At 66.4% G+C, this 112,901-nt stretch carries 104 protein-coding genes and 1 tRNA gene (1 of these 105 running past the window's edge); 55 read left to right on the forward strand and 50 right to left on the reverse strand.

Features of this window, described 5'->3' with window-relative positions:
• Window positions 1-451: 451 nt before the first annotated feature.
• Window positions 452-982: a cytochrome b gene (locus tag C5O79_RS22045; protein WP_165935646.1), complete on the reverse strand. Its 531-nt coding sequence runs from the start codon at window positions 980-982 to the stop codon at window positions 452-454.
• Window positions 982-2,076 carry a catalase family peroxidase gene (locus C5O79_RS22050; RefSeq protein WP_046550023.1) on the reverse strand — a complete coding sequence of 365 codons (1,095 nt, stop codon included), beginning with the start codon at window positions 2,074-2,076 and terminating at the stop codon, window positions 982-984. Before C5O79_RS22050 ends, C5O79_RS22045 begins: the two co-directional genes overlap by 1 nt.
• Window positions 2,077-2,232: 156 nt before the next feature.
• On the opposite strand from C5O79_RS22050, the gene C5O79_RS22055 reads away from it, so the two are divergent.
• Complete coding sequence (locus C5O79_RS22055) at window positions 2,233-2,754, forward strand: sigma-70 family RNA polymerase sigma factor (protein WP_089460212.1); 522 nt, start codon at window positions 2,233-2,235, stop codon at window positions 2,752-2,754.
• Window positions 2,751-3,509 (forward strand): anti-sigma factor, encoded by a 759-nt coding sequence (locus tag C5O79_RS22060; RefSeq protein WP_122473424.1) that lies wholly within the window; start codon window positions 2,751-2,753, stop codon window positions 3,507-3,509. Before C5O79_RS22055 ends, C5O79_RS22060 begins: the two co-directional genes overlap by 4 nt.
• Window positions 3,510-3,756: 247 nt before the next feature.
• Here the strand turns inward: C5O79_RS22060 and C5O79_RS22065 are convergent, their stop codons facing one another.
• The 4 genes from C5O79_RS22065 to C5O79_RS22080 form a co-directional block, all read right to left on the reverse strand.
• On the reverse strand, window positions 3,757-4,317 hold the full coding sequence (locus C5O79_RS22065) for a hypothetical protein (protein WP_236862303.1): 561 nt from the start codon (window positions 4,315-4,317) through the stop codon (window positions 3,757-3,759).
• 681 nt (window positions 4,318-4,998) lie between these two features.
• Window positions 4,999-5,316 carry a hypothetical protein gene (locus C5O79_RS22070; protein ID WP_122473426.1) on the reverse strand — a complete coding sequence of 106 codons (318 nt, stop codon included), beginning with the start codon at window positions 5,314-5,316 and terminating at the stop codon, window positions 4,999-5,001.
• Between the two features lie 76 nt (window positions 5,317-5,392).
• Entirely contained in the window at window positions 5,393-6,109 is a 717-nt protein-coding gene (locus tag C5O79_RS22075) for a hypothetical protein (protein ID WP_122473427.1), read from the reverse strand.
• Window positions 6,110-6,179: 70 nt separating this feature from the next.
• A complete protein-coding gene (locus tag C5O79_RS22080) occupies window positions 6,180-6,365 on the reverse strand; it encodes a hypothetical protein (RefSeq protein ID WP_047851525.1) in 186 nt (61 codons plus the stop codon).
• A 585-nt stretch (window positions 6,366-6,950) separates the two neighbouring features.
• Between C5O79_RS22080 and C5O79_RS22085 the strand changes: the two genes are divergently transcribed.
• Both C5O79_RS22085 and C5O79_RS22090 read left to right on the forward strand, forming a co-directional pair.
• Window positions 6,951-7,027 (forward strand) — tRNA-Val (locus tag C5O79_RS22085).
• A gap of 308 nt (window positions 7,028-7,335) precedes the next feature.
• Entirely contained in the window at window positions 7,336-7,839 is a 504-nt protein-coding gene (locus C5O79_RS22090) for a DUF2628 domain-containing protein (RefSeq protein WP_122473428.1), read from the forward strand.
• Window positions 7,840-7,940: 101 nt separating this feature from the next.
• Here the strand turns inward: C5O79_RS22090 and C5O79_RS22095 are convergent, their stop codons facing one another.
• Both C5O79_RS22095 and C5O79_RS22100 read right to left on the reverse strand, forming a co-directional pair.
• Entirely contained in the window at window positions 7,941-8,822 is an 882-nt protein-coding gene (locus tag C5O79_RS22095; protein ID WP_046550029.1) for a sigma-70 family RNA polymerase sigma factor, read from the reverse strand.
• Entirely contained in the window at window positions 8,822-9,298 is a 477-nt protein-coding gene (locus C5O79_RS22100) for a carboxymuconolactone decarboxylase family protein (RefSeq protein WP_046550030.1), read from the reverse strand. Before C5O79_RS22100 ends, C5O79_RS22095 begins: the two co-directional genes overlap by 1 nt.
• A gap of 562 nt (window positions 9,299-9,860) precedes the next feature.
• Here C5O79_RS22100 and egtB point away from each other — a divergent pair.
• The 5 genes from egtB to C5O79_RS22125 all read left to right on the forward strand — a co-directional run bounded on the left by egtB (window position 9,861) and on the right by C5O79_RS22125 (window position 13,560).
• On the forward strand, window positions 9,861-11,084 hold the full coding sequence (egtB, locus tag C5O79_RS22105; protein WP_046550031.1) for an ergothioneine biosynthesis protein EgtB: 1,224 nt from the start codon (window positions 9,861-9,863) through the stop codon (window positions 11,082-11,084).
• Window positions 11,068-12,081 carry an L-histidine N(alpha)-methyltransferase gene (gene egtD, locus C5O79_RS22110; RefSeq protein ID WP_122473429.1) on the forward strand — a complete coding sequence of 338 codons (1,014 nt, stop codon included), beginning with the start codon at window positions 11,068-11,070 and terminating at the stop codon, window positions 12,079-12,081. Before egtB ends, egtD begins: the two co-directional genes overlap by 17 nt.
• 297 nt (window positions 12,082-12,378) lie before the next feature.
• The gene (locus tag C5O79_RS22115) at window positions 12,379-12,681 is read left to right on the forward strand and encodes a hypothetical protein (protein ID WP_046550033.1); all 303 of its coding nucleotides are present in this window, start codon (window positions 12,379-12,381) and stop codon (window positions 12,679-12,681) included.
• Between the two features lie 43 nt (window positions 12,682-12,724).
• A complete protein-coding gene (locus C5O79_RS22120) occupies window positions 12,725-12,979 on the forward strand; it encodes a hypothetical protein (protein ID WP_122473430.1) in 255 nt (84 codons plus the stop codon).
• Between the two features lie 194 nt (window positions 12,980-13,173).
• On the forward strand, window positions 13,174-13,560 hold the full coding sequence (locus tag C5O79_RS22125) for a hypothetical protein (RefSeq protein WP_047851520.1): 387 nt from the start codon (window positions 13,174-13,176) through the stop codon (window positions 13,558-13,560).
• A 257-nt stretch (window positions 13,561-13,817) separates the two neighbouring features.
• Here C5O79_RS22125 and C5O79_RS22130 read toward each other — a convergent pair whose 3' ends face one another.
• The 17 genes from C5O79_RS22130 to C5O79_RS22210 form a co-directional block, all read right to left on the reverse strand.
• Complete coding sequence (locus tag C5O79_RS22130) at window positions 13,818-16,844, reverse strand: DEAD/DEAH box helicase family protein (protein ID WP_122473431.1); 3,027 nt, start codon at window positions 16,842-16,844, stop codon at window positions 13,818-13,820.
• Complete coding sequence (locus tag C5O79_RS22135; protein WP_046550037.1) at window positions 16,844-18,862, reverse strand: site-specific DNA-methyltransferase; 2,019 nt, start codon at window positions 18,860-18,862, stop codon at window positions 16,844-16,846. The genes C5O79_RS22130 and C5O79_RS22135 overlap by 1 nt, the downstream gene beginning before the upstream one ends.
• Window positions 18,863-19,198: 336 nt before the next feature.
• On the reverse strand, window positions 19,199-20,329 hold the full coding sequence (locus C5O79_RS22140) for a porin (protein ID WP_047851517.1): 1,131 nt from the start codon (window positions 20,327-20,329) through the stop codon (window positions 19,199-19,201).
• Between the two features lie 281 nt (window positions 20,330-20,610).
• Window positions 20,611-21,288 carry a response regulator gene (locus C5O79_RS22145; protein ID WP_047851516.1) on the reverse strand — a complete coding sequence of 226 codons (678 nt, stop codon included), beginning with the start codon at window positions 21,286-21,288 and terminating at the stop codon, window positions 20,611-20,613.
• 13 nt (window positions 21,289-21,301) lie between these two features.
• Window positions 21,302-22,669, reverse strand: coding sequence for a sensor histidine kinase (locus C5O79_RS22150; RefSeq protein WP_122474483.1), 1,368 nt, complete (start codon window positions 22,667-22,669; stop codon window positions 21,302-21,304).
• An 88-nt stretch (window positions 22,670-22,757) separates the two neighbouring features.
• Window positions 22,758-23,615: an ABC transporter permease gene (locus tag C5O79_RS22155; protein WP_089438879.1), complete on the reverse strand. Its 858-nt coding sequence runs from the start codon at window positions 23,613-23,615 to the stop codon at window positions 22,758-22,760.
• Between the two features lie 37 nt (window positions 23,616-23,652).
• Complete coding sequence (locus tag C5O79_RS22160; RefSeq protein ID WP_122473432.1) at window positions 23,653-24,450, reverse strand: ABC transporter ATP-binding protein; 798 nt, start codon at window positions 24,448-24,450, stop codon at window positions 23,653-23,655.
• 121 nt (window positions 24,451-24,571) lie between these two features.
• Window positions 24,572-25,576, reverse strand: a complete 1,005-nt coding sequence (locus C5O79_RS22165; RefSeq protein WP_039351966.1) for an ABC transporter substrate-binding protein — start codon at window positions 25,574-25,576, stop codon at window positions 24,572-24,574.
• A gap of 166 nt (window positions 25,577-25,742) precedes the next feature.
• Window positions 25,743-26,525, reverse strand: a complete 783-nt coding sequence (gene fliR, locus C5O79_RS22170) for a flagellar biosynthetic protein FliR (RefSeq protein WP_046550041.1) — start codon at window positions 26,523-26,525, stop codon at window positions 25,743-25,745.
• 23 nt (window positions 26,526-26,548) lie between these two features.
• Entirely contained in the window at window positions 26,549-26,821 is a 273-nt protein-coding gene (gene fliQ, locus C5O79_RS22175; protein WP_039351961.1) for a flagellar biosynthesis protein FliQ, read from the reverse strand.
• Window positions 26,822-26,841: 20 nt separating this feature from the next.
• Window positions 26,842-27,603: a flagellar type III secretion system pore protein FliP gene (gene fliP, locus C5O79_RS22180; RefSeq protein WP_046550042.1), complete on the reverse strand. Its 762-nt coding sequence runs from the start codon at window positions 27,601-27,603 to the stop codon at window positions 26,842-26,844.
• 36 nt (window positions 27,604-27,639) lie between these two features.
• Window positions 27,640-28,209, reverse strand: coding sequence for a flagellar biosynthetic protein FliO (gene fliO, locus C5O79_RS22185; protein ID WP_046550043.1), 570 nt, complete (start codon window positions 28,207-28,209; stop codon window positions 27,640-27,642).
• Complete coding sequence (fliN, locus tag C5O79_RS22190; protein WP_039351952.1) at window positions 28,206-28,697, reverse strand: flagellar motor switch protein FliN; 492 nt, start codon at window positions 28,695-28,697, stop codon at window positions 28,206-28,208. Before fliN ends, fliO begins: the two co-directional genes overlap by 4 nt.
• Window positions 28,690-29,688: a flagellar motor switch protein FliM gene (gene fliM / locus C5O79_RS22195; RefSeq protein ID WP_046550044.1), complete on the reverse strand. Its 999-nt coding sequence runs from the start codon at window positions 29,686-29,688 to the stop codon at window positions 28,690-28,692. The genes fliN and fliM overlap by 8 nt, the downstream gene beginning before the upstream one ends.
• Before the next feature lie 22 nt (window positions 29,689-29,710).
• The gene (gene fliL / locus C5O79_RS22200; RefSeq protein WP_046196266.1) at window positions 29,711-30,247 is read right to left on the reverse strand and encodes a flagellar basal body-associated protein FliL; all 537 of its coding nucleotides are present in this window, start codon (window positions 30,245-30,247) and stop codon (window positions 29,711-29,713) included.
• A gap of 170 nt (window positions 30,248-30,417) precedes the next feature.
• Complete coding sequence (locus tag C5O79_RS22205; RefSeq protein ID WP_039351943.1) at window positions 30,418-31,140, reverse strand: LrgB family protein; 723 nt, start codon at window positions 31,138-31,140, stop codon at window positions 30,418-30,420.
• 13 nt (window positions 31,141-31,153) lie between these two features.
• Window positions 31,154-31,630, reverse strand: coding sequence for a CidA/LrgA family protein (locus C5O79_RS22210; protein WP_039351940.1), 477 nt, complete (start codon window positions 31,628-31,630; stop codon window positions 31,154-31,156).
• A 140-nt stretch (window positions 31,631-31,770) separates the two neighbouring features.
• On the opposite strand from C5O79_RS22210, the gene C5O79_RS22215 reads away from it, so the two are divergent.
• Window positions 31,771-32,697, forward strand: coding sequence for a LysR family transcriptional regulator (locus C5O79_RS22215; RefSeq protein WP_046550047.1), 927 nt, complete (start codon window positions 31,771-31,773; stop codon window positions 32,695-32,697).
• Between the two features lie 19 nt (window positions 32,698-32,716).
• On the opposite strand, the gene C5O79_RS22220 is transcribed toward C5O79_RS22215, so the two are convergent.
• From C5O79_RS22220 to C5O79_RS22230, 3 genes are all read right to left on the reverse strand, one after another.
• Window positions 32,717-32,965 (reverse strand): type II toxin-antitoxin system Phd/YefM family antitoxin, encoded by a 249-nt coding sequence (locus tag C5O79_RS22220; protein WP_122473433.1) that lies wholly within the window; start codon window positions 32,963-32,965, stop codon window positions 32,717-32,719.
• A 97-nt stretch (window positions 32,966-33,062) separates the two neighbouring features.
• Window positions 33,063-34,622 carry a DHA2 family efflux MFS transporter permease subunit gene (locus C5O79_RS22225; RefSeq protein WP_122473434.1) on the reverse strand — a complete coding sequence of 520 codons (1,560 nt, stop codon included), beginning with the start codon at window positions 34,620-34,622 and terminating at the stop codon, window positions 33,063-33,065.
• A 177-nt stretch (window positions 34,623-34,799) separates the two neighbouring features.
• A complete protein-coding gene (locus C5O79_RS22230) occupies window positions 34,800-35,291 on the reverse strand; it encodes a MarR family transcriptional regulator (RefSeq protein WP_046550079.1) in 492 nt (163 codons plus the stop codon).
• A 174-nt stretch (window positions 35,292-35,465) separates the two neighbouring features.
• Here C5O79_RS22230 and C5O79_RS22235 point away from each other — a divergent pair, with 174 nt between their 5' ends.
• A complete protein-coding gene (locus C5O79_RS22235) occupies window positions 35,466-35,750 on the forward strand; it encodes a multidrug ABC transporter ATPase (protein WP_122474484.1) in 285 nt (94 codons plus the stop codon).
• Window positions 35,751-36,021: 271 nt separating this feature from the next.
• A complete protein-coding gene (locus C5O79_RS22240; protein WP_122473435.1) occupies window positions 36,022-37,593 on the forward strand; it encodes an efflux transporter outer membrane subunit in 1,572 nt (523 codons plus the stop codon).
• Between the two features lie 22 nt (window positions 37,594-37,615).
• On the opposite strand, the gene C5O79_RS22245 is transcribed toward C5O79_RS22240, so the two are convergent.
• The 8 genes from C5O79_RS22245 to gspG are packed head-to-tail and all read right to left on the reverse strand — an operon-like array spanning window position 37,616 to window position 43,591.
• Window positions 37,616-38,404, reverse strand: a complete 789-nt coding sequence (locus C5O79_RS22245; protein WP_122473436.1) for a type II secretion system protein N — start codon at window positions 38,402-38,404, stop codon at window positions 37,616-37,618.
• 31 nt (window positions 38,405-38,435) lie between these two features.
• On the reverse strand, window positions 38,436-38,942 hold the full coding sequence (locus C5O79_RS22250) for a type II secretion system protein M (protein ID WP_046550080.1): 507 nt from the start codon (window positions 38,940-38,942) through the stop codon (window positions 38,436-38,438).
• Window positions 38,939-40,300: a type II secretion system protein GspL gene (gene gspL / locus C5O79_RS22255; RefSeq protein WP_122473437.1), complete on the reverse strand. Its 1,362-nt coding sequence runs from the start codon at window positions 40,298-40,300 to the stop codon at window positions 38,939-38,941. Before gspL ends, C5O79_RS22250 begins: the two co-directional genes overlap by 4 nt.
• A 26-nt stretch (window positions 40,301-40,326) precedes the next feature.
• Window positions 40,327-41,457 (reverse strand): type II secretion system minor pseudopilin GspK, encoded by a 1,131-nt coding sequence (gene gspK, locus C5O79_RS22260; protein ID WP_046550053.1) that lies wholly within the window; start codon window positions 41,455-41,457, stop codon window positions 40,327-40,329.
• Window positions 41,458-41,459: 2 nt separating this feature from the next.
• Window positions 41,460-42,149, reverse strand: a complete 690-nt coding sequence (locus tag C5O79_RS22265; RefSeq protein ID WP_081421161.1) for a prepilin-type N-terminal cleavage/methylation domain-containing protein — start codon at window positions 42,147-42,149, stop codon at window positions 41,460-41,462.
• A complete protein-coding gene (gspI, locus tag C5O79_RS22270; protein ID WP_122474485.1) occupies window positions 42,127-42,528 on the reverse strand; it encodes a type II secretion system minor pseudopilin GspI in 402 nt (133 codons plus the stop codon). Before gspI ends, C5O79_RS22265 begins: the two co-directional genes overlap by 23 nt.
• 2 nt (window positions 42,529-42,530) lie before the next feature.
• Window positions 42,531-43,100 carry a GspH/FimT family pseudopilin gene (locus C5O79_RS22275; RefSeq protein WP_046550054.1) on the reverse strand — a complete coding sequence of 190 codons (570 nt, stop codon included), beginning with the start codon at window positions 43,098-43,100 and terminating at the stop codon, window positions 42,531-42,533.
• Between the two features lie 38 nt (window positions 43,101-43,138).
• On the reverse strand, window positions 43,139-43,591 hold the full coding sequence (gspG, locus tag C5O79_RS22280) for a type II secretion system major pseudopilin GspG (protein WP_011350483.1): 453 nt from the start codon (window positions 43,589-43,591) through the stop codon (window positions 43,139-43,141).
• Between the two features lie 175 nt (window positions 43,592-43,766).
• Here gspG and C5O79_RS22285 point away from each other — a divergent pair, with 175 nt between their 5' ends.
• Window positions 43,767-44,177: a type II secretion system protein N gene (locus C5O79_RS22285; protein WP_046550055.1), complete on the forward strand. Its 411-nt coding sequence runs from the start codon at window positions 43,767-43,769 to the stop codon at window positions 44,175-44,177.
• Between the two features lie 35 nt (window positions 44,178-44,212).
• Here C5O79_RS22285 and gspF read toward each other — a convergent pair whose 3' ends face one another.
• From gspF to gspD, 3 genes are read right to left on the reverse strand one after another with little or no spacing between them, the layout of a single operon-like run.
• Entirely contained in the window at window positions 44,213-45,430 is a 1,218-nt protein-coding gene (gspF, locus tag C5O79_RS22290) for a type II secretion system inner membrane protein GspF (protein WP_046550056.1), read from the reverse strand.
• A gap of 4 nt (window positions 45,431-45,434) precedes the next feature.
• On the reverse strand, window positions 45,435-46,925 hold the full coding sequence (gene gspE, locus C5O79_RS22295; protein WP_311766414.1) for a type II secretion system ATPase GspE: 1,491 nt from the start codon (window positions 46,923-46,925) through the stop codon (window positions 45,435-45,437).
• 5 nt (window positions 46,926-46,930) lie between these two features.
• Entirely contained in the window at window positions 46,931-49,273 is a 2,343-nt protein-coding gene (gene gspD / locus C5O79_RS22300) for a type II secretion system secretin GspD (RefSeq protein WP_124473525.1), read from the reverse strand.
• Window positions 49,274-49,640: 367 nt separating this feature from the next.
• On the opposite strand from gspD, the gene C5O79_RS22305 reads away from it, so the two are divergent.
• Both C5O79_RS22305 and C5O79_RS22310 read left to right on the forward strand, forming a co-directional pair.
• Window positions 49,641-50,090 carry a lytic transglycosylase domain-containing protein gene (locus C5O79_RS22305; protein ID WP_046550058.1) on the forward strand — a complete coding sequence of 150 codons (450 nt, stop codon included), beginning with the start codon at window positions 49,641-49,643 and terminating at the stop codon, window positions 50,088-50,090.
• Window positions 50,091-50,249: 159 nt separating this feature from the next.
• Window positions 50,250-51,563 carry a GTP-binding protein gene (locus C5O79_RS22310; protein ID WP_131931763.1) on the forward strand — a complete coding sequence of 438 codons (1,314 nt, stop codon included), beginning with the start codon at window positions 50,250-50,252 and terminating at the stop codon, window positions 51,561-51,563.
• A 118-nt stretch (window positions 51,564-51,681) separates the two neighbouring features.
• Here C5O79_RS22310 and C5O79_RS22315 read toward each other — a convergent pair whose 3' ends face one another.
• Window positions 51,682-51,960 (reverse strand): HU family DNA-binding protein, encoded by a 279-nt coding sequence (locus C5O79_RS22315; RefSeq protein ID WP_006401505.1) that lies wholly within the window; start codon window positions 51,958-51,960, stop codon window positions 51,682-51,684.
• 388 nt (window positions 51,961-52,348) lie between these two features.
• Here C5O79_RS22315 and mnmC point away from each other — a divergent pair, with 388 nt between their 5' ends.
• The 7 genes from mnmC to C5O79_RS22355 all read left to right on the forward strand — a co-directional run bounded on the left by mnmC (window position 52,349) and on the right by C5O79_RS22355 (window position 61,236).
• Complete coding sequence (gene mnmC, locus C5O79_RS22320; protein ID WP_131931765.1) at window positions 52,349-54,295, forward strand: bifunctional tRNA (5-methylaminomethyl-2-thiouridine)(34)-methyltransferase MnmD/FAD-dependent 5-carboxymethylaminomethyl-2-thiouridine(34) oxidoreductase MnmC; 1,947 nt, start codon at window positions 52,349-52,351, stop codon at window positions 54,293-54,295.
• Between the two features lie 671 nt (window positions 54,296-54,966).
• Window positions 54,967-56,181, forward strand: a complete 1,215-nt coding sequence (locus tag C5O79_RS22330; RefSeq protein WP_039351502.1) for a cation:proton antiporter — start codon at window positions 54,967-54,969, stop codon at window positions 56,179-56,181.
• Between the two features lie 14 nt (window positions 56,182-56,195).
• Window positions 56,196-57,311, forward strand: a complete 1,116-nt coding sequence (locus C5O79_RS22335) for a YbdK family carboxylate-amine ligase (protein WP_006490006.1) — start codon at window positions 56,196-56,198, stop codon at window positions 57,309-57,311.
• Window positions 57,312-57,819: 508 nt separating this feature from the next.
• A complete protein-coding gene (locus tag C5O79_RS22340) occupies window positions 57,820-58,458 on the forward strand; it encodes a MarR family winged helix-turn-helix transcriptional regulator (protein ID WP_027788730.1) in 639 nt (212 codons plus the stop codon).
• Window positions 58,459-58,486: 28 nt separating this feature from the next.
• Window positions 58,487-59,197, forward strand: coding sequence for a glutamine amidotransferase (locus C5O79_RS22345; RefSeq protein ID WP_131931767.1), 711 nt, complete (start codon window positions 58,487-58,489; stop codon window positions 59,195-59,197).
• A 215-nt stretch (window positions 59,198-59,412) separates the two neighbouring features.
• Window positions 59,413-60,525 carry an NADH:flavin oxidoreductase/NADH oxidase gene (locus tag C5O79_RS22350; RefSeq protein ID WP_131931769.1) on the forward strand — a complete coding sequence of 371 codons (1,113 nt, stop codon included), beginning with the start codon at window positions 59,413-59,415 and terminating at the stop codon, window positions 60,523-60,525.
• Between the two features lie 180 nt (window positions 60,526-60,705).
• Complete coding sequence (locus tag C5O79_RS22355) at window positions 60,706-61,236, forward strand: SET domain-containing protein-lysine N-methyltransferase (RefSeq protein WP_046550062.1); 531 nt, start codon at window positions 60,706-60,708, stop codon at window positions 61,234-61,236.
• Window positions 61,237-61,379: 143 nt separating this feature from the next.
• Here C5O79_RS22355 and C5O79_RS22360 read toward each other — a convergent pair whose 3' ends face one another.
• Both C5O79_RS22360 and C5O79_RS22365 read right to left on the reverse strand, forming a co-directional pair.
• Entirely contained in the window at window positions 61,380-62,864 is a 1,485-nt protein-coding gene (locus C5O79_RS22360; protein ID WP_122473440.1) for a sensor histidine kinase, read from the reverse strand.
• Between the two features lie 118 nt (window positions 62,865-62,982).
• Window positions 62,983-63,675 (reverse strand): response regulator transcription factor, encoded by a 693-nt coding sequence (locus C5O79_RS22365; protein WP_006401494.1) that lies wholly within the window; start codon window positions 63,673-63,675, stop codon window positions 62,983-62,985.
• A 122-nt stretch (window positions 63,676-63,797) separates the two neighbouring features.
• Between C5O79_RS22365 and C5O79_RS22370 the strand changes: the two genes are divergently transcribed.
• Window positions 63,798-64,028, forward strand: coding sequence for a DUF3717 domain-containing protein (locus tag C5O79_RS22370; RefSeq protein WP_039351485.1), 231 nt, complete (start codon window positions 63,798-63,800; stop codon window positions 64,026-64,028).
• Window positions 64,029-64,120: 92 nt separating this feature from the next.
• On the opposite strand, the gene C5O79_RS22375 is transcribed toward C5O79_RS22370, so the two are convergent.
• Together C5O79_RS22375 and phhA are read right to left on the reverse strand one after the other, a co-directional pair.
• Window positions 64,121-64,429 carry a 4a-hydroxytetrahydrobiopterin dehydratase gene (locus C5O79_RS22375; RefSeq protein WP_039352208.1) on the reverse strand — a complete coding sequence of 103 codons (309 nt, stop codon included), beginning with the start codon at window positions 64,427-64,429 and terminating at the stop codon, window positions 64,121-64,123.
• 147 nt (window positions 64,430-64,576) lie between these two features.
• Window positions 64,577-65,470: a phenylalanine 4-monooxygenase gene (gene phhA / locus C5O79_RS22380; RefSeq protein WP_047852587.1), complete on the reverse strand. Its 894-nt coding sequence runs from the start codon at window positions 65,468-65,470 to the stop codon at window positions 64,577-64,579.
• Between the two features lie 139 nt (window positions 65,471-65,609).
• Here phhA and C5O79_RS22385 point away from each other — a divergent pair, with 139 nt between their 5' ends.
• Window positions 65,610-66,095 (forward strand): Lrp/AsnC family transcriptional regulator, encoded by a 486-nt coding sequence (locus tag C5O79_RS22385; protein ID WP_006408082.1) that lies wholly within the window; start codon window positions 65,610-65,612, stop codon window positions 66,093-66,095.
• A 66-nt stretch (window positions 66,096-66,161) separates the two neighbouring features.
• Here the strand turns inward: C5O79_RS22385 and C5O79_RS22390 are convergent, their stop codons facing one another.
• Window positions 66,162-66,695: a class IV adenylate cyclase gene (locus C5O79_RS22390; protein ID WP_039351482.1), complete on the reverse strand. Its 534-nt coding sequence runs from the start codon at window positions 66,693-66,695 to the stop codon at window positions 66,162-66,164.
• A 235-nt stretch (window positions 66,696-66,930) separates the two neighbouring features.
• Window positions 66,931-67,830, reverse strand: coding sequence for a LysR family transcriptional regulator (locus C5O79_RS22395; protein ID WP_071335400.1), 900 nt, complete (start codon window positions 67,828-67,830; stop codon window positions 66,931-66,933).
• Between the two features lie 171 nt (window positions 67,831-68,001).
• On the opposite strand from C5O79_RS22395, the gene C5O79_RS22400 reads away from it, so the two are divergent.
• The 25 genes from C5O79_RS22400 (at window position 68,002) to C5O79_RS22525 (ending at window position 97,239) form a co-directional block, all read left to right on the forward strand.
• Window positions 68,002-69,687 (forward strand): choline dehydrogenase, encoded by a 1,686-nt coding sequence (locus tag C5O79_RS22400; protein ID WP_046550064.1) that lies wholly within the window; start codon window positions 68,002-68,004, stop codon window positions 69,685-69,687.
• A gap of 463 nt (window positions 69,688-70,150) precedes the next feature.
• Window positions 70,151-70,930 carry an ABC transporter ATP-binding protein gene (locus C5O79_RS22405; RefSeq protein WP_021160426.1) on the forward strand — a complete coding sequence of 260 codons (780 nt, stop codon included), beginning with the start codon at window positions 70,151-70,153 and terminating at the stop codon, window positions 70,928-70,930.
• Window positions 70,927-71,682: an ABC transporter ATP-binding protein gene (locus C5O79_RS22410; protein WP_039351472.1), complete on the forward strand. Its 756-nt coding sequence runs from the start codon at window positions 70,927-70,929 to the stop codon at window positions 71,680-71,682. Before C5O79_RS22405 ends, C5O79_RS22410 begins: the two co-directional genes overlap by 4 nt.
• A gap of 77 nt (window positions 71,683-71,759) precedes the next feature.
• Entirely contained in the window at window positions 71,760-72,959 is a 1,200-nt protein-coding gene (locus C5O79_RS22415; RefSeq protein WP_046550065.1) for an ABC transporter substrate-binding protein, read from the forward strand.
• Between the two features lie 128 nt (window positions 72,960-73,087).
• Window positions 73,088-73,972 carry a branched-chain amino acid ABC transporter permease gene (locus C5O79_RS22420; RefSeq protein WP_011350508.1) on the forward strand — a complete coding sequence of 295 codons (885 nt, stop codon included), beginning with the start codon at window positions 73,088-73,090 and terminating at the stop codon, window positions 73,970-73,972.
• Window positions 73,972-74,946, forward strand: coding sequence for a branched-chain amino acid ABC transporter permease (locus C5O79_RS22425; RefSeq protein WP_163008953.1), 975 nt, complete (start codon window positions 73,972-73,974; stop codon window positions 74,944-74,946). Before C5O79_RS22420 ends, C5O79_RS22425 begins: the two co-directional genes overlap by 1 nt.
• 1,076 nt (window positions 74,947-76,022) lie before the next feature.
• Window positions 76,023-77,180 (forward strand): ABC transporter substrate-binding protein, encoded by a 1,158-nt coding sequence (locus tag C5O79_RS22435; protein ID WP_122473442.1) that lies wholly within the window; start codon window positions 76,023-76,025, stop codon window positions 77,178-77,180.
• A 208-nt stretch (window positions 77,181-77,388) separates the two neighbouring features.
• Complete coding sequence (locus tag C5O79_RS22440; RefSeq protein WP_047851502.1) at window positions 77,389-78,444, forward strand: branched-chain amino acid ABC transporter permease; 1,056 nt, start codon at window positions 77,389-77,391, stop codon at window positions 78,442-78,444.
• Window positions 78,445-78,448: 4 nt separating this feature from the next.
• Window positions 78,449-80,233: a branched-chain amino acid ABC transporter ATP-binding protein/permease gene (locus tag C5O79_RS22445; RefSeq protein WP_046550068.1), complete on the forward strand. Its 1,785-nt coding sequence runs from the start codon at window positions 78,449-78,451 to the stop codon at window positions 80,231-80,233.
• Window positions 80,233-80,988, forward strand: coding sequence for an ABC transporter ATP-binding protein (locus tag C5O79_RS22450; protein ID WP_046550069.1), 756 nt, complete (start codon window positions 80,233-80,235; stop codon window positions 80,986-80,988). Before C5O79_RS22445 ends, C5O79_RS22450 begins: the two co-directional genes overlap by 1 nt.
• Window positions 80,989-81,590: 602 nt before the next feature.
• Window positions 81,591-83,561 carry a tRNA uridine-5-carboxymethylaminomethyl(34) synthesis enzyme MnmG gene (mnmG, locus tag C5O79_RS22455; RefSeq protein WP_122473443.1) on the forward strand — a complete coding sequence of 657 codons (1,971 nt, stop codon included), beginning with the start codon at window positions 81,591-81,593 and terminating at the stop codon, window positions 83,559-83,561.
• Window positions 83,558-84,244, forward strand: a complete 687-nt coding sequence (rsmG, locus tag C5O79_RS22460) for a 16S rRNA (guanine(527)-N(7))-methyltransferase RsmG (RefSeq protein WP_039351453.1) — start codon at window positions 83,558-83,560, stop codon at window positions 84,242-84,244. The genes mnmG and rsmG overlap by 4 nt, the downstream gene beginning before the upstream one ends.
• A 56-nt stretch (window positions 84,245-84,300) precedes the next feature.
• On the forward strand, window positions 84,301-85,080 hold the full coding sequence (locus tag C5O79_RS22465) for a ParA family protein (RefSeq protein WP_046550071.1): 780 nt from the start codon (window positions 84,301-84,303) through the stop codon (window positions 85,078-85,080).
• A 31-nt stretch (window positions 85,081-85,111) separates the two neighbouring features.
• Window positions 85,112-86,005 carry a ParB/RepB/Spo0J family partition protein gene (locus C5O79_RS22470; RefSeq protein ID WP_046550072.1) on the forward strand — a complete coding sequence of 298 codons (894 nt, stop codon included), beginning with the start codon at window positions 85,112-85,114 and terminating at the stop codon, window positions 86,003-86,005.
• 10 nt (window positions 86,006-86,015) lie between these two features.
• Complete coding sequence (locus tag C5O79_RS22475; RefSeq protein WP_122473444.1) at window positions 86,016-87,146, forward strand: SLC13 family permease; 1,131 nt, start codon at window positions 86,016-86,018, stop codon at window positions 87,144-87,146.
• A 569-nt stretch (window positions 87,147-87,715) separates the two neighbouring features.
• Window positions 87,716-88,240, forward strand: coding sequence for an ATP synthase subunit I (locus C5O79_RS22480; protein ID WP_046550074.1), 525 nt, complete (start codon window positions 87,716-87,718; stop codon window positions 88,238-88,240).
• A gap of 109 nt (window positions 88,241-88,349) precedes the next feature.
• Window positions 88,350-89,201 (forward strand): F0F1 ATP synthase subunit A, encoded by an 852-nt coding sequence (gene atpB / locus C5O79_RS22485; RefSeq protein WP_011350522.1) that lies wholly within the window; start codon window positions 88,350-88,352, stop codon window positions 89,199-89,201.
• A gap of 75 nt (window positions 89,202-89,276) precedes the next feature.
• Entirely contained in the window at window positions 89,277-89,546 is a 270-nt protein-coding gene (atpE, locus tag C5O79_RS22490) for a F0F1 ATP synthase subunit C (RefSeq protein WP_006482730.1), read from the forward strand.
• A gap of 129 nt (window positions 89,547-89,675) precedes the next feature.
• Window positions 89,676-90,146 (forward strand): F0F1 ATP synthase subunit B, encoded by a 471-nt coding sequence (locus C5O79_RS22495; protein ID WP_039351436.1) that lies wholly within the window; start codon window positions 89,676-89,678, stop codon window positions 90,144-90,146.
• Window positions 90,147-90,148: 2 nt separating this feature from the next.
• The gene (locus C5O79_RS22500) at window positions 90,149-90,688 is read left to right on the forward strand and encodes a F0F1 ATP synthase subunit delta (protein WP_011350524.1); all 540 of its coding nucleotides are present in this window, start codon (window positions 90,149-90,151) and stop codon (window positions 90,686-90,688) included.
• 44 nt (window positions 90,689-90,732) lie between these two features.
• The gene (gene atpA / locus C5O79_RS22505) at window positions 90,733-92,274 is read left to right on the forward strand and encodes a F0F1 ATP synthase subunit alpha (protein WP_021160444.1); all 1,542 of its coding nucleotides are present in this window, start codon (window positions 90,733-90,735) and stop codon (window positions 92,272-92,274) included.
• A 69-nt stretch (window positions 92,275-92,343) separates the two neighbouring features.
• Window positions 92,344-93,219: a F0F1 ATP synthase subunit gamma gene (gene atpG / locus C5O79_RS22510; RefSeq protein ID WP_039351431.1), complete on the forward strand. Its 876-nt coding sequence runs from the start codon at window positions 92,344-92,346 to the stop codon at window positions 93,217-93,219.
• Between the two features lie 66 nt (window positions 93,220-93,285).
• Complete coding sequence (gene atpD / locus C5O79_RS22515) at window positions 93,286-94,680, forward strand: F0F1 ATP synthase subunit beta (RefSeq protein ID WP_011350527.1); 1,395 nt, start codon at window positions 93,286-93,288, stop codon at window positions 94,678-94,680.
• A gap of 150 nt (window positions 94,681-94,830) precedes the next feature.
• Window positions 94,831-95,256 (forward strand): F0F1 ATP synthase subunit epsilon, encoded by a 426-nt coding sequence (locus tag C5O79_RS22520; RefSeq protein WP_006477288.1) that lies wholly within the window; start codon window positions 94,831-94,833, stop codon window positions 95,254-95,256.
• 255 nt (window positions 95,257-95,511) lie between these two features.
• Window positions 95,512-97,239 carry an AMP-binding protein gene (locus C5O79_RS22525; RefSeq protein WP_122473445.1) on the forward strand — a complete coding sequence of 576 codons (1,728 nt, stop codon included), beginning with the start codon at window positions 95,512-95,514 and terminating at the stop codon, window positions 97,237-97,239.
• Window positions 97,240-97,525: 286 nt separating this feature from the next.
• On the opposite strand, the gene C5O79_RS38210 is transcribed toward C5O79_RS22525, so the two are convergent.
• Together C5O79_RS38210 and C5O79_RS22540 are read right to left on the reverse strand one after the other, a co-directional pair.
• Complete coding sequence (locus C5O79_RS38210; RefSeq protein ID WP_163008954.1) at window positions 97,526-97,681, reverse strand: hypothetical protein; 156 nt, start codon at window positions 97,679-97,681, stop codon at window positions 97,526-97,528.
• Between the two features lie 280 nt (window positions 97,682-97,961).
• The gene (locus tag C5O79_RS22540; protein WP_122473447.1) at window positions 97,962-98,762 is read right to left on the reverse strand and encodes a transporter substrate-binding domain-containing protein; all 801 of its coding nucleotides are present in this window, start codon (window positions 98,760-98,762) and stop codon (window positions 97,962-97,964) included.
• A gap of 149 nt (window positions 98,763-98,911) precedes the next feature.
• On the opposite strand from C5O79_RS22540, the gene hemE reads away from it, so the two are divergent.
• The 4 genes from hemE (at window position 98,912) to C5O79_RS22560 (ending at window position 108,265) form a co-directional block, all read left to right on the forward strand.
• Window positions 98,912-100,006, forward strand: coding sequence for a uroporphyrinogen decarboxylase (gene hemE, locus C5O79_RS22545; RefSeq protein ID WP_039351423.1), 1,095 nt, complete (start codon window positions 98,912-98,914; stop codon window positions 100,004-100,006).
• 454 nt (window positions 100,007-100,460) lie between these two features.
• A complete protein-coding gene (locus tag C5O79_RS22550) occupies window positions 100,461-102,722 on the forward strand; it encodes a primosomal protein N' (protein ID WP_122473448.1) in 2,262 nt (753 codons plus the stop codon).
• A gap of 386 nt (window positions 102,723-103,108) precedes the next feature.
• Window positions 103,109-107,041 (forward strand): trifunctional transcriptional regulator/proline dehydrogenase/L-glutamate gamma-semialdehyde dehydrogenase, encoded by a 3,933-nt coding sequence (putA, locus tag C5O79_RS22555; RefSeq protein ID WP_047851498.1) that lies wholly within the window; start codon window positions 103,109-103,111, stop codon window positions 107,039-107,041.
• An 84-nt stretch (window positions 107,042-107,125) separates the two neighbouring features.
• Window positions 107,126-108,265, forward strand: coding sequence for a branched-chain amino acid ABC transporter substrate-binding protein (locus C5O79_RS22560; protein WP_039351413.1), 1,140 nt, complete (start codon window positions 107,126-107,128; stop codon window positions 108,263-108,265).
• A 116-nt stretch (window positions 108,266-108,381) separates the two neighbouring features.
• On the opposite strand, the gene C5O79_RS22565 is transcribed toward C5O79_RS22560, so the two are convergent.
• Together C5O79_RS22565 and C5O79_RS22570 are read right to left on the reverse strand one after the other, a co-directional pair.
• Complete coding sequence (locus C5O79_RS22565) at window positions 108,382-109,890, reverse strand: AMP-binding protein (protein WP_122473449.1); 1,509 nt, start codon at window positions 109,888-109,890, stop codon at window positions 108,382-108,384.
• A gap of 60 nt (window positions 109,891-109,950) precedes the next feature.
• Window positions 109,951-111,603, reverse strand: a complete 1,653-nt coding sequence (locus tag C5O79_RS22570) for an acyl-CoA dehydrogenase family protein (protein WP_131931771.1) — start codon at window positions 111,601-111,603, stop codon at window positions 109,951-109,953.
• A gap of 120 nt (window positions 111,604-111,723) precedes the next feature.
• On the opposite strand from C5O79_RS22570, the gene C5O79_RS22575 reads away from it, so the two are divergent.
• Both C5O79_RS22575 and C5O79_RS22580 read left to right on the forward strand, forming a co-directional pair.
• Window positions 111,724-112,392, forward strand: coding sequence for a TetR/AcrR family transcriptional regulator (locus C5O79_RS22575; RefSeq protein WP_046547497.1), 669 nt, complete (start codon window positions 111,724-111,726; stop codon window positions 112,390-112,392).
• A 209-nt stretch (window positions 112,393-112,601) separates the two neighbouring features.
• Window positions 112,602-112,901, forward strand: the 5' end (the start) of a protein-coding gene (locus C5O79_RS22580; RefSeq protein ID WP_046547496.1) for a pyridoxal phosphate-dependent aminotransferase. 855 nt of this gene lie beyond the right edge of the window; the window shows 300 of its 1,155 coding nt (coding positions 1-300); it begins with the start codon at window positions 112,602-112,604; its stop codon lies off the right edge, out of view.

Consider the following 112,901-nt stretch of genomic DNA (forward strand, 5'->3'; position numbering starts at 1 on the left):
TCCGAGGATCAGCTCGCTTCCATCAAGCGCCCACACTTATCGGCTGTTAATTTTTAAAGAGCATTCTGCGAGGAACTTCGTGTTTCCCGGCAGCGCTGCGTTTTCAGCAGCAGAGAAGCGAGATTATCAACCGTTTTTTTAAATCCGTCAACAACTTTTTTAACTACTTCGTTGCGACGACTGCGGTTTAATTTCGTCAGCACTGGAATCGATAAAACCGACTTCAACAGCACCGCTTCCCTTCTTTCCCCGCGCTGCGTTTCCGTTAGCGCGAAAGAGGCGTGATTCTAAGCACCCACCCCCAACTACGCAAGCCCTTTTGTGAAATTATTTTGACATGTGGTAGCGGGGGTCGCTGAACCTGTCCTCCGGTCATATATATGCGACACGGCGGGAGCAGCCCCGGTTGCCCGTGAACCGCCCCGCCGCATCGAGCGCAATCCTCCGCCGCTCACCGCCCCACCATCGCCCTCACCACGCCGTCCCGTCGAATCAGCCCGTGATACAGCGCTGCGGCAAAGTGCGCGAGGAACGTCGCGAAGAACAGATAGGCCAGCACCCGGTGCGCGACCCGGAGCCACGCGAACGTCACCGGATCAGCCGACACCAGCGCCGGCAGCTGCACACCACCGCCCAGCGTCACCGGATACCCGCCCGCCGACAGCATCGCCCAGCCGATCAGCGGCATCGCGAACATCAGCGCATACAGCACGAGATGCGACCCGTGCGCCGCAACCTTCTGCCACCACGGCAGATCCTCGGGCAGCGCCGGCGGCTTCGACAGAACCCGCACCACGATCCGCACGCACACGAGCACCAGCACGGCAATGCCCAGCGGCTTGTGAATCGCCACCAGAATCGCATGCCGCTCGGAAACAGACGCCACCATCCCCACCCCGATGAACAGCATCGCGATGATCATCGCGGCCATCACCCAGTGCAGCACCCGCGCCGGCAAGCCAAACGTCGTCGAAGCCTTCATCACCGTCCCTCCCCACTCAATCGCGCCACGCCCGCTACCCCGGCCTCTTCACTCGTCCTGCGCAGATACGAATCCGCATAAGCTGCCGACCGCGCCGCCAGCAACGGATCCCCCGATACCTGAATCCCCTGCGGCAGCACCGTCGGGTCGTAATTCACGTCGCGGCACGGCCCGCTGTCCTGCGCCTCCACGCGGTCGAGCACGAGCGTGCCCGCATCGATCGTCGTGCGCTGCGCGGGCCAGACCTTCGTCGCGTCGTCCACCGGGTCGCCAGGCTCCGCCAGCGTGACCAGCAGCTTCCACTTCTGCGGACCGGCCGCGATGCGCTGCGTCACGTCCTGCTGCAGCACGTTCGGGTCGGCCGCCGTTGCGACGTCGCCTGCGCCGGCCGTCTGCTCCGGCACGACGCGCCACCGCACCGCCTGGCGCTTGCCCGCCGCGTCGACGAAGTAGAACGCGTTCAATCCGTAATAGCTTTCGGTGACGTAGCTCGCGCTCGGCTTCGCACCCTTCACCCATTCGCGGAACGCGGCCGTCTCCGGGTGCGCGCCGAAAAACGCCTTCACCTTCGCCGGATCGGGCTTGCCCGTCTTCGGATCAGCTCGCGTCGCGAGCAATTGCGCGTAGAACGCCTGCGGCGTCGCGACAGGAAACACGGGCATCGCGTTCATCCCGGTTCGCCATTGCTCACCATCAGGCGCGGTGAGCTTCAGCGCGAGGCTGCGGATCGGCACGCTGCTGTCGGGCGCATACGGATTCCCGCCCGGCAACGCGAACCGCCCGACCACCGGCGTGCGCACCGCCTGGAAGAACGGCGCGACCGAATACGCGCTCGCGGCACCGTTGCCTTCGAAGTAACCGGTTACGCACACGCCCTTCGCGTGATTGCGCCGGAAACCCGGGTGAATGCCGCCGCCGGCCGTCTGCAATGCATCGACGATCCGGTGCGGGGTCAGACGCGCCGGTGCGAACCAGCCGCCGACGTATCCGAACGCCACGGCCACGCCGGCCACCGCGCCGCCGATCGCGGCCCAGCGCCACCACCCGCGCCCGGGCTCGCGCTGCGGCGAAGAAGAGGAAGAAGATCGCTCCATATATAGGCTCCCGACCATCAGGTCATTGTCGAACCCGCGTAGGACGCCGCCCGCGCCGCTTTATTCCACGAAAAGTTTTTTCGTATGCTGGTGGAATAAGCGGCGCCGACCGGCGTCCTACGTGGCATCTCGACCCTTTCGGCAACCGGCCCGGCCATGCCCTCCACCGCCCTCGACGACGAAGCACTGCGCGAACTCATCCCCAGGCTGCGACGCTTCGCGCTCTGGCTCGCGCGCGACGTCCACGCGGCCGACGATCTCGTCCAGTCGACGCTCGAGCGCGCGCTGTCGCGCTGGACGAGCCGCCGCGACGACGCGTCGCTGCGCAGCTGGCTCTTCACGATCCTGTACCGGCAGTTTCTCGACGGCAAACGCAGCGCGAAGCGCTATGCGTGGCTGCTTGGGCGCATTCGCGACGACGACGAAGCGCACTGGCCGTCCGCCGAACGCGAATTCGCGGCGCGCGCGACGCTCGAAGCATTCGGTCGGCTCTCCGACGAGCAGCGCAGCCTGCTGCTGCTCGTCGCGGTCGAAGGTTTCACCTATCAGGAAGTCGCCGACCTGCTCGACATTCCGATCGGCACCGTGATGTCTCGGCTCTCCCGCGCGCGCCAGGCGCTGCGCCAGCTCAGCGACGGTGAACTTCCCGCTCCTTCCTTGCGGTTGATGAAAAAATGAACACGCCTCCGAACGAACATGACCTTCAGGCCTATGTCGACGGCCAGCTCGACGACGATGCGCGCGCCGCGGTCGAGCGCTATCTCGCGCTGCATCCGGCGCGCGCCGAACAGGTGAAGCAATGGCAGCAGGACGCGCAGCGGTTGCGGGCCGCGCTGGAAAGCGTGCGGATGCCGGCGGACAACCCCGCGCTGGATCCAGCCGCGATTCGTGGCCGGCGGGCCGATCGCGCGCGCATGCGGTTCGCGATGGCGGCTTCGTTCGTGTTCTGCGTCGGGCTCGGGACGTTCGGCGGATGGCAGGCGCGCGGGTGGAACGCGCCGCCGCCCATCGCGCCGATGAGCGATGCGGTCAAGGCTTACCAGATGATGGTGGTCGATCGGACGGCCAAGGTCGATTACCGGCCGACCGGTGCGGGCGATTTGCAGGGATGGCTCACCAGAGGCGTGGGCGCATCGGCGAAGCTGCCGGATCTGAGGGCGGCGGGGTTCAGGCCGGTCGGTGGGCGGTTGTTCACGACGGACAGCGGCGCCACGGCTGCGATGGTGCTCTATGAGGATGCAGCCGGAAGGACGCTGAGCTTCTATATGCGGCCGGCGGAATCGAAACATCGGCTCCTGCCGGCCGGGCAACGGGTGGACGGTGCGCTGCTCGCGCGGTATGGATCGATGAACGGGCTCAACTACGCGGTGGTCGGGCCGACGGGGAGTCTTGGCGAAAAGGCAGTCGTGCAGGCGCTCGACCAGCAGACTTGAAGTGGCAGGATGCACGCTCGGCTGGCTGTTGGTGGCGGCCGCCGGCGCCTTTGGTGGGGCGGCCCGGCGGGCTTGAACGGGCGCCCGCTCACCATTCGCATGCACAGCGTTTCGACTGACTTTCCCCGGCTGTTATGCACATCGCGCCACGCCGGCGCCCTCACCTTTGGAATCACAGGGTTTCGAGTCGCCGTGGAACAGGATATCCACATCGATCACGGGTAAGCGATCTGGCTTCCAAGGCGGGCTACGATCCTGTCCGTCCAGGTAGAGTCGTCACCGAGACTTGGCTGCCGGCAAGCATCTTGTTCGTCCGGCGCACGAACACCCAGTGCCAAACCCAGAGGAAAACCGCAACACCACCCGCGATGGAGCCAATGGCATTGGGTATCAATGAAAGAACCTGGGCGAGACACCACCCGATGCCGCTGGTCCGGCCGAACGAGCGCAACCCCGACAGGGCGGGATTGATACGAGATTCCGCTTCCAGGGACTTCGCCACGTTGGAAATAATGAAGAAGTCCTCGATGAAGTTGTAGGGCAAGAGGAACATCAGCCAGACGCTGTTGGGTTCGGCCGCACGCGATCCTCGGTTGACCGATTTCAGGGTAGTCCGGAGGTCGCTCGCGTAGGCATAGACCAGCGCCAGGAAAATCGCGACGACGACGATGCGTCCGATTATCCCAAGCACCGCTATTTCGCCGAGAACGCCGCCGTCTTCGGAGGGATGGACAAGCGGATAGGCAAGCCCAAAGGCAATGGGGATGCTCAGAATGGCTTTGAGAATGGTCCGTGCAGTTGCGCTCATGTGTATCGGAGGGAATCGGTGCGTTGTCACCGGCAGCATAGCGAACGGTCATCCTCGCTGTTCGACTTTGTCATGGCATATGCCGCCTTCTCTCGCGACGCTCGTCGAGTCGGTGCCGGAAGCGCGTCGGGAATCGTGGAGTCGAAATGTATGGAAGCGCGATAGCCACTACCCGTGAAGTAACGCGAACATCCTGGCCGAATTCGCGTACCCTCACCCGTTGAATGCACAGGGTTTCGAGTGCCTTGGCTGCTCGATATCCACAAGGCATTCCATCACGACGGATCGTGCGAGCACGCTCCACATCGCCTGCGCTATTCCGGAAAATCCCTGTCAGACAAGGCGTTCGGGCTGATTCGCATGGTCGAATGCATGGCGCTCACCTGTTCGACGCACAGCGATTCGACTGGTTGGGTATGCGAGTTGTCCACATACGCGCTGTGGACAAGCGCACGAAACCCGATGTACGGTTCGCATGCCCCCCGTTCTCAGGGCTTGCTTCTCTCCGTTCAGTCACGTGCTCGAACATTCTGATGGGCTTGTCGAGGTCAACATTCGCCGAGATCGACGCCCAGCTTGTGGTCCGGGCAAATGCTCACCTTGTGTCGGCACAGCGTTTTGCATCGTTTTGTGCCGCAGTTGTCCACACGTGAAGGCTGACGACCTTCACCACCTCCGAAGTCACTTGGTCAGATAAACCCTGAGAATCTCGCCGGTTTCCGGAGAAACGACGTACTGGATCGACGTTCCGAGCGGACTCGCGTTACCGAGCCCGCGCATGCCCGCCGGCATCTTCGCCACGAACGTCACGCTGATGACGTGATCCTCAGGCGTCGGATCCGCCCGGGCTTTACTTTCGTCTTCGAGGCAGATCTCGAAGTTGCGCAGGTCTTGCCCGGTCTTCGCAAATTCCTCATAGGCGGACTTCAGGCCGAGCAACGTCGCGGTATTGAGCCAGACGGAACAACGATCGATCCTGCCGAAATTCAGCTTGCTCATGGTGTTCTCCGGATATTACTGGTTGGGACCGATGTCGTACTGCGCGATCATGCCCATCACGATTGCTCCGTTGCGTTCACGTCCGCGTGTCGTCCTTGCGCAGACCGCTACGTTCCAACACCTCTCGCAGGCACACCGGACACACGAGCTCACCAGCGTCCCACATCTGCACGAACGTGGCCCGATCGTCGATGCGAAACGTCGATTCGACGATGTCGATGTCTGTCCCAAGCACCTTGTGCAAGAACGCTTCGTCAAACCAATGCGTGGCCTCATGCTCCACGCTGGCATTGGTGACCCGCACGACGTGACAATCGCGGATCACGTCGATCGACAAGATAGCGGCCTCGATATCCGGTGAGGTCCGCGTCGGTCGGATCAAGCCGTGCAACTCGCAGCGCGCGTCGCCGCGCGACCACTTCGCATTCGCCGCGACGACGGACGTGTCGAACGCTTGCTCTTTCGTCGTCGGTTTATAGGACACCTCGCCGGAACGCACGAGCAGCTCGTCCAGGCATGCCGAACACAGATACTCCCGCAAGCGCTCCAGCGCCGCAATCTTCGGAAACGCCGTCACGTGCGCAACGTTGTCGATAAAGGTCGCATCGACCTCGTGCTCGGCAAGTTCAGCACGCAGCATCCACAATTCCTGGCTGTATTTCCGTCGGTCGAGCGAAACCTTCACGAGCTCGCCGGACATGAACTGCCCGCGCTGCCGGATGCGCGCGGCAATGCCCTTCGATGTCGTGATGCCGTTGTCGCGTCCGTGCCGACCGCAGTGAATGGGGCCCATTACCCGCTCCGGTTGCGGGCAGCGCTCGCGTTGCCCAGGTCTTGCTTCGGTTTCATCGTGTCGGTCGTCATCATCCCCTGGAGTCGAGATCGAACTTCACGTTGAATCGCTCGCCTTTGTAGCGGCAACACAGGACATCGGCTTCCGGCGTCGACACGCGTTGCTCGAACACGATGTCGCCAGGGTGTTGCTGCAACCGGTGTACGACGGCATCGATCTCGAGTGCGTCGAGCCGGGTCAACGAAGCATCGCTCATGTCGTGAGCCTGTGCGCCAGACCCTCTCATCCTGAATGCCGGCGATTCTACAGACACAGCGGCTCGCGCATCGTCCGATGCCCTCACAGCTTGCCGTTTCGTTTATCTGATCGCTGCACGCAGTGCATATCCTGCACGGATCACAGTCGATGGACTGTGCTTATCCAAAGGTGTTAACAGAGGTCGTATACATACGTAGTGATAGTTAATAAACCCTGTGCCTCACAGTGGATAACGTCCCTAACCCCATGAATTCTCGACAGGAAGCAGGATGCATAACCTTGGGTGTGGCACGTGAACAGCTTCGTGGAGCACAGAACAACTTTTCGTCGATTCACAGCCGCGGCGACATATCCTCAATCGTTCCACTGTGAATCCAGAGGCTTGCCGGATGGTTATCCAGAGGGCAATGTGGATAACATCACAGCGCATCGACGCGTTTTGCTGTGATGCGAACCGGTGAAGCCAACGCTCCCGGCATCACGAGGCAACATCGATCGTCGCCCCTCACGCACGCCGATTCAAAAAATTTTCACGAAGGGGCTTGTGCTCCTCAAAAACCCTCTCTATAATTCGCGGCTTCTTAGGCTCGTAGCTCAGTTGGTTAGAGCACCACCTTGACATGGTGGGGGTCGTTGGTTCGAATCCAATCGAGCCTACCAACGAACAAATGAAGGGGTCTGGCAGCACAACTTGCCTACAGGCAATGCGGCTCGCCAACATACAAACGCCACGCGGCAACATCGCGTGGCGTTTTTCTTTTTCCGGCCGAAACAACGCATGTCGCCCCGATGCGTTGTGCGATCCACGGCATCGCATCCTTCGTCACCAGCACCTCGATCAGCCATACAACGGCCACTGCGCCGCGCGTAGAATCGTGTGCGCATCGAAGCGGCCGTTCCGACCGTCGCCCGATTTCCTACACATCAAAACAACGACGCGCGATCCGCGCGACTGAGAGCACACGACCATGTCCGACGTCACGACCGCCACATCCTCCGCGAGCAACGACGAGATCGCCGCTTACGTCGGCAAGAAAGCCGCCTGGTTCGAAAAGAAGTGGGAGATCGCCGCGTCGCGAAAGAACCGGCAGTCGTGGAACTGGGCAGCCTGTTTCCTGGGCCCGGTGTGGATGGCGTATCGCTGCATGTACTGGCAGGCGGCGGCCGTCCTTGGCGCGACGCTCGCGATCACGCTGGTCGAGCTGCTGTTCTTCCCGAAATACTTCGAATCGAGCACGCTCGACCCGGTCACCATCGGGATCGCCGTCGCGCTCGGCTGGTGCGGGAACAGCATCTACAGGACGCACGTCGTACGCCAGATCGAAAAACTGCGCCCGAGCGCGACGTCCCGCGAATCGTTGCTCGCGCTGCTGGAAGCGCAGGGCGGCACGAACGGGCTCGCGGCAGCCGGTTTCGCGATCGCGACGCCGTTGCTCGGCTTCCTGATCTACATCGTGGCCGGGACATATTGATCGCAGGAGCCGGCGATCGGTAAAGCAGGGCGGCAGGACGGAGAACAGGGCGCATCGCGGCCACGCATGCGCACGGCACACGGCGCGTGATCTCGCTGCACTCAGTGCAGATGCCTCAACTTGTCAGGATTCCGCACGACATAGATCGCGACGATTTTCCCGTCCTCGATCTCGAGCGCCGTGGTCTGCAACTCGCCGTCAGATTCCAGCGTGACGAAACCCGGCAACCCGTTGATGAACCCCGCACGCACGAGCTTCGACGCATGCGTGGCGAACAGCCCGGCCAGGAATTCGTGCACCTTCATCACGCGCTCGAAGCCGAACACCGGCTTGCCGGCAGCCGTGCGTTTGCCGCCACCGTCCGAATGCAGGCTCACGTCCTCGGCGAGCATCGCGCCGAGCGCGCGCATGTCGCCGCTGCGTGACGCGGCAAAAAACGCTTCCGCCAATTCGATCCCGCGCTGCTTCTCGACGTGAAAACGCGGCCGCGCCTCGCGCACATGCGTGCGTGCCCGCGCGGCGAGCTGCCGGCACGCGGCCGGGTCGCGCTGGATCGTCGTGGCCACTTCGTCGAACTCGAGGCCGAACACGTCGTGCAGCAGAAAGGCCGCGCGTTCGAGCGGCGAGAGCCGTTCGAGCGCGAGCAGCAGCGGCAGTGTGACGTCTTCCTGTTCGTCTTCCTCGACGACCGGCTCGGGCAGCCACGGGCCGATATAGGTCTCGCGCTGGTGCCGCGCGGACTTCAGCTGGTCGAGGCACATGCGCATCACCATGCGGCGCAGGAACGCTTCGGGAACGCGCACCTCGGTGCGGTCGACGTCCATCCAGCGGATGAACGCCTCCTGCACCATGTCCTCGGCATCCGCGACGGAACCGAGCATCCGGTACGCGACGCGGATCAGCGTGCGGCGCAGCGGGTCGAAGCTCGCCGCCGCATCGGCCCGTGCTTCGGCGCTGTCCTTGGCCGGATCGAGGTTCGGCATCAGGCCACCATCTTCGCGGCGGCGGCCTTTGCATCGGCCGGCTCGATCCACAGCCCGAAGCCGACCGCGAGCCGGTTCCAGCCGTTGATCACGTTGATCATCAGCGTGAGTTTCACCTGTTCCTCCTGGCTGAAGTGGTCGTTCAGCGCCGCATAGGCCGCTTCGTGCGCCGCGTGGCCCTCCGACAGCCGCGTGAGTGCTTCGGTCCAGCCGAGCGCCGCGCGTTCGCGGTCGGTGTAGCAGGGCGCTTCGCGCCACGCGGACAGCAGGTAGATGCGCTGCTCGGTCTCGCCTTGCTCGCGCGCCTCGGCCGCGTGCATGTTAATGCAGTTCGCGCACGCGTTGATCTGCGATGCGCGGATCTTGACCAGCTCGACCAGCGTCGGTTCGAGGCTCTGCGCGGCGGCGACCGAGACGGTCATCCAGTGCTTCATCAGGGCGGGTGCGGCGGCAAACGGGTTGAGTTTCGCAGTCATGGTCCTTCTCCTTTCGTGTGGGTTCCGCCGATATGACGAGCGAGCCCCCCGCGTGTGTGACATCGACGCGAAATTTTTTTCGAAGCCGGCGAGCGGGGCGGCGTAGAAGGCCGCAGGGCAAAGGCGGGCAGGGTGCGCGTCGAACGCAATCAACACAGCGAGCATGCTTCTTGCGCTCGTGGTGGTCAGACGATTTCGCATTCACGTCATGATGATCGCGGCCGCGCGAACGTCCGCGGCGTGCGTCGAACACAACGACCGACGCATGCCCTCTCCGAATCCCCCTCGATACGCGCTGATGTCAGCAATTGGCAGGTGATCGATTACTTTCATTTACATTTATCTGCCGTTTCGTCCGTATCTCGGTCAGCAACATTCACATTTCTGGCCCATACTGTTCTGCACGGGCAGATGAAGTGACGCCGCATCCGCGGCCCGGCGCGCGCGCCGGCTGCCCGACGACGCAGCAGCAGGTCGCACGTCAGCCGCGCGCATCACGCGCAAGGCTTTCCCTTTTCCGACAACACGCAACGCAGCGAATCGCGACGTGGACGGTAAACCGATGAGCCTTCTTGCTTCGCAGCTTCAGCGCCGTTACCAGGACGTGCGCGCCCATAGCGTCGCGTTGACCGCGACGCTGTCCGCCGAGGATCAGGCCGTGCAGTCGATGCCCGACGCCAGCCCGACGAAATGGCACCTCGCACATACGACCTGGTTCTTCGAAACCGTCGTGCTGATGCGCCGCGTGCCCGGCTACGCGCCGTTCGACGCGGCCTTCCAGTTCCTCTTCAATTCCTATTACGAAGCGCTCGGCCCGCGCCATCCGCGGCCGCAACGCGGGCTGCTCACGCGCCCGTCGCTCGACGAGGTGCATGCGTACCGGCAACACGTCGACGACGCGATGCTGCGCGCGCTGGCCGGCGCCGACGCGGCGCTGCTCGAGACGATCGCGCCCGAGGTCGAACTCGGCCTGCATCATGAGCAGCAGCATCAGGAGTTGATCGTCACCGACATGCTGCACGCGTTCTCGTGCAATCCGCTGAAGCCGGCGTTCCGGCCGCGCAACGGAACGGACGCCGGCGCGATGGCCGCGGGCGATGCCGGCGCGCAGCACTGGCTGCACCAGCCGGGCGGGCTCGTCGAGATCGGCCACGACGGCGATGCGTTCTCGTTCGACAACGAACGGCCGCGCCATACGGCGCTCGTGCGGCCATACGAGATCGCGAACCGCCTGGTGACGAACGCGGAATTCGCGGCGTTCGTCGCCGACGGCGGCTATGCGCGCCCCGAGTTCTGGCTGTCGGACGGCTGGGCCACGGTGCAGCGGGAAGGGTGGCAAGGGCCCGCGTACTGGATGCCCGACGATGACGATGCGGCCGCCACGCGCGTCCGGCGCACGTTCGGCCTGCACGGCGTCGAGCCGCTCGCACCCGACGCGCCGGTGTGTCACGTGAGCTTCTACGAAGCGGCCGCGTACGCGGAATGGGCCGGCGCGCGCCTGCCGACCGAATTCGAATGGGAAGCCGCGTTTCCAGCCGAAGGCATCCGGCAGATGCTCGGGCACGTGTGGCAATGGACGCGCTCGTCCTACGAGCCGTACCCGGGCTTTCGGCCGCTCGTCGGGGTAGCTGCCGAATACAACGGCAAGTTCATGGTCGGCCAGCAAGTCCTGCGCGGCAGCAGCATCGCGACGCCGCCCGGGCACGAACGGCCGACGTACCGCAATTTCTTTCCGCCGGCCGCGCGCTGGCAATTCACGGGAGTGCGACTTGCGCGAGACGTCTGACCAGACGGCCACGAGCAGTGGCCAGCAACCCGCCCGCGATTCGCGGCCGAGCGCGTTCGAGCGCGACCTGATCGACGGGCTGTCGCGTACGCCGCGCAGCATTCCGCCGAAATACTTCTACGATGCGGCCGGCTCCACGTTGTTCGATCGCATCTGCGAGTTGCCCGAGTATTACCCGACCCGCACCGAGCTCGGCATCCTGCGCGATCGCGCGGCCGAGATCGTGCGGCGCGTCGGCCCGCATGCGGAACTCGTCGAATTCGGCGCCGGCTCGCTCGAGAAGATCCGCGTGCTGCTCGACGCGTTCGCGGGCAACTATGCGAACGCGCCGGCACGCTACGTGCCGGTCGACATCTCGGCCGACTACCTGCACGACGCGGCCTCGCGGCTGCGGGCGGCCTATCCGTGGCTCGACGTCGCGCCGATCGCGGCCGACTACACGAAGGCCGAGCAACTGGCCGCGCTGACCGCGACTCCGGCGCGGCGCATCGGCTTCTTTCCCGGCTCGACGATCGGCAACTTCTCGCCGGAAGAGGCCGATGCGTTCCTGCGCGATGCGGCGCGGCTGCTGCGCGGCGGCGGCTTGCTGGTCGGCGCTGATCTCGTGAAGGACGAGCGCACGCTGCACGACGCTTACAACGATGCGCAGGGCGTGACCGCGCAGTTCAACCTGAACCTGCTCGCGCGCGCGAACACCGAGCTCGGCGCGGATTTCAACGTCGACGCGTTCTCGCATTGCGCGTTCTACGACCGCGCACGGCAGCGCATCGAGATGCATCTCGTCAGCGACATCGCGCAGACCGTGCACGTGCGCGGCCATGCGTTCCGCTTCGACGCCGGCGAGCGCATCCATACGGAGAACTCGCACAAGTTCACGATCGACGGCTTCCATGTGATCGCGCGCCGTGCAGGATTCGCGCCCGATACCGTGTGGACCGACGCGGACAACCTGTTCAGCGTGCACTGGCTGCGCAGCGTCGACGACATTCGCGCGTGATACGCGCCGCTTGCGAACCGCTCGCGTAGGGTGCGGGCGGTTCGCTTTCAACGCATTCCGATGCGCGCCGGCGCGTGCCGATCGTCCGGTTTCGTGCCGAAAATCCCTTTTTTACCGGTTCGATGCACCGCCGCAACGGTGTTTGGAATGCGGCCTCTTCCTTGTCCGGCAAGGCTTTGCGGGAAGCCGTAAACGTCCGTTACCTGTCTCGCATACCGGTTTCACCTGTGTCTGTGTCCGGTGCCTAGACTCCGAACCGTATTCACATGACGCACGACACGTGCAGGGAGTTGCGAGATGAACAAGAAACTCATTCTCGGTGCAGTTCTCGGTGTAGCAGCGCTGGCAGCTTCGGGCGTCGCATCGGCCCACGTCGACCTGTCGGTCGGCATCGGTGTACCGGCCTATGCGGCGCCGGCGCCCGTCTACGTGGCGCCGCCTCCGCCCGTCATGTACGCGCCGGTCGGCTATCGCGATGACGGTTGGCGTGGCGATGGCTGGCGTCAGCGCGAATGGCGCGAACACGAGTGGCGCCGCCGTGAATGGCGCGAGCACGAATGGCGCGATCGCGGCGGCTGGCGCGGCGGCCGCTGGGATTGAGCGAAGCGGCTCGACTTGATCGCCACGAGAGGAGAATGAAAACATGATGCCTATTCGACACATCAGGCTGTGTGCCACCGCGACCATCGTTGCGCTCGCCACGATCGGCAGCGCGCACGCGGCGGGCTGCATGAAGGGCGCGGTGGTCGGCGGTGTGGCCGGCCACTACGCGGGGCACCACGCGGTCGTCGGCGCGGTTGGCGGCTGTATCGTCGGCCACCACATGGCAAAGAAGCAGGCGCAGGAGCAGGCCGCGCAACACAAGGCCGCTGCGCCGGGCATGCAGCCGACGCAGTAAGCACCCCTCGTCACCGGGGCGGGGCGGCGCTGCGGCGCCGCGCCCGCCTGTCCCGTTCCCCGTTCACGCACGATCCGGATTGATCTGACGAATGCGCGTCGCGCACCCCGTTACGATCATTTACAACGTCGTGTGGCGCGATTTTTGTGCGTTCATAGAATGCAGTCACACGAACGCGCTCCAGGGAGCACAAGATGAAACAGCAACGATTTCTGTCCGTACTGATGGCCGCGCTGCTCGCGCTCGGCACGGTTTCCGCGTATGCCGCAGCCGGCGGCAACGGCGGTGGAAACGGCGGCGGTGGGGGTGGCGGTCATGGCGCAGGTGGCTTGGGCGGCAATGCCGGCGGCATGTCCGCCGGCCACATGAGCGGCGAGGCGTCGAGCAACTCGAACGGCATGCACGCGGGCGACCGCGACAAGGGCCTGTCGCGCGCGGCCGACCGCTCCGACACGATCGCCGATCGCGCCGGCACGCAGCCGGGCCGTGGCCACACGCACGCCCATGCGCACGGCCACACGACACACGCGTCGACGTCCACGCATCGTTCGCATCACCACGCGTTGAGCCGCACGCTTTAAGCGCGGCATGCAAACGTGATGGAAGGGCGCTTCGGCGCCCTTTTTTCATCGTGGCAATCCAACGCCGCTGTCGCGCGAAAACATCGTGCCGACCCGATTTGCAACCAGCCGTAACCGCGCCGCCAACGGGCGCATGTACGGATTGCTTACACGCGGTTGACAGACAGGAAATCGGTGCAAGGCGCGCGCATCACGAGCGCGCCCGGCCGCGTCGAGAAAGCCGATGAAAAAAGGGCGGCTCAACGCCGCCCTTCGCTTTACCGCCCGGCGCCCGCCAGCGGCGCCGCAGGTTCGAACAACGCATCGGCCTGCCTGACGCGCACGAAGCGCGCCGCACCGTCGCCGTCCACCAGCGCCCGGAAATGCGCTTCACCGCACGCGAGCTTCGCACGCTCGTGCTCGCTCGGCACGTTGCCGTCCGCATTCGGCGTATCGACGACGAAGTACAGCCGCTCGCCGCCGTCCTGTTCCGCGAGCACGGCCCAGTCCGGGTGATAGCTGCCGAGCGGCGTCTGCACGCGGAACCACGCGGGCAGCTTCGCGTACAGCTTCACCCCGTCGTGCGCCTCGAGCGCATCGGCGAACGCGCGCTCCGCGTCCGTCTCGCACACGACCGCCTCGTGAATCGACTTCTGCGCATCGGGCCGCAGGTTGCGCAGGTAGCCGGTCAGCGCCTCGTTCTCGAACGATTCCAGCGCATGCACATGGCGCTCGCCGAGCTTGCGGTAAGCGATACCCGTGACGAGCGCGTGGCGCTTGCAGCGGTTGATCGCATCGGCCGCGACCGCGATGAACTGCTGCGGATTCACGCGGAAATCCTCGAGCCGGCCGCTGTCGGCCAGGATCGTCGCGAGCGAACGGCGTGTGAGCTGCGTGCGGTCCTGCAGCTCGGTGAGCAGGTCGGGCAGCGGCAGCTCGCCTTCGTCGAGCAGCACCGTGCCGGCGCCGGCCACCTCGATCGCCTCGATGCCGGCCTTGCCGATGTCGATCTCGGCCTTGCGCCATTGCAGCCGTGCGCGCGCGATGTCCGGTGCGGCGTGCAGCGCGGCCGCGCAGTCACGCACGAGCTTCGCGTTGTCGAACTCGACGCGGTACACCGTGCGATGGCGGATGCGGTCCCACAGCGCGCGGAAATCCTCGCCGAACACGACGGCCTTGCCCGACGCATCGCGCCGCAGCGCGATCGCACGGCGCTCGTCCGCGTTGCGCACGGCAAAGCGGCCCGACAGCTTGCGCAGCGTCGCGACGATCGGGGCGCGCAGCATCTCGAACGCATCCGGCAGCACCAGCGCGCTCTGGCGCAGCGCATCCTTCAGCCGGTCGAGCACCTTGCCCTGCGCGTCGACGTAGCCTTGCTCGTGCAGGTGGTTCCACAGCACGCGCGACAGCTCGACGCCGAGCGCATGTGCGGGCCCGTCGCCTTCCTGCACGGGCAGCGCCGCGAACTGGTGTTCCTCGACGATGCCGAAACGGATGCCCGTATCGGCCTCGATTTCCTTCTGCAGGTTCTCCGCGAACGACTCGTAGCGCTCGGTCGCGATCACGGTGAGCGTGTTCACTCCAGCATCGCGCACGCGTTCGCCGTCCTGGTCGACGGCGAGGCGCAGCCCGCGGCCGAGCGTCTGGCGGCGTTCGCGTTCGGTCTGGATGTCGCGCAGCGTGCAGATCTGGAACACGTTCGGGTTGTCCCAGCCTTCCTTCAGCGCCGAGTGCGAGAAGATGAACTTCAGCGGCGTGTCGAACGACAGCAGCGCTTCCTTCTCGCGCATGATCAGGCCGTATGCGCGCTCCGCGTTCTCGCGCGCCGCGGCGCTGCTTTCGCTCGTGTCGGTCCAGCCGCCCTTGCGGTCGATCGAGAAGTAGCCGTTGTGTGCGCGCCCGACTTCGAGCGCGACGTCGACGCCGTCGAACAGCGCGCGATAGGCCGGCACGCGCGCCGCCCGCGCATATTCCTCTTCGAAGATCAGCGCGTAGTCGCCCTTCACGGGCATCCCGTTCTCGTCGTAGCGGCGGTAACGCTCGACCGAATCGACGAAGAACAGCGACAGCACCTTCACGCCGCGTTCGGCCAGGCGCAACTCCTTGTCAAGATGCTCGCGAATCGTGCGGCGGATCATCTCGCGCTGCACGGCAAGCGTGTCGATGTCGCCGAACGCCTCGCCGAGCGACAGGAACGCCTCGCCTTCCGGATGGCGCAGCTCGACGTATTCCGCGCCCTTCACCGCGTGGACTTCACCGATCCGCAGCCCCGCGTACAGCGCGCGCTTGGTCAGGCGTTCGAGATCGTCGCCGTCGGTGGCCGACACGATCTGGCGTTTCACGCCGGCCGTGGTCGCGACGTCGAGCTCGATGCGCGCGCTGATCGCGCCGCGCCGGTTCGACACGCCGACGAGCCGCACGTACGGCTTGTTGTGCGCATCCTCGACGATCGCCGACGCGATCTCGATCTGCTTGACGAGCTTGCGCTCGTACGCGTCGACCGCGTCGAGCCGGTACACCATGTGGTGACGGTCGACGTGCGTGGCCGAATAGCGCAGCGTGCAGAGCGGCGCCATCGCGGCGAGCGCTTCGCGGCCACGGCCTTCGAGCCCGCCGTCGACGCTTTGCGGCTCGTCGACGATCACGATCGGCCGCGTCGCGCGGATCAGGTCGATCGGCTTCTCGCCGCCGGTCTTCTCGCTGTCCTTGTAGAGGTTGTTGATTTCCTTCTTGTTGATCGCGGCCACCGTCATCACCATGATCTGGATCGCCGCGCTCGCCGCGAAGTGGCGCACCTGGCCGAGCTTCGCGGAGTCGTACAGGAAGTAGTCGTACGGTACGCCCGCGTACAGCGCGCGGAAGTGATCCTCGGTGATCGCGAGCGTCTTGTGCACGCCTTCCTTGATCGCGATCGACGGCACGACGATCACGAACTTCGTGAAGCCGTAGCGGCGGTTCAGCTCGAAGATCGTGCGCAGGTACACGTAGGTCTTGCCGGTGCCGGTTTCCATCTCGACGGTGAAGTCGCGCGAGCCGGGCAGGCCGGACGGCGGCAGGCCGCCGCGCAGCTGCACGTCGGCGAGATTGCGCGCGAGCGCGTCGTCGGTCAGCGACAGCCGGTTGCCGACGCCCTGTTCCGACACGGCGAAGCCGAGCGAGCCTTGCGCGGCGGCGGTCGTGCCGGGGGCGGCGTTCGCGAGCACGCTGAAGTCGCCGCGATACGATTCCTGGCCGCGAAACAGGTCGCAGACGGCGTCGATCGCCTCGCGCTGGTAGTCGAGATCCGCTTCGAAATGCAGCCGCATCACAGGCTCCGCACGCGCTTCACGCCGTGCTGTTCGAGCAGCGCGGCGAGATTGAGCTTCGCGACGTCGTCGACGAAGCCGCTGTCGCGGAACAGGCACGTGACGTCGTGCGTGGTGCCGGTCGCATCGAGCAGGTCGACGATGCCGTCGGCGAGCGGCCCCGCGTCGTCGCGCGAAATGCGCGCGTCGAAGCACGCGACGATCGAGCGGCCGATCAGGTGCACGGTCTTGCCGGCCACCTGGTGATGCTCGACCGGCGTGCACAGGTCGAGGCCGAGCTTCAGCGTCAGCTCGGCGAGCAGGTCGTCCTCGGTGCGGCCGGTCTTCACGTGCTCGACGGATGCGAACAACGCGTGGTCGAAGTCGTCGCGACGCGGGTCCCACTCGATCACGTTGGTCGTGTCGAGCCGGTACACGCGGAAGCCGAGGTCGCCATAGCTTTCCGGATAGTCGCGCGCGACCTGCTGCGCGGCGCGGCGCAGGCGTTCCTTCGTGATCTCGGCGAGCGTCAGCGGCTTCTTCAGCTTCGCGCAGAAATCGGCGGCCGCCGTCTGCGTCTTGTCGCGCCGGTCGAGTGCCTCGGGCAGCTGCACGAGGATGTAGCGGCGCGCGCCGCCGTCGGTCGCGTTGACCTGCATCACCGCGTGGCCGGTCGAGCCGGAGCCCGCGAAGCAGTCGAGCACGATGTCGTCGCCGCGCGTGCACCAGCCGATCACGGCGGCCGCGAAGTCGACCGGCTTCGGCAGGTCGAACGGGATGCCGAGCGTCTTCAGCAGCGCGTCGTCGGAGCCCGCGAACGGCAGCACCGACGGCACGTTCTCGTACATGTTCTCGTCGAGGTAGTAGATCCGCTGCGGCTGCGTGGTTTCATCCGGGCCGAATTCGATCTGGCCGCGCTCGAGCAGCGCCTGCATCGTCGCGGGCGGGTTGCGCCAGCCGCGCGCCGGCATCGCGCACGGCTTGCCGGTGACCGGATGGATCAGCGGCGTGAAATATTCGTCCGGCGCCTTCTTCTTGTTCGGCCAGGCCATCGACACGAGGCGGTACACGCGGCCTTCCGCCGACAGCCGGTCGTACATCACCTCGCCGCCGGACAGGTTGGTCTGCGCCTTCATCCACGCGCGGTACGCCTTCTGCGCGTCCTTCGCATTGCCGCTGCGGTACACGGCGTCGTGCGCGGCGTCCAGCATGCGCTGCGCATTGCGCTTCGGGCGCTTGAGCGGCGCCTGTTCGAGCAGCGTCTCGGCGTTGCGCGCGAACAGCACCAGCGATTCGTGCTGGTACGCGACGCCGCGCGCGTCGCCCTTCGGGTTGCGCTTGTCCCACACGGCCACGCCGAGCTCGTTCTCCTCGCCGAAGATCTCGCGCAGCATCAGCACGAGCGCATGCACTTCATGCTCGTCGATGTGCACGGCGATCAGCCCTTCGTCGGACAGCAGCGCGTGCGCGAGCTTCAGGCGCGGATACATCATGTTCAGCCAGTCGGTGTGGAACCGGCCGTTCGCCTCGGTGTTGGTGCTGCGCTTCACGCCGCCGTGGGTCTGCCCGGTCATCGCCAGGTAGTGGCGGATGCTGTCGCTGAAGTCGTCCGGATAGACGAAATCGCTGCCGGTGTTGTACGGCGGGTCGATGTAGACGAGCTTCACCTTGCCGGCGTAGCTCTTGTGCAGCAGCTTCATCACGTCGAGGTTGTCGCCCTCGATTACCAGATGGCGCGTGTCGTCCCACGCGACGCTGTCGTCGGGGCAGGGCCGCAGCGTGCCCGTCGACGGCGTGAGCGCGGCCTGGCGCGCGCTGCGCTTGCCGTGCCAGTGAAAGCCGTAGCGCTCGTCGGCGTCGCCGACCGTGCGGTCGCCGACGAGCGCCTTCAACACGTCGACGTCGACCGACGCGCCGCCGGGGCCTTCGGTCACGAGTTCGGGGAACAGCGCCTTCAGGCGCGCGACGTTGTCGACGGTGAAATCCGTCGACATCGCCTGCGGGCTGGCCGCATCGAGTTTCTGCATCGTCTTTTCCATCGGAGCCCGGCCGCGCGCGCCAGGACGTCGGGCGCGCTCGCGGCACCGGCGGCAATGGCCGCCCGGGCAAACCCGAAACGCTATCGAGTCGGTCGGCGCAGGTCAAGCACCGATGTGGGCCGAACGTGCGGGTATCGGCCGCGATTGCCCGCCGGACGGGCCGCAAGCGGCTTCGGGCGGGTTGTCGCATGGCCGGCCGGCGGGCGCTTGCCGGGGATCCCCGGGGCACGGCGGAAAGGACGAAAAAAAGGGCACGGTCGGCGCCAAGCGCCGGCGTGCCCGCATGGAGAATCCCGGATGGAGGGTGCGGCGGGGCCCGCCGGGCCCCGCTCGGGGTCAGAAGCGCGTGCGGATGCCCGACGTCAGTTCGAGCTGGTTCTTCGCGCCGAACGTCGACGACACCGTGTAGCCGCCGTGCAGCTTCATGTAGTCGCCAGCCAGGTACACCTCGGTACGCTTGCTCAGGTGGTAGAACACCGACCCGTAGATCGTCTCCTTGAAGCCGTTGCCGACGCCGTTGGTCAGGCTGAATGCGCCGAGGTTCGCGTTCGGGACGAAACCGTCCGAGTTGTACGCGGCGTTCTTCACGCGCATCTGCTGGTAGCCGAGCTCGTAGTCGAGCGCGCCCTTCGGCGCGATCTTCATCGACACCGTCCATGAATCGTCGTGGCGCTGGCCGAGCGAGCCCTGGTCGCCGTTGTAGCGGAAGTAGCCGGCATTCAGGCGCACGATGCTGAACGCGTAGTTGCCGCCGACCGAGAACGTCTGGTTCGTAAAGCCGCCGTTGTTCACGTGGTTGTAGAAGCCCGACACAGCAAACGGCCCGCCGTTGTAGCCGAGCGCGACCTGGTACGCGGAGCCGGTCGCGAACGCGGTCGAATTGCTGAACTGGTAGCCGGCGCTCGCGAAGATGCCGTTGCTGAACAGCTTCTTCCACGCGATGCCGTTGTTGTAGCGCGTGCCGGTCGGGCCGGCCGCGTAGAAGATCATCTGCTTGAAGTTGTTCGAGTTGGTCCAGCCGCCTTCCTCGGTCGACAGCTTCGCGGAACCGTACGCGTCGCCGTAGATCGCCGACGCGTCGCGCGCGATCGTGTTCTGGAAGCCGGCCGTCAGCTTGCCGAAGCGCTCGTCCTCGACGCCGACCCATGCATCGCGGTCGAAGATCTGGCCGCTGTCTTCCATCTGACCGTTGGCGACCACGTATTCGCTTTCGAGGCGGAAGATGATCTTCGTGCCGCCGCCGATGTCTTCGGCACCGCGCAGGCCCCAGCGGCTGCCGCTGAACCACGGCTCGCCTTCGTTGCCCATCCCGATCACGTGATTGCCGTTCGCGTCGGCGTGGGTCCGGTAGGTCGGAAAGCTCAGGTCCATCAGGCCGTAGAGCTGCACGCTCGACTGCGCATGCGCCTGGGTGCCGGCGCACAGGCCAGCCGCCGCGATGGAAAGGGCAAGGGTTTTTCGTTTCAAGATCGTCTCCTCCGAGCTGCCGCATTGGAATCTGGTCGTTGGCAGTACGCAATGTATGCCGACTCTTGCCGGCCACAGCGAGAGGGCCGACGCGTAGCATCGTAGAGGGGGCAATCCTTCACGACGCTTTCCCGGAGTAAAGAATCGGATCGGTGAAAACACCGAACGCGCAACAATCACGGATCGGGCAGGCGGGCGGAAGCAGGCAAACCGGGGGCGCCGGCATGCGTCGATGACGTTTCGTGCTACGAATCGGTATTCAGGGCCCGCAAAGCGGCCCGTCAGTCCTGCGCGCTCTTCATGCGCAGGATGTAACCCAGCCCGCGCAGCGTGATGATCTCGGCCGTGCTGCCCGCGAGATGCTTGCGCAGCCGGTGGATGTAGATGTCGATCGCATCGGCGCTCGGCTCGTCGTCGAGCGCGAACACGCTGTCCATCAGCCGCGCCTTCGACACCGTCTTGTTCTGCTGCAGCATCAGCGTTTCGAGGATCGCGTGCTCGCGGCGGCGCAGCGCGAGCACCGTTTCGCCGCAGCGGAATTCGCGCGTGCCGAATGCGTAGACGAGATCGCCGCATACGAGCTGCGTCGTGCCGACGCCGGCCTGCCGGCGGATCAGCGCGCGGATCCGCGCGACCAGCTCGCGCGATTCGAACGGCTTCACGACGTAATCGTCGGCACCCGCGCCGAAGCAGTCGACCTTGTCGTCGACCGAGCCGTGCGCGGTCAGCATCAGCACCGGCACGTTGTCGTTGCGGCGCCGCAGCCGCGCGAGCACCTCCTTGCCGCTGATGCCGGGCAGGCGCATGTCGAGCAGCACCGCGTCGTAGCGTTCGGTCTTCAGCACCGTATCGGCGCGCTCGCCGTCGCCGACGGAGTCGACCGCGAAATCCTCGCCGCGCAGCAGGTTCACGATCCAGTGCGCGAGCTCGGCGTTGTCTTCGACCAGCAGGAGTTTCATGACGGCCTTCTCTTCATTCGTAGGCGGGCAGCCGTACGGTTACGACGATACCGCGATTGCCGGCCCCCGGCGCGAGCGACGCGCTGCCGCCGTGCGCCTGCGCGATCTCGCGGACGATCGCGAGCCCGAGACCCGAGCCTTCGGTATCGGCCGACACGCGGTAGAACCGCTTGAATACGTGCGGCCGCGCCTCGGCCGGGATGCCGGGGCCGTTGTCGACCACGTCGAGCACGATCGCGTCGCCGTCGCGGCGGGCGCAAACCGTCACGCAGCCGCCCGGCTGCGTGTAGCGCACCGCGTTGTCGACGAGGTTCATCACCAGCGCGGTCAGCAGGCTGTCGCTGCCCGCGACGTCGAGCCGCTCGCCGAGGTCGGCCCCGAGATCGATATTGCGCCGCTGCGCGAGCACGATCGTTTCCTCGAGCACGCTCGACACCACGGCCGCGAGATCGACGCGATGGGTCAGCAGCGTCGACGGCGTCGCTTCCGCATGCGCGAGCAGCAGCAGCTTGTCGGTCACGTCGGCCATCTTGCGGCTGCTGCGCTGCATGCTGTCGAGCACCGCAGCAAGCTCCGGATCGTCGTGCCCGCGCCGCTGCGCATACTGGATCTGCGTGTCGAGCACCGCGATCGGCGTGCGCAACTGGTGCGCGGCATCCGCGATGAAGCGGCGCTGCGTGGCCGTGTGCGTGTTGAGCCGCGCGATGCACTGGTTGATCGCGTCGACGATCGGCCGCAGCTCGTTCTGCAGCCGCTCGGGGCGGATCGGCTCCAGCTCCATCGGCCCGCGGTCGGCCACGTCGTCCTTCAGCTTCATCAGCGGCCGCATCTCGAAGGTGAGGCCGAGGTACACGAGCCCCATCGCGAGCATCAGCATCAACGACAGGCGCACGAGCTGCGGCCGCCAGATCGTCGCGACCATCGCGCCGTACGAACGCGTCGTCTTCGCGACGACCACCGTCACCGTCTCGACCTGCCCCTCGTCGTACAGCTGGCGATCGTAGGCCACCGCGCGCAGCGGCACGCCGTCGAGCGATGTGTCGTACAGCGTCGGCTCGATGCCGTGCCGCGCAGGCACGTCGAGCGCCGGCGTGCCTGCGAGCAGGCGGTCGTGGCCGTCGATCACCTTGTAGAACACCGAATCGCGCGACGGCGATTCGAAGATCTCCAGCGCGGCCGGCGGCACGTCGGCCGCCGGCCGCCCGTTGCGCCATTCGACGTCCTCACCGATCGTGCGCGCGGACGCGACGAGCGCGCTGTCCTGCACGAGCGCGGCCGTGGTCCGCGCGGTGTCGTACGACATCGCGCCGGCGATCAGCACGAACACCGCGAGCGGCAGCAGCAGCCACCACAGCAGCCGTCCGCGCAGGCTGTGCGCCATCCTGTTGCGCTCCTTCTCCGAAATGCCGAACCGCGCCGGGAGCGCCGGCGCGGTCGGGTGTGTCATGGCAGGCGCGCGTCTGCGGCGTTCAGAACGCCGCGGGGCGCCACTTCAGCAGCCGCTTCTCGAGCCAGGTCAGCAGGTAGTCGGCGGCCAGCGCGACCACCGCCAGCACGATCATCGCCGCGAACACGCCGCTCGCGTTGAACGCGCCCTGGGCGGTGGAGATTAGCAGGCCGATGCCCTGCTTGGAACCCAGGAATTCGCCGACGACCGCGCCGACCAGCGCGAAACCGAAGCTCACGTGCAGGCTGGCGAGAATCCAGCTCAGTGCGGACGGAATCACGACCGACGTGGTGATCTGCCGGCGCGACGCACCGAGGATCTGCGCGTTCGCGATCAGGTAGCGGTCGGCTTCGCGCACGCCCTGGAACGCGTTGCCGAACACGACGAAGAACACCATCACGACGGCCAGTGCGATCTTCGACGCCATCCCGAGGCCCAGCGCGATCACGAAGATCGAGCCGAGCACGACGCGCGGAATCGAGTTCGCGATCTGGATGTACAGGCCGAACACGTCGGCCATCAGCTTGTTGCGGCCGAGCACGATCCCGCAGATCACGCCGGCCACCGAGCCGATCACGAAGCCGATGCCGGTTTCCTCGAGCGTGACCCACACTTGCGTGAGCAGCGGGCCCTGCGACGTGCCGTTCACGAACCAGTCCTGGATCTGCGCGAAGATCAGCGTCGGCTGCGAGAAGAAGAACGGGTCGATCCACTTCAGCCGTGCGGCGAGTTCCCACCCGCCCAGCACGATCACGAGGACGGCGATCCGCAGGCCGATGATCAGTTGCCGGCGGCGGCGCAGGCGGGTTTGAGCGGCGCGCGACTCGTCCTCGAGCGACGTTGCCGGAATGGCGGTGGGGGGAAGCGTCATGTCGGTCATGCTCCTGTCCTTGCGGTCCTTGCCTTGAGCGTATGCGTCAGCCGATCTGCACTTCTTCGCGCAGGTCGTGCCAGATGTCCTTGGAAATTTCGATGAAGCGCGTGTCGTAGCGGATCTCCGACGTGACGCGCGGGCGCGGCAGGTCGATCTCGTACACGCGCTTGAGCGTGGCGGGCCGCGCGGTCAGCACGAACACGCGGTCGGCGAGCGCGATCGCTTCCTCGAGATCGTGCGTGACGAACACGACCGAGCCCTTGTTCGCGGACCACAGCTGCAGCAGCTCGTCCTGCATCAGCGTGCGGGTCTGCATGTCGAGTGCCGAGAACGGCTCGTCCATCAGCAGGATTTCCGGCTGGTTGATGAAGGTCTGCGCGAGCGCGACGCGCTTCCTCATCCCGCCGGACAGCTGGTGCGGGTAGTGCTTCGTGAACTTGTCGAGGCCGACCTTGCGGATCCATTCCTCGGCCTGCGTGTACGCGACGTCCTTCGAGCGGCCGCGAAACAGCGGGCCGGCCGCGACGTTGTCGATCACGTTGCGCCACGGAAACACGGCGTCGGCCTGGAACACGAAGCCGATGCGCGGGTCGATCCCGTCGACCGGACGGCCCATCACGTGCACTTCGCCCGTCGCGGGCTTGAGCAGCCCGGTGATCAGGTTCAGCGTGGTCGACTTGCCGCAGCCGGTCGGGCCGACGATCGCGATGAACTCGCCGCGCGCGACGCTCATGCTGAAGTCGCGCAGCGCGACGGTGGCCTTGCCTTCCGGCGAAATGAAGCGGCACGACACGTTGCGAAACTCGATCGCCGGTGTGCTCGGGGAGACTGCCTGGTTCATCGCATTGATCCTGCGGGTGAGGAGGGCGTCGCATCGTGGCGACGCCGGGCCGGTCAACCGGGCCGGAACGGGGAACGCACGGCGGCGGGATCGCCGCCGCCGGCGCCGCTACCGGGTTCGCTTACTTCGCGTTCACGAAATCGTTCGTGAAGGTGCGTGCCAGGTCGATGTGCTTGCCTTTCACCGACGGGTTGAACGCCGACAGCACCTTCAGCACGGTCGCCGGGCCGTCGGCCGGCATCTTGCCGTCGGCCGTGTACATCGGCAGCGACGCCTTCAGCGCGCTCACGTACAACGCCTTGTCCTTCTGGTAGTCGGCCGGCATCTTCGCGGCGATCTCGTCGGCGCTGTGCGTGTGGATGAACTGCATCGTCTTCGCGAACGCATGCGCGAGCTTGGTCGCCTGATCCTTGTGCGAATCGGCCCAGGCCGACTGCACGTACAGGCTCGCGGCCGGGTAGGTGCCGCCGAGCGCGGCGCGCGTGCCTTCCAGCGTGCGCAGGTCGACCAGCACCTTCGCGTCACCCATCTTCTCGAGCGCGGACACCGTCGGCTCCGTCGTCATCCCGGCATCGATGCGGCCCTGCTTGATCGCGGCGATGAAGCTCGCATCGGCGCCGACCGGCAGCATCGTGTACTGGGTCGACTGCACGCCGTGCTGCAGTGCGAGGTATTGCGTGAGGAAGCTGGTCGACGAGCCGAGGCCCGTCACGCCGAGCGTCTTGCCCTTCGCGTCGGCCATCGACTTGAAGGTCGGCGCGGCCTTGGTCGACACCATCTCGACTTCGCCCGGCACCTGGCAGAGCACGGCGATCGCCTTCACGTCCTTGCCCTTGCTCTGCAGGTCGACCGTGTGGTCGTAGAAGCCGACCACGCCCTGCACGGCGCCTGCCAGCAGTTCGTTCTCGGCGTCGACGCCGGCCGGCTGCGACAGCAGCTCGACGTCGAGCCCTTCGGCCTTGAAGTAGCCGAGCTCCTGCGTGAGCCGCGCGGGCAGGTAGATGAGCTTCGCGATCCCGCCGACCATGATCGTGATCTTGCCGCCGTCGTCGGCGAAAGCGGGTTGAGCGGCAAGCGCGCAGCTCAGGCTGGCTGCAACGGCGAGGGTGCGCAGGATGGGTCGCATCGGGTCGTCTCCGTTCGTTGTATTCGTATGGCGCGATGCTTGCTGCATCGTCACGACGAGTATAGGGAGACGAAGCCTTCCGCTACCTTTCGCGGGCGGGCGATTCCTTTAGGGGTTTTCCAGCAACGCGGGGCCGGAACAGGCGGGAGAACGGGGAAGGGGGCGCTCAGCGCCAGCCGCCCAGCACGCGGCCCATCGCGTCGAGCCCCATGTCGAACAGGTGCGCCACGAACGGCACGAGGTTCGGAATCATCAGTTGCACGAGCAACAGCCCGACGAGCATCGTCACCGGAAAACCGACCTGGAACACGCCGATCTGCGGTGCCGCGCGATTCAGGATGCCGAGCGCGAGGTTTGCGATCAGGAGCGCCGCGACCACCGGCAGCGCGAGCAGCAGCCCCATCTCGAACACCGTCGTGCCGAACGATGCGAGCGTGCGCCAGCCGGGCGCGTGCAGCAGGTCGGCCGACACCGGCAGCGACTGGAACGACGCGGCGAGCGCGGCGAACACCTGCAGGTGGCCGTCCACCGCGAGGAACGCGAGCATCGCGACCGCGTTCAGGAAGCGGCCCATCGCGGGCGTCGCGCCGCTCGTGTGCGGATCGAAGAAGGTGGCGAAGCCGAGCCCCATCGACAGCCCGATGAAGTCGCCGGCCGCCTCGACGGCCGCGAACACGATCTGCATCGTGAAGCCCATCGCGGCGCCGATCAGGAACTGCGTGACGAGGATCCAGATGCCCTGCGCGGAGAACACGGTGACGTCCGGCATCGCGCCGAGCGTCGGCGCCACGACCAGCGCCATGAACGCGGCGACGCCGATCTTCACGCGCACGGGCACCGCCGCGTGGCCGACGACGGGCGCGGTCGCGACGAGCGCGAGCATCCGCACGAACGGCCACAGGAACGCCGTGAGCCAGCCGTTGAGCTGCGCGTAGGTAACCGAGAACATCGCCGCCGGGTGGTGCGCGCGGCTCAGCCGACGCCGAGCGTTGCAACGTGCAGCAGCGTCTGCCGCAGGTAGTCGAGCATCGTCGTCATCATCCACGGGCCGGCGATCACGAGCGTCGCGGCGACCGCGAGCAGCTTCGGGATGAACGACAGCGTCGCCTCGTTGATCTGCGTCGCGGCCTGGAACAGGCTCACGACGAGGCCGACCGCGAGCGCGACCAGCAGCAGCGGGGCCGCGAGCAGCAGGCCGACCATCATCGCGTGGTGCGCGAGCGTCATGACTTGTTCGGGCGTCATCGTGCGTGTTCCTCCGCGGCTTACGTAAAGCTCTGCGCGAGCGAGCCGATCAGCAGTTGCCAGCCGTCGACCAGCACGAACAGCATCAGCTTGAACGGCAGCGACACCGTGGACGGCGACACCATCATCATCCCCATCGACATCAGCACGCTCGCGACGACCATGTCGATGATCAGGAACGGGATGAACACCGTGAAGCCGATCTGGAAGCCGGTCTTCAGCTCGCTCGTGACGAATGCCGGCACCAGCAGCGACAGCGGCACGTCCTCGGGCCCCTGCATCGGCGCGGCCTTCGAGATCTTTGCGAACAGCGCGAGATCGGTCTCGCGGGTCTGCTTCAGCATGAAGGTCTTGAACGGCGCGACGCCGCGCTGCACCGCCTGCTCCATCGGCATCGAGCCGTCGGAGAACGGCTTGTAGCCGTCGTTGTACGCACGGTCGAGCACCGGCGACATCACGAAGAAGGTGAGGAACATCGCGAGGCCGACGAGCACCTGGTTCGGCGGCGTCGTCGCGGTGCCGAGCGCCTGGCGCAGCAGCGACAGCACGATGATGATGCGCGTGAAGCTCGTCATCATCAGCAGCATCGCCGGCAGGAACGACAGCATCGTGAGCAGCAGCATCGTCTGCACGCTCAGCGAATACGTGGTGCCGCCGTGCGGGCCCGGGCTTGCATTGAACGCGGGCAGGCCGTTCGCCTGCGCATACGCGAGCGCGGGGGCGAGGCAGAGGATCAGCACGGGCGCGAAGCGCGCCGCGCGATGCAGGAAAGCGTGTTTCATCGGAATGCGGGGTCGGAAAGAGGGCGCGGCGCCATGTCAGCGGTCCTTGCCGCGACCGAGGCGCTTCGCGGCTTCGCCCGCGAGCGCGTCGCGAAACCGCGAGCCGAACGTGCCGGGCAGGCCGCCGTCGGACGCGGCGGCGCCGGCGGGCGCGTCGGCGGAAGCCGTCGTTGCGGTAGCCGCCGCCGAACCGGCCGGCAGCGTGTGCAGCAATCGCACGTTGCCCGGCGCGACGCCGAGCACGAGCCAGGTGTCGCCGATCTCGACGATCGTCGCGCTTTCCTTCGCACCGACCGCGACGCTCGACACGACCTTCAGCGGGCCGCCGCGGCGTGCATGCTGGAAGCCGAAGCGGCGCGCGAGCCAGGCGCACGCGAACACGAGACCGATCACGACCGCGAGCCCGACCAGCGTCTGCAGCACCGCACCGACGCCGAGCGACGGGGCGGCCGAACCGACCATCACGCTCGAGGCAATCGCCCCGGCGTGGTTCACCGCGTTCATGTCGGCGGCGCCGGCCGGCGCGGTGGCGAGCGATACGGCGACGGCAAGCGTCACCGCCGCAATCGCGCTGCACATGCGGCGGCCAGGCTTCACGACGTTCACCGATTCAGCTTCCGGATGCGTTCGGCCGGCGTGATGATGTCGGTCAGGCGGATGCCGAACTTGTCGTTGACGACCACGACCTCGCCCTGCGCGATCAGGCAGCCGTTCACGAGCACGTCCATCGGCTCGCCGGCCATGCCGTCCAGCTCGACGACCGAACCCTGCGCGAGCTGCAGCAGGTTGCGGATCGCGATCTTCGTGCGGCCGAGCTCCACGGTCATCTTGACCGGGATGTCGAGGATCATCTCGATGTCGTTGTGCGTCGAGTTCGCCGCGGCCTTCGACAGCGGCTGGAACACGCCGGCGCCGGTCGCACCGGCCTGCACCGGCTGCTCGTTCTGCTCCGCGAGCGCGGCCGCCCAGTCGTCCATGCCCGGATCCTCTTCCGCCGCGGCCGGTGCCGCCTGTGCGGCGGCGGCCGATGCCGCGAGGGCCGCGTCGGCCATCGCTTGTGCGTCGTCCTCGGGCGTCTGGTTCAGCTCACTCATATCCACCTTCCTTCATCGAATCGCCCGCGCTGATCATCTTCTGCACGCGCAACGCATATTGACCATTGAAAATTCCGTATCCGCATTCCATCACCGGCACGCCGTCGACCTTCGCGGTGATCGTGTCCTCGATCTCCAGCGGCAGCACGTCGCCCGCGCGCAGGTTCAGGATCTTCTCGAAGTTCGACGAGATCTCGGCCAGGTTCGCGGTCAGCTCGACTTCGGCCGACTGCACCTGCTGCGACAGCACGCGCACCCAGCGGCGGTCGACTTCGAGCGCCTCGCCCTGGATCGGCGACGCGAGCACGTCGCGGATCGGCTCGACCATCGAGTACGGCATGCAGATGTGCAGCGTGCCGCCGGTCGGCCCGAATTCGATCGAGAACTGCGTGACGATGACGATCTCGTTCGGCGTCGCGACGTTCGCGAACTGCGTGTGCATCTCCGAGCGCACGAACTCGAACTGCAGCGGCCGCACGCTCTTCCACGCGGTCGTGTAGTGCTCGAATACGAGGTTCAGCAGCTTGCCGATGATCCGCTGCTCGGTGGCCGTGAAGTCGCGGCCCTCGACGCGCGTGTGAAAGCGCCCGTCGCCGCCGAACAGGTTGTCGACGACGAAGAACACGAGGTTCGGGTCGAACACGAACAGCGACGTGCCGCGCAGCGGCTTCACGTGCACCAGGTTCAGGTTCGTCGGGATCGGCAGGTTGCGGGTGAACTCGCTGTACTTCTGCACCTTCACCTGGCTGACGGAGATTTCCGCCGTGCGCCGCATGAAGTTGAAGATGCCGATCCGCAGCAGGCGCGCAAAGCGGTCGTTGATGATCTCGAGGCCGGGCATCCGGCCGCGGACGATCCGCTCCTGCGTCGCGATGTTGTAGGGGCGGACGCCCGATGTGTCGCGCTTTTCGTCGACTGAATCGGCTTCGCCCGTGACGCCCTTGAGGAGGGCATCGACCTCCTCCTGGGACATGAACTCCTGGTGACCCATACGCGCTCCTTTCTCGGCCGCGTTACTGGACGACGAACTCGGTGAACAGCACGTCGTCGACCTTCGCGCGCTGGTTGCCCGGCTGCGTCGGCTGCTCGATCAGCTCCCGCAGTTCCTTCGCGAGCGAACGTTTGCCGTCCGGCGTCGCGAGATCCTCGGGATGCTTGTTCGACAGCGCGAGCAGGATCCGGCTGCGGATCTCCGGCATCCGCGCGGTCAGTTGCTCCTGCGCCTTCGGGTCGGTGAGCTTCAGCGACAGGCCGACGCGCAGGTAGTGCTGCGCGCCGTCGTCGGACTGCAGGTTCACGGTCAGCGCGTCGAGCGGGAAGAACACCGGCGCGGCCAGCGGCGCCGGCTCGGCGGGCTTGCTCGCATGGCCGACGCCTTCCTTGCTCAGGAACACGTACATGCCGCCGGCTGCGGCAGCCGCCGCGCCCAGCGCGATGACGGCGATGAGCGCGATGCGCTTGAACTTGCCGGACGAAGCCGGCTTGTCGGCGGTCGGGTTTGCGGTCGTGGAGGCCATGTGAATGCGTGCGTGATGTCTCGTAGCATGCATTGTTCGGCATCCGGGCCGAGGCCGATGGGCGGAAAAGAGGGGGGATTTGCGGCTATCTCAGCCGATTGTCGGCCGGGTGTCGGCCGGATGCAGGGCAAGTGGGGGCGGAAAGGGCCGCCGGGGCTGGCGGCCGAAGCGGGCGTGGCCGGGAGCGGGCGTCCGCCGCCCGGTCAGATCGGCAGCAGCGTCAGGAGCGGCGCGATCAGCACCATCGCGACGCCCGCGATCATCATCGTCAGGCTCGACACGACGCCTTCCTCGCTGCCGATCTCGCGCGCCTTCGCGGTGCCCACGCCGTGGGCGGCCGCGCCGAACAGCGCACCGCGCGCGAGCCGCGTGCGCATCGGCACCAGCGCGAGCACCAGCTCGCCGAGCAGCATCCCGCAGATGCCGGTCGCGATCACGAACAGCGCGGTGAGATCCTTCGGCGCGTGGATCTTGTCCGACACGGCGAGCGCGAACGGCGTCGACACCGAGCGCGTCATCAGCGAGCGCTGCAGCTCGGGCGACAGGTGCAGCAGCTTCGCGAGCAGCAGCGACCCGCACACGCCCGCACAGATCCCGACCGCGACGCCGACCGACAGCGACAGCCAGTGGCGGCGGATCAGGTCGCGATAGTCGTAGATCGGCACCGCGAACGCGATCGTCGCCGGGCCGAGCAGCCACATCAGCCAGCGCGTGTCGTGGAAGTAGACCGAATACGGGATGCCGGTCAGCAGGACGAGCAGCACCAGCACGCCCGGCACGAACACGAGCGGCGAGAACAGCAGCGTCTTCTTGTACGCGTAGAGCCGCTTCGACGCGAAATACAGCACGACGGTCAGCACGAAGCAGCCGAACGAGATCGCGGTGTTCGCCTGGTCGGCGGACAGGTTCGACAATGCGGCAAGCATGGCAGGCTCCGGCTCAGTGGGCGGACGCGGCGGTGAGGCGCGTGCGGCGGCGTTCGGCGAACACGCGCTGCGCGGCGAGCCGGCGCTCGAGCTTCGCGGCGAGGTCGACCGCGACGGCCACCGCAACCATCACGAACGCGGTGCCGGCGAGCATGACCAGCGCGATGCGCCAGCCGTCCTCGCGGAACAGCCCGCCGTACTGCACGGCCGCGACGGCGGCCGGCACGAAGAACAGCAGCATGTCGGACAGCAGCCAGTTCGCACCGTCCTTCACCCACGCGGGCGCGACGCGGCCCGAGAACAGCAGCACGAGGAGCACCGCGAGGCCGATCACGCCGGACGGAATCGGCAGCCCGATCTTGCGCACGGCCCAGTCGACCGCCATCCACAGCGCGCCGAGCGCGGCGGCCTGCAGCGCAATGCGGCCCGTGTGCGCCAGGCTGGGCGAAGCAGCGGGGCGGGCGGCGGGTGCGGCGGTCGGCTTGGTCATGGCAGGCTCCCTACAGATATTCCGTTGATGGTGGGAGTATAGGGTTTCCCCTAACCATAAATAAAATGACTTGTCTCTATCCTTGTCATTCCAATCCGGAATTCATGTTGGGTTCGCCGCACCATTTTGGGGAGACATCGATGGAATTGCGCGCGTTGCGGTACTTCGTCGAGGTGGTTCGCCAGCAGAGTTTCACGGCGGCCGCCGACAAGCTGTTCGTGACCCAGCCGACCATCAGCAAGATGGTGAAGGCGCTCGAGGACGAGATCGGATCGCCGCTGCTGCTGCGCGACGGCCGGCAGATGGTGCTGACCGACGCGGGGCGGATCGTGTTCCAGCGCGGTCAGGACGTGCTCGCCGCGCAGGCGCAGTTGCAGTCGGAGCTGAACGATCTCGGCACGCTCGGGCGCGGCGAGCTGACGATCGGGATCCCGCCGCTCGGCGGCTCGCTGTTCACGCCGATCATCGCCGCGTACAAGCAGCGCTACCCGAACATCGAGCTGAAGCTGTTCGAGCAGGGCGCGCGGATGATCGAGGCCGCGCTGACGTCGGGTGAGCTGGAGCTCGGCGGGCTGCTGGAGCCGGTCGATCCCGGCACCTTCGAGCGGCTGCCGATGGTGCGTGCGCCGCTGTGGCTCGTCGCGCCACGCGAGTCGCGCTGGGAGGATCACGCGACCGTGCCGCTCGCGGATCTCGCGCGCGAGTCGTTCGTGTTCTACGCGGAAAGCCTTGCGCTGCACGATGCGGTGCTGGACGCGTGCCGGCAGGCGGGCTTCACGCCGTCGATCGTGAGCCGCAGCGGCCATTGGGATTTCATGGCGGCACTCGTGCATGCGGGGGTCGGCATCGCGCTGCTGCCCGAGCCGTATTGCCGGCGGCTCGACGCGGGCCAGTTCACGTGCCGGCCGATCGTCGAACCGGAGATCACGTGGGCGATCGCGCTCGGCTGGCTGAAGAAGGGGTATCTGTCGCACGCGGCGCGCGCGTGGCTCGACGTGGCGCGGGCGACGCTGCCGATCGCGCCGGGCGACGATCTGGCGTTCGGCGGGTTGCGGGCGAGGGAGTGACGTCCGGCACGCCCGGCGATCAGCGGTTGCCCTCGAACAGCGTCCGAATGACATCGCGGCCCATCGAATCGAAGTCGACTGGGACGTGGATCTGTCCTTTCATGAAGCCGATCCAACTCTGAGGAGCAGGCTCCGGCATGTCGATCGGTGCGACCCTGACAATCGGTTTGCCTGCTTCCACGATCACGAACGGCTCACGGGCATCGATGGCTTCATCGATCAACCGGGACAGGTTCACCTTCGCGTCACGCATGTCGTAGATTCGCATTGCATCTCCCCGATCAATCGAACTCAAACATCCAGCCGGCCCGGTTTAATCGGAAGAGGCGCGCCAACGGCCAACCTTTCATCCCGCCACACCTGCTTCAATGCCCCATCGCCGGCCCCGCGCCCTTCCTCGGTTTCGTGACCCACACGAGCGCCGCGAGCGCACCGAACATGAATGCCGACAGCAGGAAGAAGTCGTTGGTCGCCATCATGAAGCCCTGCTGCGTGACGAGCTGGTTGAGCTGCGCATTGGCCGTCTGGCCGACGATGCCGAGCTGCGACAGCGCGCCCTGGTAGTCGGTCGTGTTCTGCGCATACACGCTCACCGATTCCGACAGCCGCGCGTGATGGTAGATCGCGTCGTTTTCCCAGAACGTCGAGCTCGCCGCGGTGCCGATCGCGCCGGACAGCGTGCGCAGGAAGTTCGACAGCCCCGACGCGCTTGCAAGCCGGTCGTCGGAGATGCTCGACAGCGTGATCGTCGTCATCGGCACGAAGAAGCATGCGACGCCGATCCCCTGCACGAGCCGCGGCAGGATCACGTGGTTGAACGGCACGTCGAGCGTAAACGTCGAGTTCCAGATCGACACGCCTGCGAACACGATGAACGCGAAGCTCGCGACCATCCGCAGGTCGAGCCGGTGCATGTTGCGGCCGATCAGCGGCGATAGCACGAGCGCGAGCAGCCCGACCGGCGCGGTCGCGAGGCCGGCCTTGCCCGCCGTGTAGCCCATCACCGTCTGCAGCCACAGCGGGAAGATCACGACCGAGCCGAAGAACGCCATGAAGCCGAACGAGATGATCATCGCGCCGAGCGCGAAGTTGCGGTCCTTGAACAGCGACAGGTCGACCACCGGCTCCTTCTCGGTCGCTTCCCACACGAGCATGAACGCGAGCGACACGACCGCGATCAGCGCGAGCGCGACGATGAACGTCGAGTTGAACCAGTCGCGGTCCTTGCCGAGGTCGAGCATCATCTGCAGGCATGACACGCCGATCACGAGCAGCGCCAGGCCGATCGCGTCGATCCGCTGCTTCGACGTCTTCGTCTCGCGGCCGCGCAGCAGGAAGTACGCGCAGGTCGCCGAGAAGATGCCGATCGGCAGGTTGATGTAGAAGATCCACGGCCACGTGTAGTTGTCGCTGATCCAGCCGCCCAGCAACGGCCCGAAGATCGGTGCGACGATCACCGTCATCGCCCATAGCCCCAGCGCGAGCCCGCGCTTCGCGGGCGGGTAGCTGCGCATCAGGATCGTCTGCGACAGCGGCACCATCGGCCCCGACACGAGGCCCTGCAGCAGCCGGAACGCGATCAGCGTCTCGAAGTTGGTCGCGAGGCCGCACAGCGCCGATGCGATCGTAAACGCGAGCACCGACAACGTGAACAGCCGCACCTCGCCGACCCGCCGCGCGAGCCAGCCGGTGAGCGGCACCGCGATCGCGGACGCCACCGAGTACGACGAGATCACCCAGGTGCCTTCGCTCGTCGCGACGCCGAGGCTGCCGGAAATGGTCGGCACCGCGACGTTCGCGATCGACGTGTCGAGCACTTCCATGAAGGTGCCGAGCGCGAGCCCGACGGTGAGCAGCGCGAGCGCACCGCCGGACAGCGGCGCGGGTTCGGCGGCGGGGGCGGCGGATGCCGTGGTGGCGGACATCGGAATCTCCTAGACGCGGCGCGCGCGACGCGCCGGCACAACGCACGGGTGTGCGCCGCAGCGCCGCCCGGCCGGGTGGAACGGATAAAGGGAAAAGGGGAGCGCGTGCCCTGTCATCTTCTGCCCAGACAGATAAATAAACGAGTGCTTAACCTAGACATGGGGCCTCCGCGCACATCAGCTGTCCGCTTCGTCGTCGGGTTTCGGGCAACCGGTCGCACCGGGCCCGTTGGCGATGAAGCGCTGCAGCAGGCCGGTGAGCGTCACGAGCTCGTCGGCCGAGAAACCCTCGAGCTGCGCGTTGAGCGCGTTCGCGATCAGCGACGGCAGCGCCCGGGCGGCTTCGGCGCCGCGTTCGGTCAGCGTCAGCTCGATCATCCGGCGGTCCTGCTCGCTGCGCGAGCGGGCGACCAGCCCCTTGCGTTCGAGCCGGTCGAGCATCCGCGTCATCGACCCGCTGTCGTACGACATCTTGCGGGACAGCTCGAACGGCGTGCGCGCATAGCCGCGCGACAGCAGCAGGATCACGCCGATCTGCTGCGCGGTGAGGTCGTGCGGCTCGAGTGCACGGTCCATCCGCTCGACGAGCGCCTGCTTCGCCTTCGACAGGTAATAGCCGAGGCTCGTTTCCAGCGCGATGTTCTCGGGATCGTAGAGGCCGCCGGTCATGCGATTGCGCGCGCAGCAATAGTGCGTTTCGGATTTGGACGCGCCCAGTATCTTGAAAATTGATTGCATAGTCAATATTATTTGAGGCAACCAGTTACGACGTGCATGTTGCACTGCCGGAGACTATGTTCTGACCGATGCGCCCGCGCTGCGGGCACCCCGAGGATGTTCGCGATGCTGTTCCTGAAAAATGCCGCCGGCGCGCTGCGCCGCAACCTGACCGATACCGCTCATCATGCGTTTTCCGGGCCGCACCGCGGCTGGAAGATCGCGCTGTACGTGACGATGCTGGTGGTCCCGGGCGGCTCGCTCGCGGCGCTCGGGTTCGCATGGTTCGATCATCGCCGGCAGCGCAACGCGAAAGACGGCGGGCGCCGCACGGGACAACCGGCCGCGACGGAGCCGTCGACATGGCGATCCGCCGCCGAACCGCTCCCGCTGCCCGCGCGCTGCCACTGACCGCGCGCGTCTCCCGCCTTCCTGACTGCCCCCGGCTGAGCGCCGGCCGCGCCCCGCACGGCCGGCGTCGCGCCCCCCGGCTTCCCGTCAGCGAGCCGTAATGGCCGGTAAACCGGCCGCTCGCACCGGTAACACATTCCTGTCCCCGCGCACCGTACCCTTGGGGCTGCGCAGCTTTCCCGCCGTCAGTTACCATTTGTCCGCCAGCGGCACGACGACCGCATCGCGCGACGCCGCTCGCCGGACGTCGCGCCCAGACAGGAAAACCACCATGCCGTACGCCTCCCTCCCGCGCGCCGTTCGCCCGCTGAGCGCCGCCGTCGCCGTTGCGACCGCCGTGCTGCTCGCCGGCTGCGCCGTCGGGCCCGACTATCACCGGCCCGACACGTCGATCCCCGCCGCCTACAAGGAAGCGCCGGCCGGCTGGAAGGTCGCGCAGCCCGCCGACCGCACCGACCGCGGCGCTTGGTGGACCGTCTACAACGATCCGCAGCTCGATGCGCTGATCGGCAGGCTCAACGCGTCGAACCAGACCATCGCGCAATCGGCGGCCGCGTACCGGCAGGCGCGCGCGCTCGTCACCGAAGCGCGGGCCGCCTATTTCCCGACCGTCGGGCTGACCGCGTCGGGTTCGCGCGCCCGCACGCCGCGCACGTCGGTGTCGTCGGGTTCGTCGTCGAGCTTCGGCGGCGGCTCGTCCGGCTCGATCAACAACAGCTACAGCGTCGGCCTCGACGCGAGCTGGGAACCCGACCTGTGGGGCAAGGTGAGTCGTACCGTCAGTGCGCAGCGTGCCGGCGAAGCGGCCGCCGCGGCCGATCTCGCGAACGCGCGGCTGTCGCAGCAGGCGCTGCTCGCGCAAACCTATTTCCAGCTGCGCACGTCCGATGCGCTGCAGAAGCTGCTCGACGACACCGTGAAGTCGTACGAACAGTCGCTGAAACTCACGCAGAACCAGTACGCGCAGGGCGTCGCCGCGCGCGCGGACGTGATCCAGGCGCAGACGCAGCTGCAGAGCGCGCAGGCTGCGTCGATCGACAACGGCGTGGCCCGCGCGCAGTACGAGCACGCGATCGCGACGCTGATCGGCGAACCGGCGTCGACCTTCTCGCTGCCGCCGAATCCGCTCACGGCCGAGCCGCCGATCACGCCGGTCGACGTGCCGTCCGCGATCCTCGAGCGCCGGCCCGACGTCGCGGCCGCCGAGCGCCGTGCGGCGGCCGCGAACGAGCAGATCGGCGTCGCGATCGCCGCGTTCTTCCCGACGCTCACGCTGTCGGCCACCGGCGGCTTCCAGAGCTCGGTGTGGTCGCAGCTGTTCACGCTGCCGGCGCGCTTCTGGACGGTCGGCCCGCAGCTCGCGGCCACGCTGTTCGACGCGGGGCTGCGCGCCGCGCAGACCGACGCCGCGCGTGCGACCTACGACCAGGACGTCGCCGCGTACCGCCTCGCGGTGCTCACCGCGTTCCAGGACGTCGAGGACAACCTCGCGTCGCAGCGTATCCTCGCGCAGGAAATCGACGTGCAGCGGCAGGCCGTCGACAGCGCCGAGCATTCGCTCGCGATCGTCACGAACCAGTACAAGGCCGGCACGGTCGCCTACCTGAACGTGCTGACCGCGCAGACCACCGCGTTCACCGCGCAGCAGAAGCTTGCGACGATCGCCGGGCAGCGGATGACGTCGTCGGTCGGGCTCGTGAAGGCGCTCGGCGGCGGCTGGAACGTCGCGGAGATGACGCGCGAGAACGGCGACATGGCAGCGCCGGCACCGGTGCCGGCGTCCGGTGCGGCCGCCCCCGCGGCCACCGCACCGTCGGTCGCCGCGCCGCTCGCGCAGAAGTAGGAAGGAAAGGGCGACGCGCGCGTCAGCGCTGCGCGTCGCCGAAGATCAGCGACACCTCGTTGTTCCCGATCGGGTGGCCGAGCAGGTTCAGCAGCCCCGCGAGGTTCGCCTGCTGCTCGGGCACCGAGTGCGCGGTGCCGCGGAACGAGCCCTGCCCGGGGCCGAAGCTGCCGTGGCCGTCGAGGAACAGCGGGCCCTGCGTCGTCGACAGGTCGAGATCGGCGCCGGCCCCCTTCGCCTGCAGCACCGCGCGGTACGAACCGAGCGGCTTCACGCGCGAGACGCGCGAACTCATCGAGTCGATCGTCACCGTCAGCTGGCCGAACGCATTGTTGCCGATCAGGCGCCAGTCGCTCCAGCCGAGCCGCACGTCGCCCTGCAGGTCGAGCGTGTTGAACGGCGTGCCGAGCCCGGCGAGCAGCGACGCGGGCACGGCCATCGTGCCCGCCGACAGCACCGCGCCGCGCCACGTCGCATCGAGCGTGACCGCGTCGGGCATCGCCTCGGTCTGCCGCATGCGCATCTGCACGCGCCCGGTCAGCAGCGGCCAGAAGCCCGTGGTCCATTCGACCCGGCCGGGCAGCAGCGTCGCCGCGCTCTGGTCGGCTCCCGGCGCCAGCATCAGCGTGCCCGAGCCGTGCCACAGCGACCCGTCGGGATCGACGAGATTCACGTGCCCGCCGGTCGCACGCGCGAACTGAGGCGCAATCCATGCGGCCGGCGCGAGCGCGACGAGCGTTACCGCCGTCGCCAGGGCGCCCGCCAGTACCCACGGCAATGCGGTGGCGAGCCGCTTCAATCCCGGCCTCATCGGCCGACCGCCACTTGCTTCATCCACTGCGTCATTTCTGCGTAGACGGTTGCATCACGGCCGTCAGGTCGACCTGGCCGTCGTCCTTCAGCGCGGTGGCATGCGCCTCGCCGACCTGCACCTTGAACTGCCGGCGCGCATCGTCGAGCCACTGCGTCCACGCCGGGAACGACACGTTCTTCATCTGGATCTGCACGCCGTTGCCGACGATCTGCACCTGCGCACCCTGCAGCCCGTGATCGGACAGCGACGCGGTCAGCGCGTCCTTCAGCGCGAGGCCGGTCGGCGCCACGCCCTGCGCGGCGGCCGTCAGCGACTTCGCCTCGTTCGCCTGCGCGGTCATCTGCGCGAGCTCGCGACGCATCGTCGGCAGCTCGCGCTGGATCCGCGCGCGGCCTTCCTGCGCGGGCGACCACAGCACCGAATACGCGATCGCGACCGCCAGCACGGCGCCGCCCCAGCCGAGCAGCGTCTTTTCGCGCTGGGAGCGCTCGCCCCAGAACTGGGCCAGCGTCTGGTTCAGTTGTTCGGTCTTCATGAGCGGCTCCGGATCGTCCATTTGCCCGTATTGCTGTCGACTTCGCCGGACAGTCCGTTACGCGCGAGGCGCTGCGTGAAATCGGGATCGACCTTGACCTCCGGCTTGAAGCCGACGTCGAGCCGCCGGTCGTGATAGTCGAGCGACGCGATGCCGTTCAGCGGCAGCGCACCCATCGAACGCGACAGCCCGCTCGACAGCGCGAGGAAATCGTTCGGCGACAGCTCGCCGGCCGCGAGGCGCAACTGGTCGAGCTGGCGCTGCATCTGCGCGGGCGGATCGAGCACCGTCGTCGTCTTCGGGAACGCGGACAGCAGCGTTTCGGTAATCTGCGCGGACAGCGCATCGCGCTCGCGCGACAGCTTCCACCAGTGCAGGTTCATCCCGATCACCGCCACGCCGAGCGTCGCCGCGACGAGGGCGAGCGGCACGCGCAGGCGCTTCACCGTCGCGCGGTCGAAGCGCCACGGCTGCGATTCGAATTCGAACTGGCACAGGTCGAATTTCTCGGTCAGCGCGCGCCGCGCGAACGCGTCGAACGACAGCGGCGCGGCGCCCGGCAGCAGCGGGCCGCCGTCGGCGCGCCCGACCGATGCGAGCCGCGGCTCCGCGCCCGGTTCGCCGAGTTCGTACAGTTCGACGTCGCCGCCGCCCGCGAGCGCGGCCAGCGTGCCGGCCGCGCGCGACGCGGGCGCCGCGAAGCCTTCGCCGAGCGCACCGCGCGCGACCGCGAGTTCGAGGCGCGGCGCACCGGCTGCAGCTGGCAGCGCGCCGGCCTCGACGAGTACCGGCTCGACCGATGCCGCAAGCCCGAGCACCGCGGCCACCGTGGCCGGACGGGCGGGCGGCGCCTCGACGGCGTCGGCAACCACCGCGGCGGCGTCGACTTCGCTGTCGGCCGGCGCGGCGGTGACGTGCGGCGCCGGCAGGCAGCGGGTCGCGGGCACCGCGCTCAGGTGCCGGTGGCCGGCCGCGGTGAACGCTTCGCAGATCGTGCGGAACCACGCGCGATCGACGACGGCCAGCACGCGGCGCCCGTCGGGCAGCGCGTCCGGATCGAGCGCGATATGGCAGCCGAGCGGATCCTGGATCAGTTGATCCTCGACGATGTTGGGCAGCGCCTGGCGCAGCTTCGGTCCTTTCAGCGGCGGCACGGTCGCGGCCAGCAGCAGCACGTCGCGCGCGGCGACGATCAGCACCGTCGCATTCGCGCGCGGCAGCAGCGCCAGCGCGGCGCGGCCGGCGCGCTGCACATGGCCGGCCTTGTCGACGAGCGTGAACGGCAGCTCGGGCCACTGCCATTCCTGCAACGGCACGGCAGGCTCGCGCGGCGGCAAAGAAACAATCAACGTGCTCACAAGAGCTCCTCTCCCGATTGGCGTCGTTATAGCTGGTCGCGAATGCGCACGACCCGTGTCGAGTGCGTGGTCGGATCACGATACACGAGCGAGGTGCGATCGACCTCCGCGCGTTCGTGCTGGATCCGGCCATGCACGATGAAATAGCTCGAATTGACGTCGATGACGCTCGAGTCGAGCGTCACGTTCGGCGCACCGGCGCCGCGCAGCGCGAGCTGCACGTCGCCGACGTTGCGGAAAAACACGGTTTCGCGGCGCGACACGAGCGCCTGCGCGGACGACACGCTCATCCCCGGCATCAGCGCCGCGATCACCTCGGCCGGCGCCGTGTTCATGTTCACGGGCGTCGTGGTCGGCAGCACGGTGACGAACGGGCGCAGCCGCGCGACCATCTCGGGCGTCACGCCGTCGACGTCGAGCAGGCTGTCGACGCCCGTCATCATCAGCGGCGCGGGCCCGCGATCGCCGCCCGTCATGCCGGGATCGTCGGTTAAGCCGCCGCCGCCTTGCTGATCGGTCGTCACCGGCGCGGTGACCGGCGGCGCCGTGCCGCCACCCGGCAGCGTCGGCATCTGGAAACGCGTCGCCGAATTCAGCAGGCTCGCGCGCACCTGCAGCGCGATGCGCTTCGCGAGCGCGCCGTCGTAGCCGAGCGTCGTCAGCAGGCGCTGGAACGCCTGGACCTGCGTGACGTTCAACTGCAGCACGCCGGGCGCCGGCGACGCCACGAGGTTGCGCAGGTTGAACTTCGCCTGCGCGTCCTCGATCGAGCCGGAGATATAGGTGTCTTCGCCGCCGGTGTCGTTGGGCGCACCGATCCGGCCGAGGAAGTCCGACAGTTTCGTCTTCGCGATCGGCACGCCCCAGATCCCGCCGAGATACGTGATGCCGGGCGCCGTGTCGCCTTCGGAACGCAGGATCATCCGCGTCCAGTCGAGCGCGCCGCGCGCGACCCACTGCGCCTGCGCGATCACGCGCTGGTTCTCGATCCGGCGGATCTGCACCTGCTGGCGCCACAGCATTCCCGAGACGAGAATCGCCGACAGCGCGACGACCAGCAGCGCGGTGATGATCGCCGCGCCGCGCTGGCGGCCGCGTGCCCGTGCGCGACCGGCGGCACGGGCAACCAATAACGAGCGGTGAGGGCGCGCGCGCATCGTCATTCCCCGACGAGGAAGATGCGCGTGACCGGCACGCGCAGCGACGTCGCGCCGATGCTGACCTGCAGCCCCGTCACCGCGCGTGCAGGCGGCGCGTTGCCGATCTGCGGCACCTTGAGCGCATCGTTGTTCTGCGCGAGCGCGTCGTTGGCCGTCTGCAGGTTGGTGGTCCAGCCCACGCGCGGCACGTACAGCTTCGCGTCGATCGCGCCGACACCGCCCATCAGCGCGACCCAGCTCCAGCCTTCGACGCTGCTGTCCTTCAACATGTTGCGCAGCCGGTTCGCGTCGTCGATCGGCGGCGATGCATAACGCACGACGCGCCCGCCGGCGATCCGGTAGCGCACCACCTGCAGCCGCGGCGCCACGCCCGGCACCTCGAGTTCGCGGACGATCTGCAGCGTATTGCCGGCCACGCCGATCGCCGGCTGGCCGGCCTCGTCGTCGGTCGCGGCGAGCCGCGCGTCGATGCGCATCTGGTCGAACATCTGCGCGAACACGCGTTCGTCTTCCATTGCGGCCGCGACCTTGTCGCGACCGCGCATGATCTGGTCGAGCCCGCGCCACGCGAGAATCGCGACCACCGCGAGGATCGCGATCGCGATCATCAACTCGATCAGCGTGAAGCCGCGGGCGGGGCGGGCGAGCGGGCGTCGCATCGGCGCGTCAGAGCGGACGGCTGGTTTCATTCGCGACCACCGTCACCATTTGCGCGAGCACGCCGGTGTGCCCGGGCATGCTCACCGAAATCCGCACGCGCCGGAACACCGGGTTGGGTGTGGTGCTCACGCGCTGCGTGCAGACGAGCTGCACGTTGCCTTGCGAGCAGTCGAAACTCTGTTCGCCGACCTCCGGCCACGCATGCGTGAGCCGCATCTGCGCGAGCGCGTTGTCGGCGCTCCAGCCGGCGAGCAGGCGGCGATGAAGATCGGACGCGTTGGTCGCCATCGTGCCGACCGCGCGGATCGACGCGGCGAGCGCGACCGCGATGATCGCGAGTGCGACCAGCACCTCGATCATCGTGAAACCGCGCGATGAAGAAACGGAAGAGGGCAGGCGACGACGCATCGTCATTGCACCTCGTAGCGGCCGTTGCCGGTGCTGACGATCGTCGCGCTGCCGACAGCCGAATGCAGCGTCACGCGCACCGGCGTGTCGATGCTCTCGGTGCCGAACACGACGCGATTCGCATGCGTGTCGGACCCCGGATAGTCAATGTCGGCGCCCGTGACGCCGCCGTCCCAGTCGCGCGGGCGCAGCAGGTCGTCGCGCAGCGTGCGCCAGCCGTCGGGCGAGCTCACGTCGAAACGGAAGCCGTGCGCGGTCGGCTGCCACGCGATCGGCCGGGCACGCACCTGCGCTTCGTCGCCGGCCGTCTCGAACAGCAGCGCGATGCGCTGCGCTTCCTCGCGCAGGTCGGTGCGCGGATTGCGCGTGAGCGACAGCGACGCGAGCGACACGAGCAGCCCCGCGATCACGAGCACGACCAGCATTTCGAGCAGCGTGAAGCCGCGCGCGCGATGACGCCGCGCGCCATGCAACGCCTGCCCGCCGTCGGCACGCACCGGCGCGGACGAAGCCGCGCCGCGACGCACACGGCAATCGCGGCCGCAGCGGGAGGTCGTGCGAGTGGCGAGCATGAAGAAGGGAGCGAAGCGTCGGGCCGGTCAGTGAGCGCTTATTGCCACGAACCGATGTCGGTGTCGTTGCCTTCGCCGCCTTCCTTGCCGTCGGCGCCGTAGCTGAACACGTCGATCTCGCCGTGCACGCCCGGGTTCAGGTACTTGTAGCCGTTACCCCACGGATCGTTCGGCAGGCGCTCGAGATAGCCGCCGTCCTTCCAGTTGTTCGGGATCGGATCGGTGGACGGCTTCTGGATCAGCGCGTTCAGGCCCTGATCCTGGGTCGGGTAGCGGCCGTTGTCGAGACGGTACAGCTTGAGCGCCTGCATGATCGTGCCGATGTCCTGTTTCGCGGCGATGCGGCGTGCCTCGTCCGGGCGGCTCATGATCTTCGGCACGATCAGCGCCGCCAGGATCCCGAGGATCGCGACCACCACCATGATCTCGATCAGCGTGAAACCGCGCTGACGACGCACGGCCGCGTTGCGGCGAGTGATCCACGTTTGCATGACTGACTACCTCTTTCCAAAAAATGTCGTGGGTTGAGTGACGCGCCCGGCGCACCGGACGATTGCCTGACGGCAACCTTCCGAACCCGCGGGCGCGGAGCACGCATTGTAAGGCGCGCATTGCCGAGGGCTTTCACCCAACGCAAATTTCATATACATCCGTACAATAGCGCGCATGAACGCGCTCTCGATCCGGATCCTCTCCCTAGCCCTCTTCGCGGGTTTGTGCGCGACGGCCACCTACTGGGTCGTCACGCTGTCCGCCCGCGAAGCGCCGCTGCCCGCCGCCGCCGCGCGGCTGCCGATCCGCACCGAGGACGCCGCGGCGCTCTTCGGCGGTCAGCTCGACAAGAATCCCGTGCAGGACATCCACCTGTTCGGCATCCTCGCGCTCGACCATGGCGGCGCCGCGATCATCGGTGTCGGTGGCGAACCGCCGCGTGCCGTGTCGCTCGGCGCAGACGTCACGTCTGGCGCGAAGCTCGCCGAAGTCCGCCCCCGCTCGATCATCGTCGAGCGCAACGGCGCCCGCACCGAAGTCCAGCTGCCCGCCAACACGCCGTCCCCGGCGATCTACGTGCGCTGAAGCCGAAGGCGACGGCCCGACCCGCGGTCAGGCCGTCACTGCACCATGTTGTTCAGCTCGATGATCGGCAGCATCACGGCCAGCACGATCACGAGCACGATGCCCCCCATCGCCAGGATCAGCAGCGGCTCGAGCAGGCTCGTCAGGAACATCGTGCGACGCTCGAGCTCGCGCGCTTCGCCTTCGGCCGCGCGATCCAGCATCGTCGTCACGTCACCCGTCGCTTCACCGGAACGGATCAGGTGCACGAGCACCGGCGGAAACGTCTTCACGTTGTTCAGTGCGCGCGACAGCGCGGAGCCTTCGCGCACGCGCACGATCGCGTCGTCGATGTTCGCGCGCATCGCGCGGTTCGACAGCGTCTCGCCGGCCGCCTGCAACGCGCGCAGGATCGGCACGCCCGCCGCGGTGAGGATGCCGAGCGTGCTCGCGAAGCGCACCGTGTTGTAGCCGCGCACGAGCTTGCCCGCGAGCGGCGCGGTGAGCACCCAGCGGTCGAACGCGAGGCGCGGCCCGTCGCGCGACAGCGTCGCCTTCACGAACCACACGACGAGCACGACCGCGATCAGGATCGCCCACCACCAGTGCCGCACGAAATCCGACAGCGCCATCATCACGATCGTCAGCAAGGGCAGTTGCTGCTTCGTGCTCGCGAACACGTTGACGACCTGCGGCACCACATAGCTCAGCAGGAACGTGACGATGCCGAATGCGATCAGCGTGACGATCCCCGGATACGTGAACGCCAGCAGGATCTTCTGCTTCAGCGCGTTGCTCTGCTCGATGTAGTCGGCCAGCCGCGACAGCACGATGCCGAGCTTGCCGGTGTGCTCGCCGGCCGCGACGAGCGCGCGGTAGATTTCCGGGAAGTCACGCGGATGCTGGCCCAGCGCATTCGCGAGCGAATGACCGCCGAGCACCTCGGCGCGGATCGCGGCCATCAGTTCGCGGATGTAGTCGCGCTCGGCCTGCTCGGTCAGCACGCCGAGCGCCTCGTCGAGCGGCAACCCGGCGATCAGGAGGCTCGCGAGCTGGCGCGTAAGGATCGCCTGTTCGCGCTGCGACAGCTTGCGGCCGAACGCGAGCCGCTGCGACCGCGCTCCGCGCGTCGCGCTGGCGGCCGGCTCGACGACGAGCGGCGTGAGCCCCTGCGTACGCAGTTGCCCGCGCGCGGCGCGTGCGCTGTCGGCATCGATGACGCCTTTCTGCGCGCGTCCCGCCGAATCGATTGCTTCGAAACGGAATGCCGGCATCGCGCTATGCGCCTCCCGTCACGCGCAGCACTTCCTCGAGCGACGTCGCACCGGACGCGAGCCAGCGCTCGGCGTCGTCGCGCAGCGTGCGCATCCCTTCCGCCCGGCCGGCGGCGAGAATCTCCGCGTCGGCCGCGTTGCGGTGAATCAGCGAGCGGATCGACTCGTCGACCAGCAGCAACTCGTACACACCGCGCCGGCCCGAATACCCCGAATGCCCGCACTTGTCGCAGCCGACCGGATGCCACACGGTGCGGCCTTCTTCCTGGCGTTCTTCCTTGCAGACGGGGCAGAGCTGCCGCACCAGCCGCTGCGCGAGCACGCCGAGCAGCGACGACGCGAGCAGGTAGGGCTCGACACCCATGTCGGTCAGACGCGTGACGGCCGAGGCCGCATCGTTCGTGTGCAGCGTCGCGAGCACGAGGTGGCCCGTCAGCGACGCCTGCACCGCGATCTGCGCGGTTTCGAGGTCGCGGATTTCGCCGATCATGATCACGTCCGGATCCTGGCGCAGGATCGAGCGCAACGCACGGGCGAAGGTCATCCCGATCCGCTCGTTCACCTGCGTCTGGCCGATGCCGCCGAGGTCGTATTCGATCGGATCCTCGACGGTCATGATGTTCGTCGTCGCGGTTTCGAGCCGCGACATCGACGCATACAGCGTGGTCGTCTTGCCCGAACCCGTCGGGCCCGTGACGAGCACGATGCCGTGCGGGCGCGCGATCAGCTTGTCGAACTGCACGAGCGTGTCGCGGCCCATCCCGAGCGCTTCGAGGTTCAGCCGCTGCGCATCCTTTTCCAGCAGACGCAGCACCGCACGCTCGCCGTGCCCGGTCGGCAGCGTCGATACGCGCACGTCGACCGGCCTCCCGCCGACGCGCAGCGTGATGCGGCCGTCCTGCGGCAGGCGCTTCTCGGCGATGTCGAGCTGCGCCATGATCTTGATCCGCGAGATCAGCGCGCCGTGCAGCGCCTTCTTCGGGCGCACGACGTCGCGCAGCGTGCCGTCGACGCGAAAGCGCACGACCGACGCATTCTCGAACGGCTCGATGTGAATGTCCGACGCCTGTTCGCGTGCAGCTTGCGTGAGCAGCGCGTTGATCATCCGGATGATCGGCGCGTCGTCTTCCGACTCGAGCAGATCCTCGACTTCGGGAATGTCCTGCATCAGCCGCGACAGGTCGACTTCGCCTTCGACCTCGCCGACCACCTGCGCGGCGCTGCCGTCCTGGCGTGCGTACGCATGGTTGATCGCCTGCGCGAGCTCGTCGGCCGGCACGCGATGCACGGAGATCGAGCCGAAGTTGCGCGCGATTTCCGCGAGCGCGGCATCGCTCGTGCGTTCGCTGATCCACACCTCGAGCGTGTCGTCGAGCTGGTGCGCGATCAGCACCTGGCCGCTCTTCGCGAAGCCGTACGGCAACAGTCGCGCGGCGAGCGGCGACGGCGGCTGCCGTTCGCCCGGCGCACCGTCGTGGGTGGAAGAGGCGTGCACGTCGCTCACTGCGACGCTCCCGGCGTGGCCGTCAGCGGCTGTTGCGGCACGGCTTGCTGCGGCACGCTCTGCGGCTGCGCGGGCGTCGCTTCAGGCAACGGCTGGGCCGGCACCGGCGCGACCTGGCGCTGCAGCTGCTGGCGACGCATCTTGTCGAGATCGAACAGGTTGCCCGCGGCCGTGCCGCCCTGGCTCGGGCCGATCGGCATCGGCGGGACGACCGGATCGTCCTTGTCACGAATCACGTTGTTGTCCGACTTGTACGCCCCCGTCACGCCCTGGATGTAGTCGTAGCGGTTGGACGTGACTTCCTGCGCGGTACTGCGATCGGAGATGATTACCGGGCGCAGGAACACCATCAGGTTGGTTTTCTGGCGCACCTTCGATTCGGAACGGAACAGCTGGCCGATCCACGGGATGTCGCCGAGCAGCGGCACCTTGCTGTTCGACACCTGGTAGTTGTCCTGCATCAGGCCGCCGAGCACGATGATCTCGCCGTTGTCGGCCAGGATCGTCGACTGGATCGAGCGCTTCGTGAAGGTCGGGCCGGTCTGCGCGCTCGTAGTGCCCGCGACGACCGCCGAATCCTCGGTGTAGAGCTGCAGCTTCAGGATCCCGCCGTCGGTAATCTGCGGCTTCACGTGCAGCGTCAGGCCGACGTCGCGACGATCGTAGGTATTGAACGCGTTGTTCGTATTGCCGCTCGTCAGGTTCGAATACGAACCGGTCGCGATCGGCACGTTCTGGCCGACGACGATCTTCGCTTCCTCGTTGTCGAGCGTGACCAGGTTCGGTGTCGACAGCACGTTCGCGTCGCTTACGCCCGCGAAATACTGCAGCAGTGCACCGAGCCCCTGCACGCCGAACATGTTGTGCAGCCAGCCGATATTGAGCCCTTGGGTCAGCGACCCGAGGTTGGCGGCCAGACCGCCTCCGGTGATGCCGCCGGCAGCGTTGGTCACACCGCCCGCCGTCAGGTTGACGATGCTGTTGCCCAGGCCGGCCGTGGGGTTCAGGTTCGTGCCACCGAGGAACTGGCCGCTCGCCACCTGCCACTGGATGCCGAGGTTGCCCTGCGTGTTCGAATTCAGCTCGACGATCAGCGCCTCGATATAAACCTGCGCACGCCGCGCATCGAGCTGGTCGATCACCGAGCGCAGGTTTCGGTACACCGGATCCGATGCGGTGATGATCAGCGAGTTGGTCGCCGCATCGGCCTGGATCATCCCGCCGGGCTGGTTGTCGTCGCCCTTGTCCTTGTCGCCGCCGAGCAGGCCGCCGCCGCCGAGCCCGCCGCTGCTGGACGTGCCGCCGTACGACGACGAGGACGACGAGCCGCCGAGGCCGCCCGACGGCAGCGGCGGGGTGCCCGACGTGCCGGTGGAGAAGTTGCCGCTCGACGACGAGCCGCCGTTCTGGTTGAAGCTGTTCGCATCGTTGGACGACGCCGACGAGCCGCTGTCGCTGCCGCTGCCCTTGCCGAGCATCCCGCGCAGCGTCTTCGCGAGCTTCACCGCATCGGCGTTGCGCAGCGGCACGACGTGCATGTTGCCGGGCACCGCGCTCGGCGCATCGAGCTGCTGCACGAGGCGCTTCGCGGCCGCGAGGCGCGACGCGCTCGACGCGCGCAGCATCAGCGAGTTGGTCCGCGGGTCGGCCGTGACCGACACCTTCAGCGTCGCGTCGCTGTTGCCGATCGCGCCCGGGTCGAGCATTTTCTGCAGCTGCGCGGCGAGATCGATCGCGTTCGCGTTGCGCAGCGGCACGACCTGCACCTGCGCGCCCGCGGCGCTGTCGACGCCGGCGATGATCTGCGCGATGCGCCGCACGTTGTCCGCATAGTCGGTCACGACGATCGTGTTGTTCGCCGGATAGGCGGTGACCGTGTTGTTCGGCGAGATCAGCGGCCGCAGCACGGGCAGCAGGTTGTTCGCCGATTCGTTGTGCAGCTCGAACACCTGCGTGATCACCTGGTCGCCGCGCGCCTGCGGCGCATTGCCGACGTAGGTCGGCACGCCCTGCAGTTTCGCGTCGGCCTCGGGCACGACCTTCAGCACGCCGTGATCCTGCACGAGTGCGAAGCCCTGCATGCGCAGCGCCGACTGCAGCGTCTTCAGCGCCTGGTCTTCCGGCACCGGCCGTTCGGCCACGAGGTTGAGCTGCCCCTTCACACGAGGGTCGACGATGATGGTCTTGCCGGTTGCGGCGCCGATCGCCTTGGCGACCTGGTCGATATCCGCGTTCACGAAATTGAGCGTGACCTGAGCGTAGGCGGCCTGCGAGACGATGATGCCGGCGACGATCAGAGTCGTGGCGACACGCCGCATAACGAAGCGATTTCTTGTCATGGATGAATGGGTCGATGCCGGCTCAGGCCACTTCCGGCGGTAGTGCTGGGATCCAAGTCCGAAAGAGGCGACATTAGCAGTTTTTCATGTCCGAAATATCACATTGATCCGAGGACTGTCTCACATACGACATGTATCCGGCGAATCGTATGCAATATGTAAGATTCGGCGCTATTCCCGGCATGCCGGCCATCGCCCCCGTTTCGCGATGGACCGACACGGAAATGCGGTATAACCGGGCGGCCGTATTCCTGTATGTCGCAAGCTGACGGACTGTCGGTATGATACGGGCGGCACGATTCTCGCCGCACGAATAACAGGCACGGGTTTTCCCGACCCTCACGCATTTTCTTGTCGATTTCGCACCATGAACAGACGGTTCGTTTCGATCGTGTTGATTGCCGCCGGCGCGTGTTTCGCCAGCGCGAACGCTCGCGCGGACTGTTTCGACGAAGCAGCTAAATATCAGCAGGTCAATCCGCTGATCCTGCGCGCGATCGCGTGGCAGGAGTCGCGCAACCGGCCCGGCGCGCTGAACAAGAATACGAACGGCTCGGTCGACTACGGCCTGATGCAGATCAATTCGATCCACCTGCCGACGCTGTCGCGCTATGGAATCGGCCGCGACACGCTGATGGAGCCGTGCAAGAACGTGTACATCGCCGCCTGGCATCTCAAGCAGAAGATGAACCGCTACGGCAACACGTGGCAGGCAGTCGGCGCCTATCATTCGGAAACCCCGTCGCTGCGCGACAAGTATGCACGGCAGATCGCCGGCATCCTGACGCAGTGGAAACTGCTGCCGCCCGTGCAGTGACCCCGTGCCGCAGCGCGGCCTGGCGCCGTAGCGGCCGGCCGGCGCGCGTTTGATGCACAATGCGGATCTCACGCCGCAATTTCGCCCGTCCGCGGGACGATCGCGCCCCTGAAGGGCGTCGCGGCCGCTTTTTCAATTTTTCCGTTGGTGCATATCGCTATGAATCCGGCAATGAACCAGCCGTTGCCCGTCACCGTGCTGTCCGGCTTCCTCGGCGCCGGCAAGACCACGCTGCTCAATCACATCCTCGCGAACCGCGCGGGCCTGAAAGTGGCCGTGATCGTCAACGATCTCGCGGCGGTCAACATCGATGCATCGCTCGTGCGCGACGCGCAGGCGCTGTCGCACGTCGAGGAACGCCTCGTCGAAATGTCGAACGGCTGCATCTGCTGCACGCTGCGCGACGACCTGCTCGTCGAGATCCGCACGCTCGCGTCGGAAGGCCGTTTCGACGCGATCATGATCGAATCGACCGGCATCGCGGAGCCGATGCCGATCGCCGAAACCTTCACGTTCGTTGACGACGACGGCACGTCGCTGTCGACGATCGCGCGGCTCGACACGCTCGTCACCGTGGTCGACGCGTACAACTTCCTGCGCGACTACGGCTCGGACGATGCGCTCGCGACGCGCGGCATCGCCGCATCGGAGGAGGATGACCGCACGCTCGTCGAGCTGCTGATCGAGCAGATCGAATTCTGCGACGTGCTGGTGATCAACAAGGCCGATCTCGTCGCCGAGGACGACCTCGCCCGCCTGCAGCACATCCTCGCGCGACTCAACCCGCGCGCGCACCAGGTCGTGTCGACGTTCGGCAACGTGCCGCTCGACGAAGTACTGAACACGGGCCGCTTCGATTTCGACGAAGCCGCGAACGCGCCGGGCTGGCTCGCGTCGCTCGATCACGATCACACGCATTGCGACGACCCGGACTGCCATGACGAACATCATGCGCACGTGCACGGCGAAGCCGACGAATTCGGCATCGGCAATTTTGTTTACCGCGCGCGCCGGCCGTTTCATCCGGCGCGACTCTGGGCGCTGCTGCATCAGGAGTGGCCGGGCGTGCTGCGCAGCAAGGGCTTCTTCTGGCTCGCGACGCGCAACGACATCGCGGGTTCGCTGTCGCAGGCGGGCGGCGTCTGCCGGCATGGCCCGGCGGGGCTTTGGTGGGCGGCGCAGGATCGCGCGGAATGGCCGGACGACGACGAGCTGCTCGGTGAAATCCGCGCCGAATGGCACGGCGATCTCGACGATCGCGCAGTGGGCGACCGCCGGCAGGAACTCGTGCTGATCGGCATCGCGCTCGACGCGGATGCATGGCGCGCGAAGCTCGATGCGTGCCTGCTGACCGATGCGGAATTCGCGCTCGGCGCGGCCGGATGGCACGCGTTCGACGATCCGTTCCCGGCGTGGGATGTCGATTCCCACGACGACGACGATCACGGCGACACGCAGATCGTGCACGCGTAACGCGTTGTAAAAACAACCGTTAAATCTTGCAAGAGGGGCGCGGACTGTGGCGAAAATGCCGCGCGCGCCCAACAAAAAACCCGCCTCACGGCGGGTTTTTCTTGGAACAGGCGCTGGTTTAACGCTTGTTGACGGCGTCCTTGAACGCCTTGCCAGCCGTGAACTTGACCGTCTTGGCTGCCGGGATCTTGATGGTTTCGCCCGTCTTCGGGTTGCGGCCCGTACGTGCTGCGCGCTTGCCCGAACCGAAGCTGCCGAAGCCGATCAGCTGAACCGCATCACCCTTCGACACGGCCTTCTTGATGACTTCGAGCAGCGTGTCCAGCGTTTCGCCGGTTTGAGCCTTGCTGGCGCCCGTTTGGGCGGCGACGGCGTCGATCAGTTCCTGTTTGTTCATTAAGGTTCCTTTATCAGGTTAGGTTGACACGAACAGCGCGAACGCGCCGATTATACGTGCGCGAACCGTGCCGTCGAGAGTCAGACTCCGACGACACAGCGCCGAATCCTGGCCCGCGCGACGCGCCCTCCGGTGAGCCGGTGGCCACCCCGCGGTACGGCGTTGCTATGATAGCGCAGCGCAAACCCAATAACGACAAGGGTTTCAAAGATTTTCATCGGTATTTCGCCGAATGAATCATCGACTGCCCGGTTTTTGACCAGCGCCAACCGGACAGGATACGCAGCGCGGTCCGCCCGTGCGCCGCGCCGTTGGCTTTTTCCAACGACCGGTCGGACGGCCCCGCGCAATCCCTTGCCAGGCTTGGCTGCCACGTTTTTTGTTTCGCATGACCGACCGACTTGTTCCCGCCACGCTCGCGCTTCGCGACGACGGCACGCTCGCCTCGCCCGAGTTCGGCGATCTCCACCGCGGCGCATCCGGCGCGCTTGCGCATCGCATGTTCGTCGCGGGCAACGGGCTGCCGGCGCGCTGGCAGGGCCGCCGCACGTTCACGATCGTGGCGACCGGATTCGGCGCCGGCAGCAGCTTCCTCGCGGCCTGGGCCGCATGGCGCGACGATCCCGCGCGCTGCGAGCGGCTGCATTTTGTCGCAGTCGAGCCGCATCCGTTCGTGCGCGACGACCTGCGCCGTGCAGCTTCCCATATCGTTGCGGACACAACCATATCGGCGGATGTCGATGCACTTGCCGACGCGTGGCCGATGCTCGTACCGGGCCTTCATCGACTCGAATTCGACGAAGGGCGCGTGGTGCTCACGCTCGCGTTCGGCGATGCAATCGACATGCTGGGTAAGATCGTCGCGCGCGCCGACGCGTTCTGTCTCGACGGCCTCGCGTCATCGAGCGACGCGGATCTTCAGTCGGCCGATCTGGTTCGCGCGCTCTCGAAAATCGCCGGGGAACACGCCACGTTTGCAGCGCATGCGAGTTCCGACGCGTTGAAACACGCGCTCGGCAAATCGGGTTTCACGTATCGCGAAGTCGACGATCTGCTCGTTGGCGAATATGCGCCGCGCTGGCGCGCGCGCCGGCACGAGCCGCCGCTCGCCCTGCCTGTTGCGACGCGCCGTGCGATCGTGATCGGCGCGGGGCTGGCAGGCTGCGCGGTCGTCGAACGTCTGGCCGCGCGCGGCTGGGAAGTCACGCTGATCGAGCGGCACGAGCGGATCGCGAGCGACGCGTCGGGCAATCCGGCAGGTGTATTCCATCCTTTGATGACACGCGACGACAACGTCGCGAGCCGGCTCACGCGCGGCGGCTTCCTGCATGCGATCGCACGCTGGCGCGCACTCGAACGTGCTGGCCACGCATTCGCGCGCAGCACGCACGGGATGATCCATCTCGCGGAATCCACTGACGACTTCGAACGGATGCGCGAGGCATTCGATGCGTTCGGTGCACCATCCGACTATGTGTCGCTGCTCGACGTCGAGGCCGCGCGCGCGCATCTGAACCTGCCGGTCGCGCAGGGCGGCCTGCTGTTTCCGCACGGCGGCGCCGTCTGGCCGGCCGGCCTTTGCGCGGCCCAATACGCGGCGGCCGGCGAGCGCGTGCGCTTGCTCGCGTCCACCCGCGTTGCCAAACTCGAACGGCGGGGCGACGCATGGCATGCACTCGACGATGCGGGCGGCACGCTGGCAGAAGCGCCTGTCGTCGTGGTCGCGAATGCCGGCGACGCCGCGCGTCTCGCCGGGCTGCAACATGTCGTGCTGCAACCGGTGCGGGGTCAACTCACGTTGCTGCCGGCCGGCTGCACGGCACCGCTGCCGTGCCCCACGATCGGCGACGGTTACGCGGTGCCGCTCGGCGACGGCACGCTGCTGATCGGCGCGACGTTCGAACCCGACGACGTCGATCCCGCGATGCGGGCGGCCGGCCACCTCGAAAACATCGAGCGCGTACGGCATCTGCTACCGGGCCTGGTCGGCGACCTGCCGGATCCCGACACACTGCGCGGCCGCGTTGCGTTCCGCTGGGTCGTCGGCGACCGCCTGCCGCTGCTCGGCCCGCTCGCGGACGAAGCAGGCGCCATCGCCAATGCTCGCGCGCTGAGCGGCGCGCAGGCGCGCGACCTGCCGCGCATGCCCGGGCTCTACGGCGCATTCGGCTTCGGCTCGCGCGGCCTCGTATGGGCGGCACTCGGCGCCGAACTGATCGCGTCGCAACTCGAAGGCGAGCCGTGGCCGCTCGAGCGCGAACTCGCCGATGCCGTCGACCCCGCACGCTTCCTGATCCGCGCATTGCGCGCGCGCCGCGTCGGCCAGGCCGGTTGACCGCTCACCCGAGCCGCTCACAGTTTCCCGACTTTTTCGCGCAAGGTTATCCACTCGACGCTGTGGATAACCGCGCGAAATCCGCACGCACTTCGTGTGTAATCACAGTGGACGTAAACTGGGCAACTCGGCACAGCTGTGAAGCGGCCCAAAAGTTGCTCAACTCAAACCTCTGTGCGCGAACAGCCTGTGCAACCGGTTATGGTTTCGCCAACACGTTGATCCATCAGCGTAAACCGGAGTTATCCACAGAACTGTGGGTCCTTTGTTAACTTCTACTACGTATATATACAAGTAAACCTTTGAAACCAAAGACCTGTGGTGCCGCACAGCGCCGCGAGTCGATTCAATGGGTTCCAGACCGAAAAAGCTGTGGCACAATCGGTTTCCTTCGCGTTCATCCGGCCAGGCGCCGGACATGCTTCAATGGAACGGTCGGCACGATTTCGAATCTGAATCTTCGAGACTGCGCAGTCCGTTCACACACCAGGCCGACAATCCAGATCGGCAACCTGAACGACTTTCCGCCCTGTGGCGGAAAAGGCGGATCCCATGTCCCGCCGTCGTCGACACAACAATCACATTCGGGGCGATACCCAGCCGGCGCGCATCCATTTCTGACGCTTGACCCCGCGTCGCTGGCGGTCGCTTCCAAAGGAGAAGTCACCACGATGAAGTCGGCGTTCTCATTCCTGCCCAACTGGCCGCTTACGCCGGATGCCGTGTTCTGGGCCGGGCTCGCGCTGTTCGCGGCCGGCCTGTGTGGCGAGCTTTGCTATCGCGCATGGCGTCTGCCTCGCATCACCGGTTATGCGGTGATCGGTCTCATCGCCGGATCGTTCGGATTCGGCGTGATCGATGCCAGCACCGACGAAACCTCACGGTTGCTGATCGACGTCGCGCTCGGCCTCTTGCTGTTCGAGCTCGGCAGCCGTCTCGACCTGCGCTGGATCCGGCGCAATCCGTGGCTCATCGCGTCGAGCCTCGCCGAAGCCACGCTGACGTTCGTGCTGGTGCTGTTCGTGATGCTCGCGCTCGGTGTGTCGGGGATGGTCGCGTTGGTGCTGTCGGCGATCGCGATCGCGACGTCGCCGTCGATGGTGATCCAGCTGAAGACCGAACTGCGCGCGGAAGGGCAGGTGTCGCAACGCCTCATCACGCTCACCGCGCTCAACAGCGTCTATGCGATCGTACTGACCAAGCTCGTGACCAGCTGGCTCCACCAGGAAGCGTACGGCAACGTTTTCGCGACGATCCTGCAGCCGCTCTACCTGCTCGCGGGTTCGTTCATCGTCGCGTATGTCGTTGCGCGCTCGTGCAACTACCTGTTCCGCCACATGACTGCAACGATGCGCGACGAGCATTCGTTCGTTGCGTTGTTCGGGCTCGTGATGCTCGCGATCGCCGTTGCCCAGGCGCTGAAGCTGTCGACGCTGCTCACGCTGCTGCTCGCCGGCATCATCGTGAAGAACCTCGAAGCGCGCCCGCAACTGTGGCCCGAGCACTTCGGTACCGCGGGCTGGCTGCTGACGGTGACCCTGTTCGTCCTCACGCTCACGTCGTTCACGTGGGGCGACATCGCGCTCGGCGGGCTGCTCGCGATCGTGCTGATCGTCACGCGGCTCGTCGCGAAGCTGGCCGGCGTCGTCGCGTTCGCGAAGCCGAGCGGCATCGGGATGAAGCAGGGCATCGCGCTCGGCATCGCGCTCACGCCGATGTCCGCGCTGTCGTACCTGCTCGTCGACGACACCTACCAGCTCTATCCGAATTTCGACCCGCACCTGCGCGCGATCGTGATGTGCACGATCGTGATCCTGCAGCTCGTCAGCCCGTTCATCGTGTACCGTTGCCTGTCGGCGGTCGGTGAGCGCAGCGACGGCAACTGATTCCGGAACCTGCCATGGCACTCGAAACCTTCGTCAATTCCGAGCCGTTTACGTTCGGCGTCGAACTGGAGATCCAGGTCGTCAACACGCACAACTACGACCTGACCAAAGCGGCGTCCGACCTGATGCGCCTGATCCAGGGCGAGACCTTCCCGGGCAACATCACGCCGGAAATCACCGAGAGCATGATCGAGCTGTCGACCGGCATCTGCCATTCGCACGAGCAGGCGGTCAGCGAGCTGCACGCGATCCGCGACGTGCTCGTGAAGGCGGCCGATCAGCTCAACGTCGGGCTGGCGGGCGGCGGCACGCATGCGTTCCAGCAATGGAGCGACCGGCAGATCTACGATGCGCCGCGCTTCCAGTACATCTCCGAGCTGTACGGCTATCTCGCGAAGCAGTTCACCGTGTTCGGCCAGCACGTGCACATCGGCTGCCCCGATCCCGACAGCGCGCTGTTCCTGCTGCACTCGATGTCGCGCTTCATTCCGCACTTCATCGCGCTGTCCGCGTCGTCGCCGTTCGTGCAGAACGTCGACACCGGCTTCCATTCGGCGCGCCTGAATTCGGTGTTTGCGTTCCCGCTGTCGGGCCGCGCGCCGTTCGTGCTGACCTGGGACAGCTTCGAGGAGTACTTCACGAAGATGGTGAACACCGGCGTCGTCAACTCGATGAAGGATTTCTACTGGGACATCCGGCCCAAGCCCGGCTACGGGACGATCGAGGTCCGCGTGATGGACACGCCGCTGTCGGTCGACCGCGCGGCGGCGATCGCCTGCTACATCCAGACGCTCGCGCGCTACCTGCTGACCGACCGGCCGCTGAAGCTGTCCGAGGACGACTACCTCGTCTACACGTTCAACCGTTTCGAGGCGTGCCGCTTCGGGCTCGAGGGCACCTGCGTGAATCCTCAGACGGGTGAGCGCCGAACGATCGCCGAAGACATCCTCGACACGCTCGACCGGATCGCGCCGCATGCGGCCGCGCTCGGTTCGCGCGCGGCGCTCGACGAGATCGGCGCGCTCGCCAAGGCGCGCGTGAACGACGCGTCGTGGTTGAGAACCGTTTTCAAACAGGAAAAATCGCTCAATGAGACGGTCCGCCAGCAGTGCTTACGTTGGCGCGAGTGAAAAAATGTTTTGCAGATTACGGGGTCGACCGAGTCGCGATTCACTGAACGACCGGCGGCCCCGATTGCCGCCGAAATCGTTGCCGGTTGTCCTGAAAATCTGTGGATAACCTGATATTCCTCAGCAAAGTCAACGGTCTGTGCGCGGGATAACCCGGTGGATCGTTGCGGTCGGCCCGGTGGCCGATCCGAACAGGAAAATGCCCTTGCGCACCGTTCGGCGGGCGTTCGGCATTGCAGGCACAACGAAAAATTTTGGTTATCCAGCGATTTTCCACAGAATGAAGGGGATAACTTAGCTGTGCGATTTTCCGCTCTCGCTTAGAATGTCGGCTTTGCGGACACCGGAACGATGCGTGTCTTACCGGTCGCCGCGAACGCGACCGCCGCGTGTGCCCTCGCGACGGCCGTGCTGACATACTCGCAAGAGCATGTCTGTTTTGAGATAGACATTCGATCTCCACACTACGGCCGCTCGGCAAACCGGGCGGCGGCAAAGCGAAAAGACTATGAGCGAAGGCGTTTACGGGAATCAGGCTTCGGGACGTGTGACCCACAGCCTGCTGCGGTTGAGTACGGCCATGCGAAGCCAGGCATGGGATTGGGCGGAAGGCGCAGGCCTCACGCCGACGCAGGGCGAGATTCTCGTGCTGCTGCTGCAGCGCAAGGGCCCGATGCGGCTCGGCGAGATCGCGCGCGAGACGCAGCTGACCGCGGCGACCACGAGCGATGCGGTGAGCACGCTCGAAACGAAGGGGCTCGTCGAGAAGCGCCGTGCGCTGGACGATGGCCGCGCGCTGGCCGTGCGCCTGTCGGCCCGTGGCCGGACGGCCGCGAAGAAGGCGCTGCAATGGCCTGAATTCCTGACGAAAGCGGTCGGCAAGCTCGGCGCGGACGAGCAGGGCGCACTGTATCGCGCGCTGCTGAAGACGCTGCGCGAACTGCAGGTGGCCGGTGCGACGCCGCCGCAGCGCATGTGCCTGACGTGCGCTCACTTCCAGCCGGGCAAGCTGTCGAAGAAGACCGTGCATCATTGCGCGGCGCTCGACATCTCGATGTCCGACAGCGATCTGCGTCTCGACTGCTCGGTGCAGGAAGAGGCCGACGCGGCGACGCAGAAGAAGACCTGGAAGATTTTCGCCGGCTGACGTCCGTCGATCGACCGGGAGGCCGATGATGAACGCTGAAGTCGTGGCGATCCGCCACGTGCATTTCGAGGATCTCGGGAGCTTCGAGCAGGTGCTCGGCGAACGGGGCCGGCGGGTGCGCTACGTCGACGTCGGGTCGTCGCGGGTCGAGGTGCTCGACGTGCTCGAGCCGTCGCTTCTCGTCGTGCTCGGCGGGCCGCTCAGCGTGTACGACGATGCGCAGTATCCGACGATCGCGCCGCTCGCGGCGCTCGTGCGCCAGCGCATCGACGCCGGGTTGCCGATCCTCGGGATCTGTCTCGGTTCGCAGTTCATCGCCCGGGCGCTCGGTGCGCGCGTCTATCCGGCTGCCCGGCATGAACTCGGCTGGACGCCGCTGACGCTCACCGATGCCGGTCGCGCGTCGCCGCTGCGCCATCTCGATGGTGCGGCGACGTCGATGCTGCACTGGCATGGCGACACGTTCGACCTGCCGGGCGGGGCGATTCATCTCGCATCGACCCCGGCCTGCCGTCACCAGGCATTCGCATGGGGCCGGCACGTGCTGGCACTGCAATGCCATCCGGAAATCCGCACCGACCGTTTCGAACCGTGGCTGATCGCGAACGCCGGCGAAATCGCGGCGACGCCAGGCATCGACGCGCGCCAGTTGCGCGCCGATACCGCTCGGCACGGCCCCGCGCTCGAGGCGGCCGCACGACGCATGTTCGCGGAGTGGCTCGACAGCGTCGGACTCTGACGCCGCCAGCGGCACCGCGGTTCGCCGCGCAGAGGTTGCCCGGTCCGCATTCGTTGCAAGCCGGCGCGTCGCCGTATGCGCAGCCTTTTCTCCGTTGCCGGCAACCGGCCGCCGGTCGTACCTGACCATCCGCTTACTGCCGAACGCGCCGGCGGCACGCTTGCCGCCTGCATGCTACGCTCGTCCGCTCTTACCTTTCCTGGCGAGCGGCTTCCATGACTGCGCTGTTTTCCCCGTTCACGCTGCGCGGCGTGACCCTTCCGAACCGGATCGTGATCTCCCCGATGTGCCAGTATTCGGCCGAACGCGGCGAGGCGACCGACTGGCACATGATTCACCTCGGCCATCTCGCACTGTCGGGCGCGGGGCTGCTTTGCATCGAGGCGACCGCGGTGGAACCCGACGGGCGCATCACGCATGGCGACCTCGGCCTCTGGGACGACGCGACCGAAGCCGCGTTGAAGCCGGTGCTGGCCGCGATCCGCAAGCATTCGCCGGTCCGCATTGCGATGCAGCTGTCGCATGCGGGGCGCAAGGCATCGAGCAACGTGCCGTGGCAGGGCGGCCAGCTCGTGTCCGTCTCCGACGGCGGCTGGTTGCCGCATGCGCCGTCGGCCGTGCCGCACAAGGACGGCGAGACGCCGCCGCTCGCACTCGATGCTGCCGGCCTCAACCGGATCCGCGACGCGTTCGCGGCCTCGGCGAAGCGGGCAGCACGGCTCGGCATCGACGCGATCGAAGTGCACGCGGCGCATGGCTACCTGCTGCATCAGTTCCTGTCGCCGCTTGCGAACCAGCGCACCGATGAATACGGCGGCTCGCTCGAAAACCGCATGCGCTTTCCGCTCGAGATCTTCGAGATCGTGCGCGCGGCGTTTCCGGAGGACCGACCGGTCGGCGTGCGCGTGTCCGCGACCGACTGGGTGGAAGGCGGCTGGGAGCTCGACGATACGATCGCGTTCGCGCACGAACTGAAGCGCCGCGGCTGCGACTGGATCGACGTGTCGTCCGGCGGCGTGTCGCCGCTGCAGAAGATTCCGCTGTCGCCCGGCTACCAGGTGCCGTTCGCGCAGGCCGTGAAGCGCGCGGTCGGCATGCCGACGATCGCCGTCGGCCTGATCAACGAGCCCGCGCATGCGAACCGGCTCATCGAGGCCGGCGATGCCGATTTCGTCGCGATGGCGCGTGCGATGTTGTACGACCCGCGCTGGCCGTGGCACGCGGCGGCCGAGCTCGGCGCGCAGGTAACGGCGCCGCCGCAATACTGGCGTTCGCAGCCGCGCGAGCACAAGGCGTTGTTCGGCGACATCGCATTCGGCCAGCGTTGAGCACCGCGCGCGCAATATTGCGCGTGATGTTGAACGAAGCAATCGTGAACGTGTAGGATGCGGGTGATTCGCCGCATGCCCCGACGCGGCACCAACCGGTGCCGCGTTTTCGTTTTGCGCGACGCCGGGCCGTGACTACGGCCGACTTCCATTCAAGTCGTCTTCACAAGGATTCGTTCGATGAGTTCACGCAGGATCGCGGTGCGCCGCTCGGGAGTACACGGCAAGGGCGTGTTCGCCGTGGCGCCGATCAAGGCCGGCGAGCGCGTAGTGGAATACAAGGGCGAACGAATTTCGTGGAAGGAGGCGCTGCGCCGCCACCCGCACGACCCGAGCGAACCGAACCATACGTTCTACTTCGCGCTGGACGAGGGCGGGGTGATCGACGGCAAGATCGACGGCAACAGCGCGCGCTGGATCAACCACTCGTGCGCGCCGAACTGCGAAGCCGAGGAAGTCAAAGGCCGCGTGTACATCCACGCGCTGCGCGACATCGGGCCGGAAGAGGAACTGTTCTACGACTACGGCCTCGTGATCGACGCGAAGCTGACGAAGAAGCTCAAGCGCGAGTACGCGTGCCATTGCGGCGCGTCGTCGTGCCGCGGCACGCTGCTCGCGACGTCCGACGAGGGCGGGAAGAAGAAAAAGAAGAAGGACAAGAAGGACGGCAAGTCCGAGTCCCGATCGAAGGACAAGAAAAGCAAGAAGTGACGCAGGTGGCGGCGCATCGTGCGCTGCCGCTGCCGTTTCAGCGGAAGGCCGCCGCATCGTGCCGCCGTCCTTTCCGCCTTCCTCATCCGGCGCGCGGCCCGATCAGCTGCCGCCCGCCGCGAGTCCCTCAGTTTCTCGATTCCTCAGTGCGTCGACGCGGCGGCCGGTGTTTCGCTGGCCGGCTTCTCGGTGCGCGCGACCAGCGGCACCCGCACCACGAAGCGCGAGCCGCCTTCCGATGCATCCTCGTACGAGACGGTGCCGCCGTGCATCGCGATGATGTCGTGCACGATCGCGAGGCCGAGCCCGGCGCCCGTCTCGACGCCGTTGCCGCTTTGCGCGTCGCCGCGGAAGAAGCGCTTGAACAGGTCGGCCTGCTGGTTGGCAGGCACGCCGGGGCCGTTATCCTCGACGACGATCTCGGCGGCCGGCTGGCCGTCCTCGAGTGCGCCGCGCGCAACGTTCACCGTGATCCGTGCGCCGTCCGGCCGCGCGAGCGGCACGTACTTCAGCGCATTGTCGAGCAGGTTCGCGATCACCTCGCGCAACAGCACGGGGTTGCCGCGCACGACCAGCTTCTCGTCGTCACCCGGATCGTCGGTGCGCTGGAAGCCGAGGTCGACGTGCGACGCAAGCGCGCGCGGCACCCATTCGGCACCTGTCTCGAACGCCATCGCCGCGAGGTCGACGTCGACGAATCGCGCGGCCTGTTCACCTGGCTCCGCACGGGCGAGCGACAGCAACTGGTTGGACAGCCGCACCGCGCGGTCGGCGGCCGCGCGCAGTTCGCGCACCGCGGCGAAGGTCTGGTGCGGGTCGCGCGCCACGGCCGCCTGCTCGGCATGCAGCTTCACGGCCGTGAGCGGCGTGCGCAACTGGTGAGCGGCATCGGCGATGAACTTGCGCTGCGCGTCGAGCGCCGTCTTCAGGCGGCCGAGCAGCGCGTTCATCGCGCTCGTCAGCGGCCGGATTTCCAGCGGCACCTCGGTTTCGTCGACCGGTTCCAGCGACGTGTGGGTCTGCCGGTTCAGCGAATCGGCCAGGTGCGTGAGCGGGCCGAGCTGCTGGTTCACGACGCGCCACACGATGCCCCAGCCCGCGAGCAGCAGCAGCAGCAGCGGCATCATGATCGCGACGAGGAACTCGGCCGCGATCCGGTAGCGGTGCCGCACCGGCTGCGCGACCTCGACGACCATCGGCTTGCCGCCCTCGACGTCGTCGACGCGCACCTGCGCAACCCGCACCGCACGGTTGTCGTACTCGGCCTCGAACACGTATGCGTGATGCATGCGGCGCACGTTGATGCCCTGCAGCGGCAGCTTGGGATCGCCGGCGAGTTCCTGTTCGCCATCGCTGATCCGGTAGATCAGCGCTTCGGCGGGATCGGAGAACATCGCCTGCGCGAGCGGCGGCACCGTGAACGGCGCGTCGGGGCCGGCGATCTGGATCTGTTTGGAGATGGCGGTCGCGAGATCGGCGAGCGAGCGGTCGATCACGTGCTGCGTGTATTGCCACGCGAGCCAGTAGGCGATCAGGCCGCTCATCAGCGCGAGCATCGACAGCGGGGCGGCGAGGCGCCGAAGCAGCGAGCGGCGCAGGCTGGTGGTCACAGCCGGATCAGGAGACATTTCGACGGGCAAATGGATAAGCGCCGCTCACGGGGAGCGGCGCGGTCGTGCGCCGGGCCGCGACGCGAAGCAGCGCGTACACGCGGGCGGCACGTGGCCGCCCGGCGTGCGGTGCCGCTCAGACGCTTGCCGTCTGGCGGATTTCCTGCAGCAGGTAGCCGAAGCCGCGCACCGTGACGATTTCGACACGGCACTGCTCGAGTTTCTTGCGCACGCGGTGGACGTAGACTTCGATCGCGGTGTCGCCGAGATCGCCGCCGAAGTGCGTGAGGTGATCCTGCAACTGGGCCTTGCTGACGACGCGGCCGTGACGCAGCAGCAGCATTTCGAGCACCGCGAATTCGCGCGGCGACAGTTCGAGCGGCTTGTCGTCGTTGAAGATGCGGCGATCGACGCCCGACAGGCGGACACCGCCAAGCGACACTTCCGGACGCGGCATGTCGCTGTGCGGGCCGCTGCGGCGCATCACCGCGCGGATGCGCGCTTCGAGCTCGGCCGGCTCGAACGGCTTGAGCATGTAGTCGTCGGCGCCGGAGTTCAGGCCCTGGATCCGGTCGTTCAGCTCGTCGCGTGCGGTCAGCACGATGACGGGCGTGTGGCGGTTGGTCTGGCGGAAGCGCGTGAGCAGCGTCATCCCGTCGATGCCCGGCAGGCCGAGGTCGAGGATCACGAGTTCGTGGCGGTTCTGTGCCAGCGCCTGTTCGGCAAAGATGCCGTCATGCACCATGTCGACGGTGAAGCCAGCCTGCTCGAGGCTGCTCTGGATACCGCGTGCGATGGGGCGGTCGTCTTCGATCAGAAGGAGTCGCATGAAGTTCGCTCAAGTACAATGGGTTGGCGGTTTAGGCACGCGGACAGCACGACGCCGTTTCCACAGGGGCGCCGCAACACCTGACATCAAGCATGGCGGCCAGCGAACGATTAAATCCAAACATGTCCGATATTTCGATCAACGACCTAGAAGCCGCGATCAATTTCTGGCGCGCCCGCTCGCCGTCGAGCGGCGACGAACTCAAACTCTGCGAAGAGGCCAGCGCGCTTTCCAAGCCGTATGCGCTGCTGATTGTACAGCGCGAAAGCGCGCTACAACTGGAAGGATTGGACCCCAAGGCGCGGAATGCGTACGAGACTTACGTGCGCCTTAAGGATGGCTTGGAAAGCTGAAGGCTTTCGCTGACTACATCCTAGAAAACGTTCATCGAAATGAAAAGTTGACGCGCCGCGCATCGAAAGACGCGCGGCGGTAGAGGAAGGCCTCAGGCGGCCGGTTGCGCGTGTGCGCCGGCACGGTCGATGAACAGCGCCAGTTCGATGTCGCGTTCGGTCAGCCCGTCGGCATCGTGGGTCGACAGCGTGACGTCGACACGGTTGTACACGTTGAACCATTCCGGATGGTGGTTCATTTCCTGCGCCTTGATCGCGACGCGCGTCATGAAGCCGAACGCTTCGTTGAAATCGGCGAAGCGCAGGCTGCGCTGGATCGCATCGCGGCCCGGGACGGCCGTCCAGAGCGGCAGGCCTTCGAGCCGGGTCTTGCGTTCTTCTGATGTGAGCTTGTGGATCATCTTGCACCTCTCGGTCGGTAACGGCGCCCGCGCACGGCTGCGCCGCGCGGCGAAGCCGGCACCGGTCATTGTTTCATAGTTGCGGGACGGCCATCCGGAGACGGCGATCGGGAGTCCGGCAGCGGCGCGTTCCGGCGCCCTCGAACGTCACGCGTCGGCGTCGTCCGGCCAGCCTTCGCCCGTGCCGCGATGCAGCACGCGATCTGTATCGAGCACCGCGCCGGCGGCAAACTCGGGCAGCGCCGCCAGCCGGTCGGCCAGCGCACGGCCGTCGACGTCGGCGAGCGCGAACAGCTGCGCGAAATCGTCGATCACGAAGTAGGTCTTCTGGAAGGTGTCGATCCGGTACTTCGTGCGCATCACGCGCTCGAGGTCGAAACCGAGCCGGTTCGGCGCCGCGCTTTCGAGGCTGTACAGGCTTTCGCCCTTGCTCGACACGATCCCGGCGCCGTAGATCGACAGCCCGTTCGTGCCGCGCGGGTCGCGGATCAGCCCGAATTCCACCGTATACCAGTAGAGCCGCGCGAGGCGCGTCAGCGCCGCTTCATCGTCGGCGACCGCGAGCGCGGTGCGGCCGTACGCCTGCATGTAGTCGGCGAACACCGGGTCGATCAGCAGCGGCACGTGGCCGAACAGGTCGTGGAAGCAGTCGGGTTCCTGCAGGTAGTCGAGCTGGTCGGGACGGCGCATCCACCAGGTAACGGGGAAGCGCCGGTTCGCGAGATGCTCGAAGAACACCCGGTCGGGCACGAGGCCCGGCACCGCGACGATCTCCCAGCCCGTCGCCGGTTTCAACTGACGGTTCACGTCGGCGAACGACGGCACGCGGTCGGCCGGCAGGTCGATCTTCCCCAGTCCAGCGACGAACGCGTCGCATGCGCGCCCGCGCAACAGCGCCGACTGGCGTGCATAGAGCTGCTTCCACACCGCGTGGTCGACCTGGCCGTAACGCGCGAACGGCTGATCGATGGTGAAATCGGCGCGGGTTTCGAGGCCCGCATCGAACTGCTCCTGCAGTTTCGCGGTGACGACGGTGGACATGATCTGGCTCTGCACGCGGTGAGTTGGAATCATGCAAGTGTAGAGCGGGCTGCGCGCGGAATGGGCGCAATATTGGCGTAGATTCGCTAGATGATGCGATAATCGCGCATAAAATCACGAATCAATGCGGAGAATGCTCATGCTGGAACTCGATCACTTCGATCTCGCGCTGCTGGACGTGCTGCAGCGCTTCGGCCGCGCGACGCATCAGCAGCTCGGCGAGGAGGTGCCGCTGTCGCCGTCGCAGATCGGCCGGCGGCTGCAGCGGCTCGAGGCTGCCGGCGTGATCGAAGGCTACCGTGTGATGCTGCGCCCCGAAAAGCTCGGGCTCGGCGTCACCGCGTTCACGAGCCTCAAGCTCAAGCACCACGGCGATTCGATCATCGAGCAGTTCCAGCAGCAGATCGACGTGCTGCCCGAAGTGCTCGAATGCCACGCGGTGGTGGGCGATGCCGACTACCTGCTGAGAATCGTTGCGCCCGACCTGAACGCGCTGTCGCAGTTCGTGATGAAGAAGCTGATGCGTGTGCCGGGCGTCGACAGCGTGCGCTCGAACATCGTGCTGACGACCTTCAAGCGCAACGGTGCGCTGCCGCTCGCGCACCTGGCGCCCGGCGCCGCCTGACGCGGTAACCGCGCGGCGGCAGGGTTGAAGGCGGCGCGGGTTGCGCCGCCTTGGGGCAGGGCCGGATCAGGCCACTTCGTGCGGCGTGTCGGCGTTCAGCAGGTCGACGTACGCAACTGCGACGAGATCGTCCTGCGACACGCCGAGCTTCGCGAACACGTCGTGTGCTTCGGCTTCGCCGCCGGCTTCGTCGTCATCGGGGCCGAGCACGACTTCCAGCTCGATGAAATCGCCGAGACCGTCGACACGGTCGAGGTGGATGCGCGTGCGGCCCGCAAGGTACACGTGCCGTTCCTTCGTCACGATGCCGCGCGTGGTCAGCGCGGTGGCCAGCAGCGCGTGCATCGCGTCGGGATTTGTCACCGGGCTGCGCGTGTAGTACGACGCCTTCGGGCCGTCGCGGTCGTCGCGCTGGTAGAAGATCAGTTCGGCCGGCGTGCCGTCCTCGAAGCGGCGCAGCTTCAGCCGGCCGCGCGGCACGTCATAGAAGAAGTCCTGCTGGCGATAGAACAGCGGCGCTTCGGTCGCGAGGGTCGCCGCGCGTTCGCGCAGCCGGTCGAATTCGCGGGCGCGGGCTTTGATCTCGATGTTGCGGGCCATGCGGGTCTCCTTCAATCGGGGTCTCGCGGTGTGCGAACGCACAATCTAGCAAAAAGCCCGCGAAGGTGGCGTGACGAGCGGCGGGACGCGGCGACACGACGCGGCCGGGAGGCTCGCCCCGTGATTGCACGGTTCACGCGCACGCGATGGCCCGCACGGTCGCCGGCTGCCGGCCGGAGACGGGGTCAGGCGTTGACGCCCGGTGCGCGGCCAGCCGGCGTGCCATCAGCAGTACTCATATCGCCCACTGCGCTTCGATCAGCCGCAGCGCGGCCGCGATCGCCGGTTCGTCGCGCCGCTCGGCGAGCGTCACGAACGTCAGCTCGGTCGGCACCGTCACGGGCTCGACGATCGTCAGCGCATGCGCGTGCGCTTCGGCCAGCGCGGTCGAGTCGCGCGCGAGCGTCAACCCGATCCCCGATTTGACGAGATCGAGCATCGACTGCTCCTGGTCGACCTCGGCAACCTTGAGCGGCTGCGCACCGGCTTCGGCGAAGCGCCGCGACAGCAGCCGGTGGTGCGCGGACGCAGGCGGCGTCCAGATCCACGGCAGCGTGGCAAGCGAGCGCCAGTCGTGTGCGCGCTGCACGCGCTCCTTCCAGCCGGCCGGCGCGAGCACGCGGTACTGGAAATGCGTGAGCGTGACGGTGTGGAACAGCGCGCCGTCGAGCGGATCGTCCTCGCCCGGCCGGCCGATGTAGTAGCCGACGTCGAGCGCCTGCGTGCGCACCTGTTCGATCACCCAGCCCGACATTCCGTGCCGCAGCGCCGTCTCGATCTGCGGGTGGGTTTCGACGAGCGCGCGCAGGAAGCCGCCGAGCCGCAGGAAACCCGGATCGAGGATCGTGCCGATCCGCAGCCGGCCGCGCACCTCGTGCCGCAGCGCAGCAGCGGCGCGCTGCACGTCGGCGGCCGCGGCAAGCGCGCGTTCCGCATGCGGCAGCAGCGTCTGGCCGTCGCGTGTGAGCGCGAGGCCGCGCGACGTGCGCGTGAACAGCGTGACGCCGAGCGTTTCCTGCAGATGCTTGATCTGCAGGCTCACCGCCGGCTGCGTCAGGTGCAGCTGCACGGCGGCGCGCGTCAGGTTGCCTTCGCGCGCGACGGTCGCGAACGCGCGGAGCAGGGTGAGATCCATCGTCGTGATATGAGCGCAGCTTATAACGCAGTTCAGCATAACTCATTGGATCGGCGGCCGGCGGCCGGAGTACGCTTCATCGGTCGTGGCGCGCGGGGCCGCAAGCGCGGCTCGCGACGCACTATGCTGAAAATGACGCGCGGCGTTGCGCCGCGTGACAGGAGACAAACCGTGACTACCCAACGCACGCTAGAAGGCGAATTCGATTACGTGATCGTCGGCGCGGGCACCGCGGGCTGCGTGCTCGCGAACCGCCTGACCGAGGATCCCGACATCCGCGTGCTGCTGCTCGAAGCGGGCGGCAAGGACGACTATCACTGGATCCATATCCCGGTCGGCTATCTGTATTGCATCGGCAATCCCCGCACCGACTGGCTCTACAAGACGCAACCCGAAGCCGCGCTCAACGGCCGTGCGCTGTCGTATCCGCGCGGCCGTGTGCTCGGCGGCTGCTCGTCGATCAACGGGATGATCTACATGCGCGGCCAGCGCGAGGATTACGACAGCTGGGCGCAGGAAACCGGTGACGCCGGCTGGTCGTGGGACAGCGTGCTGCCGATCTTCAAGCGCAGCGAGGATCATCATGCGGGCGCGAGCGACGCGCACGGCGCGGGCGGCTACTGGCGTGTCGAGAAGCAGCGGCTGCGCTGGGAGATCCTCGAATCGTTCGCGCAGGCCGCGCAGCAGACAGGCATCCCGGCAACCGACGATTTCAACCGTGGCGACAATTCCGGGGTCGGCTATTTCGAGGTGAACCAGAAGCGCGGCGTGCGCTGGAATACGTCGAAGGCGTTCCTGCGGCCCGCGATGGCGCGCCCGAACCTGACCGTGATCACCGGCGCGCAGGCGCAGCGCGTGATCTTCGACGGGCGGCGCGCGGTCGGCGTCGAATACCACGGCGGCGGCACGGATTACGTCGCGCGGGCCCGCGCGGAGGTGCTGCTGACTTCCGGCGCGGTGAATTCGCCGCAGCTGCTCGAGCTGTCGGGTATCGGCGATGGCCGGCGGCTGCAGGCGCTCGGCATCGACGTCGTGCAGGATCTGCCGGGCGTCGGCGAAAACCTGCAGGATCACCTGCAATTGCGGATGGCGTTTCGCGTCCAAGGCGTGCGCACGCTCAACACGCTGTCCGCGCACTGGTGGGGCAAGCTGATGATCGGCGCCGAATATGCGCTGCTGCAGCGTGGGCCGATGTCGATGGCGCCGTCGCAGCTCGGCGCGTTCGCGAAATCCGATTCCGAAGATCCCGCGCTCACGCGCCCCGATCTCGAATATCACGTGCAGCCGCTGTCGCTCGAACGCTTCGGCGAGCCGCTGCACAGCTTCAACGCGTTCACGGCGTCCGTGTGCCATCTGCGGCCGACGTCGCGCGGCAGCGTGCATATCGCGAGCGCCGATCCGGGCGCGGCACCCGCGATCGCACCGAACTATCTGTCGACTGACCACGATCGCCACGTTGCCGCGAACGCGCTGCGCCTCACGCGCCGGATCGCGTCCGCGCCTGCGCTCGCGCGTTATCGCCCCGAGGAAATCCTGCCGGGCCTGCAATACCGGAGCGAAGCCGAGCTGATCGAGGCGGCCGGCGCGGTCGGCACGACGATCTTCCATCCGGTCGGCACCTGCCGGATGGGGCGTGCCGACGATGAGCGCGCGGTGGTCGACAGCCGGCTGCGCGTGCGCGGCATCGCCGGGCTGCGAATCGTCGATGCATCGGTGATGCCGTTCATTACATCGGGCAACACCAATTCGCCGACGCTGATGATCGCCGAGCGCGCGAGCGACATGATTCGTGCCGATCGCCGCGCGGCGCGCGAAGCGACGCCGGTGCGCACGGAGCCGGCGGTGACGGCCGCGTGACGGAACGCTGGCACGCACGACAGCGGGCCGTCATGATGACGCCCGCTGATTCGCTATGCGAAACAAGCTGCTGCTGTTGCAGCGGCGGTGCCGATGGTTCCGAATAACGCCGGTTCGTCCGGCAAGATCCATGCAAGCCGTGCAGCCGCACGGCTTTTTTGTGGCGTGCGTGCGGGGCCTTGCGGATGGTCAACGCACGATGATGCACGTGTCAAAAAAGCGGCGTGAAAAACCATGCACAGCCGCGTGCGACATGGCGGCCACCCCTATAAGTGCAAATCCCGATGATTGCACTGCACCAACGGCGAGACAATGTGGCGCAGTGTGCATACGCGTCGGCGCGGGAGACCACCCTCGAGGCGTAACACGGCGCCCGGGGCAGCCCGCTCATCCGCTGACCTGTTTCGCGGACGCTTCTCGCGAATCTTCCCGGTGCTTCGCCTGACTTCGTACGGAAGGGAACATGATTCTCGGCGACACGATTCTGGAAACACGCGGACTGACCAAGGAATTCAGGGGTTTCACGGCCGTCAACGGCGTGAACCTGCGTGTGCGTCGCGGTGCGATCCATGCGCTGATCGGACCGAACGGCGCGGGCAAGACGACCTGCTTCAACCTCCTCACCAAATTCCTGACGCCGACGGCGGGCCAGATCGTCTTCAACGGCATCGACATCACCGACGAGCGGCCCGCGCAGGTGGCCCGCCGCGGCATCATCCGCTCGTTCCAGATCTCGGCTGTCTTCCCGCACCTGACCGCGCTGCAGAACGTGCGCATCGGGCTGCAGCGCGCGCTCGGCACCGAATTCCATTTCTGGCGCAGCGAACGCACGCTGAAGCGGCTCGACGACCGCGCGATGGACCTGCTCACGCAGGTCGGCCTCACCGATTTCGCGCAGGTGCCGACCGTCGAGCTTGCATACGGCCGCAAGCGCGCGCTGGAGATCGCGACGACGCTCGCGATGGAGCCCGAGCTGATGCTGCTCGACGAGCCCACGCAGGGAATGGGCCACGAGGACGTCGATCGCGTGACCGCGCTGATCAAGAAGGTCGCGAGCGGCCGCACGATCCTGATGGTCGAGCACAACATGAACGTGATCGCGGGCATCTCCGACACGATCACCGTCCTGCAACGCGGCGAGGTGCTGGCCGAAGGCTCGTATGCGGAAGTGTCGAAGAATCCGCTCGTCATCGAGGCCTACATGGGCAGCGCCGACGCGGCGCTCGCGGGGGCGCACGCATGAAGCACAGCGAACGGGAGGAACGCGAATTGAGCGGCGTCGAAAGCGGTACGCCCGCGCTGGAGATCACGGGCCTGGAGGCCTGGTACGGGGAATCCCACATATTGCACGGTGTCGACCTGACGGTGCATCGCGGTGAGGTCGTCACGCTGCTCGGCCGCAACGGCGCGGGCCGCACGACGACGCTGCGCGCGATCATGGGCCTGACGGGCCGCCGCAGCGGGTCGATCAAGGTCGCGGGCAACGAGACGATCGGCCTCGCGACGCACCGCATCGCGCATTACGGCATCGGCTACTGCCCGGAGGAGCGCGGGATCTTCTCGAGCCTGTCGTGCGAGGAGAACCTGATGCTGCCGCCGCTGATCGGGCCGCGCGAGCACGCGATGCCGATCGACGAGATCTACGCGATGTTCCCGAACCTCGCGTCGCGCCGGCAGAGCCAGGGCACGCGGCTGTCCGGTGGCGAGCAGCAGATGCTCGCGGTCGCGCGGATCCTGCGCACCGGCGCGAACCTGCTGCTGCTCGACGAGATTTCCGAAGGTCTCGCACCGGTGATCGTGCAGGCGCTGGCGCGGATGATCGTCGCGCTGAAGGCGCGCGGCTACACGATCGTGATGGTCGAACAGAATTTCCGCTTCGCCGCGCCGCTTGCCGACCGGTTCTACGTGATGGAGCACGGCAGCATCGTCGAACATTTCCAGGCGGCCGAACTGGAAAGCAAGATGCCGACCCTGCACGACCTGCTCGGGGTGTGACGCCGCCCCGTTTCCCTTGCCGCTAGCCGTGGCGGCTCTCGAACAACCACAACGCATCAGAACAACAGGAGACGTCAATGAAAATGAAGACCCTCGCACAGGCCTGCCTCGCGCTCGCGACCGCCGCGTTCACCGCCGGCGCTGCACACGCGGCGGATACCGTGAAGATCGGCTTCATCACCGACATGTCGGGGCTTTACGCGGATATCGACGGGCAGGGGGGCCTCGAGGCGATCCGCATGGCAGTGGCCGACTTCGGCGGCAAGGTGCTCGGCAAGCCGATCGAGGTTGTTTACGCGGATCACCAGAACAAGGCCGACATCGCCGCGTCGAAGGCGCGCGAATGGATGGACCGCGGCGGCCTCGACCTGCTGGTCGGCGGCACGAACTCGGCCACCGCGCTGTCGATGAACCAGGTCGCGGCCGAGAAGAAGAAGGTGTACATCAATATCGGCGCGGGCGCCGACACGCTGACCAACGAGCAGTGCACGCCGTACACGGTCCACTACGCGTACGACACGATGGCGCTCGCGAAGGGTACTGGTTCGGCGGTGGTGAAGCAGGGCGGCAAGTCGTGGTTCTTCCTGACGGCCGACTATGCGTTCGGCAAGGCGCTCGAGAAGAACACGTCGGACGTCGTGAAGGCGAACGGCGGCCAAGTTCTCGGCGCGGTGCGCCACCCGCTGTCGGCATCGGATTTCTCGTCGTTCCTGCTGCAGGCGCAAGCGTCGAAGGCGCAGATCCTCGGTCTCGCGAACGCGGGTGGCGACACGATCAACTCGATCAAGGCCGCGAAGGAGTTCGGCATCACGAAGACGATGAAGCTCGCCGCGCTGCTGATGTTCATCGACGACGTGCACAGCCTCGGCCTCGAGACGACGCAGGGCCTGGTGCTGACCGACAGCTGGTACTGGAACCGCGATGCGGCGTCGCGCCAGTGGGCACAGCGCTACTTCGGCAAGATGAAGAAGATGCCGTCGAGCCTGCAGGCGGCCGACTACTCGTCGGTGACGACCTACCTGAAGGCGGTCCAGGCCGCCGGCACGACCGACTCCGACAAGGTGATGGCCGAGCTGAAGAAGATCAAGATCAACGACTTCTACGCGAAGGGCTACATCCGCACGGACGGCAGCATGATCCACGACATGTACCTGATGGAAGTGAAGAAGCCGTCGGAATCGAAGGAGCCCTGGGACTACTACAAGGTGCTCGCGACGATTCCGGGCGAGCAGGCGTTCGGGACCAAGCAGGAAACGCGCTGCGCGTTGTGGAAGTAGGCAGGGCGTAGCGGCGCGCGCGGGCGCGCCGCTCGGTGGCGGCTGCGGCGATGTGCCCGCTGCGCCGCCCGCGCGTGCGACGCTTGAAAGTTGCGCACGCAACGACACTCATTCTGACGGCTAAGTCGATGGAAATCTTTGGCATTCCGTTGCCGGCGATGCTGAGCCAGTTGCTGCTCGGGCTCGTCAACGGCTCGTTCTACGCGATCCTGAGCCTCGGGCTCGCGGTGATCTTCGGGCTGCTCAACGTGATCAACTTCGCGCACGGCGCGCTGTTCATGCTGGGCGCGATGCTCGCGTGGATGGGCCTGTCGTATTTCGGGTTGCCGTACTGGGCGATGCTCGTGATCGCGCCGCTGGTGGTCGGCGCATTCGGGATCCTGATCGAGCGCTCGATGCTGCGCTGGCTGTACAAGCTCGATCACCTGTACGGGCTGCTGCTCACGTTCGGCCTCACGCTGGTCGTCGAAGGCGTGTTCCGGTCGATCTACGGCTCGTCTGGCCAGCCGTACGACGTGCCGTCGCAGCTGTCCGGCGCCACCAACCTCGGCTTCATGTTCCTGCCGAACTACCGCGCGTGGGTCGTCGTCGCGTCGCTCGCGGTGTGTCTCGCGACGTGGTTCGTGATCGAGAAGACGCGCCTCGGCGCGTACCTGCGGGCGGGCACCGAGAACCCGAAGCTCGTCGAGGCGTTCGGCGTGAACGTGCCGATGATGATCACGCTCACCTACGGCTTCGGCGTCGCGCTCGCCGCGTTCGCGGGCGTGCTGGCCGCGCCGGTGATCCAGGTATCGCCGCTGATGGGCCAGCCGATGATCATCACCGTGTTCGCGGTGGTCGTGATCGGCGGGATGGGCTCGATCCTCGGCTCGATCGTCACGGGCCTGCTGCTCGGCGTGATCGAGGGTTTCACGCGTGTGTTCTACCCCGAAGCGTCGGCCACGGTCGTGTTCGTGATCATGGCGATCGTGCTGCTGTTCCGCCCGGCGGGCCTCTTCGGCAAGGAAAAATGATGCAGAGAAAAGTGCTCTACGGCGTGCTGCTCGCCGCACTGCTCGCCGCGCCATTCATCGGCGCGTACCCGGTGTTCGTGATGAAGGTGCTCACGTTCGCGCTGTTCGCGGCCGCGTTCAACCTGCTGATCGGCTATACGGGGCTGCTGTCGTTCGGCCATGCGATGTTCCTCGCGACCGCCGGCTATGCGACCGGTTATTCGATGCAGACGCTCGGTTTCACGCCGGAACTCGGCGTGCTGGTCGGTACCGTTGCCGCGACGCTGCTCGGGCTCATCGTCGGGCTGTTCGCGATCCGGCGGCAGGGCATCTACTTCGCGATGATCACGCTCGCGTTCGCGCAGATGGTCTACTTCATCTACCTGCAGGCGCCGTTCACGCATGGCGAGGACGGGCTGCAGGGCGTGCCGCGCGGCCATCTGTTCGGGCTGCTCGACCTGTCGAACGACGTCGCGCTGTACTACGTCGTGCTCGCGGTGGTGGTCGCCGCATGCGCGTTCATCGTGCGGGTCGTGCATTCGCCGTTCGGCCAGGTGCTCGTCGCGATCAAGGAGAACGAGGCGCGCGCGATCTCGCTCGGTTACGACACCGACCGCTTCAAGCTGCTCGCATTCATCCTTTCGGCGGGCATCGCGGGGCTGGCGGGCTCGCTGAAGGTGCTGGTGCTCGGTTTCGAGACGCTGTCGGACGCGTACTGGACGATGTCGGGCCTCGTCGTGCTGATGACGCTCGTCGGCGGGATGGGCACGCTGTTCGGGCCGCTGCTGGGCGCGGCACTGATCGTCGCACTGGAAGACCGGCTCGGCGACATCGGCGAATGGCTCGCATCGACGACGGGCGTCGCGTGGTTCCATTCGCTCGGCGAATCGGCGACGATCGTCACGGGGCTGATCTTCATCGCGTGCGTGCTGGCGTTCCGGCGCGGCATCGTCGGCGAGATGGTCGCGCGGATCAAGCCGCTCAGGGCGTCCTGAATGCGTGCTGCACGCGTTACCCCGGCGTTGATGCGAAGCACCATCCTGCATGCTCCGGAAGGGCGCAGGAGCGGGCTCGGGCCGGTGCCGCGCGGCAGGCTGGTGCCCCATTTCCGTGCGGCGATGCACCATAGGGGTAAATGCTAAGTTGCCGTGGTGCTTAAGCCTCTTTAAGATTCACTCTAGTTCTGATGCACCGCGAAACGAATTTGCAGGTGGAGAACGAGGAGACAATCGAGGCACAAAGTGCCCGGACCCCAAAGCGCTGTTGGACGGAATCCAACAGCGCTTTTTCATTTGCGTGCACGGATTCCCTCGATGGTGCACCGGCGCGCGCGATCATCCCGTCGCCCGCCTGCATTCGCACCGCCTCTCTTCCGCGCTTCGCGCCGTCCCTTCGTTTTTTTCCTGTTCAGGTTGTTCGTTCGCGGACAGCGCGCCATTGCGCGCATGCTGTCCGGGCTTACCCGGTTGGCGTGCGCGAAACGCGTCCGTTACACTCAGCTTTCGCCGACCGCGCGGTCGGGAAAACGGTCGGCAGTTCTCCTACAAGCAGAATGCAGAAGAGGGAGTACGGTTGGATGAGCAGCGCAGGACGATGGTTCGGGGCAGGAGAGGCGGCGGGTGCCGTTCGTTCGTCGTGGGGAAGGGGGCAGCTCGTCCCGGCTTTCCCGAGCTGTTCCACGGCCTGTATGCCCGTTCCGGCGCCATCGCAGGTCGTTGCGTTCGCATCCATACCCGCTGCCTCATGAGCCGCCGGCTTTCCGACGTTTCACCGCTTGTCCATCCGGTCGCATCAGGCCGGATCGGCGTGAGTTCCCGCTATCGTTGCGCTCGCATCGATCTCCCGCCCGATCCTGCATTTCTTCGCCTTCTTCATCGCGACGACATCGCTGTTGCGCATCGTGACGGTCGAACGACCGTTCCGGCCGGGATGCGGCGCATGGGTGCGGCATTTCACGGGAAAACGAGCATGGGCGCGGCTGGGCTGGATAATTAAGATATTAACTTGTTTGAGGACCGGGAGCCGCCGAGCGACCCGTGGTTTTTTCGAGCAGCGTTTGGAGACAACGTAAATGAAGATGAATCGATGGATGGAGGCACTGCTTGCCGCGGGCCTCGTGTGCGCGGCGGCAACGGCGTCGGCGCAGGTGAAGATCGGCGTGACGCTGTCGGCCACCGGGCCGGCCGCATCGCTCGGGATTCCGGAGAAGAACACGATCGCGCTGCTGCCGAAGGAAATCGCAGGCAAGAGCGTGCAGTACATCGTGCTCGACGACGCATCCGACACGAGCCGCGCGGTGCAGAACGTGCGCAAGCTGATCGATGAAGATCACGTCGACGCGATCATCGGCTCGTCCGTCACCCCGAACTCGCTCGCGATGCTCGACCCTGTATCGCAGGGCAAGACGCCGACGATCTCGCTCGCGGCGAGCGCCCAGATCATCTCGCCGATGGACGCGAAACGCGCATGGATGTTCAAGGTGCCGCAGAACGACCAGCTTATGGCCGACGCGATCGCCGGCTACATGGCGAAGCACGGCGTGAAGACGGTCGGCTTCATCGGTTTTGCCGATGCGTACGGCGACAGCTGGTACAACACGTTCAACGCGGCGGCCGCGAAGAACGGCCTGAAGGTCGTGTCGAACGAGCGCTTCAACCGGACCGACGCGTCGGTGATGGGGCAGGTGCTGAAGCTGATGGGCTCGAATCCGGATGCGGTGCTGATCGCCGGCTCGGGCACGCCGGCGGCGCTGCCGGCGAAGACGCTGAAGGAGCGCGGCTACAAGGGCAAGGTGTACCAGACGCACGGCGTCGCGAACAACGACTTCCTGCGCGTGTGCGGCAAGGATTGCGAAGGCGAGATCCTGCCGGCCGGCCCGGTGCTCGTGACCGACCAGCTGCCCGATTCGAACCCGGTGAAGAAGCCGGCGCTCGGCTACAAGGCCGCGTACGAGAAGGCGTACGGCGCGGGCTCGCTGGCGACGTTCGGCGGCCATGCGTGGGATGCGGGGCTGCTGCTGCAGCGTGCGATTCCGGAAGCGCTGAAGAAGGGCCAGCCGGGCACCGAGGCGTTCCGCGAGGCGCTGCGTGCGTCGATCGAGAACGTGAAGGACCTGCCCGTGTCGCATGGCGTGATCAACATGACGCCGACCGACCACAACGGCTTCGACACGCGTGCGCGCGTGATGGTGCAGATCGTCGACGGCAAGTGGAAGCTGCAGGCCGAATAAGCATCACGTGAAACCGGCGTGCGCGGCGCGAACGGCGCCGTGCATGCCGTCGGCAGGGCGCCGGACCCGACGGGCCCGCGACCGTGCCCATGTCGTATGGAACCACCGGAGCTCCCTGCGTGGCGCGCGACGCGCCGATCTTGCGGCGCGTGCGCCCCGGCCGTTCCTGTCTCTCGTTTCTTCGCAGCATTCTCGATACACGAAACGTATGGATCTCTCGATTGCAGCGATCCTCGCGCAAGACGGCATCACGACCGGCGCCATATATGCATTGCTGTCGCTGGCGCTCGTACTGGTGTTTTCCGTCACGCGGGTGATCTTCATTCCCCAGGGCGAATTCGTCGCCTATGGTGCGCTGACGCTTGCCGCGTTGCAGGCGCAGAAATTTCCCGCCACCTGCTGGCTGCTGTTCGTGATGGGCATCGCGTGCTTCCTGCTCGAAGTCGGCGGCCTGATCCGGCATCGCGAACGGCGCCATCAGCTCGGCCGCACGCTCGCGACACTCGGCAGCCGCTACATCCTGCTGCCGCTCGCAGTGTTCGCGATCACGCGCAGCTTCGCAGCGCAGCCGCTGCCGATGCTTGCGCAAATCGCGCTGACGCTCGCGATCGTCGTGCCGATGGGGCCGTTCGTCTACCGGCTCGTCTACCAGCCGATCGCCGAAGGCACGACGCTGCTGCTGCTGATCGTGTCGGTCGCCGTCCACTTCGCGATGGTCGGCCTCGGGCTCGTGATGTTCGGCGCGGAAGGTTCGCGCACCAACGGCTTCTCGGATGCATCGCTGTCGATCGGCAGCATGACCGTGTCGGTGCAGAGCATCCTGGTCGTCGTGACGGCGCTCGTGCTGATCGGCGCGCTCTACGTGTACTTCGGCCGCACGATCGCCGGCAAGGCGCTGCGCGCGACTTCGGTGAACCGGCTCGGCGCGCGGCTCGTCGGCATCGGCACGACCGAGGCAGGGCGGCTCGCGTTCACGTTCGCGGCGGGGCTCGGTGTGTTGTCCGGGATCCTCGTCGGCCCGCTGACGACGATCTACTACGACTCGGGCTTCCTGATCGGCCTGAAGGGTTTCGTCGGCGCGATCATCGGCGGGCTCGTCAGCTATCCGCTCGCGGCTGCCGGCTCGCTGCTCGTCGGCGTGCTCGAATCGTATTCGTCGTTCTGGGCGAGCGCCTACAAGGAGGTGATCGTGTTCACGCTGATCATTCCGGTGCTGCTGTGGCGGAGCTTCGCGACGCCGCACGCGGAAGAGGAAGAGGAGTGACGCGATGAAGACGATGGTACGCAACAAGACCTTCTGGGTATTTCTCGTGGTGCTGTTCGCGCTGCCGGTGCTGCCTGGCGCGCTGCAGGTGCCTGAATACTGGATCACGCTGCTGAACTACATCGGCCTCTACGCGATCGTCGCGATCGGGCTCGTGCTGCTCACGGGCGTCGGCGGGATGACGAGCTTCGGGCAGGCCGCGTTCGTCGGCATCGGCGCCTACGCGACCGCGTTCCTGACGACGCGCTATGGCGTGTCGCCGTGGCTCGCTCTGATCGTCGGCGTCGTGCTGACGGCGCTCGTCGCGCTCGTGCTCGGTGCGGTCACGATGCGGCTGTCCGGCCACTTCCTGCCGCTCGGCACGATCGCGTGGGGCCTCGCGCTGTTCTACCTGTTCGGCAATCTCGAACTGCTCGGCAAGTACGACGGGATCAACGGTATTCCGGCGCTGAACCTGTTCGGCATCACGCTCGAAAGCGGCCGCAGCCTGTATTTCCTGATCTGGGCCGTCGTGCTGGCCGCGATCGTGTCAGTGCAGAACCTGCTGAACAGCCGCCCGGGCCGCGCGATCCGTGCGCTGCGCGGCGGCGGCGTGATGGCCGAGGCGATGGGCGTGAACACCGCGTGGATGCGCGTCGTGATCTTCGTCTATGCGGCCGTGCTCGCGGCCGTATCGGGCTTCCTGTACGCGCACCTGCAGCGTGCGGTGAACCCGACGCCGTTCGGGTTGAATCACGGGATCGAGTTCCTGTTCATGGCCGTGGTCGGCGGGGTGTCGCACGTGTGGGGCGCGGTGCTCGGCGCGGCGATCCTGACCGTGCTGCAGGACTACCTGCAGACGCTGCTGCCGAAGCTGCTCGGCTCGGAAGGCAACTTCGAGATCATCGTGTTCGGCGTGTTGATGGTGCTGCTGCTGCAGTACGCGCGCCAGGGCGTGTGGCCATTCGTCGCCAGGCTGTTCCCGCGCGGGCCGCGTGCGCATGTGCCCGAGCATGCCGATCCGTTGCCGCAACGCGCGAAGCCTGCGGCCGGCGAGCCGCTGCTCGTCGTCGACAACGCGCGCAAGCAGTTCGGTGGGCTCGTGGCCGTCAACGATGTCAGCTTCGACGTGAAAGCGGGGCAGATCATCGGGCTGATCGGCCCGAACGGCGCCGGCAAGTCGACCACGTTCAACCTCGTGACGGGCGTGCTGAAGCCGACGGGCGGCACGATCACGTTCCGCGGCGAGCGCATCGATGGGCTCACATCGCGCCAGATCGTCCGCCGCGGCATCGGCCGGACGTTCCAGCACGTGAAGCTGTTGCCGGCGATGACGGTGCTCGAAAACGTCGCGATCGGCGCGCACCTTCGTGGCCATACGGGCGTGTGGCGCAGCGTCGCGCGGCTCAATGCCCACGAGGAAGCGCAGTTGCTGGCCGAGGCCGCACAGCAGATCCGCCGCGTCGGGCTCGAGAAACACATGTACGACGAAGCGGGCAGCCTCGCGCTGGGCCAGCAGCGGATTCTCGAAATCGCGCGCGCGCTGTGCTGCGACCCGACACTGCTGCTGCTCGACGAGCCGGCCGCCGGGCTGCGCTACCAGGAGAAGCAGCAACTCGCCGACCTGCTGAGGCGGCTGAAGGCGGAAGGCATGAGCGTGTTGCTCGTGGAACACGACATGGATTTCGTGATGAATCTCACCGACCGGCTGGTGGTGATGGAATTCGGCACGCGGATCGCGGAAGGGCTGCCGCAGGACGTGCAGCAGGATCCGGCGGTGCTCGAAGCGTATCTGGGCGGAGTGGAGTGATGACGGACACGACGATACCGATTCTCGAAGTGCGCGGGCTGGCGGTCCGGTACGGGAAGGTGGAGGCGCTGCACGGCGCGGCGATCAAAGTCGGCGCGGGGCAGATTGTCAGCGTGATCGGACCGAACGGAGCCGGCAAGTCGACGCTGCTGAACGCGGTCATGGGCGCACTGCCGGTGACCGGGCATGCGTCGGGCGCGGTCGTGTATCGCGGTCACGACGTCGGTGCGTTGCCGGTCGAGCAGCGCGTCGCGCGTGGGATGTGCCTCGTGCCGGAAAAGCGTGAACTGTTCAGCACGATGACCGTTGAGGACAACCTCGTGCTGGGCGCGTATCGGCGCAAGCTGGCCGGTGAAGCGAACTTCCTCGACCAGCTTGATCACGTGTTCGCGTTGTTTCCTCGGCTGAGGGAGCGACGCAGGCAGGCGGCCGGCACGCTGTCCGGCGGCGAGCGGCAGATGCTCGCGGTTGGCCGCGCGCTGATGGGCAAGCCCGACCTGCTGATGCTCGACGAGCCGAGCCTCGGCCTGGCGCCGCTGATCGTGAAGGAGATCTTCCATATCATCAGCGCGTTGCGCGGGACGGGTGTGGCGACGCTGCTGATCGAGCAGAACGCGCGGGCTGCGCTACAGATATCCGACTACGGCTATGTGCTGGAGACGGGCGAGTTTGCGCTGGAAGGGCCGGCGGCGGAACTCGCGCAGAATCCGCGCGTGATCGAAACGTACCTCGGGCTGGCGAAGAAAACGGCTTGATCGGTGGCGCGGTTGGCGGGAAACGGGCGGCGTGTTTCACGTGAAACACGCCGCTTTTGTTTTCGGGGCGAGATGTGATGTCGATGTGTCGACGGTTGATAACCAGGGGATAAGTACCGGAGGAACAGTCAAAAGCCCTGTGTAGTGGCGGTGGGAGGCGGGGTATCACAGTGCAGATGGCGATCCGGTTTGTCGTTCAGAGTTGGCCACTCGTTCCACAGGCCGACGATGCGCGGCGTCACGGGGGATAACTGTCTAGCGAACCGACGGAAATTCTGTGAGGAAGAGGGTGGGTGTGATTGCACAGGGTATTTCGTCCGGGGTGATGGGTGGGGCACAGGGCTTCGAGCGGGTTGTATGTTCCACGTGAAATTTCCGGACAAATGGATTTCTGCACAGGCACAACGATGTGCGTCGGCCGGGTTCGAAGCATTGCCTGAGTGCGCTCTGAGCCACAGATTCATCGGCTCACCACCGAAAAATCGACGATATGCACAGGCCCTACCATTCGGACGGCATTCGGGCGAAAAGCGAACCCGCTATAATTCGGCCCATACATTTCTCAGATAGGTTCGTGCGCAGTCCTGCGGACGGAATCCACCATGCTTTTTCCCACAGAATTTGACGTCATCGTCGTCGGTGGCGGTCATGCCGGCACCGAAGCTGCGCTGGCGTCCGCCCGCATGGGCGCAAAGACACTGCTGCTGACCCACAACATCGAAACGCTTGGGCAGATGAGTTGCAATCCGTCGATCGGCGGTATCGGCAAGGGCCATCTGGTCAAGGAAGTCGATGCGCTGGGCGGCGCAATGGCCGCCGCGACGGACGAGAGCGGTATTCAGTTCCGGATCCTCAATTCGTCGAAGGGCCCGGCTGTGCGCGCGACGCGTGCGCAGGCCGATCGCATCCTGTACAAGGCCGCGATCCGTCACCGGCTCGAGAACCAGCCGAATCTCTGGCTGTTCCAGCAGGCCGTCGACGACCTGATGGTCGAAGGCGATCGCGTGGTGGGCGCCGTTACGCAGATCGGCATCCGCTTCCGCGCCCGTGCGGTCGTGCTGACCGCTGGTACGTTCCTCGACGGCAAGATCCACGTCGGCCTGAACAACTACACGGGCGGTCGCGCGGGCGATCCGGCGGCCGTGTCGCTGTCGTCGCGCCTGAAGGAGCTGAAGCTGCCGCAGGGCCGACTGAAGACCGGTACGCCGCCGCGTATCGATGGCCGCTCGATCGATTTCTCGCAGCTGACCGAACAACCGGGCGATCTCGACCCGATCCCGGTCTTCTCGTTCCTCGGCCGAGCGGAGCAGCATCCGCAGCAGCTGCCATGCTGGGTGACGCACACGAACGAGCGCACGCACGACATCATTCGTGGCGGTCTCGACCGTTCGCCGATGTATACAGGCGTGATCGAAGGCGTCGGGCCGCGCTATTGCCCGTCGATCGAGGACAAGATTCACCGGTTCGCGTCGAAGGAGTCGCACCAGATCTTCCTGGAGCCGGAAGGGCTGACGACCAACGAGTTCTATCCGAACGGGATCTCGACGAGCCTGCCGTTCGATGTCCAGCTCGAGCTCGTGCATTCGATGCGCGGCCTCGAGAACGCACACATCCTGCGCCCCGGCTACGCGATCGAGTACGACTACTTCGACCCGCGTGCGCTGAAGGCGTCGCTGGAGACGAAGGCGATCAACGGGCTGTTCTTTGCGGGCCAGATCAACGGGACGACCGGCTATGAAGAAGCGGCCGCGCAGGGTCTGCTGGCCGGTCTCAATGCGGGCCGCTACGTGCAGGAGAAGGACGCCTGGTGCCCGCGCCGTGACCAGGCCTACCTTGGCGTGCTGGTCGACGATCTCGTGACGCGTGGCGTGGCCGAGCCGTACCGGATGTTCACGAGCCGCGCCGAGTATCGCCTGAGCCTGCGTGAAGACAACGCCGACATGCGCCTGACCGAGATCGGCCGCGAACTGGGGCTCGTCGACGACGCGCGCTGGGACGCATTCAGCCGGAAGCGCGACGCTGTTTCACGTGAAACCGAACGCCTGAAGTCGACGTGGGTCACGCCGAAGACGTTGCCGGTGGAAGAGGCGACCGCGCTCCTCGGCAAGGCGATCGACCACGAATACAGCCTCGCTGAGCTGCTGCGCCGCCCGGGGATCAGCTACGACGGCGTGTGTGGACTGAAGGGCGGCGGATGCGGCCCCGCAGAGCCGCTGGCCGACGATCCGGTGATGCTCGAGCAGATCAAGGAGCAGGTCGAGATCGGCATCAAGTATCAGGGCTATATCGAGCGCCAGGCCTCCGAGATTGAACGCAACGACGCGAACGAGAACACGCGCCTGCCGGAAGGTATCGATTACCGCGAAGTCCGCGGCCTGTCGTTCGAGGTGAGCCAGAAGCTCAACGAGTTCCGGCCGGAAACGATCGGGCAGGCGTCGCGCATCTCGGGTGTCACGCCGGCAGCGATCTCGCTGCTGATGGTGCACCTGAAGCGCCGCGGCCTGGGTCGCCGTAATGGCACAGCCGTAGAGGCAACGGAGCAGGGGGACGGCGCCGTCCCGACGCAACAATGACGGCGCGTCGCGCGCCGGCGGTTAATCGGGACGTACTGGAACAGATGCTCGTCGAAGGCACGACGGCACTCGACCTCGCATTGACGGATGCACAGCGCAACCAGCTGCTCGACTATGTCGCGCTACTCGGCAAGTGGAACGCGGTCTACAACTTGACCGCGATCCGCGACCCGAAGCAGATGCTGATCCAGCACATTCTCGATTCGCTCTCCATCGTCCCGCATCTGCGTGGCCCTGCATCGGCCCGCGTGCTCGACGTCGGCTCGGGCGGCGGGTTGCCCGGTATCGTGCTGGCGATCGTCGAGCCCGACTGGCTGATCACGCTGAACGATATCGTCCATAAGAAGTCTGCATTCCAGACTCAGATGCGTGCGGAGCTGAAGCTCGCGAACCTGTCGGTGGTTACCGGGCGGGTCGAATCGCTTCAGCCGGGCGTCGAAGTGCCGGAAAAATTCGACATGATCGTATCCCGCGCTTTCGCGGATCTATCCGACTTCGTTAAACTTGCTCGACATCTGGTCGCGCCGGGCGGATCGATCTGGGCGATGAAGGGCGTCCATCCGGACGACGAGATTGCGCGATTGCCGGAAGGCAGTCGCGTGAAGCAGACGATACGGCTGGCGGTTCCGATGCTCGATGCCGAACGGCATCTGATCGAAGTGGCCGTCGACGAAGCGAATTGAAGGGCAGGCGCGCAGTAGCGCGCCGTTTGTTTGAAGGTAAAGGGAACACACCAACGATGGCAAAGATCTTCTGCGTTGCAAACCAGAAGGGGGGCGTCGGCAAGACGACGACATCGGTCAATCTCGCCGCAAGCCTTGCAGCGCAGGAGCAACGAGTCCTGCTGATCGATCTCGACCCGCAGGGTAACGCAACGATGGGCAGCGGAATCGACAAGGCTGCCTGCGAAGCGACCGTGTACGAGGTGCTGGTCGACGGCGTGTCGGTGACCGACGCGCGCATCCGTCCGGACGGCGTCACCTACGATGTGCTGCCTGCGAACCGCGAGCTGTCCGGTGCCGAGATCGAACTGATCAGCATCGACAATCGCGAGCGCCGGCTGAAGGCTGCGCTCGAGCACGTGGCCGACGACTACGACTTCGTGCTGATCGACTGTCCGCCGACGCTGTCGCTGCTGACGCTGAACGGGCTGTGCGCGGCGCACGGCGTCGTGATTCCGATGCAGTGCGAGTACTTCGCGCTGGAAGGGTTGTCGGACCTCGTCAACACGATCAAGCAGGTTCACGCGAACATGAATCGCGACCTGAAGATCATCGGCTTGCTGCGCGTGATGTTCGATCCTCGCATCACGCTGCAGCAGCAAGTCTCCGATCAACTGAAAGCGCACTTCGGCGACAAGGTGTTCGACGCGGTGATTCCGCGCAACGTTCGCCTGGCGGAAGCGCCGAGTTACGGGCTGCCGGGCGTCGTGTTCGACCGCAACTCGCGTGGTGCGCAAGCGTATCTCCAGTTCGGTGCCGAAATGATCGACCGCGTTCGCGCGTTCGAGGTGTCGTGATCCGGACATGAGCGAAGCGAGGAAGAAAGACATGAACGCGGTACCAAAGAAGAAGGGCTTGGGACGTGGCCTCGAAGCGCTGCTCGGCGGCAGTGCCGATATCACCGAAGCGGTGAAGATCGAAGGGGCACCGAACACGCTCGCGCTCGGCAAGCTGCAGGCCGGCAAGTACCAGCCGCGTACGCGGATGGACGAAGGCAGCCTGCAGGAGCTCGCAGCAAGCATTCGCGCGCAGGGCGTGATGCAGCCGATCCTGGTACGCCCCATTTCGTCAGACAAATACGAGATCATCGCGGGTGAGCGCCGTTTCCGTGCGGCGCGCCTGGCCGGTCTCGATGAAGTGCCGGTGCTCGTGAAGGACGTATCGGATCAGGCCGCCGCGGCGATGGCGCTGATCGAGAACATCCAGCGCGAGGATCTGAACCCGCTTGAAGAAGCCCACGGTATCCAGCGTCTGCTCGACGAGTTCGGTTTCACGCACGAACAGGCGGCCGAATCGGTCGGCCGTTCGCGCAGCGCGGTATCGAACCTGCTGCGCCTGCTGAACCTGGCTTCGCCGGTGCAGACGATGCTGCTGGCCGGTGATCTCGACATGGGGCATGCGCGCGCGCTGCTCGCCGTCGATGCGGCCACGCAGATCACGCTTGCCCATCAGGTCGTCAACAAGCGCATGTCGGTGCGTGAGACCGAGAAGCTCGTCACGCACACGACGAAGGAAGTGCCGGCCGTGAAGGCGCGCGCGAAGGACGATGGCGGTCGCGATACGCGTCGTCTCGAGGAAGAGTTGTCCGACCTGCTTGCGTCGACGGTGAAGATCAAGCTCGGACGCCGTGGGCGAGGGCAGGTGACGATCGACTTCGGCAGCCTCGACGCGCTCGAAGGCATTCTCGCGCGACTGCGCGGCAACGTCGCAACCGAAGAGTAAAGGGCGGCACATGGAGGAGACGGGCGCACCGGCGCCGCGCCGGTGGTGGGGGTGGCTTGCGCAGGAGCCCGTGCTATCGGTGCTCGTGCTTGGGTTGATTGTGCTGCAATGGGTGCGTCCGCAACCATTTTCCGTATTGGCCGATCGCGTCGACTGGCAGACGGTCGCGACGCTTGCGGGCCTGCTGATGCTGACCAAGGCGCTCGAATTGTCCGGCTGCCTGATGTGGCTCGCACACCGCATCGTGCATCACGTGCACTCCGAACGCGGGCTCGCGATGCTGCTCGTCGGGTTCGCCGCGTTGCTGTCGATGTGGCTCACCAACGACGTCGCGCTGTTCGTCGTCGTGCCGCTGATGGTGTCGTTGCGCGCGCTGACGCCACTGCCGTTCCGGCGGCTCGTGATCGTCGTCGCGCTGGCCGTGAACGCGGGGTCCGTCGCGACGCCGCTCGGCAATCCTCAGAATCTCTTCCTGTGGCAATTGAGCGGCGTTTCGTTCGGCCGTTTCGTGGTCACGCTCGGGCCGCTCGCGATCGCGCTGATGGCGCTGCTGCTCGTGCTGACCGCGTGCGCGTTTCGTGCGAAACCGCTCGACCTGTCCGGCGACGTCGTCGCCATTCCCGTACAACGCATGCACGCGCTGATCGCGGCAGTGCTGTTCGCGGCATTCGTGCTGCTCGCCGATGCGCACCATCCGCTGCCGGGCCTGCTTGCCGTCGCGATCGTGCTGCTCGTCGTCAAACGTGATGTAGTCCTGAAGATCGACTGGCTGCTGCTGCTGATCTTCGTGCTGATGTTCGTCGTGCTGCGCAGCGCGGCGGCGCTGCCCGTCATCCATGACGCGATTGCGCATGCGAATCTCGATTCACCGCTGCGCATCTTTGTGGCCGGTGCCGTGCTGTCGCAGGGCATCAGCAACGTGCCGGCCGCGATCCTGCTGTCGGAGTTCACGCAAGACTGGCGTGCGCTCGCGTTCGGCGTATCGGTCGGCGGATTCGGTTTCGCGATCGGCTCGCTTGCGAACCTCATCGCGGTGCGTCTCGCGAAGGAGCCGCGCATGTGGCTGCCGTTCCACCTGGTCTCGATTCCGTTCGCGCTCGCCAGCGCGGCACTCGGTGCGTGGCTGCTGCTTCACGGTTGAGCGACGCAGGTGCGCGTGGCACAGGCGTGCCATTCGGGTGGTGGGGAGGGTGCACAGCATTCGCCCTGGTGCGGAGCTGTTGATAAGTGCCGCAATCCACAGTCGCTCGACTGTGGTGGCATGACGACTGATTGGATAATGCGCTGCGTCAGCGTCAGTCCGGATGTCGCGCATCCGGCGTGGCCGGGTGATCACGGTGTTTCGTCTGCTCGGAGGCTTGGTGCCGAGCCTGAGCCCGGAGCCGCGTCACAGTGCGGGTTCTGGGCGACGGTCGTGCCCGCCCGCCGGCGCCCCCGCCGGGCATCGTTTCCTCGCGACTCCCTCGTCGCCGCATTTTTTCGGGCAAGAAATACCGGTGCAAAAAAGCGACCTTACAACTGTCATCGTACGTCGTCGAATCGCAGCTTTTTTCACATGATGAGGCGTCGTTTTACGCAGGTTTTTGTCGCGTCTAAAGCCTTGAATCACTTGCAACTATCGCTTACAATCGCCCGGATTTGTTAGCTAGGCACCCCTGAAAGCTTTCAGAAAGCTTGGGGCCGGGTTCAAGGATTTTGCGGAAGATTGCGATGGCGGGTCAGGCGCCGGACGACAGGCACGATGATCAGCGCACGCAACGCACCGCCTCAGCGGCCGGCGAGCGGCGCGAATTCGATGATGACTGGGATGCCGAGCAGCAAGATAACAACATCGTTCCGCTCACGCGGGTAGAAGCCGAAAAGCTGTTCGGCCCGAACGTGAGCAAGCCCTCGCGCGTGACCCCCTATAAGGTGGTATTCGCGCAAGTGGTTCTGTCCCTGGTTGCAACGCTGGCGTGGTGGCTGTTTTCGAAGTCGCCGGGCGCCGCTGCGCAATCCGCGTTTCTGGGCGGAGCGATCGGCTGGGTGCCCAGTGCGGTATTCGTGGCACGACTGAAGGCAGGTGGCTCGGCCACCGTGATGAGCTGGGTGATGGGCGAAGCCCTGAAACTCGCTCTGACGATCGGGATGTTCACAGCAGTGGCGTTCGGCTGGTCCGGCGTGCACTGGGTGCCGTTCCTCGTCACGTACCTCGTCGTGCTGAAAACGTACTGGATCGCGCTGGCCTGGCGGTAAGGAACAAGCAGCGTGCGGTTTCGACAACGAACCGCACCGGCCCGTTCCCGCAATAGCGTGTTGCGGAACTGGCAAAACGATTTTCGACAATTTGGGTGGCATTAACGATATGGCAGCTAGCGAAGGCACGCGCGGTCCGGATCCGTCCGAGTACATTGCGCACCACTTGCAGAATTTCTCCACCTCGCATCAGACGTCGATTTTCGACATCCACGTCTGGAATCTCGACACGCTGTTCTGGTCGATCGTTTGCGGCATCGTGACGATCCTCGTGCTGCGTCTGGCTGCCCGCAAGGCGACGTCGGGCGTGCCGGGCCGTTTCCAGTGCGCGATCGAGATGCTCGTCGAGATGGTCGAAGACCAATCGAAGGCCATCGTTCACGGCAATCGTACCTTCATCGCTCCGCTCGCGCTCACGGTGTTCGTGTGGGTCGCGCTGATGAACTCCCTCGACTTCCTCCCCGTCGACCTGCCGGGCCGCGTGATCGGCCTGCTCGGTCTGTCGGACGTGATTTCCCACCATCGCATCGTCCCGACGGCCGACCTGAACGGCACGCTCGGCATCGCGCTCGGCGTGTTCGTCCTGATGATCTACTACAGCATCAAGATCAAGGGCGCGGGCGGCTTTGTGCATGAGCTGCTGTCGGCACCGTTTGGCGCCCACCCGCTGCTGTGGATCCCGAACCTCGCGCTCAACATCGTCGAATACCTCGCGAAGACCGTTTCCCTCGGTATGCGGCTGTTCGGCAACATGTACGCGGGTGAGCTGTTGTTCCTGTTGATCGCCCTGCTCGGCAGCATGTGGAGCTTCGGTGGCGACGCAACGTTCCTCGGCTTCGTTGGTCATGTGATCGCGGGTAGCGTCTGGGCAATCTTCCACATCCTGATTGTTCTGTTGCAGGCATTCATTTTCATGATGCTGACGCTGGTGTATCTCGGCCAAGCGCACGACAAGCACTAAGCGCGGCGTGCCAGAAAGAGTTTCCGTTTTAGTTTTTTAAATCTCAGTTCCAAGTCTTTTCACAAAGGAGTGATCATGCAAGCTTACATCGCCAACATCCAAGGTCTGACCGCCATCGGTATCGGCATCATCATCGGCCTGGGTGCAATCGGCGCCTGTATCGGTATCGCGCTGATGGGTGGTAAGTACATCGAAGCCTGCGCACGTCAGCCGGAACTCATCAACCCGCTGCAAACGAAGATGTTCCTGCTGGCTGGTCTGATCGACGCGGCATTCCTGATCGGCGTGGGTGTTGCAATGCTGTTCGCGTTCGCGAACCCGCTCCTGTCGAAGCTCGCAGGCTAAGGTTCCTCGGAAATTTGCGTCCGGCGCAAGCCGGCGCAGGGCGGAACGGAGACTTGGGGCGCTGATCGAATGCAACTCGATGAGCGCCTTACCGTTTCATTTTTCCGGAATAGCAGATAAGGAAACACCGTGAATCTCAACGCAACTCTGTTTGCGCAAATGGTCGTGTTCCTGGTCCTCGCGTGGTTCACGATGAAATTCGTGTGGCCGCCGTTGATCAACGCCCTCGACGAACGTTCGAAGAAGATCGCCGACGGCCTCGCCGCCGCCGAGAAGGGCAAGGCAGAACTCGACGCAGCGCACAAGCGCGTGGACCAGGAACTCGCGCAGGCCCGCAATGACGGCCAGCAGCGCATCGCCGACGCTGAAAAGCGTGCCCAGGCGGTCGCCGAGGAAATCAAGGCCAACGCTCAGGCTGAAGCCGCCCGCATCATCGCCCAGGCGAAGGCGGAAGCAGAACAGCAAATCGTGAAGGCGCGCGAAGCGCTGCGTGGCGAAGTCGCTACGCTGGCCGTGAAGGGCGCCGAGCAGATCCTGAAGCGCGAAGTCGATCAAACGGCCCACGCCCAACTGCTGAATCAACTGAAAGCCGAGCTCTGATCATGGCCGAACTTGCAACCATCGCCCGCCCTTACGCAGAAGCGCTGTTCCGCGTGGCCGAGGGCGGTGACATCGCCGCCTGGTCCACGCTCGTGCAAGAGCTGGCCCAGGTTGCGCGTCTGCCGGAAGTCCTGTCGGTCGCGTCGAGCCCGAAGGTGACGCGCACGCAAGTAGCCGAGTTGCTGCTTGCTGCGGTGAAGTCGCCGCTCGGAGCTGGCGCCGAAGCGAAGAACTTCGTGCAGATGCTGGTCGACAATCATCGCATCGCGCTGCTGCCGGAAATTGCCGAGCAGTTCGAGGCGCTCAAGAACGAACGTGAAGGTGCAGCCGACGCCGAGATCGTGAGCGCGTTCCCGCTGAACGGCGCGGATCTCGAGAGTCTCGTCTCGGGCCTCGAACGCAAGTTCAAGCGCAAGCTGAAACCGACGGTCGCAGTCGATTCGTCGCTGATCGGCGGCGTGCGCGTGACGGTCGGCGACGAAGTGCTCGACACCTCGGTTCGCGCGCGCCTCGCATCGATGCAGGCTGCGTTGACCGCCTGAGCGCCACGCCGGCACGCAACAGAATTGACTATCAGGAGCGAATAATGCAACTCAATCCCTCTGAGATCAGCGAGCTGATCAAGAGCCGGATCCAGGGCCTTGAAGCGAGCGCAGACGTTCGCAACCAGGGCACCGTGATCTCCGTGACCGACGGTATCGTGCGTATCCACGGCCTGTCGGACGTGATGCAGGGCGAAATGCTCGAGTTTCCGGGCAACACGTTCGGCCTCGCGCTGAACCTCGAGCGCGACTCGGTCGGCGCGGTGATTCTCGGCGAATACGAACACATCTCGGAAGGCGACATCGTCAAGACGACGGGCCGCATTCTCGAAGTCCCGGTTGGCCCGGAACTCGTCGGCCGCGTGGTCGACGCGCTCGGCAACCCGATCGACGGCAAGGGCCCGGTCAACGCGAAGCTGACCGACGCGATCGAAAAGATCGCCCCGGGCGTGATCTGGCGTAAGTCGGTGTCGCAGCCGGTGCAGACGGGCATCAAGTCGATCGACGCAATGGTGCCGATCGGCCGTGGCCAGCGTGAGCTGATCATCGGCGACCGTCAGTGCGGCAAGACCGCGGTGGCGCTCGACGCGATCATCAACCAGAAGGGCAAGGACCTGATCTGTATCTACGTCGCGATCGGCCAGAAGGCTTCGTCGATCATGAACGTGGTTCGCAAGCTCGAAGAAACGGGCGCGATGGAATACACGATCGTCGTCGCCGCTTCGGCTTCGGATTCGGCAGCGATGCAGTACCTCGCACCGTACGCCGGCTGCACGATGGGCGAATACTTCCGCGACCGCGGTCAAGATGCGCTGATCATCTATGACGACTTGACCAAGCAAGCCTGGGCATACCGTCAGATCTCGCTGCTGCTGCGCCGCCCGCCGGGCCGTGAAGCTTACCCGGGTGACGTGTTCTATCTCCACTCGCGTCTGCTCGAGCGTGCTGCTCGCGTGTCGGAAGAGTACGTCGAGAAGTTCACGAACGGCGAAGTGAAGGGCAAGAGCGGCTCGCTGACGGCACTGCCGGTCATCGAAACGCAGGCTGGCGACGTGACCGCGTTCGTTCCGACGAACGTGATCTCGATTACCGACGGCCAGATCTTCCTGGAAACCGACCTGTTCAACGCAGGCATCCGCCCGGCAATCAACGCCGGCGTGTCGGTGTCGCGAGTCGGTGGCGCCGCGCAGACGAAGGTCGTGAAGAAGCTGTCGGGCGGTATCCGTACCGACCTCGCGCAGTATCGTGAACTGGCGGCATTCGCCCAGTTCGCATCGGACCTCGACGAAGCGACCCGCAAGCAGCTCGAGCGCGGTCGCCGCGTGACGGAACTGCTGAAGCAGCCGCAGTACCAGCCGCTGCAGGTGTGGGAACTGGCCGTGTCGCTGTACGCCGCAAACAACGGCTACCTCGACGACCTCGACGTCAAGCAAGTGCTGTCGTTCGAGAAGGGCCTGCGCGAAAACCTGAAGACCAGCCACGCTGACCTCATCAAGCGCATCGAAGACACCAAGGATCTCTCGAAGGACGACGAAGGCGCACTGCGCTCGGCGATCGAATCCTTCAAGAAGTCCGGTGCCTATTGATCCGCGAGTGACACACTGAGGCCGCGCGGGTGCTGATGCGCCCGCGCTGCCTCGGTCAAGGAGCAAGCTATGGCTGGAATGAAGGAAATTCGCGGCAAGATCAAGAGCGTGCAGAACACGCGCAAGATCACGAAGGCGATGGAGATGGTGGCCGCATCGAAGATGCGCCGCGCGCAGGAACGCATGCGCGCCGCTCGTCCGTATGCGGACAAGGTCCGTGCCATCGCCGCGCACATGAGCCGCGCGAACCCCGAGTACCGCCACCCGTTCATGGTGGCGAACGAAGGCGCGCAGACGGCCGGCATCATCCTCGTCACGACGGACAAGGGGCTGTGCGGCGGTCTGAACACCAACGTGCTGCGTGCGACGGTGCAGAAGTTCAAGGAGCTGGAAGAGAAGGGCCAGAAGGTCGAAGCCACCGCGATCGGTAGCAAGGGCCTCGGGTTCCTGAACCGCTTCGGCGCGAAGGTGATGTCGCAGGTCGTGCACCTCGGCGACACCCCGCACCTGGACAAGCTGATCGGCGCCGTGAAGACGCAGCTCGATCTGTACTCGGAAGGCAAGCTGTCGGCGGTTTATATCGCTTACACGCGCTTCGTCAACACGATGAAGCAGGAAGCCGTGATCGAGCAGTTGCTGCCGCTGTCGTCGGAACACTTCGAAGCCGATGACGGTACGCCGGCCACGTCGTGGGACTACATCTACGAGCCGGACGCGCAGGCAGTCGTCGACGAACTGCTCGTGCGTTACGTCGAGGCGCTGGTGTACCAGGCCGTCGCGGAAAACATGGCGTCCGAGCAATCGGCGCGCATGGTCGCGATGAAGGCCGCGTCCGACAACGCGAAGACGGTGATCAGCGAACTGCAGCTCGTGTACAACAAGAGCCGTCAGGCCGCGATCACGAAAGAACTGTCGGAGATCGTCGGCGGCGCAGCCGCTGTTTAAGCGCGCGCCCGGGACGACAACTGCGCCTTTGCGCGAGTAAAGAATCAGGTATTTAAAGGAAAAGCGATGAGTACTGCTGCTTTGGTAGAAGGCAAGATCGTACAGTGCATCGGCGCCGTTATCGACGTGGAATTCCCGCGCGACAGCATGCCGAAGATCTACGACGCGCTTATTCTCGATGGCTCGGAACTGACGCTCGAAGTCCAGCAGCAGCTGGGCGACGGCGTGGTCCGTACCATTTGTCTGGGTGCATCCGACGGCCTGCGCCGCGGCCTGACCGTGAAGAACACGGCAAAGCCGATCTCGGTGCCGGTCGGCAAGCCGACCCTCGGCCGAATCATGGACGTGCTTGGCCGTCCGATCGACGAAGCTGGCCCGATCGAAAGCGAAACGACGCGTTCGATCCACCAGAAGGCTCCGGCGTTCGACGAACTGTCGCCGTCGACCGAACTGCTCGAAACGGGTATCAAGGTCATCGACCTGATCTGCCCGTTCGCAAAGGGCGGCAAGGTTGGCCTGTTCGGCGGTGCTGGCGTGGGCAAGACCGTCAACATGATGGAGCTCATCAACAACATCGCGAAGGAACACGGTGGTTACTCCGTGTTCGCGGGCGTGGGCGAGCGTACCCGTGAAGGGAACGACTTCTACCACGAAATGAAGGACTCGAACGTTCTCGACAAGGTCGCGCTGGTGTACGGCCAGATGAACGAGCCGCCGGGCAACCGTCTGCGCGTCGCGCTGACCGGCCTGACGATGGCCGAGCACTTCCGTGACGAAGGCCTCGACGTGCTGTTCTTCGTCGACAACATCTACCGTTTCACGCTGGCCGGTACCGAAGTGTCGGCACTGCTCGGCCGTATGCCGTCGGCAGTGGGCTATCAGCCGACGCTGGCTGAAGAAATGGGCAAGCTGCAAGAGCGCATCACGTCGACCAAGAAGGGTTCGATTACGTCGGTCCAGGCCGTGTACGTCCCTGCGGATGACTTGACCGACCCGTCGCCGGCTACGACCTTCGGCCACCTGGACGCAACCGTCGTTCTGTCGCGTGACATCGCTTCGCTGGGTATCTACCCGGCGGTCGACCCGCTCGACTCGACGTCGCGCCAGATCGACCCGAACGTGATCGGTGAAGAGCACTACTCGATCACCCGTCGCGTTCAGCAGACGCTGCAGCGCTACAAGGAACTGCGCGACATCATCGCGATTCTGGGCATGGACGAACTGTCGCCGGAAGACAAGCTGTCGGTCGCGCGCGCGCGTAAGATCCAGCGTTTCCTGTCGCAGCCGTTCCACGTTGCTGAAGTGTTCACGGGCTCGCCGGGCAAGTACGTGCCGCTGAAGGAAACGATCCGCGGCTTCAAGATGATCGTCGACGGCGAGTGCGACCACCTGCCGGAACAGGCGTTCTACATGGTCGGCACGATCGACGAAGCCTTCGAAAAGGCCAAGAAGATCTCGTAAGGATCGGGTGAGTCGCACGGCGTGTTCTAGTCGGGATTAGCAGTCGGACTGATAATCCCGGCCGGTCGCGCCGGCCGCAACACGCTCAATCCGCCGTGCATGGGATCGGTGCAGGCGCGCAAGTGTCCGCTCCGATCGACAGGAGTCGATATGGCAACCATCAAAGTAGACGTCGTCAGCGCGGAAGAGCAGATCTTCTCGGGCGAGGCGAAATTCGTCGCGCTGCCGGGCGAAACGGGTGAGCTGGGCATTCTGCCGGGCCACACGCCGCTGATCACGCGGATTCGTCCGGGTGCGGTGCGCATCGAAGTCGAGGGCGGCAACGACGAATTCGTGTTCGTCGCGGGCGGCATTCTCGAAGTGCAGCCGGGCGCCGTGACGGTGCTCGCCGATACCGCGATCCGCGGCAAGGACCTCGATGCGGCGAAAGCCGAGGAAGCACGCAAGCGTGCCGAGGAAACGCTGCAGAACGCGAAGTCGGATCTCGACCTCGCGAAGGCGCAATCCGAGCTCGCGACCGCGATGGCGCAGCTCGAGGCGATCCAGCGTCTGGCGAAGATCCGCAGCCGGCACTGAGCCGCGCCGCGTATCCCGCGAAAGAAAGCAGCCTTCGGGCTGCTTTTTTTTCGCCCTCCGTTTTCGTCTGATTTTTTTGCGGGCCGGATCATTCCGTCCGGTCGTGCTATTTCATCCGTCCGCCGCGATTTGCTGTCAGAGTATCGTCAGCCGCGCGCGTCATCATCCGTGTTGAGGCCGTCCGTCGCGAATGCGCGGCGGAGGCGGGCGCCGCAAGCGCGCAGGCCGACCAGACAAAAAAGGACGGAGACATTCATGGCAGCAGACCTTGGCGTGGGCGCGCTGATCTCGCCCGAAAACGGCTTGTCGTACGTGCGTGGCACAACCGACGTGCCGCTCTCCGAAGCGACGATCGGCCGGTTCCTGCTCGACACGGCCGGGCGCTTTCCCGATCGTCCGGCCGTCGTGTTCCGCGAGCAGCAGGTGCGCTGGACCTGGCGCGAGTTCGCGAACGAAGTCGACGTGCTGGCGTCCGGCCTGGCTTCGCTCGGCATCGTGAAGGGCGATCGCGTCGGCATCTGGTCGCCGAACCGCAGCGAATGGCTGCTCACGCAGTTCGCGACCGCGCGGATCGGCGCGGTGCTCGTCAACATCAATCCGGCCTACCGGCTGTCGGAACTCGAATACGCGCTGAACAAGGTTGGTTGCAAGGCGGTGATCGCCGCCGAACGCTTCAAGACGTCCGCGTATGTCGAGATGCTGCAGACCATCGCGCCGGAACTCGCGACCGCAACGCCGGGCGACCTGCATGCGGCGCGCGTGCCGAGCCTGCGCACGGTCGTGTCGATGGGCGACGTCGCGCCGGCCGGCATGTTCCGCTTCGCGGACCTGATGGCGCGCGGCCGCGAGGCCGTCGATCCCGCGTTGCTCGATGCGCTCGGCGCGACGCTCGAGGCCAACGAGCCGATCAACATCCAGTTCACGAGCGGCACGACGGGCAGCCCGAAGGGCGCGACGCTCACGCACCGCAACGTCGTCAACAACGGGCGCTCGATCGCGACGGCGATGCGTTTCACCGAGCATGACACGCTGTGCATTCCGGTGCCGCTGTATCACTGCTTCGGGATGGTGCTCGCCGTGCTCGCGTGCGTGTCGAAGGGTGCGGCGATGGTGTTCCCCGGCGAAGCGTTCGACCCGGTCGCCACGCTCGCGGCGGTGGCGGAGGAGCGCTGCACCGCACTGCATGGCGTGCCGACGATGTTCATCGCGGAGCTCGATCACCCCGAGTTCGCGAAATTCGACCTGTCGACGCTGCGCACCGGGATCATGGCCGGCTCGCCGTGCCCGATCGAGACGATGAAGCGCGTCGTGTCGCAGATGCACCTGTCGGAGATCACGATCGCGTACGGGATGACGGAAACGAGCCCGGTTTCGTTCCAGAGCTCGACCGACGATCCGCTCGAGAAGCGTACGACGACGGTCGGGCGCATTCAGCCGCATCTGGAAGTGAAGATCGTCGATCCGAGCGGCGGCATCGTGCCGGTCGGCACGACGGGCGAGCTGTGCACGAAGGGCTATTCGGTGATGCTCGGCTACTGGGACGACGATGCGAAGACGCGCGAGGTGCTGGTGGACGGCTGGATGCATACGGGCGACCTCGCGACGCTCGATGCGGACGGCTACTGCAACATCGTCGGCCGGCTCAAGGACATGGTGATTCGCGGCGGCGAGAACGTCTATCCGCGGGAGATCGAGGAATTCCTGTTTCGGCATCCGAAGATCCAGAGCGCACAGGTATTCGGCGTGCCCGATGCGAAGTACGGCGAGGAGCTGTGCGCGTGGATCGTGCTGCGCGCGGACGAGCAGATGACCGAGGACGACGTGCGCGCGTTCTGCAGCGGGCAGATCGCGCACTACAAGATCCCGCGCTACATCCGCTTCGTCGACGAGCTGCCGATGACGGTGACGGGCAAGGTGCAGAAGTTCGTGATGCGCGACCGGATGATCGAGGAGCTGAAGCTCGACGTGCAGAAGACCGCGTAGTGCGGCGTGAAGGCGGGAAAGACGCGGCGGCCTGCGGGCCGTTGCGTTTTCGATGGACGAAAAAAAGCGGGCTTATTAGCCCGCTAAAAACCACACGCTACGGGGTTAGCGCGAGGAGACCAAAGATGAAACCGAGTCCGGCGGGGGGCCGGAAACGACTCCAACAGGGATGCCCCTCGGAAGGGCTTCGGTACGTGACCGACTGGCTCGCAGCGCTTCGCGTCCGCTCACACTTGGCACACGAGACCGCATCCGTGTTGAAACCGTTGAGGCCATTGTGGGCGAATTAATGACCCCTCGCGGTAACAAAGTGTTTCAGGTTGTAACGCCCGCCGGATAAGGCTTTCCGGGATTTTTTGCTGTTTTTGAGGGCCTGAAAAAGGTCATTTTTACCCATATTTTCCGCAGCGTTTTCAGCGCATGCGCGCGATGCGTTTTTCATGCGTATGGGGCTCGACGAATTGCCGATTTGCACGCGAGAAAATGCGTCTTTCAGCCGATACTGCGCATGACAATTCATTCGTCAGAAAGATTTTGAAACGTGATTGGCATGCGCGGAAGTCGGCCGTTCGGCCAATTCGTTCGCGTCGGGCCGATTTTCCGGGTGTCGGCGCGCGGCACCGAAGTGTAACGACGGTGATCGGGCCACCGCCGCGCAGCGACTTTCGCGGGCGGCGGATGCGGGGTCGGTGCCCGCTACCGGCCGCCACGCACGCGCCTGCTTACTTCAGCCACTTATCCGAAATCGCCTGGTATTCGCCGGTCGACAGCGCGAGATGCAGCCACTGATCGACGTACTGCTGGAACGAGACGTCGCCGCGCGGCACCATGTACGCCTTCTCGCCGAACTGGAACGGCTTGTCCGGATGCACCGAGCACAGGCCCGGATTCAGCTTTTGCTGCAGCAGCGTCTCGGACGCATCCGTCACCATCACGTCCGCCTTGCCGGCGAGGATCTGCTTGAAGATCGTTACGTTGTCCGGATAGACGGTGAGGTTCGCATGCGTGAAATACTGCTTCGCGAAACGCTCGTTGGTGCCGCCCGGGTTCACGATCACGCGCGTTTCCGGCCGGTCGATCTGCGCGATGGTCTGGTATTTGTCGGCGTCCGCGCAGCGCACGATCGGGGTCTTGCCGTCGACCACGTACGGCTGCGTGAAGAACACGCGCTTCTGGCGCTCGAGCGTCGTCGACACGCCGCCCACCGCGATGTCGCATTTCGCGACGAAATCGCCGGTCAGGTTCGGCCAGCTCGTCTTCACGTAGTCGGTCTTCACGCCGAGCGACTTCGCGAGCGATTCGGCCATGTCGATGTCGATGCCCTCGAAGCGGCCGTCCGCGCGGTAGTACGAATACGGCTTGTAGTCGCCCGTCGTGCACACGCGCAGCGTGCCGCGCGCGAGCACGTCGTCGAGCCGCGAGCCGGCGCCCGGTGCGGCGGCAGCGGCGCCCGCGCCGGTCTGCGCGTGCGCGGCGGCGCAGCAAAGCAATGCGGTTGCGGCGAGCGTGGCGAATGTCTTCATCGGTCTCCTCCTTCGTTTCGTTCGATATGAGCGTCCGATCATAACGGAGCAATCGCGCGCGTCATATGGCCGCCATCGCGTCGGCATGCGCAGCCCGACGGCGGCTGTCCGGTAAAATGCCGCTTTGCCCTCGCATCGTCGCTCCTACCGTGGCCCATACCCTGCTCAACGACACCTTCCTGCGTGCGCTTCTGCGCGAGCCGACCGACTACACGCCGATCTGGCTGATGCGCCAGGCCGGCCGCTACCTGCCCGAATACAATGCGACGCGCGCGCGCGCCGGCAGCTTCCTCGGTCTCGCGAAGAATCCCGACTACGCGACCGAAGTGACGCTGCAGCCGCTCGAGCGCTTTCCGCTCGACGCCGCGATCCTGTTCTCGGACATCCTGACGATTCCCGACGCGATGGGGCTCGGCCTCGACTTCCAGGTCGGCGAAGGGCCGAAGTTCGCGCATCCGGTCCGTACCGAGGCCGACGTCGCGAAGCTCGCGGTGCCGGACATCGAAGCAACGCTCGGCTACGTGACGGGCGCGGTGCGCGAAATCCGGCGCGCGCTCACCGACGGCCAGGGCCGCCAGCGCGTGCCGCTGATCGGCTTTTCGGGCAGCCCGTGGACGCTCGCGTGCTACATGGTCGAAGGCGGCGGGTCGGACGATTTCCGCACGGTGAAGTCGATGGCGTATTCGCGCCCCGACCTGATGCACCGGATCCTCGACGTGAACGCGCAGGCGGTGGCCGCGTACCTGAACGCACAGATCGAAGCGGGCGCCCAGGCCGTGATGATCTTCGATACATGGGGCGGCGCGCTGGCCGACGGCGCGTACCAGCGCTTCTCGCTGGACTACATCCGCCGCGTGGTGTCGCAGCTCAAGCGCGAGCACGACGGCGAGCGCGTGCCGGTGATCACGTTCACGAAGGGCGGCGGGCTGTGGCTCGAGGAGATCGCGGCGACCGGCGTCGACGCGGTCGGGCTCGACTGGACGGTCAACCTCGGCAAGGCACGCGAACGCGTCGCGGGCAAGGTCGCGCTGCAGGGCAACCTCGACCCGACGATCCTGTTTGCGCCGCCGGCCGCGGTGCGCGAGCAGGCGCGCGCGGTGCTCGACAGCTATGGCAACCATCCGGGCCACGTATTCAACCTCGGGCACGGCATTTCGCAATTCACGTCGCCCGATCACGTCGCCGAACTCGTCGACGAAGTGCATAGCCACAGCCGTGCGATCCGTAGCGGAGCCGCCGGCTGAACGCAAGCGCTGTCATGCTGCACTGCGGCGTGACAGCGTTTCGCTATCGGCACTAAACAGGGCGCAACCCCGCACCGGTTGCCGATTCAGTGCTTGTCAAGACTTGACTTATACACAATTTCCACGTTGCAGCGCGGTAGAGCCCTGTATCGGTCAATTTGTCTCGCTATGGTTCGGTAATTTGAATAGCAGCCTTATGGAATAAGGCTCCGCGGGACACCGCAACAAGCGGCGAAAATCAGCGCAAAGCGCGGCCCCGCGTGCGTTGCGGCCCGTGAGCGGCGAGTTCTCAACAAAGTTATCCACAGGCTGGGCAGGGTATACGGCGATTCCTAATGCGAATCCAAAACTTAGCGCCGAATCTGAAGTTTTACTTTAAGTTTGCTGCCCCGCTGCGGGCGCGGATGTCGGCCGTCCATGCCCATGCGGCGCATGCCGCTGCCGGAGCGCCGGGATGAGCGGCACCTATCTGCGCGTCGCGCTCGACCATCCGCTCGCCACGCTGTTCGACTACCGCTGCGACGCGCAACCGGCGCCCGGGCCCGGCACGCTCGTGCAGGTGCCGTTCGGCAAGCGGCAGGCCGTCGGGCTCGTCTGCGAAGTGACGACTCACACCGACGTGCCACCGTCGCGGCTGCGCGCGATCGACGCGATCTGCGCCGACCTGCCGCCGTTGTCGCCGGACTGGCTCGCGCTCGTGTCGTTCGCCGCCGACTACTACCAGCGCGGGCGTGGCGAGGTCGCGCTGCCGGCGTTGCCGCAGGCGCTGCGCGATGCCGGGCGCTGGGGGCGGCTGCTCGCGCCCGAGGTGCGTTACCGGCCGACGGAAGCCGGCCGCGCGGCGCTGCCCGATGCGTTGCCCGCACGCGGGGCCGCGCTGCGGCGGCTCGCGCAGGCGCTGGTCGACACCGGCTCGCTGGCGCTGCCCGACGCGCGCGCGCTGCACCCGAAGGCGGCGGCCACGCTCGACGACTGGGCGGCGCGCGGCTGGGTCGACGTCGAGGAGATCGGCTGGGCCGATGCGCCTGTGCCCAAAGCTGTGGATAACCTGTTGGCAGCCGGTGGACGAACTGTGCCGCCGGCGCTCACGGACCAGCAGGCCGAAGCGCTCGACGCGATCCGCGCCGCGCAGGGCTTCGCGCCGTTCCTGCTGCACGGCGTGACGGGCAGCGGCAAGACCGAGGTCTATCTTCATGCGCTCGCGTCGCTGCTCGACGCGCGGCCGGATGCGCAGGCGCTCGTGCTCGTTCCCGAAATCAACCTGACGCCGCAGTTCGAAGCCGCGTTTCGCGCGCGCTTCGCGGGGGCGCTCGCCGACGACGCGATCGTCACGCTGCACAGCGGGCTCGCCGAGGGCGAGCGGGCGCGCAACTGGCTCGCCGCGCACACGGGCCGCGCGCGGATCGTGCTCGGCACGCGCCTCGCGGTGCTCGCGTCGATGCCGACGCTCGCGCTGATCGTCGTCGACGAGGAGCACGAGCCCGCTTACAAGCAGCAGGAAGGGCTGCGCTATTCGGCGCGCGATCTCGCCGTGTGGCGCGCGAAGCAGCTCGGCATCACGGTCGTGCTCGGCTCGGCGACGCCGTCGCTCGAAAGCTGGTGGCAGGCCGAGCAGGGCCGCTACACGCGGCTCACGCTGTCGCGTCGCGCAGTGGCCGACGCGACGCTGCCGACCGTGCGGCTGATCGACCTCGAAGAGGAGCGGCGCCGCGGGCGCGCGTCGATGGGCGGGCTGTCGGGGCCGCTCGTCGCGGCGCTGAAGGCGCGGCTCGAGCGCGGCGAACAGAGCCTCGTGTTCCTGAACCGGCGCGGTTATGCGCCGCAGCTCGCGTGCGACGCCTGCGGCTGGGTCGCCGGCTGCCCGCGCTGCAGCGCGTACGTCGTGCTGCACAAGCCCGAGCACGCGTTGCGCTGCCATCACTGCGGCTGGGAATCGCGCATTCCGCGGTCGTGCCCCGAGTGCGGCAACGTCGACATCGCGCCGCTCGGGCGCGGCACGCAACGGATCGAGGAGGCGCTCGCCGAAGCCGTGCCGGGCGCGCGCGTGCTGCGGATCGACGCGGACAGCACGCGCCGCAAGGGAAGCGCCCAGGCGCTCTTTTCCGACGTGCATGCGGGTGAGGTCGATATCCTCGTCGGCACGCAGATGATCGCGAAGGGGCACGACTTCCAGCGCGTGTCGCTCGTCGGCGTGCTCAATGCCGACACCGCGCTGTTCTCGCACGACTTCCGCGCGAGCGAACGGCTGTTCGCACAGCTGATGCAGGTGAGCGGCCGCGCGGGCCGCGCCGGGCTGCCCGGCGAAGTGCTCGTGCAGACACGTTACCCGCGTCACGCGCTGTACCACGCGCTCGGGCGGCAGGATTACGTCGGCTTCGCGAATTCGACGCTCGGCGAGCGCCGCGACGCGCACCTGCCGCCATTCGTCTACCAGGCGTTGCTGCGCGCCGAAGGGCGCACGCTGGACGCCGCGCTCGCGTTCCTGCTGCAAGCCGCGGCCGCGTTGCCGGGGCTGCCGGGCGCCGATCGCGTGACGGTCTACGACGCGGTGCCGATGACGATCGTCAAGGTCGCGAACGTGCATCGCGCGCAGTTGCTGCTCGAAAGCGCATCGCGGGCGGCGTTGCAGCATGCGCTGCGCGCATGGCAGCCTGAGCTGCGCGCGCTGAAGGGCGTGCTGCGATGGAGCGTCGAGGTCGATCCGCTGGATATCTGAGCTGAGCGGCATGCGGCAGCCGTGCTGCGTGCCGCTGCGTTGCACCCCCGGCCGGCCGCCCGGCCGGGTACCCCCGAACCGTCTCTTGCCGCCCGCCGCGCCCGGGCGCCGCACCTCCCGCCATACCCAGTGCAACCCGTTTTCGTCCGCCGCGACGCGCGCCGAAGGTTGCGCACGCGTGTCAAACCTGCCCGATCAGGGAAAACACCGAGCCTCCGACCACGGGCAACTCCTAGGTTGCAACCGCATAAGTGGCTGATTATATTGAGTAACCTGAGGGTGCAACCCATCTCGTAATTTGGTTGCACCTTTTTATTGCGTGCCGTAGGATTTCGCGCATCCTCTCACACCACATTGCCGGGCTCGCACCGGCGCACGAACCCACCATGGCAAGCACGACTCTCGGCGTCAAAGTCGACGACCTTCTCCGCTCGCGCCTCAAGGACGCCGCCGCGCGTCTCGAGCGCACTCCCCACTGGCTGATCAAGCAGGCGATCTTCGCGTATCTCGAGCGGATCGAGCACGGCCAGTTGCCGCCCGAACTGTCGGGCCACAGCGGCGTGACGGAGCTCGCCGATGGTCAGTCCGCGGACGGCGACGACGACAACTCGCCGCATCCGTTCCTCGAGTTCGCACAGAACGTGCAGCCGCAATCGGTGCTGCGCGCGGCGATCACTGCCGCGTATCGCCGCCCCGAGCCGGAATGCGTGCCGTTCCTGCTCGGCCAGGCGCGCCTGCCCGCGAACCTGCAGGCGGACGTGCAGGCGCTCGCGACGAAGCTCGTCGAGGCGCTGCGCGAGAAGAGCTCCGGCGGCGGCGTCGAAGGGCTGATTCACGAGTTCTCGCTGTCGAGCCAGGAAGGCGTCGCGCTGATGTGCCTCGCCGAAGCGCTGCTGCGCATTCCCGATCGCGCGACCCGCGATGCGCTGATTCGCGACAAGATCAGCAAGGGCGACTGGCGCTCGCACGTCGGCCACGCGCCGTCGCTGTTCGTGAACGCGGCCACGTGGGGGCTGATGATCACCGGCAAGCTCGTGACGACCAACAGCGAAGCCGGATTGTCGTCGGCGCTGACGCGCCTGATCGGCCGCGGCGGTGAGCCGCTGATCCGCAAGGGCGTCGACATGGCGATGCGCCTGATGGGCGAGCAGTTCGTCACCGGCGAGACGATTTCCGAAGCGCTGGCGAACAGCCGCAAGTACGAAGCGCGCGGCTTCCGCTACTCGTACGACATGCTCGGCGAAGCGGCAACGACCGAAGAGGACGCGCAGCGCTACTACGCGTCGTACGAACAGGCGATCCACGCGATCGGCAAGGCAGCCGGCGGCCGCGGCATCTACGAAGGCCCGGGCATCTCGATCAAGCTGTCGGCGCTGCACGCGCGCTACTCGCGCTCGCAGCAGGACCGCACGATGAGCGAGCTGCTGCCGCGCGTGCGCGCGCTCGCACTGCTCGCGCGCCGCTACGACATCGGCCTGAACATCGATGCCGAAGAAGCCGACCGCCTCGAACTGTCGCTCGACCTGCTCGAGGCGCTGTGCTTCGATCCGGATCTCGCAGGCTGGAACGGCATCGGCTTCGTCGTGCAGGGCTACCAGAAGCGCTGCCCGTTCGTGATCGACTACCTGATCGATCTCGCGCGCCGCAGCCGTCACCGCCTGATGATCCGCCTCGTGAAGGGCGCGTACTGGGATACCGAGATCAAGCGTGCGCAGGTCGACGGCCTCGAAGGCTATCCGGTCTACACGCGCAAGATCTACACGGACGTGTCGTACCTCGCGTGCGCGAAGAAGCTGCTCGCGGCGCCGGATGCCGTGTATCCGCAGTTCGCGACGCACAACGCGTACACGCTGGCCGCGATCTACCAGCTCGCGGGCCAGAACTACTACCCGGGCCAGTACGAATTCCAGTGCCTGCACGGGATGGGCGAGCCGCTGTACGAGGAAGTCACCGGCCGCGACAAGCTGAACCGCCCGTGCCGCGTGTACGCGCCGGTCGGCACGCACGAGACGCTGCTCGCGTACCTGGTGCGCCGCCTGCTCGAGAACGGCGCGAACACGTCGTTCGTGAACCGCATTGCGGACAAGTCCGTGTCGGTGAAAGAGCTGGTCGCCGATCCGGTCGACGAGGCATCGAAGGTCGTGCCGCTTGGCGCGCCGCATACGAAGATCCCGCTGCCGCGGAACCTGTACGGCGACGAGCGTCCCAACTCGATGGGCCTCGACCTGTCGAACGAACACCGTCTCGCGTCGTTGTCGTCCGCGCTGCTCGCGAGTGCGCATTTCCCGTGGCGTGCGGCGCCGATGCTCGCCGATGACACGCTCGCCGACGCGCCGGCCCGCGACGTGCGCAACCCGGCCGACCAGCGCGACCTGGTCGGCACGGTCAGCGAAGCGACGGCCGAACACGTGAGCGCGGCGCTCGCGCACGCGGTGGCCGCCGCGCCGATCTGGCAGGCGACGCCGGTCGATGCCCGCGCCGATTGCCTGGTGCGCGCGGCCGACCTGCTCGAAGCGCAGATGCACACGCTGATGGGCCTGATCGTGCGCGAAGCCGGCAAATCGCTGCCGAACGCGATCGCCGAGATCCGCGAAGCGGTCGACTTCCTGCGCTACTACGCCGCACAGATCCGCGACGAGTTCTCGAACGACACGCACCGCCCGCTGGGCCCCGTGGTCTGTATCAGCCCGTGGAACTTCCCGCTCGCGATCTTCATGGGCCAGGTGGCCGCGGCACTGGCCGCCGGCAACACGGTGCTCGCGAAGCCGGCCGAACAGACGCCGCTGATCGCTGCCCAGGCCGTGCGCCTGCTGCGCGAGGCCGGCGTGCCGGCCGGTGCGGTGCAACTGCTGCCGGGCACCGGCGAGACCGTCGGCGCGGCGCTGGTAGCCGACGCGCGTACCCGCGCGGTGATGTTCACCGGTTCGACCGAAGTCGCGCGGCTGATCAACAAGACGCTCGCCGCGCGCCTCGACCCGGACGGCAAGCCGATTCCGCTGATCGCCGAAACGGGCGGCCAGAACGCGATGATCGTCGACTCGTCGGCGCTCGCGGAGCAGGTCGTCGCGGACGTGATGCAGTCGTCGTTCGACTCGGCCGGTCAACGGTGTTCGGCGCTGCGCGTTCTGTGTCTGCAGGACGACGTTGCGGACCGCACGCTGACGATGCTCAAGGGCGCGATGCACGAGCTGGCGCTCGGCAACCCCGACCGGCTGTCGACCGACGTCGGCCCGGTGATCGATGCCGAAGCGAAGCAGACGATCGACACGCACGTCGAGGCGATGAAGGACAAGGGCCACCCGGTCACGCAACTGCCTGCGCCGGAAGCCTGCGCGCATGGCACGTTCGTGCCGCCGACGCTGATCGAGATCGGCAGCATCGACGAGTTGAAGCGCGAAGTGTTCGGCCCCGTGCTGCACGTGGTGCGCTACCGCCGCAGCCAGCTCGACAAACTGCTCGAGCAGATCCGCGCGACCGGCTACGGGCTGACGCTCGGCATCCACACGCGGATCGACGAGACGATCGCCCACGTGATCTCGAATGCACACGTCGGCAACATCTACGTGAACCGCAACGTGATCGGCGCGGTGGTCGGCGTGCAGCCGTTCGGCGGCGAAGGGCTGTCGGGCACGGGCCCGAAGGCCGGCGGCGCGCTGTACCTGCAGCGCCTGCTCGCGACGCGGCCGTCGGGTCTGCCGCGTTCGCTCGCGCAGACGCTGATCGCGGACGGCGCGGTGGAAGGTGATGCACGCGGCAATCCGGCGGCGGCGCTCACGACGCTGCGCGACTGGCTGATCGAGCAGCGCGAGCCGGCACTGGCGGCACGTTGCGATGGCTACCTGGCGCAGGTGCCGGCCGGCGCAACCGCGGTGCTGACCGGTCCGACGGGCGAGCGAAACACGTATACACTCGGCCCGCGCGGCACGGTGTTGTGTGTCGCGGCGACGCCGGGCGGTGCGCGCGCGCAGTTCGCGGCGGTGCTGGCGACCGGTAACCGCGCGCTGTTCGCGGGTGCGGCCGGCGAGGCGCTGGTTGCCGCGCTGCCGGCATCGCTGAAGGCTCACGCGACCGTGCGCAAGCAGGCCGACGCGCCGTTCGACGCGGTGCTGTTCGAAGGCGACAGCGACGAACTGCAGACGCTCGTGAAGGACGTCGCGCAGCGGCCGGGCCCGATCGTGTCGGTGCAGGGCGTGTCGGTGGGCGCGTTCGAGAACGGCGATGCGGAAGATTACGCGCTGGAACGGCTGCTGACGGAGCGCTCGGTGAGCGTGAACACGGCCGCGGCGGGCGGCAATGCGAATTTGATGACGATCGGCTGATCATCCTTGCCGTTCGGATCAAACAAAGGAAGCGGCTAGGCGATCCCGAAGCCGCTCCATTTACCCTGGTACCAAGGAGATGCTATGCAACACACGATGAAAAAGCTGGCAGGCGCGACGTTCGTCGCGGTCATGTCGCTGGCGGGGACGGCCCATGCGGATGACGTGAAGATCGGTTACGCAGGGCCGATGACGGGCGCGCAGGCGCACTACGGCAAGGATATGCAGAACGGGATCGCGCTCGCGATCGAGGATTTCAACGCGACGAGCCCGAAGATCGGCGGCAAGCCGGTGAAGTTCGTGCTCGACACGCAGGACGACCAGGCTGACCCGCGCACCGGCACGACGGTCGCGCAGAAGCTCGTCGACGACGGCATCAAGGGCATGCTCGGCCACTTCAACTCGGGCACGACGATTCCGGCTTCGCGCATCTACGCGAACGCGGGCATTCCGCAGATCGCGATGGCGACCGCACCGGAATACACGCAGCAGGGCTACAAGACGACCTTCCGCATGATGACGTCCGACACGCAGCAGGGCTCGGTGGCGGGCACGTTCGCGTCGAAGGATCTCGGCATGAAGAAGATCGCGATCGTCGACGACCGCACGGCCTACGGCCAGGGTCTCGCCGACCAGTTCGAGAAGGCCGCGAAGGCCGGCGGCGCGACGATCGTCGACCGCGAATTCACGAACGACAAGGCTGTCGACTTCAAGGCAATCCTGACCAAGCTGAAGGCGGCGAAGCCGGATCTCGTCTACTACGGCGGCGCGGATTCGCAGGCGGCACCGATGGTCAAGCAGATGAAGACGCTCGGCATCACCGCCCCGCTGATGAGCGGCGAAATGGTGAAGACGCCGACGTTCCTGAAGATCGCGGGCACCGCGGCCGACGGCACGATCGCTTCGCTGGCAGGCCTGCCGCTGGAAGAAATGCCGGGCGGCAAGACGTACGCCGACAAGTACAAGAAGCGCTTCGGCGAAGACGTGCAGACATACTCGCCGTATGCGTACGACGGTGCGATGGCGCTGTTCAACGCGATGAAGAAGGCCGATTCGACCGATCCGGCGAAGTACCTGCCGGTGCTCGCGAAGACCGACATGGCCGGCGTGACGTCGACGCACGTCGCGTACGACGCGAAGGGCGACCTGAAGAACGGCGGCATCACGATGTACAAGGTCGAGAAGGGCGAGTGGAAGCCGCTGAAGAGCATCGGCGGGAAGTAAGCAGCCTGTGACGTGACGAACGGGCGGGGGCGCATGTCGCTGCCCCGCCGGTCAGGAACAAGCCACCGGGCCGTCGGGCCGGGTGGCTTTTTCTTTTGCCGCGGCCGCTCGAGCGGCTATTCGCGACGCACGCGCAGCAGGAACTTCTGCAGCTTGCCCGTCGGCGTGCGCGGCAGCGCCTGCGCGAACGTGAATTCGCGCGGGATCTTGTACGCGGCGAGGCGCTCGCCGCAGAACGCGCGCAGCGCTTCCGCGTCGGGCACGGTGCCCGCGCGCAGTACCACGTGCGCCGCGACCGTCTCGCCCCAATCGGGATGCGGGACGCCGACGACGGCCGCCTCGGCGATGTCCGGGTGCGCGCCGAGCACGTCCTCCACTTCCTTCGAATAGACGTTCTCGCCGCCCGTCACGATCATGTCCTTCAGCCGGTCGACGATGAACAGGTAGCCATCCTGATCGATTCGCGCGATGTCGCCGGTGCGATACCAGCCGTGCGGCGCGAACGCGGCGCGCGTTGCGGCCGCATCGTCGAGATAGCCGAGCATCATGCTGTCGGTCTTCAGCCAGATCTCGCCGGTCTCGCCCGGCTGCGCGTCGAGGCCGTCCATCCGCACGACGCGCAGGTCGACGCCCGGGCCGCCGGTGCGGCCGATCGAACCGGCCTTCGCGATCTGCTCGTCCGGATACAGCGTCGTGCCGGCCGGGCCTGCTTCCGTCATGCCGTACACCTGGAAGAACGCATCGCTGCGATACGCACGCGTGAGACGTTCGGCCTGTGCGGGGCCGATCGGGCCGCCGCCGTACAGCCAGGCGCGCACGCTCGACAGGTCGAACGCCGCGAAGCCGTCGACCGTGTCGAGGGGCAGCAGGTACGACACCGGCGCACCGAAATACAGCGTCACGCGCTCGCGCTCGATAGTCTGCAGGAACCGCAGCGGATGGTATTCGCGCAGCAGCACGACGGTGCCGCCCGCGTACAACGTGCCGCCGAACCAGTTGTTGAGCGGCGACGAATGCCAGATCGGCATCGCCATCAGCGTGCGCTCGTGGCGGCCGATGCCGGTCGCGAGCGCCGCCTGCATTGCCGCGAGCGTCACCGTGCGGTGGCTGTGCACGCAACCTTTCGGGTAGCCGGTCGTGCCCGACGTATAGAGGATCTGCGCGATGTCGCCGTCGGCAGGCTCGATGCCCGCGAGGCCGTCCATCGTCGCGCACAGCGTGTCGAAGCACGGCACGCCGTCGAGTTCGCCTTCGGTCACGAGCCGCCGCGCGGGATGCACGAGGCGTTCGACCACTGGCGCGAGCGCGACGTCGAACAGCAGCGCCTTGCTGCGGCTGTGTTCGAGCACGTAGTCGACTTCCGGCGCCTGCAGCTTGTGGTTGACCGGCACGAGCGTCGCGTCGAGCCGCCACGCGCCGAACATCAGGTCGACGAACGCCGGCGTGTTGAAGCACATCGCGGCGACACGGTCGCCGGCCGCGATGCCGAGCGCGCTCAGCACGGCCGCCGCGCGGTGCGAGCGCTCGCGAGCGGCAGCATAGGTGATCGTCGCGGATTCGCTGACGAGGAACGGCTGGTCGGGCGTCGCACGGGCGGCGCGATCAAGGGCGGCGACGAGGTTCATCGGAACTCCGGGCGGGCGATCGAAGGCGAACTGGGTCGTATTGCGTTGTCCGAAACGGCATCAGGCCGGGTACGCGCGCTGCAGCAGCGCGGCGACGTCGATCGCGTGCGGATCGAAGCCGCCCGCGATGCGGCCCCAGTCGGGCGCGGCAAGCCGCGTCGCGACGAATGCGTCGGCAACGGGCGCCGGCGCATCGCGGCGCAGCAGGCAGGCTTGCGCGACCACCGCGAGCCGCTGCGCGAACACGCGGCCCGATGCCTCGAGCGTGTCGGCCGGCGCCGCGAGCATCGCGCGCAGCGCATCGAGCGCCGCGCGGATGCGCGGTTCGCCCGCGCCGAGATCGGCGAGTTCGGTAAACAGCGCGGCGGCCGCGTCGGGCTCGCGCGATATCGCGCGCAGCACGTCGAGGCACATCACGTTGCCCGAGCCTTCCCAGATCGAGTTGACGGGCGCCTCGCGGAATAGCCGCGCAATCGGGCCGTCGTCGACGTAGCCGTTGCCGCCGAACACTTCCATCACCTCGCCAGTCAGCTCGACCGCGCGCTTGCACACCCAGAATTTCGCGGCCGGCGTGACGATGCGCTTCCATGCGCGTTCGCGCGGCGAGTCGTCGCGCTCGAACGCGTCGGCGAGGCGCATCGAGAGGGACAGCGCCGCTTCGCTTTCGAGCGCGAGATCGGCGAGCACGGTGCGCATCAGCGGCTGCTCGGCGAGCGCGCGGCCGAACGCGTGGCGCTGGCGCGTGTACGCGATCGCCTGCACGACGCCCTGGCGCAGCATCGCCGCGCTGCCGAGCACGCAGTTCAGCCGCGTGTAGGTGGCCATCTCGATGATGGTCGGAATGCCGCGGCCTTCGTCGCCGAGCATGATGCCCCACGCGTCGTTCAGCTCGATCTCGCTGCTCGAGTTGCTGCGGTTGCCGACCTTGTCCTTCAGCCGCTGGATCTCGACCGTGTTCTTCGTGCCGTCCGGCCGCCAGCGCGGTACATAGAAGCACGAAGGGCTGCCGGCTTCGGTGCGCGCGACGACGAGGTGCGCATCGCACATCGGCGCCGAGAAAAACCACTTGTGGCCGCGCAGCCGGTATTCGCCGCCGCGTCCGCCCGCGCCGACGGCGGTCGCGAGCGTCGTGTTCGCGCGCACGTCGGAGCCGCCCTGTTTCTCGGTCATGCCCATGCCGAACCAGATCGAGCGCTTGTCGGCGACCGGCACGTCGCGTGGATCGTAGTCGTCGCTGTAGAGCTTGTCGCGCAGCAGGTCCCACAGCGCGGGCTCCTTCTGCAGTACGGGAATCGCGGCCTGCGTCATCGTCGCCGGGCACAGCGTGCCGGCCTCGATCTGGCCGTGCAGGTAGAAGCCGGCGGCCGTCGCAGCCCAGCGGCCGCGGCGCGTGTCGCGGAACGCGAGCGACACGAAGCCTTCGCGGCGGTACTGGCCGAGCAGCGCGTGCCAGGCCGGGTGGAAGTCGACGCGGTCGATGCGCCGGCCGCGCCGGTCGAAAGTGTGCAGTTCCGGCGTGTGGTGGTTCGCTTCGTCGGCGAGCCGTGCGGTGTCGGCGCTGCCTAGCCGAGCGCCGTAGGCGTCGAGCTGCGGCACGGCCCAGTCGGCGCCCGCGCGGGTGAGCGCGTCGCGCAGCGCGATGTCCGTCGTGAAGAGGTTATAGTCGACCAGTTCGTCGAACTGGTTCGTGACGGCGTGAGTCGATTCGGTCATCGAGGTGTCTCCGGTCTCATGCTTCGCGGGCGGCCGGCGTCATGCCGCACGGATGACGCTTCGGCGCCGGCTCCGGCCCCCGGTAAAACGCATTCCCTGCTGATTTCCAGAGTAGCAAATATGCCGCCGCGACATGTTCAGGTTCCGGCGCCGCCCGGCCAGCCGGCGGCGCAACCCGCGCCCGCCTTGCGCCGCCGGCCGCGCCAGTCGCGCGCGCAGGCGAGTTCCGATGCGCTGCAGCAGGCGTTCGTTCAGCTTTTGCTCGAACGCGGCTATGCGAAGGCGACGATCCGCGAGATCGCGGCGGTCGCGGGCGTGAGCATCGGCACCTTCTACGAATATTTCGGCGACAAGCAGAGCCTCGCGGCACTCTGCATCCACCGGCACGTGCTGGCGCTGGCCGACCGGCTGCGCGACACCGTGCAGCGGCTGCACGGCGCGCCACGGGCCGAACTGGCCGCCGCGCTCGTCGACCTGCAGGTCGAGGCGATCGGCGCCGACGCGGCGCTGTGGGGCGCGCTCTTCGCGCTGGAGCGGCAGGTGTCGCCGCTCACCGCCTATCGTCGGCATTACGACGCGTACGTCGCGCTGTGGCGCGACGCGCTCGCGCACGCGGCCGATCCGCCGCCGGCCGCGCGGCTCGACGGGCTCGCGCGGATGGCGCACACGATCTGCTACGGCGGCCTTTCGCAGGCGTTGCTGACGCTCGGGCCCGCGTTCGACATCGCCGCGCTGCGCGACGAACTGCGGGCCGTGCTGCTCGCCTACCTGGCGGCGGCCGGCCGGTAAATCCCCTAGAGGAAATGCCTGAGTCGCATGTCTGCCTGGCAGTCAAGCCTTGCCGCTGCGTGCTCCTCTCGGCGAGCCATGAGAAAAATGCATGGCCGCCATGACGAACTTTCGATTGTCCACCGATATTGGCTCGGGCTAAATCGTGCGACGGATGCAGGCCGTGCGCGTCGCGCGCGGCCGCCCGAAGGACATCAGAAGGAGGAGTCATGCGAAGCGCCACCGCGCCCCGCTCGAAATTGCCCGACGTCGGGACGACGATCTTCACGGTGATCGGCCAACTGGCTGCCCGCCACGATGCGTTGAACCTGTCGCAGGGTGCGCCGAATTTCGCGCCCGATCCGGCGCTCGTCGAAGGCGTTGCACGCGCGATGCGCGACGGGCACAACCAGTACGCGCCCATGGCCGGCGTCATGGCGCTGCGCGAGCGGCTCGCCGAGAAGACCGAGGCGCTGTACGGCACGCGCTACGACCCGGCCACCGAGATCACGGTGATCGCCAGCGCGAGC

It is taken from the genome of Burkholderia sp. SRS-25 (assembly GCF_004343765.1).
In the GTDB taxonomy this organism is placed as follows: Bacteria; Pseudomonadota; Gammaproteobacteria; order Burkholderiales; family Burkholderiaceae; genus Burkholderia; species Burkholderia contaminans.

What these genes read in the sequence shown, in the direction of transcription:
- C5O79_RS22055 (WP_089460212.1), top strand. Translation starts at nt 2,233, where the DNA reads ATGCCCTCCACCGCCCTCGACGACGAAGCACTGCGCGAACTCATCCCC.
- C5O79_RS22045 (WP_165935646.1), bottom strand. Translation starts at nt 982, where the DNA reads ATGAAGGCTTCGACGACGTTTGGCTTGCCGGCGCGGGTGCTGCACTGG.
- fliP (WP_046550042.1), bottom strand. Translation starts at nt 27,603, where the DNA reads ATGAAACACGCTTTCCTGCATCGCGCGGCGCGCTTCGCGCCCGTGCTG.
- C5O79_RS22240 (WP_122473435.1), top strand. Translation starts at nt 36,022, where the DNA reads ATGCCGTACGCCTCCCTCCCGCGCGCCGTTCGCCCGCTGAGCGCCGCC.
- gspF (WP_046550056.1), bottom strand. Translation starts at nt 45,430, where the DNA reads ATGCCGGCATTCCGTTTCGAAGCAATCGATTCGGCGGGACGCGCGCAG.
- C5O79_RS22355 (WP_046550062.1), top strand. Translation starts at nt 60,706, where the DNA reads ATGAGTTCACGCAGGATCGCGGTGCGCCGCTCGGGAGTACACGGCAAG.
- C5O79_RS22350 (WP_131931769.1), top strand. Translation starts at nt 59,413, where the DNA reads ATGACTGCGCTGTTTTCCCCGTTCACGCTGCGCGGCGTGACCCTTCCG.
- C5O79_RS22440 (WP_047851502.1), top strand. Translation starts at nt 77,389, where the DNA reads ATGGATCTCTCGATTGCAGCGATCCTCGCGCAAGACGGCATCACGACC.
- C5O79_RS22395 (WP_071335400.1), bottom strand. Translation starts at nt 67,830, where the DNA reads ATGGATCTCACCCTGCTCCGCGCGTTCGCGACCGTCGCGCGCGAAGGC.
- C5O79_RS22160 (WP_122473432.1), bottom strand. Translation starts at nt 24,450, where the DNA reads ATGAACCAGGCAGTCTCCCCGAGCACACCGGCGATCGAGTTTCGCAAC.
- C5O79_RS22090 (WP_122473428.1), top strand. Translation starts at nt 7,336, where the DNA reads ATGTCCGACGTCACGACCGCCACATCCTCCGCGAGCAACGACGAGATC.
- C5O79_RS22220 (WP_122473433.1), bottom strand. Translation starts at nt 32,965, where the DNA reads ATGCGAATCTACGACATGCGTGACGCGAAGGTGAACCTGTCCCGGTTG.
- C5O79_RS22465 (WP_046550071.1), top strand. Translation starts at nt 84,301, where the DNA reads ATGGCAAAGATCTTCTGCGTTGCAAACCAGAAGGGGGGCGTCGGCAAG.
- atpG (WP_039351431.1), top strand. Translation starts at nt 92,344, where the DNA reads ATGGCTGGAATGAAGGAAATTCGCGGCAAGATCAAGAGCGTGCAGAAC.
- C5O79_RS22230 (WP_046550079.1), bottom strand. Translation starts at nt 35,291, where the DNA reads ATGACCGGCGGCCTCTACGATCCCGAGAACATCGCGCTGGAAACGAGC.
- C5O79_RS22235 (WP_122474484.1), top strand. Translation starts at nt 35,466, where the DNA reads ATGCTGTTCCTGAAAAATGCCGCCGGCGCGCTGCGCCGCAACCTGACC.
- C5O79_RS22125 (WP_047851520.1), top strand. Translation starts at nt 13,174, where the DNA reads ATGAAACAGCAACGATTTCTGTCCGTACTGATGGCCGCGCTGCTCGCG.
- C5O79_RS22420 (WP_011350508.1), top strand. Translation starts at nt 73,088, where the DNA reads ATGGAAATCTTTGGCATTCCGTTGCCGGCGATGCTGAGCCAGTTGCTG.
- fliN (WP_039351952.1), bottom strand. Translation starts at nt 28,697, where the DNA reads ATGAGTGAGCTGAACCAGACGCCCGAGGACGACGCACAAGCGATGGCC.
- C5O79_RS22315 (WP_006401505.1), bottom strand. Translation starts at nt 51,960, where the DNA reads ATGAACAAACAGGAACTGATCGACGCCGTCGCCGCCCAAACGGGCGCC.
- C5O79_RS22520 (WP_006477288.1), top strand. Translation starts at nt 94,831, where the DNA reads ATGGCAACCATCAAAGTAGACGTCGTCAGCGCGGAAGAGCAGATCTTC.
- C5O79_RS22435 (WP_122473442.1), top strand. Translation starts at nt 76,023, where the DNA reads ATGAAGATGAATCGATGGATGGAGGCACTGCTTGCCGCGGGCCTCGTG.
- C5O79_RS22365 (WP_006401494.1), bottom strand. Translation starts at nt 63,675, where the DNA reads ATGCGACTCCTTCTGATCGAAGACGACCGCCCCATCGCACGCGGTATC.
- C5O79_RS22500 (WP_011350524.1), top strand. Translation starts at nt 90,149, where the DNA reads ATGGCCGAACTTGCAACCATCGCCCGCCCTTACGCAGAAGCGCTGTTC.
- C5O79_RS22450 (WP_046550069.1), top strand. Translation starts at nt 80,233, where the DNA reads ATGACGGACACGACGATACCGATTCTCGAAGTGCGCGGGCTGGCGGTC.
- C5O79_RS22245 (WP_122473436.1), bottom strand. Translation starts at nt 38,404, where the DNA reads ATGAGGCCGGGATTGAAGCGGCTCGCCACCGCATTGCCGTGGGTACTG.
- C5O79_RS22080 (WP_047851525.1), bottom strand. Translation starts at nt 6,365, where the DNA reads ATGAGCGATGCTTCGTTGACCCGGCTCGACGCACTCGAGATCGATGCC.
- C5O79_RS22075 (WP_122473427.1), bottom strand. Translation starts at nt 6,109, where the DNA reads ATGGGCCCCATTCACTGCGGTCGGCACGGACGCGACAACGGCATCACG.
- rsmG (WP_039351453.1), top strand. Translation starts at nt 83,558, where the DNA reads ATGACGGCGCGTCGCGCGCCGGCGGTTAATCGGGACGTACTGGAACAG.
- C5O79_RS22120 (WP_122473430.1), top strand. Translation starts at nt 12,725, where the DNA reads ATGATGCCTATTCGACACATCAGGCTGTGTGCCACCGCGACCATCGTT.
- C5O79_RS22385 (WP_006408082.1), top strand. Translation starts at nt 65,610, where the DNA reads ATGCTGGAACTCGATCACTTCGATCTCGCGCTGCTGGACGTGCTGCAG.
- C5O79_RS22410 (WP_039351472.1), top strand. Translation starts at nt 70,927, where the DNA reads ATGAAGCACAGCGAACGGGAGGAACGCGAATTGAGCGGCGTCGAAAGC.
- C5O79_RS22550 (WP_122473448.1), top strand. Translation starts at nt 100,461, where the DNA reads ATGAGCGGCACCTATCTGCGCGTCGCGCTCGACCATCCGCTCGCCACG.
- C5O79_RS22100 (WP_046550030.1), bottom strand. Translation starts at nt 9,298, where the DNA reads ATGACTGCGAAACTCAACCCGTTTGCCGCCGCACCCGCCCTGATGAAG.
- C5O79_RS22275 (WP_046550054.1), bottom strand. Translation starts at nt 43,100, where the DNA reads ATGCTCGCCACTCGCACGACCTCCCGCTGCGGCCGCGATTGCCGTGTG.
- C5O79_RS22210 (WP_039351940.1), bottom strand. Translation starts at nt 31,630, where the DNA reads ATGACCAAGCCGACCGCCGCACCCGCCGCCCGCCCCGCTGCTTCGCCC.
- fliL (WP_046196266.1), bottom strand. Translation starts at nt 30,247, where the DNA reads ATGCATGCTACGAGACATCACGCACGCATTCACATGGCCTCCACGACC.
- C5O79_RS22480 (WP_046550074.1), top strand. Translation starts at nt 87,716, where the DNA reads ATGGCGGGTCAGGCGCCGGACGACAGGCACGATGATCAGCGCACGCAA.
- C5O79_RS22470 (WP_046550072.1), top strand. Translation starts at nt 85,112, where the DNA reads ATGAACGCGGTACCAAAGAAGAAGGGCTTGGGACGTGGCCTCGAAGCG.
- C5O79_RS22575 (WP_046547497.1), top strand. Translation starts at nt 111,724, where the DNA reads ATGCCGCCGCGACATGTTCAGGTTCCGGCGCCGCCCGGCCAGCCGGCG.
- C5O79_RS22165 (WP_039351966.1), bottom strand. Translation starts at nt 25,576, where the DNA reads ATGCGACCCATCCTGCGCACCCTCGCCGTTGCAGCCAGCCTGAGCTGC.
- egtB (WP_046550031.1), top strand. Translation starts at nt 9,861, where the DNA reads ATGAGCCTTCTTGCTTCGCAGCTTCAGCGCCGTTACCAGGACGTGCGC.
- phhA (WP_047852587.1), bottom strand. Translation starts at nt 65,470, where the DNA reads ATGTCCACCGTCGTCACCGCGAAACTGCAGGAGCAGTTCGATGCGGGC.
- C5O79_RS22285 (WP_046550055.1), top strand. Translation starts at nt 43,767, where the DNA reads ATGAACGCGCTCTCGATCCGGATCCTCTCCCTAGCCCTCTTCGCGGGT.
- C5O79_RS22145 (WP_047851516.1), bottom strand. Translation starts at nt 21,288, where the DNA reads ATGAAACTCCTGCTGGTCGAAGACAACGCCGAGCTCGCGCACTGGATC.
- C5O79_RS22130 (WP_122473431.1), bottom strand. Translation starts at nt 16,844, where the DNA reads ATGCGGCTGCATTTCGAAGCGGATCTCGACTACCAGCGCGAGGCGATC.
- mnmG (WP_122473443.1), top strand. Translation starts at nt 81,591, where the DNA reads ATGCTTTTTCCCACAGAATTTGACGTCATCGTCGTCGGTGGCGGTCAT.
- C5O79_RS22345 (WP_131931767.1), top strand. Translation starts at nt 58,487, where the DNA reads ATGAACGCTGAAGTCGTGGCGATCCGCCACGTGCATTTCGAGGATCTC.
- C5O79_RS22340 (WP_027788730.1), top strand. Translation starts at nt 57,820, where the DNA reads ATGAGCGAAGGCGTTTACGGGAATCAGGCTTCGGGACGTGTGACCCAC.
- C5O79_RS22225 (WP_122473434.1), bottom strand. Translation starts at nt 34,622, where the DNA reads ATGTCCGCCACCACGGCATCCGCCGCCCCCGCCGCCGAACCCGCGCCG.
- C5O79_RS22265 (WP_081421161.1), bottom strand. Translation starts at nt 42,149, where the DNA reads ATGAAACCAGCCGTCCGCTCTGACGCGCCGATGCGACGCCCGCTCGCC.
- gspG (WP_011350483.1), bottom strand. Translation starts at nt 43,591, where the DNA reads ATGCAAACGTGGATCACTCGCCGCAACGCGGCCGTGCGTCGTCAGCGC.
- C5O79_RS22560 (WP_039351413.1), top strand. Translation starts at nt 107,126, where the DNA reads ATGCAACACACGATGAAAAAGCTGGCAGGCGCGACGTTCGTCGCGGTC.
- C5O79_RS22405 (WP_021160426.1), top strand. Translation starts at nt 70,151, where the DNA reads ATGATTCTCGGCGACACGATTCTGGAAACACGCGGACTGACCAAGGAA.
- C5O79_RS22095 (WP_046550029.1), bottom strand. Translation starts at nt 8,822, where the DNA reads ATGCCGAACCTCGATCCGGCCAAGGACAGCGCCGAAGCACGGGCCGAT.
- fliR (WP_046550041.1), bottom strand. Translation starts at nt 26,525, where the DNA reads ATGTTCTCGGTTACCTACGCGCAGCTCAACGGCTGGCTCACGGCGTTC.
- gspK (WP_046550053.1), bottom strand. Translation starts at nt 41,457, where the DNA reads ATGCGCGCGCGCCCTCACCGCTCGTTATTGGTTGCCCGTGCCGCCGGT.
- fliQ (WP_039351961.1), bottom strand. Translation starts at nt 26,821, where the DNA reads ATGACGCCCGAACAAGTCATGACGCTCGCGCACCACGCGATGATGGTC.
- atpD (WP_011350527.1), top strand. Translation starts at nt 93,286, where the DNA reads ATGAGTACTGCTGCTTTGGTAGAAGGCAAGATCGTACAGTGCATCGGC.
- C5O79_RS22475 (WP_122473444.1), top strand. Translation starts at nt 86,016, where the DNA reads ATGGAGGAGACGGGCGCACCGGCGCCGCGCCGGTGGTGGGGGTGGCTT.
- C5O79_RS22445 (WP_046550068.1), top strand. Translation starts at nt 78,449, where the DNA reads ATGAAGACGATGGTACGCAACAAGACCTTCTGGGTATTTCTCGTGGTG.
- C5O79_RS22565 (WP_122473449.1), bottom strand. Translation starts at nt 109,890, where the DNA reads ATGAACCTCGTCGCCGCCCTTGATCGCGCCGCCCGTGCGACGCCCGAC.
- C5O79_RS22135 (WP_046550037.1), bottom strand. Translation starts at nt 18,862, where the DNA reads ATGGAAAAGACGATGCAGAAACTCGATGCGGCCAGCCCGCAGGCGATG.
- C5O79_RS22215 (WP_046550047.1), top strand. Translation starts at nt 31,771, where the DNA reads ATGGAATTGCGCGCGTTGCGGTACTTCGTCGAGGTGGTTCGCCAGCAG.
- gspI (WP_122474485.1), bottom strand. Translation starts at nt 42,528, where the DNA reads ATGCGTCGTCGCCTGCCCTCTTCCGTTTCTTCATCGCGCGGTTTCACG.
- C5O79_RS22540 (WP_122473447.1), bottom strand. Translation starts at nt 98,762, where the DNA reads ATGAAGACATTCGCCACGCTCGCCGCAACCGCATTGCTTTGCTGCGCC.
- C5O79_RS22305 (WP_046550058.1), top strand. Translation starts at nt 49,641, where the DNA reads ATGAACAGACGGTTCGTTTCGATCGTGTTGATTGCCGCCGGCGCGTGT.
- atpA (WP_021160444.1), top strand. Translation starts at nt 90,733, where the DNA reads ATGCAACTCAATCCCTCTGAGATCAGCGAGCTGATCAAGAGCCGGATC.
- C5O79_RS22065 (WP_236862303.1), bottom strand. Translation starts at nt 4,317, where the DNA reads ATGAGCGCAACTGCACGGACCATTCTCAAAGCCATTCTGAGCATCCCC.
- putA (WP_047851498.1), top strand. Translation starts at nt 103,109, where the DNA reads ATGGCAAGCACGACTCTCGGCGTCAAAGTCGACGACCTTCTCCGCTCG.
- C5O79_RS22115 (WP_046550033.1), top strand. Translation starts at nt 12,379, where the DNA reads ATGAACAAGAAACTCATTCTCGGTGCAGTTCTCGGTGTAGCAGCGCTG.
- C5O79_RS22250 (WP_046550080.1), bottom strand. Translation starts at nt 38,942, where the DNA reads ATGAAGACCGAACAACTGAACCAGACGCTGGCCCAGTTCTGGGGCGAG.
- C5O79_RS22390 (WP_039351482.1), bottom strand. Translation starts at nt 66,695, where the DNA reads ATGGCCCGCAACATCGAGATCAAAGCCCGCGCCCGCGAATTCGACCGG.
- C5O79_RS22330 (WP_039351502.1), top strand. Translation starts at nt 54,967, where the DNA reads ATGAAGTCGGCGTTCTCATTCCTGCCCAACTGGCCGCTTACGCCGGAT.
- C5O79_RS22070 (WP_122473426.1), bottom strand. Translation starts at nt 5,316, where the DNA reads ATGAGCAAGCTGAATTTCGGCAGGATCGATCGTTGTTCCGTCTGGCTC.
- C5O79_RS22155 (WP_089438879.1), bottom strand. Translation starts at nt 23,615, where the DNA reads ATGACCGACATGACGCTTCCCCCCACCGCCATTCCGGCAACGTCGCTC.
- C5O79_RS22050 (WP_046550023.1), bottom strand. Translation starts at nt 2,076, where the DNA reads ATGGAGCGATCTTCTTCCTCTTCTTCGCCGCAGCGCGAGCCCGGGCGC.
- C5O79_RS22525 (WP_122473445.1), top strand. Translation starts at nt 95,512, where the DNA reads ATGGCAGCAGACCTTGGCGTGGGCGCGCTGATCTCGCCCGAAAACGGC.
- C5O79_RS38210 (WP_163008954.1), bottom strand. Translation starts at nt 97,681, where the DNA reads ATGAAAAACGCATCGCGCGCATGCGCTGAAAACGCTGCGGAAAATATG.
- atpB (WP_011350522.1), top strand. Translation starts at nt 88,350, where the DNA reads ATGGCAGCTAGCGAAGGCACGCGCGGTCCGGATCCGTCCGAGTACATT.
- C5O79_RS22415 (WP_046550065.1), top strand. Translation starts at nt 71,760, where the DNA reads ATGAAAATGAAGACCCTCGCACAGGCCTGCCTCGCGCTCGCGACCGCC.
- C5O79_RS22060 (WP_122473424.1), top strand. Translation starts at nt 2,751, where the DNA reads ATGAACACGCCTCCGAACGAACATGACCTTCAGGCCTATGTCGACGGC.
- C5O79_RS22205 (WP_039351943.1), bottom strand. Translation starts at nt 31,140, where the DNA reads ATGCTTGCCGCATTGTCGAACCTGTCCGCCGACCAGGCGAACACCGCG.
- C5O79_RS22370 (WP_039351485.1), top strand. Translation starts at nt 63,798, where the DNA reads ATGTCCGATATTTCGATCAACGACCTAGAAGCCGCGATCAATTTCTGG.
- C5O79_RS22150 (WP_122474483.1), bottom strand. Translation starts at nt 22,669, where the DNA reads ATGGCGCACAGCCTGCGCGGACGGCTGCTGTGGTGGCTGCTGCTGCCG.
- atpE (WP_006482730.1), top strand. Translation starts at nt 89,277, where the DNA reads ATGCAAGCTTACATCGCCAACATCCAAGGTCTGACCGCCATCGGTATC.
- C5O79_RS22360 (WP_122473440.1), bottom strand. Translation starts at nt 62,864, where the DNA reads ATGTCTCCTGATCCGGCTGTGACCACCAGCCTGCGCCGCTCGCTGCTT.
- C5O79_RS22335 (WP_006490006.1), top strand. Translation starts at nt 56,196, where the DNA reads ATGGCACTCGAAACCTTCGTCAATTCCGAGCCGTTTACGTTCGGCGTC.
- gspD (WP_124473525.1), bottom strand. Translation starts at nt 49,273, where the DNA reads ATGACAAGAAATCGCTTCGTTATGCGGCGTGTCGCCACGACTCTGATC.
- mnmC (WP_131931765.1), top strand. Translation starts at nt 52,349, where the DNA reads ATGACCGACCGACTTGTTCCCGCCACGCTCGCGCTTCGCGACGACGGC.
- C5O79_RS22570 (WP_131931771.1), bottom strand. Translation starts at nt 111,603, where the DNA reads ATGACCGAATCGACTCACGCCGTCACGAACCAGTTCGACGAACTGGTC.
- fliM (WP_046550044.1), bottom strand. Translation starts at nt 29,688, where the DNA reads ATGGGTCACCAGGAGTTCATGTCCCAGGAGGAGGTCGATGCCCTCCTC.
- C5O79_RS22310 (WP_131931763.1), top strand. Translation starts at nt 50,250, where the DNA reads ATGAATCCGGCAATGAACCAGCCGTTGCCCGTCACCGTGCTGTCCGGC.
- C5O79_RS22425 (WP_163008953.1), top strand. Translation starts at nt 73,972, where the DNA reads ATGCAGAGAAAAGTGCTCTACGGCGTGCTGCTCGCCGCACTGCTCGCC.
- C5O79_RS22375 (WP_039352208.1), bottom strand. Translation starts at nt 64,429, where the DNA reads ATGATCCACAAGCTCACATCAGAAGAACGCAAGACCCGGCTCGAAGGC.